Below are 115,077 nucleotides of genomic sequence, written 5' to 3'. Positions count from 1 at the left end.
GTGGCGCCGGTTTCCTCGACCAGGGCGCGGATGACCCGGTCTGCCTGCCCGCGGCGCAGGACCAGTCGCGATCCGGCTGCCTTCAGGTCGGCGGAGAGGGCTTTGAGGGAGTGGTGCAGCCACCACTTGACCGCGCCGCCCAGGGGCCGGATCCCGGGGGAGTCCTCGTCGAGGACGTAGACCACCGTGAGCGGCCCGCCCTGCGAGGCGGCCTCGGCCAGCGCCGGGTTGTCGTCGAGTCGGAGATCATCGCGGAGCCACACCAGGGTCGAAGACATGGCTCCACGCTACTGGATCGGAGGCTGGCCCGCCGCCGGGCTCCCCGCGGGACGGCAACGGCCGGGTCCCTGCTGGGACCCGGCCGTGCTGGTAACTCTGTGCTGCTGACTCTGTGCTGGCTGCCGGCCGGACGCGACCGGAGCGGCCTAAAGCTTGTCGAAGTCTGCCTCGTCCACGGTGCTGCCCGCGGCCGAGCCGTTCCCGGCGCCGAGCGCAGGAGTGGCATTGCCGGACTTCAGTGCGGCCAGGCGCGCCTCGATCTCCGTCTGCTCGCCAAGGTCCTCGAGGGAGTTGAACTGGGCGTCGAGGCTGGACGCGGCGAGCTCCTGCTGGCCGCGCACCTTGGCCTCTTCGCGGCGGATCTTCTCTTCGAAGCGGCCCACCTCGGAGGTGGGGTCCATGATGTCGATGCTCTTGAGCGCGTCGTGCACCTGGGACTGCGCGGCGGCCGTCTTGGAGCGGGCCACGAGTTCGTTGCGCTTGCTGGTCAGCTCGTTGAGCTTGCCCTTCATCTGGTCCAGGCCGTTCTTGAGCTTGTCCACGACGTCGGACTGGGACGCGATGCTGGGCTCCGCCGACTTCGCCTCGTTCTCCGAGGTCATCTGGCGCTGCAGGGCCACCTTGGCGAGGTTGTCGAACTTCTCGGCGTCAGCGGTGTCGCCCTTGGCACGGTACTCATCGGCCTTGCGGGAGGCGGCAAGTGCCTTGTTGCCCCAGTCCTGGGCGTTCTTGATGTCCTCGTTGTAGTCGTCCTGGAGCATACGCAGGTTGCCGATGGTCTGGGCGACCGCCGATTCCGCCTCGGCGATGTTGTTCGTGTAGTCGCGGACCATCTGGTCCAGCATCTTCTGCGGATCTTCGGCCTGATCGAGCAAGGAGTTGATGTTCGCCTTCGCCAGCTGCGCCATGCGGCCGAAAATGGACTGCTTAACCATGGTGTTACCTTTCGTCCTATCCGGTGGTGGACACCGGATTCGGTGAACAGTGAATGTACCGCTTCTACCCGCCGGCTGGAGTAATTCCGCCGGCGCCTAGTCTGTTACCGGCAGGCTAGAAGTCGCCTCCGCCGCCGAAATCGCCGCCCCAGCCTCCGCCGGAATCGCCGCCGCCACCCCAGCCACCGCCGGAGTCACCGCCGCCGCCCCAGCCTCCGCCGCCGCCCCAGCCGCCGCCACCTCCGCCGCCGCCGCCGTGCAGGATGGAGTTGATCAGGATCCCGCCGAGGATGGCGCCGCCCAGGCCGCCGCCTCCGCCGCCGCCGAACATGCCGCCCCGGCCGTAGCCCTGGTTGGCGTAGCCACCGAACTGGTCCACGTCCGCCTGGGCCTGCTGGGCCGCCTGGGCGGCGAGTGCGTGCGCCTGCTGGGCGTACTGCAGGGCAGTCACGGGGTCCGTGCGGGAAATGGACAAAGCGTAGTCAAGGTTGCGCTGCGCCTCGGCGAGACGGGTACGCGCTTCGGTGCCGACTCCGCCGCGGCGTGCCGTGATGTAGTCGGACGTGGCGCTGATCTGCGCCTGCGCGGACATGATGCTCTGCTGCAGCGAGGCCTGCGCCCGGCGGACCTGCTCCTGCTGGTCCCGGATCCCGGAAAGCGAGGCATCAAGCGACTGGTGGGCGTTCTCGACGCGCTCCAGCGTGGCGATGGGGTCGATCTTCCCGGCCTGAATCTCGGCTTTCACCTGGGCCAGGGCCGCTTCGACTCCGGCCACGGGCCCGGCGAGCTCGGGGTGGGCGCCCGACTGGATCATGGCCCGGGCCTGGGCGAGGTCCTGTGAGGTGTCCACGACGGCGGCCTCGAGGCCGTTGCGGGCCTCATCGAGGTTGCCCGCAACCTTGGCGATGGCATCGAGCAGCACGTTGGTCTGGTGCAGGCTCTCCTCGGCGGCCCGGACGGCGACGGCGGCGAGGCTGCCCTCCCCGCCGTTCAGCTTCTCCCGGGCCGTGGCGGAGGCGTTCTGCACGAAGGCGAGGCGCTCCTTGGCCTGGGTAATGTTGTCGGCCACCTGGGTCAGTGCGCTGTCCGCGTACTTTGCACGGAGCCCGTCCAGGGATTGCTCCGCCGCAGCGATTTTTGCCTCCGCGGCCTGCGCCCCGGTGCCCACCTCGGCCAGGGCCTGCGGGGCGTTCTTCTCCAGCTCCCGCAGGGAATCGAAGTCCGCTTTCTGTTCCTTCAGGGAGGCCAGGGCGGCCTCCGAGCGCCGGATGATTTCGCCGTACCAGGTGCGCTGCTGTTCCTCGGTGTCAGGGATGTGGTCATCCAGCTGCTGCTGCAGCTTGAAGGACTCACTCATGTGGGCTTTGGCGTCCTGGAGGGCTTTGGTGAAGTTCCCGACGGCGGCGTCCCCGTACTGCGCCTGGGCGAAGCCAAGTTCCTGCTCGCTGGACTTGATGGCATCGTCCGCTTCGATCAGCAGGGATCCGCTCTTGCGGCGCAACTCCTCGACGCTCAGCCCGGCCAGCGGGTCCAGCTCGGCGCCCTGCGGGCCGTACGCACTGCCCGCGGCCGCGCTCTTTTTCCGCCTGTTCCGGAGGTACAGGTACGTCCCGACACCGCCGGCGGCAACGACGCCGACGCCAACCAGCACGCCGCCTCCGGCGCCTGACGGCACCGAACCGCTGCCTCCGCCGGCGGCGTCGCCGATGGCCGCCGCGGTGTCGATGGCGGCCTGCGCATAGTCGCCGTTACGCAGCTGCGGATCGACGGCGTTCTTGATGATGTTCTCGCGCTGGGTGTTCGTGATCTTGCTGTTGACCGGCTTGCTCAGCTGGTACTTGCGGGCCTGGGTGGCGACGGCGAGGACCAGCGAGTTGGACCCCAGGTTCGCCTTCTCGGCGACGGCCTGCGCCCACTGTCCGCTGTCAGTCGGGTTCTGGAACGTCTTGACGTAAACCACGTAGAGGTTCATCTGGTGGTCGGTGCCGAGTTTCTTGATGGCCGCCTCAACATCCGGCTTCTTGCCGCCCAGGACGCCGGCGGAATCGACAATCTTGTTGGCAGGATCCAGGGTGACCGGATCTTCCGCGAAGGCGGGCGCGGCGGGGAGTGCCAGCAGCCCGGCGACGCCCAGCACGGCGAGGAATCGTTTCGTCATTGACCGCATGTGCAACCCTTCAGCACTTCTGTGACCGGATCGGGCCGAGCCGGTCGTCTCAGAACGCAGCAGCGCCCCCACGCAGGTGTAAAGCCGCAGGTCGCTGTGGCGATTCCATTTGATTCTATGGTGCACCCCGGAGGCCGTCCACAGCCGGGAATATGCCACCAGCGAAACGCGCTGAACCGGGCGGCAGGCCATGCCGAAGAACCCGCCGGAAGCGCAGCGGCGTTCAGGAACCTCCCAGCAAATGTTCGCTCTTGTTCCAGCGAGTGCGGCCATAATTGAGTGCAGACGAGGATGAAAGGAAGTCCCATGACTGAGAACCCACTGCAGGGCGCGTCACCGGATCCATCAGCAAAGGACCGGGAGCCGGTTGCGGCTTCCGGGTCCTCCGCCGACGCTCCGCAGGCCGCGCCGGCGGAGGACGCAGCCGGGGCCAACCCGACCATGCGGCTCGACCGCCCGGAAGACGCCCCGCGGCCCGTATACCCGCAGCGGGAACCGGCCTACGGCCAGCACGCCGCCCCCGACACACAGCAGTTTGGCGGCCCTTACAACTACGGCGCCGGCGCCAACGGCGGCTACGGCAACCAGCCGCCGGCCGGCCCCTACAACCACAACTTCAACCAGCCCGGGAATGCCCCGAAGCGTAAAGCGGCCTTCGGTGTGCCCACGCTCGTCGCTAGCATCCTTGCCGCCGGCCTGGTGGGCGGCGGAGTGGTCGCCGGCGGGAATGCCCTGATCGGCAACCGTTCGCTGGCCGCCACCGGCGGCACCAGCCAGTCCGGCACCGTGATCGTCAACAACAAGGACGACGTCAACGCCATCACCGCCGCCGCCGAGAAGGCCTCACCCAGCGTGGTGACCATCAAAGCCACCAGCGGCAGCGACGGCGGCACCGGATCCGGCATCATCCTCGACGGCGAAGGCCACATCCTTACCAACACCCACGTGGTTACCCTTGACGGCAAGTCGGCGAACGCCGCCGTCGAGGTCCGCACGAGCACCGGCAAGGTCTTCAGTGCCAAGATCGTCGGCACGGACCCGCTCTCCGACCTCGCCGTCATCAAGGTGGACAATCCGGCGGGGCTGGTCCCGGCCACCCTCGGCGACTCGGACAAGCTCAACGTCGGTGACACCGCCGTCGCGATCGGGTCCCCGCTGGGCCTGACCGGTACGGTCACGGACGGCATCGTCTCCACCCTGAACCGCACCATCAGTGTCGCGTCCTCGGCCGCCCCCAAGAACGGCGCCGACAACTCCCAGGGCGGCGACCAGGGCTTCCAGTTCGCTCCTCCCGGCGGGGGACAGGCCCCCAGCACCGCTGACCAGGGCAGCATCTCGATCAACGTCATCCAGACCGACGCCGCCATCAACCCTGGCAACTCCGGCGGTGCTCTGGTCAGCAGCAAGGGTGAAATCATCGGCGTGAACGTCGCCATCGCCTCGGCCGGCGGGGACTCCGCCGGCAGCAGCAGCAGCGGCAACATCGGCGTCGGCTTCAGCATCCCGATCAACAACGCCAAGCGCGTCGCCCAGGAGATCATCAGCAACGGCAAGGCCACCCACGGCCAGCTCGGGGTGAGCGTGAAGGCCAAGGCGGCGGGCACCTCGTCCTCCGGTTTCTCTGTAGGCGCAGACGTGGCCACGGTGGAGCCAAGCTCCGCCGCCGACAAAGCCGGCATCAGGGTGGGCGACGTCATCACCAAGTTCCAGGACCGCTCCATCAGCGATCCGAACCAGCTCACGGCCGCAGTCCGCGAGCAGGCAGCCGGCGCGAAGGTCCAGGTCACCGTCCTCCGCGGCGGCAAGGAACAGCAGCTTGATGTGACGCTGGGCGCAGCCGCCGAGCAGTAACAACAGCAGCAGTAGCGGCAGCACCCGCCGACGCGGGAAGTACAACGAGAAGCCGGCCGGCGCCCTGAGGGGTGGCGGCCGGCTTCGCCGTTCCGGGCACGCACGTCAGCCCGGGACCGATCCCCGGGGGCCGCTCCCGGACGCCCTCTCCGCGGGCAGCTGACACAGGCGTTAACCGGGGCCGCGCCGTGGCCCCGCTATATGGTTAGCTTGGAGCAGCCCGGCCGCCCGGGCACCCCTGGCCACGACCCCACCCGGCTGGCCGCCCCCGGCATGGAAGGCTGCTGTAAACACAGTGGAAGAGACTTTGAAAATCATCGTGCTCGTCAAGCACGTTCCGGACGCGCAGTTCGACCGGCACCTCAGCGGTGCGGCCAACACCACCGACCGGTCCGAGAGCATCCTGTCCGAACTGGACGAATACGCCCTGGAAGCGGCGCTGCAGCTGAGCGAGGCCCGCGGCGGCGAAGCCGCGGGAAATAAGGTCATTGCCCTGAGTATGGGCCCGGCCGGCGCCGTCAACGCCGTCAAGAAATCGCTGCAGATCGGCGCCACCGAGGGCGTGCACCTCAGCGACGAGGCGCTGGCCGGCTCGGATGCCGCTGCCACCTCCCTGGCCCTGGCCGCGGCGATCCGCCACCTTGGCGCCGACTCCCCGGCGGACCTCATCCTCACCGGAATGGCCTCCACTGACGGCGAAACGTCCCTGGTGCCCGCCCAGCTCGCCGAGCGCCTGGGCCTGCCCCAGGTGACCTTCGCGGCCTCCCTCGACCTGGACGGCGGCACCCTCACCGCCCGCCGCGACGGCGACTCCCACGCCGACACCGTCGAGGCCACCCTGCCTGCCGTGGTCTCGGTCACCGACCAGATCAACGATCCGCGGTACCCGAACTTCAAGGGCATTATGGCGGCGAAGAAGAAAACCATCACCACCCTGACCCTGGCCGATATCGGCGTCGAGCCCGGCGAGGTGGGCCTCGCGGGGTCCTGGACCACGGTTGAGACGGCGGACCTCCGGCCGCCGCGGACGGCCGGCACCATCATCACCGACGACGGCGACGCCGGCATCAAGCTGGTGGACTTCCTGGCCGCCCAGAAGCTGCTCTAAGAAAGTTCCAGACATGGCAAAAGCACTCGTTTTCATCGATACCCCGGGTCCGGCGCTGAAGAAATCCAGCCTGGAACTGCTCACGATCGCCCGCGGCCTGGGCGAGGTGGCTGTGGCGTTCAACGGCGGCCTGCAGGACGACGTCAGCGCCGCCCTCGCGGCCTACGGCGCGTCCGAGCTCTACGTCCCGTCGGCGGCGGACCTCAACGACTACCTCGTCGGTCCCAAAGCCGCCTTCCTCGCGGCGGCCGCCGAGGCCTCCGGGGCGGACATCGTGCTGGCGGACAACACCGCCGAAGGCAAGGAGATCGCCGCGCGGCTGGGAATCAAGCTCCGCGCAGGCGTCATCACCGACGTCGTCGCCGTGGACCCGGACGGGACCGCGCACAAATCCGTGCTCGCCGGCGCCTACACCACCACGGCCCGGGCCACCACGCCCGTCGCGGTACTGACCGTCAAAGCCAACAGCGCTGAGCCGGAGCCGGCCGCCGTCCCCACCGCCCCGCAGGCCGTGACCGTGGACGTGCCGGGCGGCGCCACCGCCTCGGCGGCCCGGGTGACCGGGCGGACCGAGAAGGCCGCCAGCGGGCGCCCCGAGCTCTCCGAAGCCAGGATCGTCGTGGCCGGCGGCCGCGGCGTCGACGGAAACTTCGGGCCGCTTGAGGACCTCGCCGACGCTCTCGGCGCCGCTATCGGCGCTTCCCGCGCCGCCACGGATGCCGGCTGGATCGGCCACGACGCACAGGTGGGCCAGACCGGCAAGACGGTGTCGCCGCAGCTTTACCTCTCCGCAGGTATTTCCGGGGCCGTCCAGCAGAAGTCCGGCATGCAGACGGCCAAGGTGATCGTGGCGGTGAACAAGGACGCCGAGTCGCCGGTCTTTGAGATCGCCGACTTCGGCATTGTCGGTGACCTCTTCCAGGTCCTCCCGCAGGCCACCGAAGAAATCAAGAAACGCAAGGCTGACCAGTGAGCACCAATGCCCCCGCGGCGCAGAGCCCGTTCGACCCGGACCACACCCGGATCGGGCGGGTGCTTTGTTTCGCCGCTCACCCGGACGACATCGACTTCGGGGCAGCCGGCACCATTGCGGGCTGGACCGCGGCCGGCGTCGAGGTCAGCTACTGCATCATGACCGACGGTGACGCCGGCGGGTTCGACCCGGAGCAGCGTGAGGAGATCGTCGCCCTCCGCACGCGGGAGCAGGAGCGTGCCGCGGCCCTCGTCGGCGTGACGGACATCCACTACCTCCACCAGCGTGACGGCTACCTGGAGCCGTCACACGAAGTCATACGGGAGGTGGTGCGGCTGATCCGCCGGCTCCGCCCCGACGTCGTGCTGGCCATGCACCCCGAACGCAACTGGACCCGGATCCAGAAGAGCCACCCGGACCACCTGGCCGTGGGGGAGGCGGTGACCCGGGCGGTCTACCCGGCCCTGGAGAACCCGTTCGCCTATCCGGAACTTGCTGCCGCCGGGCTGGAGGCCTACAAACTGCCCTGGCTGTGGCTCTTCGCAGGCCCGGAGGAACGGGAAAACCACTTCGTGGACGTGTCGGCGAACGTCGAGCAGAAGCTTGAGGCAATCCACGTCCACACCAGCCAGCACCCCGACGCCGAGGCCATGGACCGCATGGTGCGGGGCCTGATGGCCGCCACCGGGAAACGCGGGGGACTCGCGCCGGGCCGCAGCGCCGAGGCGTTCCACGTGGTCGCTGTGAACGGCCCGGGAACCATCGCGGGTTTCTAGTGTTGCCCCGGCGTGAGCGCTGCCATATGCTTGCCTCTGTTTAAATCATATTTATTGATGGAAGGCAGACTTTAATGGCGAAGACTGCGCAGCACCCCGTTCTGGTCATCATGGGCGTCTCGGGCTCGGGCAAATCCACCGTGGCGGGCCTGCTCGCCGGGCGGCTCGGCTGGGACCTCGCGGAAGGCGATGACCTGCACCCGGCAGCCAACGTCGCCAAGATGCACGCCGGCCAGCCCCTGACCGACGAGGACCGCTGGCCCTGGCTGGACAGCATCGCCGGCTGGATCAGGGACCACACCACCGCGGACACCCCCGGCATCGTGACCTGCTCGGCCCTGAAGAAGCGCTACCGCGACGTGCTCCGCGGCGAGGGTGTGGTGTTTGTCTTCCTGGAGGGCAGCAAGGACCGGATCTCGGACCGGCTGGCCTCCCGGCACGGCCACTTTATGCCGCCGGCGCTGCTGGACTCCCAGTTCGACGCCCTGGAGGCCCCCACAGGCGACGAGAACTTCATCACGCTCTCAGTCGGGGCCACCCCGGCCGACGAGGCCCAGGAAATCATCGACCGGCTTCACCTCAACGGTGCCGACGCCGCCACCCGCTGACCGGGCACCGGCCAGCACTCTTTCTTCCCGCTAGGAACCCCTTGTGAATTCATTTGCAGTTACGCAGCTCCCCGCCGCCGTCGAGGCCTGGACCGGCCACGACACCCAGCTCCTGGTGGTCGCGGCCCTCGGCATCGCGCTGATTGTGGTGCTGATCGCCAAGTTCAAGCTCCACCCCTTCCTTGCCCTGGTGCTGGGCTCGGCCTTCGTCGGACTCGCCTCGGGTGTGGAACCGGCCAAAATCATCAGCAACTTCGAGGACGGTGTGGGCGGCGTCCTGAAGGAAGTCGGCCTGCTCATTGCCCTCGGCGCCATGCTCGGCAAGCTTCTGGCCGACTCCGGCGGGGCCAACCGGGTGGTGGACACCCTGCTCGCCAAGGCAGGCGGAAACCGGGTGGTCTGGTCCATCACGCTGGTCGCGGTGATCATCGGCCTGCCGATGTTCTTCGAGATCGGTCTGGTGCTGCTGCTCCCGGTAATCGTGCTGGTCACGCAGCGCTCCAAAATGCCGCTGATGCGCATCGCCATCCCGGCCCTGGCCGGACTGTCCGTGCTGCACGGCCTGGTGCCGCCGCACCCCGGACCCCTGATCGCGCTTAGCGCCGTCAAGGCCGAACTCGGCACCACCCTGGCCCTCGGACTCCTCGTGGCCGTCCCGACCGTCATCATCTGCGGACCCCTGTTTTCCCGGCTCGCGGCCAAATGGGTCCCGGTCGGAGCTCCCGCCGTCGCCGGCGGCATCGACACCGAACACGGTGCCGACCTGGAAGGCGTCAAGCGCCAGCCCAGCTTCCCGGTGACGCTGATGACCATCGTCTTCCCCGTGGTCCTGATGCTGCTCAAGGCCGTTGTGGACATCATCTGGCCGGATCCCGCGACCGCGCCGTGGGTCCGGGTGTTCTTCGACTTCGTCGGGCAGCCGCTGGTGGCGATGACCCTGGCGGTTCTGCTGGCCATCGGCACCTTCGGCTACGCCGTGGGGTTCACCGGTAACAAAATCACCACCAAGATCGGTGCCAGCCTGGGCCCGATCGCCGCGATCCTGTTGATCGTGGGCGCCGGCGGCGGCTTCAAGCAGACCCTGATCGGCGCCGGCGTGGGCGACGCCGTCAAGAAGTGGGCCGAGGGCGCGAACATGTCCGTGCTGGTCCTGGGCTTCCTGGTGGCCGTCGCGCTGCGCCTGGCGACCGGGTCCGCCACCGTGGCCACGGTGACCGCGGCCGGCATTGTGTCGCCGCTGGCGAGCTCGCTGACCCCGACGCATGCGGCCCTGCTGGCCCTGGCCATCGGAGCCGGATCGCTCTTCCTCTCACACGTCAACGACGCCGGGTTCTGGTTGGTCAAGGAACTCTTTGGCCTGAGTGTGGGGCAGACATTCAAGACCTGGTCCGTAATGGAAACACTGATCTCCGTGGTGGGCTTTGCCTTCGTTATGCTGCTCTCGCTGATCATCTAGCCACCCGCGGCAGCACCGCGTCCGGACACAACAGCACCACAAAGCCGCGCCGGCCCCGACTCAGTCGGGGCCGGCGCGGCTTTGTTCTTATGGTGTGTGGGCTGTGGCCGGTCAGGCGCCCAGCGGTGCGGCGGCCACCGTCGGCATGGTGGGCGTCTTCGAGCCGCCCACCGGTTCCACGGTGATGCCGAGGGCAGCGGCCGAGCCGATGCCCGTGACCACGGCCGGCTTGGACAGCGCGGCGGCGTCCATCAGGCCCTTGGAGACCGGCGCGGAGCCGTCCTTGGGGATCAGCCACATCTGGTAGACCTTGCCCGACGGCGGGGCAGGAACGCCGTTCATCTTGACGACGGCGGCGTCCTTCGACGACGAGAGAGTCAGCGACGCCGTGCCGCCGCCGATGACGTCGACTGTGGCCTTGCGCACGTCGCTGGCCTCGAGCACCTGGTTGACGGGGTCGTTCTGGTTGGCGACATAGGCGCCCACCCCCACCCCGCCGACGGCGATCGCAGCTGCGGCTGCGACACCAATAAGCCAGTTGCGCATGCCCTGCGGCCGGCGCCGTTCCTCCCGGCGCTGGCGTGCCGCGCCGAGTTCGTCCACGACCGGACTATCGGGGTGTTCCCGGACCGGCCGTGCTGCAACGGGGGGAGTGCCGGTGCCGGCGGGCGTGGCGCTGCCGGACTCCGCGGCCTGGACGGGCAGAGCGGCCACGATGCGGCCAAAGAGTGCCGCCGGCGGCTCCTCCTCCGCGGTGAAGCTGGTGGCCAGCGTCTCGCGGGCCTGCCGGACGCGTTCCTCGAACTCGGCGCGGACGGCCGGGGTTGCCTCCGCGATGTGGCGGTCGACGGCGGCGCGTTCGGCGTCGTCGAGGGCGTGCAGCGCATAGACCTCGGCGAGGTCAACGGCGCGGCCGGAGCTGAGGTCTCCGGCGATGTCGGTGGAGAAGCTGCCGGGTGTGCGGCTGCCGTCCTGCGGATCGATGTGGTTCATCTCAACTCACCCCCAAACAGGTTTTCAGTCGGATCAGTCCGTCGCGGATGCGGGACTTGATGGTGGGAACGGCGGCGTTGAGCTTTTCCGCGACTTCCCGGTAGGTCAGCCCGCCGTAGTAGGCGAGCCGGACGGATTCCTGCTGTGTGTCGGTCAGGGTGTCCAGGCACCTGACCACGGCCTCGGCCTCGAGCCGGCTGCCGACCTCGTCGGAGACCGAGTCGTGGTCGATTTCCTGGCTGCTGGCGCCGTAGCGGGCCTCCCGGTCGGTGGACGACTGCGACGACCGGACCTTGTCCACGGCCCGGCGGTGCGAGATCGTCATCAGCCACGCGAGCGGACTGCCGGCGTCGGCGTTGAACTTTGCCGCGTTCTGCCAGACCTGGAGGAAGACTTCCTGGGTGGTGTCCTCGCTGAGTTCGACGTCGATCAGGACCCGGCGGGCCATGCCGAATACCCGGCGCGAGGTGAGCTGGTAGAACTCGGCGAACGCGGCCTGGTCACCGTTGGCAATCTGTCCGAGCAGAACTCCGAGCCGGCGGTTTACGTCGGCTGAAGCGCTGGGGGGAGCGGCGGCCTCGGGATTCGGGGCATTCGGAGTTTCCATCATCTTCAAGCATAGGGTGCCAGCCGCCGGTCGCGGGCCAAGCCGGGGCTGAACTGTACCGTGCGGGTCCGCAATCTGATGGGCCGGACGTCTATCCACCTGCAACGTTGTCACCTGCCGCTCCTCGCTCCCTTCGCTTCCTTCCGTGGTGTCTCACAAAAGATTCGGAGCGGGCCGGGCGCCGGATGGGCCGGACTGGAGGGCTTTTTGTGCCGGCCGCGACCGCGACCGGGGTCGGCCCGCGGTGCTTGAAGTTGGGCTAGAGCTTGGCGCCCGCGAAGCCCTGCTGGCGCCAGGCCTCGTAAACGGCGATCGAGGCAGCGTTGGCGAGGTTAAGCGACCGCAGGGCCGGCAACATGGGAAGCCGCACCCGCGAGGTTACGTGCGGATCGTGCTTGACCTCCTCGGAGAGGCCCACGGACTCCCGGCCGAACATCAGCACGTCGCCGGGGCGGTAGCTGATGTCTGTGTAGGACGTTTCGCCGTCGGACGTGAAGGCAAAAACACGCTCCGGCTGCAGGGCGGCCCAGGCGGCGTCGATGTCGGGGTGCACGGTGACAACGGCGAGGTCGTGGTAGTCCAGTCCGGCGCGGCGGAGCTTGGCATCGGAGAAATCGAAGCCCAGCGGCTCCACCAGGTGCAGTTCGGCCCCGGTGATGGCGGCCAGTCGGATGGCATTGCCGGTATTGCCGGGGATTTCGGGGCTGTGGAAGAGGATGCGGAACACGCCTCCATCCTAGCCAGCCGGCCGCGGGCTAGTGCATTCCGCGTAGCAGCCTGGCGAGCACCGGGACGTTCACGGTGTTCGGAGCCGGCCCTGACCCGAGGAACTGCTTCAGGCCGCGGGCCAGCCCGGCGGCGTTGACCACCTGGACCAGTTCGTGGCTAGCCGAACGGTCCCGGGCTGAGCGTCCGTGCCGGTCGATCACAGGCTCGTGCAGGTTGCCGTCCGTGCTGTGGACCACGGTCCAGCCGGTGACATTCAGTTCGGGGAAGATGTCCTGCATCCGCCGCACCACATGGGCCAGCTGGGGCGGAGCCACGGAGCGGCCGCCGTGGTTGAGGGTGCTGCCGTTCCATGCGTAGGCGCCGGGCGGCAGGAGCATGGACCCGATGATGGCCAGCCGGTAGCCGGACAGCAGGACGTGGTCGATGTGGCTGTTATCCGCCGGGGACTGCAGGCCGTTGACCAGGCGGGCGGCAGGGATGGCCGGCAGGATCTGCCGGGTGATCAGCTGCACCGTCCGCATCTCACGCTGGATGCGGGCCTCGGCGCCGAAGATGCCCCGCCGGCGGGGCATCCCATGGACCTGCTGCCGCGCCGTCGACGCCGGGATCAGGGGTACCCCGCCGGCAGCCTCGACTTCCTCGAAGGACGGGACATAGACAGGGGCATCCGCGGCGGTGTTGCGGGGTGTATTGGGGCGGCGGACGTGCGCAGAGGCCCGGCTGCCGGCTGCCGGCGCGTCGAAAAGTGCTCCGTCGTCGGCCGGGGCCGTGCTGCTGGAGTACGCGGTGCCGCTGCCGTAAGAGCGGTCGTAATCCGCGCGGCGCCGGGCATCGATGAGCGTCTCGTAGGCGAGGGTGACCCGGCGGAACGTCGCGGCGTCGCCCCCGTGGTCGGGGTGGGCGGTGCGGGCAGCCTTGCGGTAGGCCACCTTGATGTCCTTGTCCGTCGCGGTGACGGGGATCCTGAGGACCTGGTAGTGCGAGCTGTCGGCCTGCGTCAAGCAAGATTCCTTTGTGTCAGTGGAGCCAGTCCGGCCTGGACCTCCGGCGTGGCCAGTTTAACCAACTGGGGGAATAACGAGCGCGTGACCGCGGAAGGTTCCCGCCGGCTGGCATAATTCAGCGCATGAAGATCGCCCTTGCCGTCAACCCGCGCGCGTCTTTTGGCCGCGGGCAGCATGCCGGCCGGGAGGCGGCGGCCTGCCTCCGCGCCGCCGGAGCGCAGGTCCTCGAGTTGTGTGAGGACAGCTACGACGCCCTGGCCCGCGCCGTGGACAAAGCTCTCGCCGACGGCGTGGACGCCCTGGTGGTGGTGGGCGGCGACGGCATGGTGCACCTGGGGGTGAATGCGCTCGCCGGGTCCGGCGCCGCGTTCGGCGAAACACCCCTGGGCATCATTCCCAGCGGCACGGGCAACGACATGGCCCGTGCGCTCGGCCTCCCGCGGCATGACATCCCGGCCGCGGCCGCACGGGTCCTGGCCGCACTGCCGGCGGGCGGCCGCCTGATCGACGCGGGACGGGTCAGCTCGGCGGGAAAGACGCACTGGTTTGCCGGGGTGGTCTCGGCGGGCTTCGATGCTGCCGTCAACGAGCGGGCCAACAACTGGCGCCGGCCGCGCGGGCAGGCCCGGTACAACCTGGCGATGCTGCGCGAACTGGCCACCTTCCGCGCCATCGATTACACCGTCACGGCCGACGGCGAACGCTGGCAGCAGGGGGCCATGCTCATTTCGGTGGCCAACGGCCAGTCAATCGGCGGAGGCATGAAGGTGGCGCCCGACGCCGTCCTCGACGACGGGTACCTGGACCTCTTCATCGTCCGGCCGCTCTCCCGCGCGGGCTTCCTGGCCGTCTTCCCCAAGGTCTTCTCGGGCCGTCACGTGGCCCACCCGGCCGTGGAACTGCGCCGCGTCCGGCGGGTCGAACTGGAAGCGCGTGGGGTGGTCGCCTACGCGGACGGGGAGCGGATCGGACCGCTGCCGCTGACCATCGACGTTGTCCCCGGGGCCCTCCGGGTCCTGGCGTAGGGGAGGGGATATGGCTACGCGCAACACGCCCGGAAGCCGGGCTGCCGTCCGTCTGGCAACGACGCCGCGCCCCCGCATTGGCCGCGCCCGCGTAACCGGCCTACTCCTGGCGCTGGTGCCGCTCCTGGCGGCCTGCAGTGTGGGCGTCCCGGATCCGGCAGCGCCCCGGCCCACCGGCAGCGCGGCCCCCACCCTGGCGACCCCGACGGTGACGCCGGGGTACGACGCCGACGCTGTCGCGGCCCGGAACCTGCCCCTTGCCGCGGGGGACCGTCTCGCGGCCGGAGTCCCGGTGCAGCTCTCGGACGGACTCCATGACGCGCCGCGGTGGAAGACCTCCAAGCAGGCGGTGGCCGGTGCCACCGAATACCGCAAAGCCGACGGCTGTGTGGTTGATGCCAAGGTCCGCGTAAACCAGTGGCCTTTGGCCGTCGCCGGCGACGACAAGGCGTCCACGGAGGCGCTCTTCCACTACCTGGATCCCACCATCCAGCCGGCCTACCTCAAGACCGCCACCCTGCGCTGGGGCGGCCAGCCGGACAAACCGGCGCCGAAGGTGGAAGTACTTGTCTTCGAAGACGGGAAAAAGGCCGGGTCGCGGGCAACGGCCAGCTATGCCCGGCTGTTCGCGAAGGCCGGCTCGTCCGTGTACATTTCCGTATCCTGCCCCGGGCCCGCCGCGCTCGCGGCCGCGCGGGCCGACATCGCCGCCCGGCTCGCCGTGGTGCCGCCGTCGTCCTGATCCCTTCCGGGACGGACGAGCGGCGGCCACCAGGAGCTGCCTACCGGCCCTTTGCGGGCGAGAGGCGGTTCAGGGCCAGGGCTCCGACCAGCAGCCCGAAGTCGCGCAGGGCCACGTCGAAGAAGCTGCCCAGGACCAGCAGGTTGATGATGATGCCCAGCAGCCACACCGCCACCAGCAGGGAGCCAAAGCGCGGCCGGAACGCCACGGCGAGGCCGGCGATGATTTCGACGATGCCCACCACATACATAAAGGTCTGCGCCGGGACCGGCACCACCGAAGTCGCCACCGGCGCGAGGTACATCGTCCAGTGGGTGAGCAGGTTGGTGAACTTGTCCAGGCCGAAGATGATCGGCGCCACAGTAAAGACCGTGCGCAGCAACAGGTAGGCCTGCCGCTGCTGGCCGGCAACGCTTATGACCGGAGCCGAAAGGGTTGTTGAAGATTTCATGGGTCTACGCCTTCTAAAGTTGAATACTTTGATTTTAGAATGAGAGTGCTGAATTAAGCAACGCATCTTGTTTTTAGAGTTAGGCTGGGCCCATGAACCGAGTTCCCTGGATCAGCAGGGTGGCCGCCGTCGCCTCGCTGGGCGACGAGAACCGCCGCCGCCTGTTCGACGTCGTCACCGCAGCCCCGGACGCCGTGGGCCGCGACGACGCGGCCGCCGCTCTGGGAATGGCGCGGAGTACGGCGTCGTTCCACCTGGACCGCCTGGTGCGCGACGGACTGCTGGCCGTGGAATTCCGGAAACTCGGCGGCAAGGAGGGGCCGGGTTCCGGCCGGCCGGCCAAGTTGTACCGGGCCGCAGTCGAGGAGGTCTCCGCGTCAGTCCCGGAGCGCAATTACGACCTCGCCGCCGAGCTGCTGGTCTCCGCCGTGGAGGATTCGGCCGCCGACGGCGGATCGGCCAGGGACGCGCTGCTGCGTGCCGCCCGCGTCCGGGGCGGGGCCGCGGCTGACGCCGCCGGCGCCGACGATTTCCCGTCTGTACTGGTCGCCGAGGGCTACCAGCCCGCGGACGACGGCGAGGGCGGCCTGGTGCTGCTCAACTGTCCCTTCCACCGGGTGGCCCAGGGCCATGCCGGCGTGGTGTGCGCGATGAACGGCGCGTTCCTGGGCGGGGCCGCGGCAGCCTGCGGCGTGGACCCGGCCAGGGTGGAGGCGCTCGACATCGAACAGCTCAGGGCCGACGGAGCCGCGTCCCCGGTCCAGTGCTGCGCCCGGATCCTGCCGTCCTGAGTGCGGCCCGGCCCTTAAAGCCGGTCAGCAGCACCCCGGCAACAACCAGGAGGCCGCCGGCTACCTGAACCAGCGTCAGCGGCGTGCCCAGCGCCACCGTGATGATGGCAGTAAAGACGACCATCAGGTTCAGATAGTTTCCTGCGGTGGCCGGCGGGGTGGTCTTCAGGGCCAGGTTCCAGAACAGGTAGGCGCCGAGGGAGGGGAACACAGCGATGTACGCCAGCGACCAGCCGCCCACCGGGGTGTCAGGGAGCCGCACCTGCAGGGCGACGGCGAAAGGCGCCAGCATAACGGTCGCCATGGCGACCTGGACCGCGGTGGCGGCAATGGCCGGGACCTCCAGCCGGCGGGCGATGATCGTGTACGCAGCCCACACAACGATCGCACCGACCATCATCAGTTCGCCGGTGTTGAACGAGAGGCTGAGCACCCGCTGCAGCTCCCCGCGGGTCAGGACCAGCAGCACCCCCATCAGCCCGAGCCAGCCGAGCCGGGTGGTTTTCTCGCCGAGCACCACGATCGCCAGCACCACAATGAGGGCCGGGTTTACCGCCGTGATCAGGGAGGCATTGATCGCCGAGGTGTAGCCCAGCGCGCCGTACAGCAGCAGGGTGTAGCTGACCATGCCGAGGACGCTGAGCAACAGCAGGACAGGCCACCGCCGCAGCACCGCGCGCCAGTCCGGCTTCTCCACCAGTTGGGCGAGGGCCAGCAGTGGCACGGCAGCGAGCGTCCAGCGCCAGAATGTCAGGTCCAGAGGCGTCATCGAGGCAACCGCGGCCTGGCCCACCACGAAGTTCCCGGACCAGAACAGGGTGGCCAGGATGAGGTACAGGGACGCCTTCACCGCTCGAATGTACACCAGCGGTCCCCGGGCGCCGCACAGTAGAATTGGGCTGTGCCCGTATACCTAGACCATGCCGCCACCACACCGCTCGCCGCAGAGGCGCTGGCCGCCCTGACGCGCGAGCTGGCCCGTACCGGCAACCCGTCGTCGCTGCACGGATCCGGCCGTCGCGCCCGCCGGGCCGTGGAGGACGCACGGGAGACCCTGGCTGCCGCGGCCGGGGCCCATCCCTCGGAAGTCATCTTCACCTCCGGCGGGACAGAAGCGGACAATCTGGCCGTCAAGGGTTTGTACTGGGCCCGCCGCGCCGAAGCTTCCGGCCGGACGCGCATCCTGTGTTCCGCCGTCGAGCACCATGCCGTGCTGGACACGGTGGAATGGCTGGAGCGGCACGAGGGTGCCGAGGTCCGCTGGCTGCCCGTCGACGCCGACGGCGTGCTGGACCTTACGGTCCTGGCCGCCGAGCTGGCCGATGATCCTGCCTCGATCGCCCTGGTCACCGTTATGTGGGCAAACAACGAGGTGGGCAGCATCCAGCCTGTGGCCGACATTGTGCGGCTGGCCCACGCCGCCGGTGTCCCCGTGCACTCCGACGCCGTGCAGGCGTTCGGATCCGTGCCGGTCGATTTCCGCGATACCGGCCTCGATGCCATGTCCATCTCCGGCCACAAAATCGGCGCACCCGTGGGAGTCGGTGCCCTGCTCCTGGGCCGTGCCGTCACGCTGACGCCGGTCCAGCACGGCGGGGGACAGGAACGTGACGTGCGCTCCGGCACCCTGGACACCGCCTCGATCGCCGCCTTCGCCGCGGCAGCCGAGGCCGCCACGGGCCACCTTGCCGCGGAGTCGGCGAGGATCACCGCGTTGCGGGACCGGCTGATCGAGGGGGTCCGCGCGGCGGTTCCCGAGGCTGTACTCCGCGGCGCCCCCGGGCCCGGCCGCCTGCCCGGCAACGCCCACTTCACCTTCCCTGGGTGCGAGGGCGACTCGCTGTTGTTCCTCCTGGACCTTGCCGGCGTGGAGTCCTCCACGGGGTCGGCCTGCACCGCCGGGGTTCCGCGGCCGTCCCATGTATTGCTCGCCATGGGCCTGGATGAGGACACCGCGCGCGGTGCCCAGCGCTTCACCCTGGGCCATGCGTCGTCCGAGTCCGACGTCGACGCCCTCCTCGCGGCCCTGCCGGGGGCCTATGCCCGCGCACGCCAGGCCGGAATGGCCGGACACGAGTCCAGCATCCAGACCGCCGGGACCGTGTTCCGGCAGTCCGCCGCGCAGGGCTAGGCGTCCGGCAGCAGCTGATCCAGCGGGACGTCGGTGTCCGCCAGGGCGCCGGGACTGATGGCGGTCCGGGACGCGATGAGGGCCTTGATGGCTTTCTGGGGCTTATCGGACCGCGGCCAGTTGACGTTCATACCGGCCACCACCTGGCCGCCGCGCTGCCAGAATGCAAGGAAGGCCTTCTCCTCGAGCGAACCCCGGACCACCGGAGGGCCGTCCACCAGGCCCGGGAAGCCCGAATATTCCATACTGACGTCGAACTGGTCCGTGTAGAAATAGGGAATTGTGTCCAGTTCCGCCTGCAGGCCCAGCATCGCCTTCCCTGCGACCTTCCCGCCGTTGAGGGCGTTGGACCAGTGCTCGCTGCGGTGGTGCTTGCCGGTAAACGGATGTAGCGCGTTGGCGACGTCACCGGCGGCGAAGACTCCCGGGGCGGAGGTCCGTAGCGACGCGTCGGTGAGGATCCCGTTGTCCAGGTCCAGGCCGGCCGCCGCGGCGAGCGACGTTTCCGGAACCACGCCGACGGCGACGACCACGAGGTCCGCCGCCAGGACTTCTCCGGTGTCCGTGCGGACACCGGAGACCCGTCCGGCATCGCCCAGGATCTCGGCGGCCGACGCCGGCAGCCGGAACCGTACGCCGCGGGATTCGTGCAGGGACCGGAAGAAGCGGCCGAGGTCGGGCCCGATCGCGGCTTCCAGCGGCACGTGCTCCAACCCCAGCAGGGTAACGGTGTTGCCGTAGGAACTCGCCGCGGCGGCCAGTTCCATCCCGATCCAGCCGGAACCGACCATCACCACGTTCCGGCCGCCGCCGGCGAGGGCGTCCCGCAGCCGGCGGCTGTCCTCCACGGTCCGGAACGTCATCACGCCGTCGAGGTCCTTTCCGGGCAGCGGAATCGAGCGCGGCCGCGCACCGGTGGCCAGCAGGAGCGAGGTATAGGGGAGCCGTGAGCCGTCGGCGAGGGTCACGGAGCGGGTGCCCGTGTCCAGTCCGGCGGCCGACACACCGGCGCGGAGGTCGACGTCGTTCTCTGCGTACCAGCCGGCCGGAACCACCGGAAGCGCCTCCTCACCGTCTTTGCCGAGTAGGTACTCCTTGGACAGCGGCGGCCGGAGGTAGGGGGCGTGTGCCTCTTCCGCCAGCAGGACCACAGGCCCGTCGAAGCCTTCCGCACGGAGGGTTTTGGCGGCGGTGGCCCCGGCCAGCCCGCCGCCCACGATCACGATGTTCTCGGTCATCTTTGCCCGCCCGTCCTGTGCTGTGTGGAGCCCTTTGTGGGGCCCTGGTTTCTAAAACCGTCAATGCCGACGTTAGAAGCCCGGGGGAGCGCCGTCAAGGCCTTTCGGCCGGCCGCCCAGGAGAGCTTTTTGGGGGAGGATTCGGCGTGGCGATAGAATGGCGGAGCGGACACTGTGTTAGCTCCAGCGTCGGAGCCCGGCCGCGAAAACCCCATCTCCTAAAGAAAGCCAGCATGCGAGTTCTTGCAGCCATGAGCGGCGGCGTCGATTCGGCCGTCGCCGCAGCCCGCGCGGTCGAGGCCGGCCACGACGTCGTCGGGGTCCACCTCGCGCTTTCCCGTATGCCCGGAACGCTGCGGACCGGCAGCCGCGGGTGCTGCACCATCGAGGATTCCCGTGACGCCTGGCGGGCGTGCGACGTGCTGGGCATTCCCTACTACGTGTGGGACTTTTCCGAACGCTTCAAAGAAGATGTGGTCCAGGACTTCATAGACGAATACGCCGCCGGCCGCACCCCCAACCCGTGCATGCGCTGCAATGAGCGGATCAAGTTCGCCGCACTGCTGGAGAAGGCGATCGCCCTTGGGTTCGACGCCGTCTGCACGGGCCACTACGCCAAGGTCATCACGGACGCCGACGGCAACCCCGAACTGCACCGCGCCGCCGACTGGGCGAAGGACCAGAGCTACGTGCTCGGCGTCCTGACCCACGAACAGCTCCGCCACTCGATGTTCCCGCTCGCAGACACCCCGTCCAAGGCTGAGGTCCGGGCCGAGGCGGAACGCCGCGGGCTTTCGGTGGCCAACAAGCCCGACAGCCACGACATCTGCTTCATCCCCGACGGCGACACCGCCGGCTGGCTGGCCGAGAAGATCGAGATGACCACGGGCGACATCGTGGACGAATCCGGCGCCAAGGTGGGGGAGCACCCGGGAGCCAACGCCTTCACCGTCGGCCAGCGCCGCGGCCTGAAGCTCGGCACCCCCGCCGCCGACGGCAAGCCCCGGTTTGTCCTGGAAATCCGGCCCAAGGAGAACAAAGTGGTGGTGGGCCCCGAGGCGCTGCTGGCCATCGATGAGATCCGCGGCATCAAGGTTTCCTGGGCCGGGCTGCCCATCGCCGAGATCGCCACCGGCGCGGAATTCGACTGCCACGCCCAGGTCCGCGCCCACGGCGACCCCGTTCCCGCGACCGCCCGAATGGAACACACCGACGGCTCGGGCAACCTGGTGGTCACCCTGGCCGAGCCGTTGCGCGGCGTGGCCCCCGGGCAGACCGTGGTCCTGTACCAGGGCAGCCGCGTGCTGGGCCAGGCCACGATCGACGCCGCCCGGTCCCTGCAGCGCGCGGCGTTGTAGGGGACCGTTTCCCTGACCGTTCCGCTGGCCCCGACGGACATGCCCATCCCTTGATCCGGTCGATGGACATGTCCAGGTACAGCCTCGCCCGAGACCGGCATGCCCATTTCTTGCTCCGGTTGAGGGGCATGTCCATCTTTCGCGGCCACCAATGGGCATTTACTAGATATGTCCAGTGCTCGGCGCGGGTAATGAGCATGTCCATCCCTGGGGCACATGCGAAGGGCATGCCCACGCATCGTCGCCTCCGAGTGAGGGACATGCTCATTCGTTGACCAGGGAGGCGGGCATGCTGCTTCACCTGCCCGGCCGACGGGCATGTTGCTTCACTTGCCCGGCCGACGGGCATGCCCTAGTGCAGCCTCGCCCAAGACCGGCATGTCCATTCTTCGCAGCTACCAACCGGCACACACTGCAGTTATGCCCAGTCATCAATCCGGAGATTGAGCATGTCAATCCTCCGGCGTGAGTGACGAGCATGTCCGAGTCCAAGCCCCACCTCGCGCCGGGCATGCTCGTCCCCAGAACGGAGAGACGGACATGTCCATCCCTGGACAGCAGGGATGAGCATGTTCAGCCACAGCCGTTTCTTGTGACGCACATGTCCATTGTTCACAGCGGCCAGTGGACATTTAGTGGTTATGTCCAGTGCTCGATCCTGCAAATGAGCATGTCCATCCCTGGGGCTGTGAGACGGACATGCTCCGCCCGGTAGGGGGGGCGACGGGCGCAGCCCAGGGAGCAGGAGCGCACCCACCCCATGCGGCCGGCCCGTTTTAGCGACCCGGCCCGCCCCCAGCGACCCGGCCCACCCCTCAGCGACCCGGCCCGCCCCCTCAGCGACACGGCCCGCCCCCTCAGCGACACGGCCGCCCCTCAGCGACCCGGTCCACCTAGTGACCAGACCTCGTAGCCCCCGCCGCCCCAACTCCAACCACCCCGCACCAACACCCACCCCCGGTCAAAAGTGCCGAAGATCCGGGGGAAATCGCGAAGAAAACGCCAAGTTCACCCGGTTCGTGTAAATTTTGTGTCTCAACTCACAAGATTGGACGATTCGCCCGCGGTCTTCTGGTTGAATCTAGGAATCAGGACATGGTGCTGCCCAACGAGTCAAGCTACTTCGGGCTGCGCACTAGTACTCATCGAACAGAAAGTTCACAGATGGCAATGAACAAAAAAGCCCTGCAGAGCGCCATCGCGCTCGCCGGGGTTTCCGCCTTTGCACTCACAGCCTGCACCGGACCTTCCGGCGGCGGAACGTCCTCCGGCGGTGCTGCAGGAGGCTCCATTACGTACGGCACCACGGACAAGGTGGTCACCCTCGACCCCGCCGGCTCTTACGACGCCGGTTCCTTCATGGTGATGAACCAGATCTACCCGTTCCTGATGAACTCGAAGCCCGGCACGGCCGACTCCAGCCCGGACATCGCGGAATCCGCGTCCTTCACGAGCCCGACGGAGTACACCGTCAAGCTCAAGTCCGGCCTCAAGTTCGCCAACGGCCACGCCCTCACGTCCTCTGACGTGAAGTTCTCGATCGACCGCGTCCTGAAGATCAATGACGACAACGGCCCGGCCTCCCTGCTGGGCAACCTCGCCTCGGTGGAAGCCAAAGACGACTCCACCGTGGTCTTCAAGCTCAAGCAGGGCAACGACCAGGTCTTCCCCGGCGTGCTCGCTGCCAACGCCGGCCCGATCGTCGACGAAGAGGTCTTCCCGGCCGACAAGCTGATGAGCGATGACGACATCGTCAAGGCCAAGCCCTTCGCCGGCCAGTACACGATCGAAAGCTACAAGAAGAACGAGCTCATCAGCCTCAAGTCCAACCCGGACTACAAGGGTCTGCTCGGCAAGCCGGCGAACGACAGCGCCACGATCAAGTACTACGCCGACTCGAACAACCTCAAGCTCGATGTCCAGCAGGGCAACATCGACGTCGCCGGCCGCAGCCTGACCGCAACCGACGCCGCCGACCTCGAGAAGGACTCCAAGGTCACCGTCCACAAGGGCCCGGGTGGCGAGCTGCGCTACATCGTCTTCAACTTCGACACCATGCCGTTCGGTGCCAAGTCCGCTGACGCCGACCCGAAGAAGGCTCTCGCTGTCCGCCAGGCCATGGCCGACATCGTTGACCGCGATGCGATCGCCAGCCAGGTCTACAAGGGCACGTACCTGCCCGCGTACTCCGTCGTTCCCGACGGCTTCGTCGGCGCCATCACGCCGCTCAAGGACATGTACGGCGACGGCAGCGGCAAGCCCAGCCTGGACAAGGCCAAGAAGGCCTTCAGCGACGCCGGCGTCACCGCTCCGGTCACCCTGAAGCTGCAGTACAACCCGGACCACTACGGCAAGTCCTCCGGCGACGAATACGCCATGATCAAGGAACAGCTGGAGAAGTCCGGCCTGTTCAAGGTCGACCTGCAGTCCACCGAGTGGGTCACCTACTCCAAGGACCGCACCAAGGACGTCTACCCGGTCTACCAGCTCGGCTGGTTCCCGGATTACTCCGACGCCGACAACTACCTGACCCCGTTCTTCATCCCGGGCAACTTCCTCAAGAACCACTACGAGAACGCCGCCGTCACCGATCTGATCAAAAAGCAGCTCACGACGGTGGACAAGACGGAGCGCGAAAAGGTACTCGGTGACGCCCAGACGGCCGTCGCCAAGGACCTCTCCACGCTGCCGCTGCTGCAGGGCGCCCAGCTGATGGTCGCCGGCAAGGACGTCAAGGGCGTCGAAAAGACCCTGGATGCGTCCTTCAAGACCCGTCTTGGTGTGATTTCCAAGTAGGTCAATTCCCCATCCGGTCCTGACCAGCCAGTGAGGCGGGGCGCCCGCGCGGCGTCCCGCCTCTCTTGCTGAGGGCAGGACACCCGATTCCCGAAGCCCACGAAGCCGACGGAAACACGATTTTAGGTACCAATGACAACACTTATTGAGGCGCCGCCAAGCGACGCCGACGGCCTATTGCCGACAAAGAAGAAGTCGTCCGGTGGGGGACTGGGCCAATACATCCTGATCAGGTTCCTGCTGATCTTCCCGACCATTTTCATCCTGGTCACGCTTGTGTTCTTCCTGATGCGGATCACCGGTGATCCGATCACGGCTGCCCTCGGCGGCCGGCTCCCTCCGGAGCAACTGGCGGAGCGCATCCACTCGGCCGGCTACGACCGGCCCATCCTGGTGCAGTACTTCGAGTACCTGGGCCAGCTCATCACCGGCAACTTCGGCACCACGCTTTCGGACAACCGCCAGGTCTCCGAGATGCTGACCACGTACGGTTCCGCAACGCTGGAACTGTCCATCAACGCCCTGCTCGTGGCCCTGCTGGTGGGCATCCCGCTGGGCATGATCGCCGCTCACCGCCGGGACAAGGCTCCCGACGCCGTGCTGCGGATCTTCGCGATCCTCTGCTACGCGACCCCCGTGTTCTTCGCCGGCATGCTGCTGAAGCTGACGTTCTCGGTTTGGCTGGGCTGGCTTCCGGTCGCGGGCCGGGCCAAGACCTCCACCGAACTGGCACTCACCGCGCTGCAGGCGCCCACCGGCATCTACTGGCTCGACGCCCTGCGCAGCGGAAACATGGCCGCCCTCGGTGACGTCTTCGCGCACGCCGTGCTGCCCGCCGTCGCCCTCGGCCTGCTGACTGCCGGCATCTTCCTCCGGCTGGTCCGCACCAACGTGATCGGCACCCTGGGCAAGGACTATGTGGAAGCCGGGCGCTCACGCGGCGTCAGCGAATTCCGACTGGTCACCAAGCACGCCTACAAGCCGGCCCTCATCCCGATCATCACGGTGATGGGCCTGCAGATCGCGGTCATGCTCGGCGGCGCCGTCCTGACCGAGACCACCTTCGAATGGAAAGGCCTCGGCTTCCAGCTCGCGACCTACCTGACGGCCCGCGACTTCGTGGCTGTCCAGGGCATTGTGGTGCTGCTCGCCGTGATCGTGGCCGTGACCAACTTCATCGTGGACATCGTGGCCGCGCTGATCGACCCCCGCGTGAGGTACTGACATGAGCATCGAACCAACTATTGCCGCAGAAAACCGCAGGGAATCCTGGTTCCGGCGCCTGCCGGTGGTCTCCCACTTCAACAAGAGCGTCGGCCTGCAGCGCGGCATGCTCGTCGCCGGGCTCGTCCTGACCTCGCTGTTCCTGCTGACCGCGATCTTCGCTCCGTTGATCGCACCGTACGGTTTCTCGCAGATTTCCGACGACGGCGGTAACTTCCCGGCGCAGCAGGCCCCCGGCGGCCGGCACCTGCTCGGCACCACCGTGGGCGGATACGACGTGTTCTCCCGGGTCGTCTGGGGTGCGCAGACAGCGGTGATGGTCATCATCGTCGCCGTCATCATGTCGATCTTCATCGGCGTCATCCTCGGCCTGGTCAGCGGTTACATTGGCGGCTGGCTGGACCGGATCCTGGTGGTCATTGCCGACGCTGTGTACGCGTTCCCGTCCCTGCTGGTCGCCATCGTGATGGCCATCGTCATCAGCGGCGGACGGTCCAGCCTGTGGGGCGGCATCCTCGCCGCAGCGATCTCCATCACCGTGGTCTTCATCCCGCAGTACTTCCGCGTGATCCGCGCCGAGACCATCCGGCTCAAGGCCGAACCCTTTGTGGAATCCGCCAAGGTGGTGGGCGCATCCAACATCCGGATCATGTCCCGCCACATCTACAAAAACGCCACCCGGACCCTGCCGCTGATCTTCACGCTGAACGCTTCCGAAGCCATCCTTACCCTCGCGGGCCTGGGCTTCCTCGGCTTCGGCATCGAACCGACGTCCGCCGCCGAATGGGGCTTTGACCTGAACAAGGCCCTCGCGGACACCACCTCCGGTATCTGGTGGACGGGTGTCTTCCCGGGTCTGGCGATCGTCCTCACCGTTGTCGGCCTGACCCTGGTCGGCGAGAGCATCAACGATCTCAACGATCCGCGCCTGCGCGGCCGCAAGAAGGCTGTCTCCGGCAAGGGCGGACCCGATTCCGCCGGCGCCAAGGCGGCTCCCACAGCAGAAGTGAGCAGTTCATGAGTACCAATATCGGCTCCGTTTCAGACCAGCACGCCCGCAGCGCCGGACCAGTGCTGGACATCGACAACCTGAAGGTCACCTTCGCCACCGACGCCGGGGACGTCTACGCGGTGAAGGATGTCAGCCTTGAGGTCAACCCCGGCGAGGTCGTTGCCATCGTCGGCGAGTCCGGCTCCGGCAAAACGGTCACGGCCAAGACCATCCTGGGCCTCCTGCCGGAAACAGCCATCAGCTCCGGCGCTGTGCTGATCAACGGCAACAACGTCATCAGTGTCAGCCCTTCGAAGCTGCGCGAAATCCGGGGCCGCGACGTGGCCATGGTGTTCCAGGAACCGTCCACCGCGCTGAACCCCGTGTTCACCGTGGGGTGGCAGATCGCGGAGGGCATCCGCGCCCACGCCGGCCACTCCGGCGGCGGCAAGGTCAATGCCAAGGACGCCAAGGCCCGGGCCATCGAGGCGTTGCGGAAGGTGGGGATCCCCGATCCGGAAACCCGGGTCAACTACTACCCGCACCAGTTCTCCGGGGGCCAGAAGCAGCGCGTCGTGATCGCCGCCGCGCTGGCGCTCAATCCGGGGCTCATTGTCGCGGACGAGCCGACCACGGCGCTGGACGTCACGGTGCAGGCCGAGATCCTGGAGCTCCTCCGGGACCTTCGGGACCAGTACGGCACCTCGATCGTGCTCATCACGCACAACATGGGTGTGGTCGCTGACCTCGCGGACCGCGTCGTCGTGATGTACCAGGGCGACATCGTCGAGGAAGCCAGCGCGCGGGTGCTCTTCGCGGAGCCGAAGCAGGACTACACGAAGAAGCTCCTGGCCGCCGTCCCGCACCTGGGCCGGAACTCCGCCTCGGCGGGTATGACCGAACGCGCCCACCAGGGCGGCAAGGTGCTGGTCGAGGCCAAGAACCTGACCATCGAGTACCCGGGCCGGCTGGGAAGTCCGGCGTTCAAGGCCGTGGACGGCGTGAACTTCACGCTGTCCGAGGGCGAGGTCTTTGGCCTCGTCGGCGAATCGGGGTCCGGCAAGACGACGATCGGCCGCGCCATCGCGGGCCTGAACAAGACCACCGGCGGAAGCCTGAAGGTCTTGGACTACGAGATGCTCAATCTCAAGGAACGTACCTTCAAGCCCCTGCGCAAGCAGATCGGGTTTGTGTTCCAGGACCCGGCGGCGTCGTTCAACCCGCAGCTGACCATCGGTGAGTGCATCGCGGAACCGCTGATCATCCACACCAAGCCGACGCCCGCGCAGGCACGCCAGCGGACCCGGGAGCTCCTTGAGTCGGTGCAGTTGCCGGCCGCCTACGCTGACCGCTACCCGCACGAGCTCTCCGGCGGCCAACGGCAGCGCGCGTCACTGGCGCGGGCCCTGATCCTGAACCCGAAGCTGCTGATCGCGGATGAGCCGACGTCGGCACTGGACGTTTCGGTGCAGGCAAAGGTGCTGGAGCTGTTCAAGGAAATCCAGGCCGAATTCGGCTTCGCCTGCCTCTTCATCAGCCACGACCTCGCCGTGGTGGACATCCTCTCGCACTGGGTCGGGGTCCTCTACAAGGGCAAGATGGTGGAGCAGGGCCTGGGGAACCAGGTGATGGGCAACCCGCAGCACGACTACACGAAAAAGCTCATCGCTTCGCTGCCGGTCCCGGATCCGGACGAGCAGGCCCGCCGCCGCGAGGAGTTCCGCGCGGTGCTCGGCGCCTAGCGGGCACTGAGCCGCTTTCCGCGCACAAGGGGGTATGCCCGCCGTTCACCGCGAACGGCGGGCATACCCTTTTCGCTGCCCGCAAGGGTCCGGCCGAAGGACCGGCCGCGCCCGCTTAACACCGGGAAGCAATTGCCCGCCTGCCCCTAGACTGGATCAATGACCGAGCAGAACCAGAACCTCCCTGACACCGACAGCTACGACCCCGCGGCCAGTTCCCTCGCCGGGCACGTTGACCCCTCGGTGATGGCGGAACTGCTGTCGATCCGGTCCAGCATCGACAACATTGATGCCACCCTCGTGTTCCTCCTCGCCGAACGGTTCAAGGCCACCCAGAAGGTCGGCTTCCTCAAAGCCACGCACAAGCTCCCGGCAGGAGACCCGGGCCGTGAGACGGCCCAGATCGCCAGGCTGCGCCGGCTCGCCGCCGAGGCGCACCTGGACCCGGCCTTTGCCGAAAAATTCCTGAACTTCATCATCGGCGAGGTGATCCGCCACCATGAGGCGATCGCCGAGGACCACCAGGCCGCCGCGCACCTCTCGGGTGCCTCCGCGGACTCCGCCCTGGCCGCCGAGGCCTAGGCGTGGCTGCTTTTCCGGGCCAGGTCACGGCCACCGCCCTTGGCCCGTGGCCGGGTGAGGACCCGGTCGAGGCCGCCCGCATCATCCGTGGGGAGCTGGGCAGCCCGCACCTGCCCTTCCTCGCCGAACTCCCGGACCGCGGCGTGGGCTCCGACGCGCTGGGCCGGACCGCCTCGGTGCTCGAAGGCCTCGCCGTGGACGCCCAGCCCTTCGGCTGGCGCCTGGTCGACCGGCCAGGGAAGGACCTCACCCGGGCGCGCTCGGCCCTCTCGACCGACATCAACGTCCTCGCCGACGTGATCGGGGCGGAAGACTCCCCGGCCGCAGACCTGAAGCTCCAGCTTCGCGGACCGCTCAGCCTCGCCGCGGGGCTGCACCTGCACAACGGCGAACGTGCCCTGATCGACCACGGCGCCCGCCGCGATCTTGCGGCGTCGCTCGCTGCCGGCGTCGGTGCCCACCTGGCCAGGCTGGCCACCGCGGCGCCAGGAGCCCGGCTGGTGGTCCAGGTCGATGAACCGGACATCGCCGCCGTGATGGCCGGCACCATCCCGACATCCAGCGGCTACCGCACCCTGCGGTCAGTCGCGGGGTCGGAGGTCACCGAATCCTGGCGGCTGGTGGTGGACGCGTTGCGGTCCGCCGGCGCCGCCGAGATCGTCATCGCGGTGCCGGAGATCGAGGCGCCGTTTGACCGGATCCTGGCGGCCGGAGCGGACGGCATCGCGGTGCCCCTGAGGGCCCTCACATCACGCCAGTGGGAGCAGCTCGCAGGCGCCGTCGAGGCCGGAAAACGACTCTGGGCAGGAGTCCTGCCAGTCGATGACCCGACGGCGGGGCTGCAGCGGGTGCGACAGGCGGTAGAAACGCTCTGGCGCCCCTGGCGCCAGCTCGGCCTTATGCCTGAGTCGCTGGGCGCGGTGCGCGTCACGCCCTCCGGCGGGCTCGCCGGCCACACGCCGTCGTCCGCGACGGCCGTGCTGACCCGGCTGACCCAACTGGCCGACGGACTGAACCAGCTCGCCCTCGGCTAGGATTCGGACACAGCGTCCGGACCAGCGCCCCTTAGACGCGGCTCTCCCAGCGGTCCGGCCGGGCGTGCGCGGGTAAATGGCCCGGTGCCGCCGCCCCGGCCGGATAGGGTTCCAGCCGGTAATCGAAGTGCCCGGCGTACACCAAAACCAGCCCAATCTGCGGCTGGATCACCTTGACCTGGATCCGGTGCCGTCCCTCAACCGGCTCCCACCACTGTTCGGCGTAGGCCCTGGCGTCGAGGGCTGCCGGCAGCGGGATCCGGACCGGCCCGACAAACAGCCGGGATGCCTCGGACACGCCACGCAGCCTCCCCTCGGGCGTGACGCGGAGGTTGAGGTCAGTGATCAGCCGGCGGTAACGGCCCACGTAGTCCACCAGCCGGGTGGACCCGGACGAGGAATCGGCGCTGGTGGTGTCCTGGAAGATCCGGGTGGTCTGCGGGAAGAAGATCTCGCGGCGGGCGGTCAGGCTCGAGCGGCCGAAGGGGTCCAGATGGGCGTGGTTCTCGATCCGGAACCTGATGCCCTCGCCGTACTCCGGGAAAAACGCCTGCTCACCGGTCGCGAGCCGCAACAGCGGCCGCAACCAGGACTGCCGGCAGCCGACGACGTCGAAGACGCCCTCGCCCACGCCGTAATGCCCCGAGCCCGGGGTGAGGGAAAAGTACTCCTGCAGCTCAGGCTGCAGAAGGGCAAAGTCCGGCCCCAGACCAAGCTGGTAGATCGGGTCGTAGGTGCTCACATCATCCTCCTGGGGTCACAGCCTACCGGCGGCTTTCAACCGAATGTACGCGTCGGCGAGGGCCGGCGGCAGTTGCGCGGGTTCGGCGTCGACCACCTCGACGCCGGCCTGGCGCAGTTGGGCGCTGACCGCTTCGCGTTCCAGCAGCGCACGTTCGGCCGCCGCGGCGCGGAAGACCCCGCTGGCGGTGGACCGTTCCTGGAGCATCTCGCCGAGCACCGGGTCGCGGACAGCGGCCACCACCACCACGTGCTGTTGCGCCAGCTGGGCCGCCATCGGGAGGAGCCCCTCCTCAGGGGCGCCGCCGTCGAGCGCGGTCAGCAGCACCACCAGCGAACGGTGCGCCGAAACGGAGCGGATCTGGCCGGGAATCTGGCTCCAGTCGAGCTCAATGAGCTCCGCTTCGAGGGGGACCATGGCCTGGATCAGCTGCCCCAGGAGGTTTCCCTTGGCCGCCGAGCCGGCCCTGGCCCGCACCCGGCGGTCGAAGGCGAGGAAATCCACCCGGTCGCCGCCCCGTTCGGCCAGCACGGCCAGCAGCAGGGCTGCCTCGATCCCGGTGTCCAGCCGCGGCTCGTCGGCAATCCGGGCGGCGGCCGTCCGCGAGGTGTCGAGCAGGATCACGACGCGACGGTCCCGTTCCGGCCGCCAGGTCCGGACAACGACGGCGGAGCGGCGGGCAGTGGCGCGCCAGTCGATGGAACGCACATCATCACCACGCACGTAGTCGCGCAGCGAATCGAACTCCGTGCCGGCACCGCGGATCTGGACTGCGGCCTTGCCGTCGAGTTCCCGCAATTGGCGCAGTTTGGACGGAAGGTGCCGGCGGGAATGGAACGGCGGCAGTACGCGTAAGGAGCCGGGACACGGGAGGGTGCGCTGCCGGGCGGCGAGGCCCAACGGGCCAAACGCCCGGATCGTGACATGCGCTGCGGCGAGCTCGCCGCGCCGGGTCGGCCGCAGGGTCACCGCCATCCGGCGGCCCTCCCCGGCGGGCACGTTCAGGTGCTGGCGGGGATTCTGCGCGCCGGCCGACGGCTGCCAGGCGTCGCGGACCAGTCCGCGCAGGGCCCGGCGGCCCGTGTTCGCCACCGTCAGCACCGATTCCGCCGAACCGGTGAGCGCAACACTGCCGGGATCCCCGCGCTGCACCGAGACATGGCGCAGCGGCGCCGCCAGGACCAGGTCGGCCAGCAGGACGGCCGCCAGCAACAGCATCACGACAACGGCCGAAGGCCAGCCCGGGAAGAGCAGCGCGGGGACCATTCCCAGCAGCGCCAGCAGCACGAACCGTCCGGAAATCGCCATGGCTTAGCGGGGCACAGGCACGGAGGCGAGGATGCTGCCCAACACGCCGTCGGCCTGCACGCCGTCCATTTCTGCCTCCGGCCGCAGTGCCACACGGTGGCGCAGACAGGGCAGGGCGAGGGCTTTGACATCGTCGGGGGTGACGAAGCTCCGCCCGGAGAGCCACGCCCAGGCACGCGACCCGGTGAGCAGTGCCGCGGCGCCGCGGGGTGAGACGCCCAGCTGGAAGGACGGTGCCGACCGGGTGGCGCGGACGATGTCCACGATGTAGGCGAGGACCTCCGGGCCCACCTCGACCGCGGCAACTGCCTGCCGCGCCTGTTCCAGCTCGGCGGGCCCGGCGACCGGGCGCACCCCGGCCGCAGCCAGGTCGCGGGGGTCGAAACCGGCCGCGTGCCGTCGGATGACCTCAATCTCGTCGTCGCGGCCGGGCAGCGGCATGGCCAGCTTGAGCAGGAAGCGGTCCAGCTGCGCCTCCGGCAGGGGATAGGTTCCCTCGTACTCCACCGGGTTCTGGGTCGCGGCGACGATGAACGGCGCGGGCAGCCGGCGGGAGACGCCGTCCACGGAGACCTGCCGTTCCTCCATGGCCTCGAGCAGGGACGCCTGCGTTTTGGGTGGGGTCCTGTTGATCTCGTCCGCCAGCAGGATGTTGGTGAAGACGGGTCCTTCCCGGAAGCTGAACTCTGAGGTGCTGGAGTCATAAATCAGCGAGCCTGTGACGTCACCGGGCATCAGGTCTGGGGTGAACTGGATCCGCTTGGTGTCGAGGCTCAGGGCCGCCGAGAGGCTGCGCACCAGCAGGGTCTTGGCCACGCCCGGCACCCCTTCGATGAGCACGTGGCCGCCGCACAGCAGGGCGATCAGCATCCCGGTGACCGTGGCATCCTGCCCGACGACGGCCTTGGCGACCTCCCGCCGGACGTCCAGTAGTGCCTGCCGGACCGGGTCGTGGTGGGCTGCGCCCCCGATACTGTGGCCATCCGCCGCCGGACGGCCCGGTGCCGCGGTTGGCGGGGCCGGGTGCTCCGCCGGCCTGGGCGCCGGCCACGGGGCTGCGGCGTCGGCTGCCGGGCCGGTGTCGGTCGCTGCTCCGCCGCCAGGGATGCTGGGGTAGTCGTTCATCGCGCGTGTACCTCTTTCTCTAGTCGTTCGAGCTGCTGGGCCCAGCGCACGAGGTCTGCTTCGGTTCGGGGTTCGGCATCCAGGATGCCGGAGACGCTCTCGGGGCTCCGGTCCAGGTGCCGGGCGGCAGCGTCGGAGATGGCCGCCGCGCCGGCGTCCGGCCCCAGCCTGAGTGTCTTGGCCAGCCGCACCAGGGTTCCGGCGCGGAGGACGTCGGAGGCCCGGTCGACGGCACGGGCATCGTGGTAGAGCCGTGCCCGCCCTTCAGCGGTTTCCACGGCCTTCACCACCACCGGGAGCGGCTCGACCACCAGCGGGCCGAGCCTGCGGCCGCGCCAGAACATGGCGAGCACGGCCACGAGGGCGAGCCAGGGGCCGAGGACGCGGGTCCAGGGGGCGGCGAGGTCACTCAGGGTGACCGGCTTCTTCACCGCCGGCACATCGGCGATTCCCGGCAGGTACCAGATCAGCCGCTGTTCCGCGCCGACACTCCGCAGCGCCAGCGCGGCGTTCCCTTCGGCGGCCAGGCCCCCGTTGCTCAGGAGTTTGCCGTTGCCGAGCACCAGGATGCGGCCGTTGGAGCTGGCGGCATAGAGGCCGCCCCGGCCTTCCGTCTGGGCGTAGCAGACCACGGGCCCGTCGTAAAGGAAACCGTCACCGGCGGAAACGGCGCCGGCCGCGGTCGGGTCGGGTTCGCCGCAGCGCGGTTCGAGGGACCCGGTGCCGTCACGGACCACTCCCGATTGCCGGATCCCGGAGTCCAGGCCCAGCAGGGTATTGAGCCGCGGGGTCACCACCACCAGCCGGTCCGCGGCGGCGGAGAGGTAGCGCAGCTGGTCACGGCCCAGGTAGCCGTTCGCGTCGTAGAGCAGGACAGCGGAACCCTCGCCCGCCCGGCGGGCGTCCTCGATGGCCTGCCGCGTGGACTCGAACGACGCCGACTGTTCGACGGCGACGCCGTGCCGGCCAAGGATTTCCGCGACGGCGCGCGCCCCGTCCGGGGCGGCGTTCCGAATGGAGAGGGCTTCCTGGTCGCCGTGTGGCCGGAGCTGGATGACCGCCGTCAGGACCAGGGCGGCGACGAAGACGACGCCGAGGACGGTCCAGGTGCGGTGCCGGCGGAGCCATCTGCGGACGGCCGGAGGGGTCACGGGGGAGCTGGGGGTGGCGACGGCGGTTTCGGTCACAGCGGCCTGGCCAGGACGTCAGGGCCAGTGCCCTGATAATCGGGCGCTGTGTCCGCCAGGGCGGCGTCGAGCCGGACCAGTGCCTCATGGTCCGGCGACGCGGCGCCGGCGCCGCCGTAGCGTACGGCGTCGAAGATGCGCGCGGAGTCCTCCAGATCCCGGGCGTAGGCACTAAAGGCGCGGCCCAGCCTGGCGGCGACCTCGTCAGCTGTCCGGCCGGGCAGCGGGTCCAGGACGGTCCGCTCCTCGGCTGCACGTACGATGGCCCGGAACTGTTCAATAACAGCCGTGGACCACTCGCCCCGGGCGGCCGCCGCCGCGGCACGGTCCCGGTGCATTTGCGGCGTCAACGCTGGCGCGGCATCGAAAACCTCCTTGGCCGGGGCCCGCCGGGCGTTCAGCCGGGGCCGGACCACCACGATGGCGACAGTAATCACCACGGCGGCGATCAGCAGCAGCAGCGGGACGCCGTAGCCGCCGTCGGCCCCCGGGGTGCCGTCTCCGGTCAGCGAACGCAGCCACCGGGCGAAGTTGGCCAGGGCCTCGTCCAGCCAGCTGGGTTGCGCGGCAACATAGGGGTCCTTGGCGAGTTCTTCGGCGGCCCAGCGGCTTGCCTCCTCCCGGCCGGGAAGTACCGGAGGCTCTGGCTGAAAGTGCGTGGCCAGGACGGCCACTGCCTGGTGCAGGGCCGTCCCGGGGGCGGTCGTCATCACCGGACCGGCGGGGGGCCGAACGGCGGCCGGGCCCAGGCGGACGGGTCACCCTGAATCACCGTTGCACCGCGTCCCGGCACGCCCGCAGGGTCGCTGCCCGTCTCAAGTTGCCGCAGGAGGTCCAGGTCCAGTCCGTCCTTGCGCATCCGCAAGTCCGCATAGAGCAGGGCCGCCGTCGAGGTCTGGAAAGCGAAGCCGACGGCGGCAACCAGTGCGGTCACCACGGTGCCCACGACCGCAGCCACGACCCCAACCGTGTGGGTTTCGGCCTCCCCACCCTGGGCGAAAACCGTGGCGGCGATGCCGTTCGTCGCTAGGCGGACGGGCAGGAGGACGATCTGGGTCAGGACGCCGACCAGGATCCCCACCACAATTGTCACACCGAGGATCCGCCACCAGTTCCTCCCGGTGAGTTGCCACGAGCGGCGGAGTCCGGCAAACGTGCCGAGTTCTTCAACCACAATCGCGGCCGGCGCGACGAGGAACCGGATGCCGAGCCACAGCATGGCAATGAACAGCCCGAAAACCAGGAGCACCATCACCGGCACGGCCGCGCGGTCCATCACGGCCGCCGACAGCACCGTCACCAGCACGCCGACGGCGATGACGGCCACCGTTCCCAGGATCAGCACGCCGGCCAGCCCCAGCAGCGCGCCGGTCCGGGACCGGGCAAGGACCCACATCTGGCGGAACCCTGTGCGCCGGTTCAACAGCGCCCGGGCGACGGGAACGGCCATGGCCCCCTGCATCACGACGGAGATCAGCACCGACAGGAGCGATAGCAGCGCGCCGATGGCGGCTGCAGTGCCCAGGGTGAGTGCCATGGCCTGCGAAAAGCCCGGGCCGCGCAGCGACAGGGCGCTCGTGGCGCCGAAGAGGGCGCCGCCCTGGATGAGCGCCGACATGATTGAGGCCAGGGCCTGGGCGATGATTCCGGCCCCCAGCATGGCGGCGGGGTTCCGCCTGACGGTCTGGAAGGCGCCGTCCAGGATTTCGCCGAACATCAGGGGGCGCAGCGGGACAATGCCCGGCTTTGGCGGGGCAACGTAGCGCGGCTGGCCGTAGGGGGAGTGGCCGGGTGGTGCCATGCCGCCCGGGCCACCGAAGCCATGGCCGGGACCCGGAGGGCCCCACTGCGGCGTGGGATTCCACTGCGGCGGCTGGCCCCACTGCGGCGTGGACCCCCACGCCGGCTGTGCCGGCGGCTGCTGGGTCGGCCGCTGGCCCCACTGCGGTGCGCCGCCCCACTGCTGCGGTCCGCCCTGCTCCTGCTCGGACAAGCTTTCCTCCCCAAGAAATTGCCTACCGGACACACGCGGACACGGCGCTGGCGCCGTTGCGAACCCGTGCCCGGGCGCGTGCCCGGGGCCAGACGTGACCCCAGCCTATAGTTTCGACGGCCGGCGGCAAGTACCCGGGCCGATTCGGGCCGTGCCATTACCAGCCGGGACGCTCCGCCGGCCGCGCCGTGCCCCGTCCCCCGCGCCATGCCGGGAACGGCCCGAATACGACAAAGCCATTTCAATAGGGGAATATATAAGCTATGAAGGCACGGATTTTGGTAGTGGACGATGACGAGGCGTTGGCCGAGATGATCGGCATTGTGCTGCGCAATGACGGCTTTGACCCCGTATTCTGCGCGGACGGCAGCCAGGCCCTGGAGGTGTTCCGCTCATCCAAGCCCGACCTGGTTCTGCTGGACCTTATGCTCCCGGGCATGGACGGCATCGAGGTCTGCCGCCAGATCCGCGGCGAGTCAGACGTTCCGATCGTGATGCTGACCGCCAAGTCCGATACTTCCGACGTCGTGCGTGGCCTTGAGTCCGGTGCGGACGACTATGTCCCCAAGCCATTCAAGCCGGCCGAACTTGTCGCCCGGGTCCGGGCCCGCCTGCGCCCCGGCGACCAGAAAGCCCCCGAAACGCTGCGCATTGCCGACGTCACGATCGACGTAGCGGGCCACGTTGTCAGCCGTGACAGCAAGCGGATCTCGCTCACCCCGCTCGAATTCGACCTCCTCGTGGCCCTGGCCCGCAAACCGTGGCAGGTCTTCACCCGTGAACTGCTGCTGGAACAGGTCTGGGGCTACCGCCACGCGGCCGACACTAGGCTGGTCAACGTCCACGTCCAGCGGTTGCGGTCAAAGATTGAACGCGATCCGGAAGCCCCTGAAGTTGTATTGACGGTCCGTGGTGTCGGCTATAAAGCAGGTTCCTGAACCGTCGGACGGCCACCCCGTTCCCGATCCGGAGAGTGTGCCGCCGGCCGACTCCGGCCCGGAGAGTGTGCCGCCGGCCGACTCCGGCCCGGAGAGTGTGCCGCCGCCGGGTCAGTCCCCGCTGTTCCGGGCGCGGATCTGGGCACGCCGGGCGCGGATCGTCACCGCCCGCGTCGTCCGGCTGGTCCGCACCGGCATCTCCACGGTGCTGCCCGGAATCCGGTACCTGCTAAGGGCCGTGCAACGGCGCTGGCGGCGGTCCCTGCAATTCCGCACGGTGCTGACCACCCTGATGCTCGCGATCGGGTCCTTCGCCGTCGTCGGCGCGTATCTCTCGAACCAGATCGCCAACAACCTCTTCCAGGAGAGGCTGGCCCAGGCCGAGTCCGAGACCCGATATAACGTCAAGCAGGTCCAGGACACGTTCGACGGCGCCCAGGTCACCGACCAGTCGAGCGTTATCACCCTGGTCTACGACACGCTCAACGCCGTGGAAGGCCGCGGCTCGGTGATCCAGCGTCGCTATGTCTTCGAAGCGATGCCCGAGCAGACCAAACCGCGGAACCGCTGGGTCGAATCCCGGGCCTCCGACCAGCTGACCATCAGCGTCATCCCCACGGACCTGCGCAAGGCTGTGCAGGACTCCGGAAAAGACCAGTACTGGGCCTCCACCGAATTTCCGGTGGGCACCGAGGACCGTCCCGGGATCGCCGTCGGCAACAAGGTGACGTTCAACGGCACCGTCTACGAGCTGTACCTCATCTACGACCTCAACTCCGCGCAGAAGACCCTGGACGAAATCCAGAACGTCCTGCTGGCCGGTGCCGCCGCGCTGGCCCTGATGATCGGCGCCGTCGCCTGGTACGTCACCCGCAACGTCGTCAGCCCCGTCAGCCATGCCGCCGTCGTGTCCGAAAAACTGGCGGCAGGGCAACTGCAGGAACGCATGGTGGTCAAGGGCGAGGACGAGGTCGCCCGGCTGGGTGCCTCCTTCAATCACATGGCCGCCAGCCTGCAGGAGCAGATCACCCAGCTGGCCACCCTTTCCCAGATGCAGCAGAGGTTTGTCTCCGACGTTTCCCACGAGCTCCGGACACCGCTGACCACCGTCCGGATGGCCGCGGAGGTGCTGTACGACGCCCGCGACGACTTCGACCCGATCAACAAGCGCTCCGCCGAGCTCCTGTACAACCAGGTGGAACGGTTCCAGTCGCTGCTGGCGGACCTGCTGGAGATCTCCCGGTTCGACGCCGGCGTCGCCATGCTCGACGCCGAACCCACCGACATCATCCAGCTCATCTCGCACGTCATCGAGGGGGTTGCGCCCGTGGCCGCCGAGTACGGCTCGGAGGTGACGCTGAACGCCCCTGCGGGCAGCATCGTCGTTGATATGGATGACCGGCGCATCGACCGGATCCTGCGCAACCTGATCCTGAACGCCCTCGAGCACGGTGAGGGCAGGCCGGTCAACGTCTCCGTCGCGGCCAACGGAACCGCCGTCGCGGTGGCCGTCCGTGACCACGGGATCGGGATGACCAGCGCTGAAGCAGCCCGCGTGTTTGACCGTTTCTGGCGGGCCGACCCGGCCCGGGCCCGGACCACCGGCGGCAGCGGCCTGGGGCTCTCCATCGCGACCGAGGACACCAAACTGCACAATGGCTGGCTGCAGGCCTGGGGGAGCAAGGGCAGCGGGTCAAACTTCCGCCTCACGCTGCCGCTGCGCCAGGGCGAAGCCATCACCCGGTCGCCGCTCCAGCTGGAGCCGGCCGACGTCGGGCCCGCCGGCGTCGTGCCCGAACGGACAATGCTGCTGCTGGACCAGGCGCTCACCCACCCCCGGCCGGCGGGGCCGGGCCACGACACCACGGAGGAGCGGCCATGAGCGGTGCCCGGAAGTTCAACGGCGCTGCCGCGGCCCTGCTGGCGGTCGTCCTGGTGCTCCTGACGTCCTGCGCGCAGATTCCGCGCTCCGGACCGGTGGGCAAGAGCACCGATGAGAGCGCCGGCAAACCGAATAACGCCCCTGTCTTCTTCCCCGTGGCCCCCCGGGCCGGAGCCGGGCCGGAAGCTGTGATCGAGGACTTCTACCTCGCCGGCAGCGGTTACGAGGACGACTACGCCGTGGCCCGGCAGTACCTCACCCAGGCCTCATCGGTGAAGTGGAAGCCGGACCAGCGGGTCCTGGTTTTCCGGTCCGCCCGGGTGGTGCGGACCGCCGTCGAAAACGTCTTCAACTACGAACTGGACCTGGCCTACACGGTGGACGCCGACGGCATCGCCACACCGCTGCCGCCCGGGTCCAAGGAGAGCATCCCGGCGACGGTGACGAAGGTCGACGGCGAGTGGCGGATCGCGGAGATTCCGGACGGCACGGCCATCCCGGAGGAGACCTTCAAGGTCATCTACGGCGCGTACCCCATCTACTTCTACGACCCCACGTTTACCTACGCGGTCCCGGACATGCGCTGGTTCATCAAGAAGAAGACCGTTAAGGCCATGGCCAGCGCCCTGCTGGGCGGTCCCGCGCCGTACCTGAAGGGGGCCGTGGTCAGTGCCTTCCCGTCGGGCATGAAACTGGCGCGTGAATCCGTGCCCGTGGTCTCCGGCGCGGCGCAGGTGGACCTCACCGCGAAAGAGCTGACGGATGCCTCCAATGAGGACCGGTTGCGGATGCAGACCCAGCTGGCGCTAACGTTCCGCAGCCAGCCGGACGTGATCAACGTCGAGCTTCGCGCGAACCAGGACCTGGTGCGGGTCGAGGACGACGGAACGGTGCTGCCCCCGGTACGCGACAAGGACGTTCCCGCCCACCAGATCGCCATCAGCAACAACGACCTCGTGCGCTTCGAGAACAACAAAGTCGGTGTGCTGCCGGACATCCAGTCCGTGCGGGCCCTGGGCCCGCGGATGCCGGCCGAATCCCCGGTCTCCCAGGCCGCGGCGTTCCTCAACGCCGGGCGGACCACCCTGTACTCGATCTTGCCCGGACAGCCGGCCCGTGCGCTCACGACGCGGGCCAGTCTCTCCCGCCCGTCGTTCGGCCGCTACGACTGGGTCTGGTCCGCGGGTCCCGGAAGCAGCGGGGCCACCGAAGTCCTGGCCTATCATCCGGCCGGGACCGCGCCGGGGGCGAGCATTCCGGCCGTGACGATCACACCGGCATGGCTTGCCGGGCGCAACGTCAAGGAGTTCCGGATCTCGCGGGAGGGGACCCGCGCCCTGGTCATTTCCGAGCTCAACGGCAAGACCAACGTGCAGATCACGGGCATCATCCGGACAGCCGACGGTACCCCGCGGGACCTGACCGCGCCGATTACCCTGCTGGCCACCAAGGCCCCGGACCGCGGAGTCTGGGTCAACGACACCACCGTCGCGGTGATGAAGAGCTCGGGGAGCGACAACGTCACCCCCGAGCTGCTGTCCCTGACCGCCGCCGCCCCGCAGCAACTGGCGCCCTGGCCCGGCCTTACGGCGTTGAGCGCGGGCAACGGTCCGGCGGAGATCTACGGCCAGTCCGCCGAGGGCATCTTCCAGCGGCTGGGCAACGGCTGGTCGGCGCAGTTCAAGGGTGCCACCGACCCCGCCTTCCCGGGCTGACGCGGGCTGCCTCGGGCGTCCTCTGACTGACCTCGCTCGGGCGCGCCGGCTTGCCGCGCGCGCCCGGCTGGGGCGCCTGGCTGGTGCCCGGTTGGCTCGTCCGGTTGTCCACATGGCCGCGGGCGCCGCTTCCCTGGGGACGCCCGTGGCGGCCACGCTTGGAACATGAGCAGGCATCCGCGCCCCGACCCCGACCTCGCGCCGGAAGTACCGGCCTCGAAGCACCGTGCCGAACACGCCGGCTGGGCTGCCCGGCTGGCGGACCGGACAAGAGCTGCCGCCGCAGAACTGCTGGCCCTGGCCGCGCCGGTGGAATGCGTCTGCTGCGGTGCCGAGGACAAAACGATCTGCGCCGTCTGCGCCCACCAGCTCCGGCAACTGACCCGGCGTCCGTTCCGGGCCGAGGGCCGGGCCCCGGCCCTGATGGACATGGACGGATCCGTCCTGCTGCCGGTGGTAGCGGCCGGGGTATACCGCGGCGAGCTGGCCCAGGCCCTCCTGTCCTTCAAGAGGCATGGCCAGCGCCAACTGGGGACTGAACTGGCCAGGGCACTCGCCGCAGCCGTCGCCGCGGCGGCGGGGCGGACCCAGGGGCTCCTGCTGGTGCCGGTGCCCACCACCGCCGCCGCCTTCCGGCGCCGCGGATTCAGCCCCGTCCACCTCCTCCTTGCCCGTGCCGGGCCGCACCCCGGCCTCGCCGGAGCCGAGGTCGCCGACGTGCTCCGCCAGGCACGGCCCCTCGGCAGATTTCACGCCGCCGGATCCACGGCAAGCTGGCGCGGCGGGCAAAAGGGCCTGGACCGCGCGGCCCGGTCACGACGGGTGCGCGGTTCCATGCGGGCCAGGCGAACTTTCGGCCGGCTGGCACTTTCCGGCCGGCCCTGCATTGTGGTGGACGACGTCCTGACCACCGGTGCCACACTGTCCGAGGCAGCGCGTGCGCTACGTGCCGCGGGGGCTTTGGTGCGCGGCGCCGTCGTGCTCGCTGCGACACGCCCGCCGGCTCATGGCGACTTTGCGGCGTCCGCCCTCGACATGGCGCGGAACGCCCGAGGAAAGGAAAAAAATAAACCAAAAAGAGATGAATAACAGGGGCCTATGAACTAACGTCGAACATGGGTACCAAGAACAGATGTACCTGTCGATAGCGGCTCGGAAAGGGGCTCGACTGTCCGTCAGACAAGCCCCCGGAAGTGCCGCTGTCGTGTCACCGAAGTCATTTGGAGGGCACCATGGAGTTCATGATCAGCGGTCGCAACTTGACAGTCTCGGACCGGTTCCGCGAATACGCCGACGAGAAGATCTCGAAGATCGCATCACTGGGGGACAAGGTCCAGAGGGTGGACGCCAAGGTTTCCAAGGAGACCAAAGCCCGGCAGACGGCAGAACTGCTCACTGTTGAGCTGACCGTGCTGGGGCGCGGCCCCGTGATCCGTGCCGAGGCCAGCGCGGCGGACAAGTTTGCGGCTTTCGACCTGGCCTACAACAAGCTTCTCGAGCGGCTGCGCCGGGCCAAGGACCGCAAGAAGGTCCACCACGGCCGGCACACGCCCAAGTCGGTCACCGAGGCCACGGCTACCCTGGAGCCGGCCAGCACCAGCGAGCCCATCTACGAGGAAGCCAGCCGGGCACCACAGTCGCCGGCGGCCGAGAAGTCGCCGTACGACGTCGAGAACGACATCCCGGCCGGCGATTCGCCCGTACTGATTCGCCGCAAGGTGTTCCCCGCCTCCTCCCTTACGCTCGACGACGCCGTCGACAACATGGAACTTGTAGGCCACGATTTCTACCTGTTCGTGGATAAGGAGACGAAGGCCCCGTCGGTCGTTTACCGCCGTGAAGGCTGGACGTACGGTGTGATCAGCCTGGACCAGACGTGCGAGCCCGGCGCGGCGGCCCTGGAGGAGAAGATCATCGCCTATCGTTCAGAGGATGAGCCGGCCAGCGCGTGAGCTGGTGACCATTCGACGAAGGGAATGACGTGCCCGCATCGCTGAGCCTCAAGCAGGCCCGGCGGATCGCACTGGCAGCCCAGGGATTGGACAAGGTCCGGCCCACCGCACCCGTGAGCGCACGGGCGGTGGGCCGGACCTTTGCCCGCCTGCACCTGGTCCAGATTGATTCCGTCAACGTGCTCTCCCGCAGCCACTACCTCCCGTTTTTCTCCCGGCTCGGCAACTACGACCGGTCCATCCTGCACCGGATGGCGGGCACCCACCCGCGCCGGATGATGGAGTACTGGGCCCACGAAGCGAGCTTTATCCGCCCCGAGCACTTCCAGGACCTGGTGCAGTGGCAGCGCCGCAAATGGGTCGGCGCGCACGCCATGGACCCGGAGTTGCGCAGCGAGGTGGCCCAGCGGGTCCTGGCGGCCCTGGCCTCGGGCCGGCCCCTGACGGCCGCGGAACTCACGGCCCGGCTGGGTCACACCGAGGAACGGCCCAAGGACAACTGGGGCTGGAACTGGAACGCCGTCAAGAGGGTCCTTGAGCACCTGTTCGAGGAAGGGCTGGTCTCCGCAGCGTCCCGGACGGACTCGTTCGAACGCCGCTATACGCTGACCTCCCGGATCCTGGCCCCCTCGACCGAGGGCATGGCCGGCGCCGGCCCGGAACCTGATGCGGCCGGAGCGATGCTCCGGCTTATCGACGCCGCGGCGCAGGCCCACGGGATCGGCACCGTCCGGTGCTTCGCCGACTACTTCCGGACCCCGCAGCGTGACGCCGCCCTTGCCGTCGAGCAGCTCGTGGAGGACGGACGCCTGGAACCGGTCACGGTGGCGGGCTGGAACCGGCCCCTCTACCGCCACGCCGACGCCGGGCTGCCCCGCGCCGCCAACGGCCGGGCACTGCTGAGCCCGTTCGATTCCCTTGTCTTTGAGCGCCGCCGGCTGGAGGAGCTCTTCGGCTTCCACTACAGGATCGAGATCTACACGCCGGAGGCAAAACGGCGGTACGGGTACTACGTGCTGCCGTTCCTGCTGCGGGACGAAATCGTTGCCCGCGTGGACCTCAAAGCTGACCGCGCGGCAGGGAGCCTCCTTGCCCGGGCCAGTCACGCCGAGCCCGGCGCGCCGGCGGATACCGCCGTCGAACTCGCCGAAGAACTGCAGCTCATGGCAGAGTGGTTGGAGCTGGACCGGGTCGTTGTAGCCCCCGTGGGGGACCTGGCACCGGCGCTCGGGCGGGCCGTGGCCGGACTGCATCCGCTCTGAGGGAACAGGCGCGTCCCGCCCTGCGTCTCTCCCGTAGACTAAACACGCCGGAATTCGGCAGCTTGAGACTGGGAGCAATTTCACGTGGCATCACTTATCGAAAAACTTCTCCGTACGGGTGACAAAAAAACCCTGCGGCAATTGCGGAACTATGCCGATTCCATCAATGCCCTGGAAAGCTCCTTCAAGACCTTCACCGACGCAGAGCTGCGCGAAGAGACGGACCGTCTCCGCGCCCGCCACGTCGACGGCGAAAAGCTCGATGACCTGCTGCCGGAGGCCTTCGCTGCTGTCCGCGAAGCGTCGTCCCGCACCCTCGGCATGCGCCACTTCGATGTCCAGCTGATGGGCGGCGCCGCCCTGCACCTGGGCAACATCGCCGAAATGAAGACCGGTGAAGGTAAGACCCTGGTCGCGACCGCGCCGGCCTACCTTAACGCCCTCGCCGGCAAGGGCGTCCACGTCATCACGGTGAACGACTACCTCGCCGAGTACCAGTCGGACCTGATGGGCCGCGTTTACCGGTTCCTGGGCCTGACCAGCGGCTGCATCCTGTCCAACCAGGACCCGGCTGTCCGCCGTGAACAGTACGCCTCGGACATCACCTACGGCACCAACAACGAATTCGGCTTCGACTACCTGCGCGACAACATGGCGTGGGACAAGTCCGAGCTGGTCCAGCGCGGCCACAACTTCGCCATCGTCGACGAAGTGGACTCCATCCTCATCGACGAGGCCCGGACCCCGCTCATCATTTCGGGCCCGGCCCAGGGCGACACGAACCGCTGGTACAGCGAGTTCGCCAAGGTGGTCCTGCGGCTTCAGCCCGACACGGACTACGAAGTCGACGAGAAGAAGCGCACCGTTGGTGTCCTCGAGGCCGGCATCGAGAAGGTCGAGGACTACCTCGGCATCCACAACCTCTACGAGTCCGCCAACACGCCGCTCATCGGCTTCCTGAACAACGCCATCAAGGCCAAGGAACTGTTCAAGCGGGACAAGGACTATGTCATCCTCGACGGCGAAGTCCTGATCGTGGACGAGCACACGGGCCGCATCCTGGCCGGCCGCCGCTACAACGAGGGCATGCACCAGGCGATCGAGGCCAAAGAAGGCGTCGAGATCAAGGCCGAGAACCAGACGCTCGCCACGGTCACACTGCAGAACTACTTCCGCATGTACGACAAGCTGGCCGGCATGACGGGTACCGCCGAAACCGAAGCCGCCGAATTCATGAGCACCTACAAGCTCGGCGTCGTCGCGATCCCCACCAACCGGGACATGCAGCGCATCGACCAGGCCGACCTGGTCTACAAGAACGAGACCGTCAAGTTCGACGCCGTCGTCAAGGACATCGCCGAACGGCACGAAAACGGGCAGCCGGTCCTCGTGGGCACCACCAGTGTGGAGAAGAGCGAATACCTGTCCCGGCTGCTGGCCAAGGAAGGCGTCCGCCACGAGGTCCTGAACGCCAAGAACCACGCCCGTGAAGCCTCGATCGTGGCCCAGGCCGGCCGCAAGGGGGCCGTGACGGTCGCGACCAACATGGCCGGCCGCGGTACCGACATCATGCTGGGCGGCAACGCCGAATTCACCGCCGTCGCTGAACTCGCCAAGCGCGGGCTCGACCCGGAGGAGAACTCCGAGGAATACGAGGCCGCGTGGCCCGACGCCCTCGAAGCGGCGAAGCAGGCCGTTAAAGATGAGCACGAGGAGGTCCTCAACCTCGGCGGCCTCTACGTCCTTGGCACCGAGCGGCACGAGTCCCGCCGCATCGACAACCAGCTGCGCGGCCGCTCCGGCCGCCAGGGCGACCCGGGTGAATCCCGCTTCTACCTGTCGCTGACGGACGACCTGATGCGTCTGTTCAACTCCGGCGCCGCCGAGCGGCTGATGAGCAGCTCCGTGCCCGACGACGTCGCCCTTGAATCCAAGCTGGTTTCCCGGGCTATCGCCTCGGCCCAGGGCCAGGTGGAGGGACGCAACGCCGAACAGCGCAAGAACGTCCTGAAGTACGACGACGTCCTGAACCGCCAGCGCGAGGCAATCTACGGGGACCGCCGCCGGATCCTCGAAGGCGACGACCTGCACGAGAAGGTCCAGTACTTCCTCGAAGACACAATCACCGCCTTCATCGACGAGGCCACGGCCGAGGGCACCGGCGACGACTGGGACTTCAACCTGCTGTGGACGAACCTGAAGACGCTCTACCCGGTCAGCTTCTCGCCCCGCGACGTGATCGATGAAGCCGGCGGGAAATCGCGGATTACCGTGGAGTTCCTGAAGGAAGAGATCCTCTCCGACGCCCGCCTGGTCTACCAGGCCCGTGAAGAGATGATCGGCTCCGAGAGCATGCGCGAACTCGAGCGCCGTGTGGTCCTGTCCGTGATCGGCCGCAAGTGGCAGGAACACCTCTACGAGATGGACTATCTCAAGGAAGGTATTGGCCTGCGGGCCATGGCCCAGCGCGATCCCCTGGTCGAGTACCAGCGTGAAGGCTTCACCATGTTCCAGGCGATGATGGAAGCGATCCGCGAGGAAAGCGTGGGCTTCCTGTTCAACCTGGAGGTCGAGGTGACCCCGGCGCAGGACGTTGTGGTGGACGACGCCGCGGGCCAGCACGCCGAGCACGTCGAACCGCAGATCCATGCCGCCGGACTGGAAGCGCCGGAGAAGCCCGCCACGCTGCAGTACACGGCGCCGGGCGAGGACGGCGCAGCGCAGACCCGGGTCGAGGCCAAGTCTTCGGGCCGCTCCGGCAACCCGGCGAAGGCCGCAGCGCAGGAGCCGCCGCGCCGCGCCAACAAAAAGAAGCGCCGCTAGGAACCGCTAGCAGCCGCCGGGACTTTTCCTGAGCGCCGAAGCGGGGCCGGAACGAACTGTTCCGGCCCCGCTTTTTGTTGCCTCCTCCTTTCCCGGGTTCCGGCGCAACGTCACCCGATCTCAAGCACGGTCACCCGCCACACGAGCCTGCTGCGTTCGAGCCGGAGGGCGACGGCCCGGACACGAAGCTCGTCCGAGACCACGGCGCTTGCCTCGTAGACGTCCTCCGACACCCGGCAGGCTCGCACGGAGCGCACGCACGGATTCCGGTGCAGCCGACCGGCCGTGGGGGAGGGGCCGGAGGCCACACGGCGGGTCAGCGCAGCCCGGTGTTGCAGGGCCGCCATGCAGCGTTCGTCCAGCCGGCGGGAGAGCTGCTGCGCGGGACGCGTGCCGGCGAGGACCTCCACGGCAGCCTGCACGGTAGACCGGCAGAACGCGCACACGTCACGGTCCTCATCGACCACCCGCAGGGCAGGGGGCCGGCCGTCAGCGGTGTTCCGCGGCCCGGGAGGCAGGGGTCCGGAAGGCTGGGCTGCAGGAGGCCGCGCCTGACTGGGCCGCGGCGCCGTCGGAAGTTGGATGACGGAGCCTGCGCGGAGGGCGGCAGTGGAGCTCATGGGTCTTCCTTTACTGGTTGGTGTCAGCTGGTGGTTGATCAGGTCAGGCGACGCGGTCAGGGAGTAACGGGCAGGCGGAGGACCTGCCCGGGCAGCAGCAGTCCCGGATCGGTGCCGATGACGGCGCGGTTGGCCTGGTAGAGCCGCGGCCACGCCAGGGCGATGTCGAGGTCGGACGCGAGGGGCCCCAGCTCCGCTGCGCAGATGCTCCACAGGGAGTCGCCTGCCCGGACTGTGATGCTGGCTTGGCTTTCCGCCGGGGAGCGGAACTGGCGAGGTGCCAGCGGGCCGGGATCCACGGCTGGCGGCGCCGGGGTCCAGTGCGGATCGAGGCCAAGCGCGGGAGGGACCGTACCCGGGACAGTCGGCGGTGGTGACGGGACTTCCCCTGTGGGGAGCCAGGCGGCGGAGATTGCGGGCGGCGGTGCAACTTCCGGGGCGGCCGGGCCCGTGCCGGCATGGGCCAGCGGGGCTGTAACCAGCTGGAGGCCGACGGCGGCGAGGGCGAGTCGGCGCATAAAGGCCGGGCTGAATTTTCCGGCCACAGCCGCGGCTCCGGAGCTGCCCTGGCGCTCCAGCAACGCGGCCACCATCGCGATGGCGAACGTGAGGGCCCACCAAACGACGATGATCAGGCCTGTGGTGTTCGCCGCGACTCCGAGGTGGTCCTCGAAGGACAACGACTGGCCCCGCGCGGCCGAGGCCTGCAACCGGCGGCCCAGCCCGGCGCCGGACCAGGCAAGGAAAGCGCCCAGTCCCAGAATGGCAACCGCCATGAGGGCATCGGCTCCGAGCCTGTGCTGCCGGCCGATGACTGACAACTCACTGCTCTTCATAACCGCCTCCTTTGGGTGGTTGCTCGCGGATGCACTCTCACCAACGGCAAGCATGCGACGTTTGATGCTGTTTGATGCTTTTTGATGGCTTTAGACTGAGTCTGCTCCCATTGGAACTGTTTTGTCCAGAGTTTCAGGGATCCTGTGGATTGACCGGAATCGGGGCCCCGCCTACGCTGGCGCCATGCGTTGGGACGCCCTGTTTGCAGACCTGGAAGCACAACTGGCGGCCGCCGAGCGCGCCGACCTCGACGTCGAAATCGGTGAACGGGCGCGGGTGGAGGCCGCAAACATCGAACTGGCGGACCGGCTGAGGGGGTCCCTAGGGACCAGGATCGGCGTCCACCTGGGGTCCGGCAGGATCCACGAGGGCATCCTGAGCCACGCAGGCTCGGAATGGCTGGTCCTGGACGAGGAACGGCACCAGCTGCTGATTCCCTACGCCTCCGCCGCGCACTACGCCGGCCTCTCCCGGCTGGCCGTCGGAGCGGGATCGATCGTGCGGCAACGGCTCGGACTGGCCAGTGCCCTCCGGGGCCTGGCCCGGGACCGTGCGTCCCTGGCCGTGATGGTGTCCCGCGGGGCCGCGGACGAATCCGTGCTGCACGGGCTCATCGACAGGGTCGGCCGCGACTTCCTGGACTTAGCGGTCACAGGACCAGGGGAGGAGCGACGGTCCGGAAATGTCAGCGCCGTGGTGACCATTCCGTTCGGGGCCCTGGCAGGGTTGAGGTCCGCCCGTGTGGCGTAGCCGGGTTGCGGGGGCCTAGCCGGGCGAGCGGTTCAGCGGCCCTTGGCCTTGGCCTCGTCGATCATGCGGCTGGCTTCGGCGTACCGTTCCTGGATGTACTGCTCCAGCATGGTCTCCTCGACCCGCCACTGGCCGCGTCCCCCCACCTGAATGGCTTTGAGCTGACCACTCCGTACCAGCGCGTAGGCAGCGGGGGAGTTAATCTGCAACTGCTCGGCTACGTCCGCCAGGGTCAGGAATCGGGGCATGGCACCATTTTGCCACTGTTAGCCGCGTTTGGGGCCGTTATCCACATAGTGCCGCAGTTTGCTTCGACATCTTCCCGAGCGACCGCCAATTCGTGACAATGGGGGTGTCCGGCACCGCGCCCGGGCTGCGACGAGGGGGGACTGGACGCATGAGTGTGAGCCCGGAGGCAAGCGGTGCCCGGCTGAAGAAGCCATCCTGGAAGGACCCTCGGCTTCTTGTGGGCATCCTGCTGGTTCTGGCCTCCGTCGTCGGCGTCGTATCGCTTGTGGCCGCCGCGGACCAGACCACGGAGACCTTTGCCGCCAGCGAGCCGATCGCCGTCGGGGAGAACCTGACGGCCGACAAACTCCACCGGGTCAAGGTCAGGCTGGGCGACGTCGAACAGCTCTATTTCACCCCGGAATCGGGGTTGCCGGAGGGCCTGGTGGCGGTCCAGCGCATCGGCAAGGACCAGCTGCTCCCGCGGGAAAGCTTCGGCAGGGTGGACGCGCTGGACCGTAAACCCGTCGCCGTCACCATTGATGAGGCCCTCCCGCCGCAGGCCGTCGCAGGCTCGCGCGTCGATGTCTGGGTGGCCCTGCCGGACGCCCGGAACGGCTTCAGCGAACCTGTCCTGCTCCTCGCGGGGGCCGAAATTGCCCAGCTCACCCCGGGAAGCAGCGCCCTCGGATCACAGCGGTCCACCGTCGTGATGGTGCTGGTCCCGGACGCACAAATGCCGAAGCTTCTCGGAGCGCAGGCGAACAAGGCGAAAATTTCCGTCGTCTGGAACCCCGGTGGTGCCCGCTGATGGGGATCCCGGTGGTGACGGTGGGCCAGACCCGTGATGACCTGGTGGGCGGCCTGGAACGGCTGCACGGCCCGGTGACTGTGGTTCGTCGCTGCGGTGAACTTGCCGAGCTGCTGGCCGCATGCCAGACCGGCCTCGCCAGGGCCGCCGTTGTGGCCGAAGGCAGCGGCGAGCTGACCGCCTCGCTGGTGGACCGGCTCGCCGCCGTGGGCGTCGCCGTGGTGGCGTTGACCGACCAGCCCGACGAATCCGCCAGGCTCCGGGGAATTGGCGTGAGCGCCGAAGACCCGGCAGTGGCGGCCGCCGAGCTTGCTGACCTCATTGCGGCCGCGGTGGCGCGGCTCGCCGGGGACCGGCCGGTGACCACCCCGGGTGCCGCGGCCGACGCCGTCCCGCCGCTCGCGGCCGAGGGTGCAGCCAACGCCGGCGGACTGGGAACGGGACGGATCATCGCGGTCTGGGGCCCGGCCGGATCGCCCGGGCGGACCACGGTGGCGGCCAATATCGCCGGCGAGCTGGCGGCGGAGGGAAAGTCGGTCCTGCTGGTCGATGCCGACAGTTACGGCGCCAGCGTCGCTGCGTTCCTCGGGCTGCTGGATGAGGCCGCCGGACTCGCCCAGGCGTGCCGGCTGGCCGACCAGGGACTGCTCGACGGCGCCGCGCTGCTCCGGATCGCTTTCCCGGTCACCACCCGCGCCGGAGCCTTCCGGGTCCTCACCGGCATCACCCGGGCCGATCGCTGGACCGAACTGCGTCCGGCGGCGCTAGCCCTGGTCTACGGCCGCGCCCGCGAAATTGCCGACGTGACCGTGATCGACGCCGGGTTTTGCCTCGAAGCCGACGAGGATCTTGGCTTCGATTCGATGGCCCCGCGCCGGAACGCCGCGACGCTGTGCAGCCTTGAAATGGCGGACACGGTCTATGCGGTCGGCGCGGCCGATCCGGTCGGCGTGCCGCGGCTGGTGCGCGGCCTGGCCGAGCTCGCCGCAGCGGTCCCGCAGGCCACCCCGCGCGTGGCCCTGAACAAGGTGCGGGCGGCCGCCGTCGGACGCTCACCGGAACGCCAGCTGCGCGACGCATGGGCACGGTACGGCCCAGCGGACCCCGTCTCGGCCTTCCTTCCGGCCGATCCGGCCGCCTGCGACTCGGCCCTGCTGGCCGGGTCCCTGCTGCTCGAAAGCGCCCCCGAATCGGCCCTTCGTCAGGCCATCCGAAATATGGTTTGTGCACCTGTCCAGCGAAATCGAAAATCCTCTGTTCTTTCTTCCACAGCAAAGGCCCGGCTAAGAGACTAGGCTCGCCATGAGGGCTGCAACGGTGCGGCCATGAACTTTTTGATGGAGGCGTTTGTCGATGTCGTCTGGGTCCAGCGTGGAGGATCAACCCGTTTCGATTGGTGCCGGTGAAGGGTACTTCGGGGACTACTACGAGCACCTCGCCGAGGAGGACGCCAGCGCTTACGGCACCGACGTCCTGACCGCGAGGTCCCAGGCCCATCTGGAGGCAGCCGCCGTCCGGCAGCCGGGCGTGGCCAACATTGTGATCGCGGACGAGGCCGAGTCCAGCGTCATCTACATCGTCACGGACGACATGCCCTTCCTGGTGGACTCGGTCAATGCCGAACTGGTCCGGCAGAAGTCCCCGATCCACTTGGTGATCCACCCCCTCTTCGTCGTTTCGCGCAACCGCGAAACCGGCCGGCTGGTCAAGGTTTCGCGGGTCCCCTCCCACCTGGGCATCTCCAGCGGTGACACGGCCGCGATGCCCAACCTGTCCCACCTCATTGCGCAGGGCGACAACGCCTCGCACATGGAATCCTGGATCGCCGTGGAAATCGCGCGGGTTGATGACGCCAAGCGCGAGCAGCTCATCGAGGGGCTGTCCCGGGTCCTGGGCGATGTCCGTGCCGCCGTCGAGGACTGGCCGAAGATGCGCAACCGCGCCCACGCCATCGCCGATGACCTCGACAAGGTCGCCAACCCGGCCCAGATCGCCGAGCTCCGGGAAGCCCAGGAGCTGCTCCGCTGGCTGGACGACGGCAACTTCACGTTCCTCGGCTACCGCGAGTACGACCTGACCACCGAGTCCGGCGAAGACGTGCTGGAACTGCGCGAGGACAGCGGCCTGGGCCTGCTCCGCGACGGCGCCGACACCCGCCACCAGATCCAGCACCTCACCGAAACCGGCCGCAAGAAGGCCCGCGAGAAGAGCGCACTGGTCATCACCAAGGCCAACTCCCGCTCCACGGTGCACCGCTCGGCGTACCTGGACTACATCGGCGTGAAGAGCTTCGACGCTGCGGGCAACGTCAACGCCGAACGGCGCTTCATCGGCCTGTTCGCCACCACGGCGTACGCCGGTTCCGTGCGGGACATCCCGGTGGTCCGCGAAAAGGTCGACGCCGTACTGCGCGATGCCGGGTTCCCGCCGGACTCACACTCCGGCAAGGACCTGCTCGGCATCCTCGAGACCTACCCGCGCGATGAGCTTTTCCAGATCGAGGTCCCCGACCTCGCAGCGATCACCACCGGGATCCAGCGGCTGCAGGAACGCCGCCGGACCCGGCTGTTCCTCCGGCCCGACATCTACGGACGGTTTATGTCCGCGCTGGTGTACCTGCCCCGCGACCGGTACACCACCAATGTCCGGCTGCGCATCGAGAAGGAACTCCGCGAGACCTTCGACGCCGTCTCCATCGACTACGAAGCGCGGATGACGGAATCCGCCCTCGCCCGGCTGTTCTTCCGGATCCGCCTGCCCAAGGACGCCGACGTCAGCCACGTGAACAGCGACGAGCTGGAGAAGCGCCTGGTCCGCGCGGCCCGGTCCTGGAGTGAAGGCATCGGCGAAGTCCTGCGCGCCCGCGCCGGCGCCGACGGGGAGAACGGGGCGAAGGAACTCGCCGCCGTGTGGGCCGAGGCATTCCCGGCCAGCTACCGCGTGGATTACGAGGTTGAAGACGCCCTCGAAGACATCGCCCGTTTCGAGAAGTACGGCGCCGCAGCCGAACGCGCCGGGGAGGCGGCCGGCGAACAGCCCGGCGTGCACGTTTACCTGCCCGACGGCGCCGGCGCCACCCTCGAGGAGGATGCCCGGGTCAAGCTCTACATGCTCGAGCCCAAGAGCCTGAGCCAGATCCTGCCGTACTTCCACAACTTGGGCCTTGAGGTCCTGGACGAGCGGCCCTTCGAAATCGAAACGTCCGACCACCGCGACTTCTTCCTCTACGACCTTGGCCTCAAGTACCCGGCCGGGGTGGACCCGGTGGGTACCGGAGCGCTGCTCGGAGAATCCTTCGGCGCCGCTGTCTCCGGCGCCGTGGAGTCGGACAGCTTCGACCGGCTGGTGCTCCGCGAAGGCATGCACTCGCGGCAGGTCATTGTGCTGCGCGCCTACGCCAAGTACATGCGGCAGATGGGCAACACCAACTCCTTCGAGTTCATGGCCGACACCCTGCTGGCCAACCCGGAGGTCACCCGCGGGCTGAACGCACTGTTCGCCGCCCGCTTCGACCCGGCGGTGGCACCCGGTGCCCGCGAAGAGCGCCAGGCAGAGGTCCGCGCCGCACTGGACACCGCGATCGAACAGGTGGCCACACTCGACGCCGACCGCGTCCTGCGGACGTTCAAGAACCTGATCCAGGCCACGCTCCGGACCAACTTCTACCAGAACAAAACGCACGTCAGCTTCAAGCTGGATCCCTCCGGCATCGAGGGCCTGCCGTTCCCGCGGCCGATGTTCGAGATCTGGGTCTACTCGCCCCGCGTCGAGGGTGTGCACCTGCGCTTCGGCAAGGTGGCCCGCGGTGGTCTCCGCTGGTCTGACCGGCGCGAGGACTTCCGCACCGAGATCCTAGGCCTGGTCAAGGCGCAGACCGTCAAGAACGCCGTCATCGTCCCGACCGGCGCCAAGGGCGGATTCTTCGCCAAGCAGCTTCCGGATCCCGCGGCAGACCGCGGCGCCTGGATGGCCGAGGGCATTGAAAGCTACAAGACCTTTATCCGCGGCCTGCTGGACATCACCGACAACCTGGTCACCAGCCCGGAAGGTGAAACCCTGGTGCCGCCGTCCGACGTCGTCCGGCACGACGACGACGACTCCTACCTTGTGGTCGCGGCGGACAAGGGGACGGCATCGTTCTCCGACATCGCCAACGGCCTCGCCGCCGAATACGGTTTCTGGCTGGGCGACGCGTTCGCCTCCGGCGGCTCCGTCGGCTACGACCACAAAGCCATGGGCATCACCGCCCGCGGCGCGTGGGAGTCGGTCAAGCGCCACTTCAGCGAACTGGACCTGGACACGCAGACCGAGCCGTTCACCGTCGTCGGCGTCGGCGATATGTCCGGCGACGTTTTCGGCAACGGCATGCTGCTCTCCAAGCACATCCGGTTGCTCGCCGCGTTCGACCACCGGCACATCTTCCTCGACCCGAACCCGGACGAGGCAGCCTCCTTCACGGAACGGCAGCGGCTCTTCGACCTGCCCCGTTCCTCCTGGGACGACTACGACAAGTCCCTGATCAGCGAAGGCGGCGGCGTCTTTGCCCGCCAGGCCAAATCCATCCCGGTCTCCGCGCAGGTGCGGACTGCCCTGGGGCTGCCTGAGGGCACCACCCGGCTGAGCCCGCCGGAGCTGCTCCGCGCGATCCTGCTGGCACCCGCCGACCTGCTCTACAACGGCGGCATCGGCACCTACGTCAAGGCCTCCACCGAGACCAACGCCGAAGTTGGCGACAAGGCCAACGACGCCATCCGCGTGGACGGCCGCGAACTGCGGGTCAAGGTTGTGGGCGAAGGCGGCAACCTGGGTATGACCCAGCGGGGCCGGATCGAAGCCGCGCTGCAGGGCGTCATCCTCAACACGGACGCCATCGACAACTCCGCGGGCGTTGACTGCTCCGACCACGAGGTCAACATCAAGATCTTCGTGGACCGGATGGTGGCCGCCGGCAAGCTTGCCTCGGCCGAACGCGCCGAGTTCCTGTCCTCGATGACCGACGAGGTGGGGCGCCTGGTCCTCGAGGACAACATCGACCAGAACATCCTGCTGCTCAACGACCGCATGCGGGTTGCCGAATGGAGCCCCAGCTACGAGCGCCTGATGGACTGGCTGGAGAAATCCGCCGACCTCAAGCGTGAACTGGAGGCGCTGCCCACCACCGACACGCTGCGCGAGCGGCTGGAACAGGGCCAGGGGCTGACCTCGCCGGAACTTTCGGTGCTGGCCGCCTACGCCAAGATCGAACTCGCGACGGCGCTGCGGGACAGCGACCTCGCGACCGATCCGTGGTTCCGGGACACGCTGCGCGCGTACTTCCCGAAGCAGCTCCGGGAACGCTTCGACGCCGAACTGGACACGCACCCGCTGCGCCGGGAGATCATCGCGACGGTTGTCGCGAACGACATGATCAACATGGGCGGCATTACGTTCGCGTTCCGGGCCATGGAGGAGACCTCGGCCACCGAGGCCGCCGTCGCGAAGGCGTTCGTTGCCCTCCGCGAGGTCTACGAACTGGACATTATGGTGGCCGAGCTCAACGAGCTGCCGGCATCGTTCCCGACCGAACACTGGAGCACCGTCCACCTGGACATCCGCAGGCTCCTGGACCGTGCGGTCCGCTGGGTCCTGAGCCAGGGCAACGCGGCACGGCCGATCGCTGAGATTGTGGCCGAGTTCAAGCCGCTGATGGATCCGATGCGGGCACGGCTGCTGGACTACCTGCGCGGGGATGACCGCGAGCGGGTGGCGCAGTGGCTCGAGAAGGCACGGAGCTGGGAGCTGCCCGAGGACCTGGCGCACCGCTGGGCCGAGCTGTTCGAGAGCTTCGTCCTGCTGGACATCGCCAAGATCGTCCACGTCAGCCCGGAGCCGGTGGAGAACATCGCGCACGTCTACTACACGGTCTTCAACCGGTTCCACGCCGATTCCCTGCTGGAGCGCATCACCAAGCTGCCCCGGAAGGACCGCTGGCAGGCCCTGGCCCGTGCGGCCCTGCGTGATGACCTCTACTCCACCATCTCGGACATGACGACGGCGGTCCTCGAGGCCACGCCGGCGGATATGCCCGCGGAGGAGCGGCTTGTGGCCTGGGAGGGCCAGAACGTGGAGCAGCTGGGGCGGGCCAAGAGCATGTTTGACGAGGTCAACGCGCTCGAAGCCGATGACATGGCCTCACTCTCGGTAGCATTGAGGCTCTTGAGGTCAATCGTCCGACGCTAGGGGCTGCCGGCCCCCCGCGTCGCAAATGGAGGTGCTGTGGCAATCTTTACGGACCCTATCAGGGAGCATGCTGATTTCGGGCCGGGGGATGCCGAGTGGCTGCACTTGCTCGTGGGGGACTGGCAGATGGTCGCGGACCTTGCCTTCGCCGACCTCGCCTTGTGGTTCCCGCACCCCGAACTGGGCTATGTGGCACTCGCCCACGTCCGCCCCTCCACCACGCACACGGTGTTCCACGCCGACTTCGTGGGGGAGGGGATCCGCTCGGACCTGAAGCGACTTGTCGACAAGGCCTGGGAAAGCCGCACCATTGAACGCTCCAACGAAACCAACTGGAGCAGTGACATGGCGATGCGGGTGGAGGCGGTGCCCATGGTCCGCAACGGCCGTACGCTCGCCGTCGTCACCTCGCACATGGATCTCTCCAGCTCCAGGATGCCTTCGCGGCTGGAACTGACCTACCGCCAATGCGCCTACGACCTGCTGCGGATGGGCACCCTGGGGCTCTGGCCGGACTTTGCCTCGCCCACCGGGTCGCGCCGGGGCGCCCCCCGCGTCGGCGACGGCCTGATCCGGCTCGACGCCGAGGGGATCGTGCAGTACGCGAGCCCCAACGGGGTCTCCGCTTTCCGCCGGCTCGGCGACGGCGAATCACTGGAGGGCCGTTCGCTGGCCGAGGTCACGGCCGGGCTGCTGCGGGACCGGCGGATGGTGGATGAGACCCTGCCGCTGGTGGTCACCGGGCGGATGCCGTGGCGCAGTGAAATAGAGAGCCGCGGCGTGAGCCTCTCGCTCCGTGCCATCCCGCTGCGCGATGAGCAGCAGCGCTTCGGTGCGCTGGTGCTCTGCCGGGACGTCTCCGAACTGCGCCGGCGCGAGATGGAACTGGTGACGAAGGACGCCACCATCCGCGAGATCCACCACCGCGTGAAGAACAATCTGCAGACCGTGGCGGCACTGCTGCGCATGCAGTCCCGCCGGATGGTCAGCGACGAGGCGAAGCAGGGACTCGAGCAGGCAATGCGCCGGGTCGCGACGATCGCCCTGGTCCATGAAACGCTGTCGCAGGGCCTGACCCAGAGCGTCGACTTCGACGAGCTGATCGGACGCCAGTTCCGGCTGTCCGCCGAGGTCGCCTCGCCCTCCCAGCAGGTCAAGACCCAGCGCTCCGGGCTGTTTGGCGAACTGCCGAGTGACTTCGCGACGCCGCTGGCACTGGTTATCAACGAACTCGTGACCAACGCCGTCGAGCACGGCCTGGAAGGCAGGGCCGGGACGGTCTGGCTGCTGGCCGACCGTTCGGAAAGCGAGGACGGGGACGAGTTGCTGACCGTCACGGTGGCGGACGACGGCGTCGGGCTCCCCGCCGGGTCCTACACCGAGGGCCTGGGGCTGCAAATCGTCCGCACCCTGGTCACGAGCGAACTGGGCGGCAGCATTGCCTGGAAGCCCCGCGAAGGCGGCGGCACCGCCGTCCAGGTGGTCCTGAGCCTCGCCTCACGCTGAGCCGGCACGCCCCTTGGGCGTTCCGCCGCGGCCTCAGTTCAGGGCCGCTTAAAAGATGATGGCCCCGGACCAGTTGGTCCGAGGCCATCATCTGTTGCCCGAAGGCGGAGAATCAGGAGGCGCGGCGGGCACGCGCTGCGCGGCGCTTGAGGGCGCGGCGCTCGTCCTCGCTCATGCCACCCCAGACGCCGGCATCCTGGCCGGATTCAAGAGCCCACTGCAGGCAGGTGTCCACCACAGGACAGCGCCGGCAGACGCTTTTGGCTTCTTCGATCTGCAGGAGGGCAGGGCCGGTGTTTCCGACGGGGAAGAAAAGTTCCGGGTCCTTGTCAAGGCACGCTGCGCGGTTACGCCAATCCATGCTGATCAGTAACTCCATTCCTGGGAATTCGTTAAATGCCGTTTGTGAAATTATTCACTAGAGGCTTCATAAGAAAAGGGGCCTGTGGGCCCCCTCGGTCATCTGGATTAAGCGTGTCATGTTAACGCTGTGTAAACAAGGGGTATTTGCCGTACGAATCCCGCCAAATCGTGAGCGATGCGTCACATTGGCTGGCGGAACCCCCAATTCTGTTCGACTATGTCCGGTAGTGTGCCAGTGTGTCAAGACCCCCAGTGAACCCCGCCGATCCCGCCGAGCCGCAGGCCGGTGAGCCGGGGCCCCGTCCCGCGGGGCGCCCCGCCGGAGCCACCGTCATCGCACTCATTACGGCCCTTGAGGCCACGGCATTGCTGGTGGCCGCCGGCTGGTACGGCTTCCAACTCCTGACCGGGGCTCCCGTCCTGTCGTTCTGGGGTGCCGTCTTTACTTTCGGCCTGCTACTGGCTTTTTCGGCCTTCCTCTTCGCGGTGGGCCATTTCCTGTTCCGCGGCTACCGGTGGCCACGGTCCGGGGCGCTGGTGGCGCAGCTGATTATGCTCACCATCGGATTCCCGACCCTGACCGGCGGCTACCCGTTGGCGGGCCTCGCAATGCTCGTGCCAGCTGTCGTGGCGATTGTGCTGCTCTTCGACAAACGCGTCATCGCCTACGCGTCCCGGACTGGCGACTCAAGCCGCGCCCTCTAAGCCTGCTGCGGTTCCTTTTAAGCCTGCCGCGGTTCCTCTTGACCCGTCCGGAGGGCTGCCCTCCACGGCCAACTGCACCGCCGTGGGACGGCCGTCGAGCACCACAACGGCGCGGCCCGGCGGCGGGTTGTCTTCCGGCTCGAGCCGGATCCCGAAGAGGTCCGGGTCGCCAGGGGTTCGGGCGCCGATCAGGATCCCCATGCCGTGGACCCGGGCCTGCAGGGCCAGAGGCACCCGCTGCAAGACGCCCGGGCCGAATCCCGCGGTCAGCACCACTGCCCAGCCCAGGCCGTTGAGCTCCGCCAGGTACCGGTTCGTCTCCGGGCCGGCCAGGTCCGCATCGTCGGCCAGTGCAATCAGGTCACCCTTGAGTTCGCCGGCCAGGGCGCGTCTGAGGACGGCGGCCCAATAGCTGTCCGGCGACTGACCCGCGCCCGGATGTAGCCACGTCCGGCCCGGGTTGAGGCCCGGCAACGCCCGCAGCAGGGAGCTCTTCCCCGATCCGCCCCGGCCGAGGACGGCAAGGGCGCGGCCGGAGGGGAACGGGACAGCCATGGGCAGGAGTTCGTCCCCGCCGACCCCGACCCAGAGCCGGGGCCCCGGTTCAGCGAGCGCCGGACCCGAGAATGCCGGGCTGGGGCCGGCCGCCACGACCCGTGCCCGGACTTCGGCCACACCCACCCGGGCCGGCAACGGCTCCACCCGGAATGGCCTGCGGTCCGCAGGGAGGGCGGAGCGGCGGCCGGACGGGCCTGGGGAAGGCGGTTCGTAGAGTTGGGCGGCGTGCGGGGCGGGTTCGGCGAAGGGCCCCGCCACCGCGACCCTGCCGGGGACGGGCGCCAGGTCCGGCAGCCGCGGCCAGCCGTGCCGGCTCTCCTCCGTCGACCCGGCCGGGAAGAAGACACGATTCGGCAAGGCCGCGAAGAACCGCGCGGAAACCAGCTCTCGTCCCCCCGACACGATGGCCGTCACCCCGGCCGCCTGCCCGTCGCGGATGATGTCATGGACCAGGTCCTCCGCCCACGCCAGGGGACCCGAGCGGAGCGCCGACGCCCACGACCCCCAGCCGTTCAGCACCAGGACCAGCGGCGGGGCGTCGGCGGTGCCCGGGGGAGCCAGCCGGACGCGGATTTCCCCGGCCACGCGCTCCAGTACCCGGACGGCACGCCGCAGTTCATGAAGCCCCGCCCAGGCCCCGACCCGGGGCGAGTCCGCCAGGCAGTCCAGTGCACCGTTCGCGTCGAGCATGTACAGGTGGGACTCCTTTGTACTGTCCAACAACTGTCCGGCCACGGATCGGGCAGTCCCCGAGGGGCTGTCCGGTGTACCGCCGTCGGTGCTGCCGATCAGCGCCAGGTGTCCGTGGCTGCCCGGAAGCCACTCCAGCTCCTGCAGCCGTTGGAACTCCGGCACGTCACTCAGCCCCAGCAGTACGCCGGGCACTGAGGACGCAGCGGGCCGCCGTGACCGCCGGAGGGGAAACGGCAACGGCGCCGGCAGCGGGCGGGCGACCGGACGCCGGGGGAGCGGCCCGCCCTGCTCCGCCCATAGCCGGGACGCCAGCTCAACCACGGGAGCTGCCGCTTCGGCGGGGTTGGGGAGTCCGCCCATAGCCGGGACGGAAGGGAGATCGGCCGCCCCGGCCCCCAGCAGGGCCGCGGTTTCCCAGATCTGCACCCGGCCCCCGGGACCGTTCCGCGGAGGTGCCAGGGTGGCGGTCTGGAACCCCTCCGGTGCTCCGCTGCCCCGGACGAGGTAGGCGCGGCCGGGGCGGTTGAGCGGAATCGCCGCTGCGAGCCGGGAATTCATGATGTCACTGGATTCCAGCTCTGATTGGACCCGCAGCACTACAGAGCTCGTGACGTTGGCCCTGATGTCGGCCGAAAGCGCCCCCTGTGGACGCTGGGTAGCCATCACCAGGTGTATTCCCAGGGATCGCCCGATGGCGGCGATCCGCATCAGTTCGCCCAGCGCGGCGGGGGCGTCCTCAACCAGCATCCGGAACTCGTCAATCACCAGGACCAGGTGCGGCAGCGGCGGGCAGCCGGGAGCCGGGTGCCGTGCTTTTACCTGGTACGCCGCCAGATCGGGCACACCGGCCCCGGCCAGCAGTTCCTCCCGCCAACGCACCTCGGCGCGCAGCGACGCCAGGCTGCGCGCCACGTCGGGGACGGAGAGGTCCGTCAGTATGCCCACGCAGTGCGGCAGTCCCGTCAAAGGCCCCAGCCCCGAGCCGCCCTTGAAATCCACGAACAGCAGGTTGACGACGTCCGGTGGATATGTGGCGGCCAACCCTGCAACAAGGGTCCGCAGGAACTCCGACTTGCCCGAGCCCGTGGTCCCGGCGACCAGCACGTGCGGCCCGTCGGCCTGCAGGTCCAGACGCACTGGTCCCGACGCGGACAGGCCAACGGGAACGGGCAGGCCTCCGCCGGGGTCGCGGCGTGCTGCGGCCCAGCTCTGCCGGATCCCGCCGGCCGACAAGGGCAGGAGATCAGGGAGGAGGGACACATCGGGGATCCGCCCCGCGACGCCGGCGGGTCCCGGTGGCCGGCGGGCGCGCCGGCAATACCGGTCGAAAACCTCGGTGGGGACCAGATCCGGGGTGAAAGGCGTCCGGGTGGCGCCGGTGGCCAGTACCGCCCCGCGGTCAGCCAGCAGGACGCTCTGGCCAACGTCGTCGGGGGATGAGTCGTCGGGGGATGACGCGGAGCAATCCAGAACCTGCCAGCCGGCACGGGCCGCCGTCGCACACAGGGACCCGGTGTCTGCTGCCCCGGCCATCACAAACAGCACGCCGCGGTCGAAGCCTGCCCCCGGGCCGGCGGCAACCCGGGCCGCGGTTCCCGCGACGTCCGCGGACAGGGAGACCTGGGAAAGAAACCGTGCTGCGAGCGGCAAGGAGTCGGGCGGCCCGTGCAGCAGTATCCGGGTCCGCCCTGCCCTGGGATAGCCCGCTAGCTGCATAACGAGGAACCGGACCAGCCCGGCGACATCCCGGGCGGGACCCCCAACGCGGGTGGACGCGTTGGGATTCAGGCACACCGGCACGGCCCCGAGCGGCGGGGCCCGGAAGCTGGGATCATCCGGGTCCAGCCGGATCCGCGCCATACCCGGCGCCAGCCCCAGCCGCAGCCACACCGGCCCGGCCTCCTCGGCTTCGTCGTCGCCGTCCGCCTGCGCCCCGGGGCTGAGGAGAAGGTCGACGGCGGGCGGTGCGGCCCGGCGCCGGCGGGCAGCGTCTGCTGCTGCGGCGGCAGCGACCGCCGCCGCGAGTTCGCGCCGGCGCCTCCGGCCCGACAGGGCCGGGACCAGGACAGAGACGGCCGAGAACCCGGAGAAGGCAAGGAACATCCACATCCCCGTTATGACCGCCAATGCCACGCCGACCGCCAGCGGCAGGACTGCAGTGAGGACGAGCGCAGCGCGGTTGGGAGGCGCACCGGGGCTCGGGACCCGCAGCGGTTCGGTTGTATCGGAGCCGGCCCCGGACAGGGCCGCCGGCGTTCCCTCGCCGGCGGTCCCGCGGCGGCTACTCCCAACGATCAGGCCCAGTGTTGACTGGCCGCAGCCGATGACCGAATCGCTGGAGACCCGGGCGCTGCCCACCGGTGTGCCGTCGACGGTTGTTCCGTTGGCGCTGCCAAGGTCGGCGAGCATGACGCCGGAGGGCCCGACGTCCAGTTGTGCGTGTTCGCGGGACAGGTCGGGATCCGGAAGGATGAGCTCCGTTCCGCTGCGGCCCACGCGGTAGCGCCCCCGGCGCAGGGGGAGGACCATTCCGGCGCCGGGGCCGCTCAGGACGGCGAGCAGCAAGGGTGGCCCGGCAGACGGTCCCGAGTCATGGGACAGTGGCCCGCCCGAGCCATCGACCGTCCCGGCCCCGCCAACCACTCCGGCCCCGTCAACGAGTACCGCGCCGTTCACCAGAGGTTCTGCACCCGCGGTCAGCCCGGCCAGGGGCAGCCCTGCCACGGACAACATGCCGGTCCCGAAGCGCCGGGCCATGGCAGCCTCGACGTCCGCCCCGGAGCACCCTGCGGGCAGTTCGATCGTGAGTTCCACGGGCCCCGTGGCCTGCGCCGCCCCCGGGCCCCGGACAAGGGTGCATTGCAGCAACACCGGACTTCCCCTTTCTGAGTACTCCCGCACGCCGTGGCCTGCACGCAGCGGCCCAGCCGCCGTCGGACGCCCGGCTCCGCACTACCCCTCCACGCTACGGACGGACCCCGGCCAGGCGGGCACGGGAAGGCGGCCATGTGGAAAAGGACCGGATGTGGAAAAGTACCTCCGTCCAAGGCCGCAATCCCGCGGCGCGGCAGCTCCCGGGTGCCGGGCCGGCCCAGCGTGGCGCGGCCGCGATTCGTGGCTCCGGCGAAAGCCTCGGTAGTCTAGAGCAGCAGACAATGCACAACGTTGCGCTGCCCACATTCGAACCAGGAGATTTTGTGACCGCTGACCTCGTCATCGTAGGGTCGGGCTTTTTCGGCCTGACAATCGCAGAACAGGCCGCCACTGAGCTGGGCTTGAAGGTTGTTGTCATCGACCGCCGCCACCACATCGGCGGTAATGCCTACAGCGAAAAGGAGGAGCAGACCGGCATCGAAGTACACCGGTACGGTGCCCACCTCTTCCACACCTCGAACGACCGCGTCTGGGAGTACGTCAACCGCTTCACGACGTTCACCAACTACGTGCACAAGGTCTATGGCGTCCACAAGGGTGAGGTCTACTCCCTGCCGATCAACCTGGCCACCATCAACCAGTTCTTCCGCGCGAACCTTACGCCCGGCCAGGCCCAGGACCTGATCAAGGAACAGGCCGGCGAGCTCGCCGGCACGGACCCGCAGAACCTGAACGACAAGGGCATCCAGCTCATCGGCCGGCCGCTCTACGAGGCGTTCATCAAGCACTACACCGGCAAGCAGTGGCAGACGGACCCCAAGGACCTGCCCGCCGGCATCATCTCCCGCCTCCCGGTGCGCTACAACTACGACAACCGCTACTTCAACGACAAGTACGAGGGCCTGCCGACCAACGGCTACACCGCGTGGATCGAGAAGATGGCCGAGCACCCGAACATCGAGGTCCGGCTCAACACGGACTTCTTCGACGACTCGCACGAATACAGCAAAGACAAAGTGGTCGGCAACATTCCCGTGGTCTACACCGGCCCCGTGGACCGCTACTTCGACTACGCCGAGGGTGACCTCTCGTGGCGCACCATCGACTTCGAGGAAGAAGTGCTCGACGTCGGGGACTTCCAGGGCACCTCGGTGGTCAACTACAACGACGCCGACGTCGCGTACACCCGCATCATCGAGCCGCGCCACTTCCACCCCGAGCGCGACTACCAGACGGAAAAGACCGTCATCATGCGCGAATTCTCCCGCGCCGCGGAGAAGGGCGACGAGCCCTACTACCCGATCAACACCTCCGCCGACCGTGAGCGGCTGCTCAAGTACCGCGACCTCGCGGCTGCCGAGCAGGATGTCCTCTTCGGCGGGCGCCTCGGGACCTACAAGTACCTCGACATGCACATGGCCATCGGTTCGGCCCTGACCATGTTCGAGAACAAGATCCGGCCGCACTTCGAGTCCGGAACCAAGATTGAAAGCGGAGGAGTGGACGCATGAGCGTAGCCGTGGACGACTCGACCCGGACCGAAGGGCAGCGCCCCTTCCGGACAGTCCACCGCGTAGTGCTGCCGGTCGACGGCGACACCGACGTCCTCCCGCTCTACGTCGACTTCAACCCGGTCCAGCGTGTGGTGCAGCTGTCCAAGCGCGCCCTGCGCCGGGGCCGCATTTCGGCGCCGCCGACCACGCCCGCGACCTCGCACCAGCACTCCGGCTTCATCACCGGCCGCAACAGCATGACCCTGCCGGCGTTCCGGCGGGTGTCGCTGGGCACGTATTTCAACGCGTTCCCCGCCAGCTACTGGCGGAACCACACCGCCGTCGAATCCGTCCGCCTGACGGTGGACGTCGACGCCGAGGCAACGGTCATCGTCTACCGCTCCAGCCCCCGCGGCACCGCGAACCGGGTGGAGAGCACGCACGCCTCACAGGGCGGCGAGGTGACGTTCGACCTGCCGCTGAAGACCTTCGTTGACGGCGGCTGGTACTGGTTCGACCTCGTGGCCCACGGGACGCCGGTGGCGCTCAAGAGCGCCGGCTGGTCCGTCCAGGAACCCGAAGGCTTCGAGCCCGGCACCCTCTCCATCGCGGTGACCACCTTCAACCGGCCCGACTACGCGCTGCGCCACATCGGAACCCTCGCCGGGGACGCCGGCGTCGTCGACATCCTGGACCGTTTCATCCTCGTGGACCAGGGCACGGACAAGGTCCGCGCCCAGCCGCAGTTCGAGGAGCAGGCGGCAGTGCTCGGCGACCGGCTCAAGGTGATCGAGCAGGGCAACATCGGCGGGTCCGGCGGGTTCTCGCGCGGTATGGACGAGACGCTCAAGGATGGCCGCAGCAAGTACGTCATGCTGCTCGATGACGATGTCAGCATCGAAACCGAGGGCATCCTCCGCGCCGTCAACTTCGCGGACTTCACGAGGACTCCCACCATCGTGGGCGGACACATGTTCAACCTGTACGAGCGGTCGGTGCTGCACACCTACGGCGAGCAGGTCGACGACGTCCGCTACTTCTGGCGTCCCGCCGTGAACACCAAGGAAGCCCACGACTTCGGCGCCAGCAACCTGCGCACCACACCCTGGATGCACCGCCGGATCGACGTCGACTACAACGGCTGGTGGATGTGCATGATCCCCACCTCCATTGTCCGAGAGGTCGGCTATGCCCTCCCGGTCTTCATCAAGTGGGACGACGCCGAATACGGCATCCGCGCCAAGGAACACGGCATCAGCACGGTCACCCTGCCCGGTGCCGCCGTCTGGCACATGCCCTGGAGCGAAAAAGACGACACCATCGACTGGCAGGCCTACTACCACCAGCGCAACCGCTGGGTAGCCGCGCTCAGCCACTCGCCGCGGAAGAAGGGCGGCCGGATGCCGTTCGAAAGCATCGCGGTGGACGTCCGGCACCTCATTTCGATGCAGTACTCGGCTGTCGAAGTCCGGCTCAAGGCCCTTGAGGATGTCCTCAGCGGACCGGACCACCTGCACGCCACCATCGCGGACAGGCTGGACTGGGTACGCAAGACCCGCTCCGGGTTCACCGACGCACGGATCACCCCCGACCTGCATTCGTTCCCCAGGGTCCTCAGCTCCGGCGAGGTGGACGCTGACCACGAGCCGAACTACGTGGCCGAGTCGCTGGTCCGCGCCGCATCCGGACTGCTGCGGCAGCTCCGGCCCGTCCGCGAGGAGGCCATGACCAACCCGCAGGTCTCCGTCCCGGCAGCGGAAGCCCGCTGGTGGCGGCTCGCCGCCCTGGACTCGGCCCTGGTGTCCTCCTCCGACGGCAGCGGCGCCTCCTGGTACAAGCGGGACCGGAAGACCTTCGGGTCGATGCTCCTGCGCACGGTCCGGCTGCACATGAAACTGATGGCCGAGTGGGACAACAACGCCCGCAAGTACAAAGAGGCGCTCCCGGCCTTCACCGGACGGGAAGCCTGGCAGGAAACGTTCGCGGCCGTAGCCGTCAAGGACCAGGAAAGGGGAGAGGCGAAGATATGACCGCCACTCCATCCGGCGGCGGGACAGCGGTTTCGCCGCTGACCACCCCCGGCGAAGGGGGAGGACTGCGGGACGTGTTCCGCGAATGGTTCCTGCTCAAGCTCCTCGTGCGCAAGGAAATCAAGGTCCGCTACCGCGGGTCGGTCCTGGGCCTGCTGTGGTCCTACGTGAAGCCGCTGATGCAGTTCCTCGTCTACTTTGTGGCGCTCGGCATCTTCCTGAACCTTCAGGGCAGCACCCCGAATTACGCGATCTACCTGTTCTCCGGCATCATCCTGGTGAACTTCTTTGTTGAGGTCCTGGGCAATTCGACGCGGTCCATCGTCGACAACCGGGACCTGATCCGGAAGATCTACCTGCCGCGCGAACTCTTCCCGGTCTCGACGCTGCTGGTCTCAGCGATCCACTTCCTGCCGCAAACAGTCGTGCTGATCGGTGCCTGCCTGCTTACGGGCTGGGCGCCGAGCATCCTTCAGCTCGCGGCCGTGGTACTGGCCTTTGTCATCGTCGGCATTCTCGCGACCGGGCTGGGGCTCCTGTTCGGCGCGGCCAACGTCTACTTCCGCGACTCCGAGAACATCGTGGACATGATCCTGATGATCGTGACCTGGGCGTCCCCCGTGCTCTACGTCTGGACCATGGTTGAGCGGGCCCTCGGCCCGTACTTCTTCCTGTACCAGCTGAACCCGATGACCGTCGCCGTCGAAATCTTCCACTGGGGCTTCTGGTACCCGACGCTGAACCCCGCCCAGCTGGCGGCAGCCCCCGTGATGCACGGGCTCGCCTCGGTCTGGGCGCCGGTGGCGCTCGGAGTGTCGCTGGTCATCCTGTTCGTCGGCCAGCTGGTCTTCCGTAAACTTTCCGTCCGATTTGCCCAGGAGCTGTGAGCGCCATGCAGGAAAAGATGCTGGCGATCACGTGCAACGACGTGCGCAAGAAGTTCGTGCTGCGCCACACCCGGTCCCTCAAGGAGGCCCTGGTGTGGTTCGTCCGCGGACGCAAGGGCGACATGTACAAGGTCTTCGACGCGCTGCGCGACGTCTCCCTTGACGTCCGCCAGGGCGAGACGGTGGCGCTGCTGGGCCTCAACGGCTCCGGCAAGTCCACGCTGCTGAAGCTCATCTCCGGTGTGCTGCAGCCCGACGCCGGCTCCGTCCGCACCCGCGGGCGGGTGGCCGGGCTCATCGAGGTGGGGGCAGGCTTCCACCACGATCTCAGCGGCCGCGACAACGTGTACCTGAACGGCGCCATCCTGGGGATGACCGAGAAGCAGATCAACGAGATGTTCGACTCGATCGTCGAATTCGCCGAGATCGGTGAGTTCATCGACACCGAGGTGAAGTTCTACTCCTCGGGAATGTACCTGCGCCTCGCGTTTTCCATCGCTGTGCACACGGACCCGGAGATCTTCCTGATCGACGAGATCCTCGCGGTCGGTGACGAGCCGTTCCAGCGCAAATGCATCGCGAAGATCAAGGAGCTGGCAGAAGCCGGCAAGACGCTTTTTGTCGTCAGCCACGACCTCGACCTTGTGTCTACCGTCTGCGAGCGGGGCGTCCTCCTCGAGCACGGCAACGTGGTCCTGGACGGCCCGGTCACCGAGGTCGTGTCGGAGCTGCGGCGCCGGTCGGCCGCGGCGTCCTAGTCCGCCGTCCCAACTTTTCCGAGGAGTCAGCACAGATGTCCTGGTTTGCCAGCCTGCCCGCGGTACTGACGGCAGTCCTGTTGCTGATCGTGCCGGGCCTGCTCCTGGGGCGTGCCCTCGGGCTCAAAGCCTTCGCCGTCGCCGCGCTCGCCCCGGTCCTGTCCATCGCGCTGGTGTCCGTCGCCGGGCTGCTCGCCCCGTTTATCAGGATCCCGTGGTCGCTGTGGCCGGTCGCCGGGCTGACCGCCGTCGGCGTCGTTGCGGCGCTGGGCGTACGGCGCCTCCTGCCGGCCCGGTGGCGCACGCTGCACACTGAGCGCCGCATCGACGGACGTTTCTGGTGGGCCCTCGGCGGCGCCGCCCTCGGCGGGGTCATCATTTGCGCGCGGATGGTTGACGTCATCGGGGCGCCGGACCACATTTCGCAGACCTTTGACAACATCTTCCACCTCAACGCCATCCGCTACATCGAGGACACCGGCCAGGCGTCGTCCCTGACCCTGGGCGCCATGACGGGCGGAGCCTTTTACCCGGCCGGCTGGCACGCTTTCATTTCACTGATCGCCCAGACGACGACGGCGTCCGTCCCCGTAGCCGTCAACGCCGGCAACATCGCCATCGCCGCCGTCGCCTGGCCCCTGGGCTGCGTCTACCTCTGCCAGCAGGTGCTGGGCCAGAGCAGGGCCGCCTCGGTCATCGCCGGAATCCTGTCCGCAGGGTTCGGGGCTTTCCCGCTGTTGATGATCCACTTCGGCGTCCTGTACCCGAACCTTCTCTCGCTCTCACTGCTCCCGGGCCTGCTGGCGCTTGGCGTCCAGGCGCTGGGTCTGTCCACGGTTCCGGAGCTCCGGGGCCCGCTGCCCGTTGTGGTACTGGCGCTCGGGGCTGCCGGCGTGGCGCAGGCCCACCCCAGCACGTTCCTGGCGTTCCTGGCTTTCCTGGCACCCGCCGTCCTCTACGTTTACGTTGTCTCGGTCCGGGCCTGGCGCCGGGACTGGACCGCGAACAAGGTCCGGGCCGCGGTCTGGACCGTGGCCCTCGTAGCGGGCGGTGCTGCGGCCCTCGCCCTGTGGGTTGTGGCCCGGCCCTCCTTCGCCGCGGCCTTCTGGCCTCCGGTCCAGTCCATCCCCAGGGCCGTTTTGCAGGTGGCGGGCAACGCGCCCCTGGGCACCTCGCCTGCCATTCTGATCTCGGTCCTGGCTGTGGCCGGCGTCGTCCTGGCTGTGCGCAGGCAGCGCAGCTGGTGGCTGATCGGCGTCCTGCTGATCGCGGCATTGCTGTTCGTGGCTGTCTCCAGCTTCCCCGCCGGACGGCTCCGCTACTTCCTCTCAGGCACCTGGTACAGCGACAGCTACCGGCTGGCCGCCCTGCTGCCGGTGGCCGTCGTTGTGCCGGCCGCCGTCGGGGCGACTGCCGCGTGGACCTGGCTCCGGTCACGGCTCGCCACGGCCCGCGCCGGTGGTTCGGCCGCCGACGGCGGTACAGCCCCCGCGGGGGCCCTGTTGTCCCGGAAGCCGGCGAGGGCCGCCTTCTCGGCCGCCGGCGCCGTCGTGCTGGTGGTCCTGACGCAGCTGGGCAGCGTTCCTGACATGGTCTCCGTGGCCCGCGGGAGCTACGCCCTGACGCAGGAGTCGCCGCTGTTGACTTCGGATGAGGCGGCCGTGCTGGCCGAACTGGACAAGTTCGTGCCGACGGATGCGGTCATAGCCTCGAACCCCGGCAACGGCAGCGCCCTGGCTTACGCCCTGGCCGGGAGGCGCACCATGCAGCTGCACATCCTGACGAGCAACGAGAACCCCGACGACAAAATCATCCTGGCCCGGTTGCGGGACGCCCGAACGGACCCGGCTGTCTGCCCGGCCGTCTCCCGCCTGAAGATCGGCTATGTGCTGGACTTCGGCACCCAGGAAGTCAACAACGAACACCACCCCGCCCCGGGCCTCGCGGACCTCGACAAGGCCGGCGTGGCGACCGTGATCGACCAGCACGGCGGGGCGAAACTCCTGAAACTGACCGCATGCCGGTAGCCAGGCGGCCCGCCGCGCAGGCGGTAAACTCGGACCTGTCCATCGGGCCCGCACTCTTGTTCACCACCGAAATGCTGAGGATTCAACTATGGCCATGACGCCGCCGAACGGACCGACCACCGGCAAGGCGATCGGCCGGCGCGGATTCCTCGCCGCCCTGGTCGCACTGCCCCTGGCCCTGCCGGCGTGCAGCGCCAAAAAGGACGCCGCCGCCGTCGACGTCTCCGCGAGCGGCTTTCCGCTGAGCCTCACCAACAGCTACGGGACCACCAAAATCCCGGCACCGCCCAAGCGCGTTGTGGCGCTGGGCAGCGCGGACGCCGATACCTGTGCCGCGCTGGGACTGGCCCCCGTGGGGATCTCCGGCTCCGCCTCGTCGCCGTGGTTCACAGCCGCGATGCGCGACATCGATGGTGCCCCGCCGTTCCTCCTCAGCGACAAGGTCGCGATCCCGTTTGACGACATCCGCAACCTCGACCCGGACGTCATCCTGGCTGTCGGCGGCAGCGTCACCCGCGCGGATTACGCCAAACTGTCGGAGATCGCCCCCGTGGTGCTCGCCGAGTCCGCGGATTCGGGCCGCGACTGGCGCACCAAGTCCGCTCTCGTCGGCAAGGTGCTCGGCCGTGCGGACGCCGCAGCGGACCTGCAGGCCAAGACCGAGGGCGCCATCCGTGACGCCGTACGTGACTACGCGGGCCTCAGGGGAACCACTGTCCTGTTCGCCGCAGCGTCCTCTGCTGATGGAGCCGACCTCCAGGTCTCCCCGGACAACACCGTGATGGTCAGCACCCTGAAGGACTTCGGACTCGTGTCAGCGCCCTCGCTGGCCACAGTGGCCAAGGAAGGCCGCGCCTCCGGCGGCCAGGGCTCGCCCGTGTCCTACGTGTGGCCGCATGAACGGGCCAACGACCTCGCAGCGGACATTCTGGTTGTCTCTGTCAGCCAGGACGACATGGCCGACATCCGCGTCGGCGGTAAACTTCCGGCGCTGTCAACGGCCAAGCAGTCATCCCTGTTCTACGCCAGCGGCATCGAGGACCAGGCCCTGCGGTCCGGGTCAGCGCTGGGCGTTGCCTGGGCCGGCCGGAACATCGTGCCGCAGCTGGCGAAGACGGCGTACTACGAGCGGCAGCAAAGCAAGGGTAAATAAGCGCAAAACAAGAGCCAGGCGGGGACCAACGTCCCTGCCTGGCTCTTTTGTGTCTGTCCCGCAAACTGCCGGTGACCCGCCCTCAGGCCGGAGAACGCCGGCTATCCGCAGGCGGTAACCCGGAAGAGGCGGGCACTGCCCACGGCCTTGACGAGCTTCACGCCCGGTGCGGTGTTGTCCGTCAGGTCGCGGACACCAACGAGCGGCTCCGCGCGGGGAGTGATCTCGGTGTTCCCGAAGTCGAGCGCCCAGTAGGCCTTGAGTGACTTGACCGCCGGGCAGACGGCGCTGTTGTACGAGGCTTCATCCCAGTGGTCGAGGAGGAGCTGCTCTTCCGGGGTGCGGATGCCGAAGATGTGCGGGGCGAGGGCGCGGCGGCCGGAGAAGGCGTAGACCAGCGAGGCGCCGGTGCGGGGGTTGCCCACCACGACGTCGCCCGCGGGAACGATGCCTGCGACCTGCTTGAGCAGCGCAACCTCGTCGGTGGACAGCAGCGCCGCCGTCGGCGTCGTCGTAAAGATGGTGCTGATCCGGCTCTGTACCCCGGACAGCGTGCCGCCCTGGGCGCCCAGGCCGAGAGCCAGCAGCACCACACAGCCCATCGCGATCCCGGACGACGCCGGCAGGCGGCCCGCCAGGCCCGACGCGACCCGGGGGAGTGCGGCCGGACGCTCCTTCGCCGTGGCGATCAGTGCCCCGGTCAGGGCACGGGCCCGCCAGATCAGCCATTCAGCGCCGAGGACGACGACGGGAAGGGTCACCACGGGCAGGAGAGCGGCAAGCCGGAAGCTGTCCGTGTACCAGACCCCGGTAAGGAAGTTGCGGAAGAAGCCGTTGCTCCAGCTGGACACCACCAGGTAGAGCACGGCGCCGGCGGCATACATGCCCGCGACCCACCAGTAGCGGCGCAGCTGGCGGGCCACAACGTACAGTCCGATGATGGTCAGCACCAGCATGACCCAGGCTGTGGTGGTGCCCATCGGGGCGCTGCCGAGAATTTCGCCGATGGCCCGCGCGTTGGTCTGGAACGGGGTCCAGCCGGCGGAGCTGAGGCTGGGGCGCGCCACCACCCAGACGGCGGTGGTACCCAGCACGTAGGCGGCCGTAAACGCCAGCCACAGCAGCGGCTGCCGCTTCGGGACGGAGCCGTCCCGCGCGGCGAGCCAAGACCGGATCAGGCGGCCGATGACCACCGGGGTGGCGAAGCCCAGCAAGGCCACCAGGGTGCTGGGGTGGGAGAGGGCGAGTCCGGGGACGGTGGCGGCGAGGGCCAGGACCGGTGCCAGCGGCGAACCCGGCGGGGTGCGGGACATTCCGAGGGCTTCGATGGCCAGTCCGAGGACTGCCGGCAGGAGGGCGATGGCGGCGTGGTTGGGGTACAGGACGCCGTAGCCCACCATCAGGTACGGGAATCCGCTGAAACCGGCGGAGAGGATGCCTGCGGCCAGCAGCGGCATCGGCCGGTAGCCCACGATGCGGCTGATCAGGAAGATACACGCCAGCGGCCAGACGACGGCGCCCGTCACGATGGTTCCCACGTTGACGACGGCCATGACCGAGGGGGCGCCGAGCATCAGCACCAGGGCCATGGAATCGTGCATGGCGGCCGGGTACAGGCCCTTCGAGGCGGCCGTGAGGTTGCCCAGGGTCAGCGTTGACCCGTTCTGGGTATCGGCGATGTAGCGGACAGCATTCAGGTGGTAGATGTTGTCGAAGGTCTCGGAGAAGCTGTCCGGCGACCCGAAACCGGCAATGTAGCGAAGGCTGATGATCGCTGCGGGGATAAGGACGGCAACAGGGATCGCCAGCCGCGCCAGCCAGATTCCGGTATCGGCGGGGGACAGCGCACCGTTGGCGCCCAGGAAGCCGGTGAACCGGGTCCCGGCCACCCCGGCGTCGGCCCGTGACCGGCGCCGGCGGAGGACCAGGCGCAGCACTGCCACCGCGGCGGCCGCGAACACGCTGACCGCGAAGTACGTCACCGGGTTAAAGGGCAGCTTCAGATACGGCAGGATGATCGCCGTCATGCCCGAAACGGACGCCGACACCGGGGCAGCCAACGCCAGCAGGTTCAACCGGCGAAGTCCGGCCGCTGCCAGGATCATCAAACCGGGAAGGAAGTAAACCAGCGCAGTCGCAGCCAGCGTAGGAAGAGTTTCCCACCAAGTCATTGAATCCAGTCTCCTAAGTTTCAGAGCCAACCCTACAAGTATGCAGACGGCGTCACGAATCCTGCGGAGGGCGCCCGGGCCGGAGGCCGGCGCCTGCAAAAGGGCGGCAGCCGCTCGTTGCTATACTTTCAAACCATGGGTAACTCACAGCGTTCCGGCGTTTTAATTGTCATGCCGGCTTGGAACGAGGCCGAGGCCATCGGCAATACCATCCGCAAAGTCCTTGCTGTAGTCCCCCAGCACTCTGTTCTCGTGGTCGACGACGGTTCGAAGGACGACACTCCGAGGATTGCCCGGGAAGCCGGCGCCACGGTCCTGCGCCTGCCCTTTAACCTTGGCGTGGGCGGGGCCATGCGGGCGGGATTCAAATACGCCCTCCGCAACGGTTACACCTCGGTCATCCAGGTGGACGCGGACGGCCAGCACGATCCCCACGACATCGACCGTGTCCTGGCAGGTCTCGAGCACGCGGACATCTCGATCGGTGCCCGTTTCGCCGGCAAAGGCAACTACGGGGCCAAGGGTCCCCGCCGCTGGGCCATGTTCTTCCTGGCCAAGGTGATCTCGGCCGTAGCAGGAACCCAGCTGACGGACGTCACCTCGGGGTTCCGCGCCGCCAACGAGACCGCGCTCCGGCAGTACGTCTCGCATTTCCCGGCCGAATACCTCGGCGACACCATCGACTCGCTCGTGGTGGCCGTCAAGTCCGGCTGCCGGGTCACGCAGGTGCCCGTCGAAATGAAGGAGCGCCAGGCCGGTACCCCCAGCCAGGGCCCCATCAAAGCATCTATTTATCTTGCGCGCTCAGGCCTGGTCCTGTGCTTCGCGCTGGCCCGCCGCCGGACTCCGCGCGCGGCCGAACTGCATGCGCCGCTGTCCGGCGACATTGCCGGAGAGGGAAGTGCCTAAGGCATGAACGTTGCAGGTTCCTTGATTCTGTCCATCGTGATGGTGGCCGTCGTCCTCATCATGCTCCGCAACGGCAGGTTGCGGGAGAAGTACGCCATCCTGTGGCTGGTCATCGGCACGCTGACGATCATCCTGGGCATCTTCCCCCGCCTGCTCAACTGGGCGGCCTCGGTGGTCGGCGTCGTCGTTCCGTCCAACCTGTTGTTCGCCCTGGCGATCCTGCTGCTCGTGGGCGTCAGCCTCCACGTGTCGCGCGAACTGACCATTCTTGAAGATGAGACCCGAATTCTTGCCGAGGAAGTCGCCATTCTGCGGTCCTCCGTGGAACGACTCCAGCGGGAATCCCAACCAATCCAGCCGACGGCAGGCGAGGCCGCGACGGCTTCCGCCGTGCCGCCAACCGAGAGAAGAAAATAGTGACTATTGACGTAATGTTCCCGTACTACGGCGACGTGGCCATGATGAAGGCTGCCGTTTCCTCCGTACTCGCACAGGACGACAAGGACTTCCGGTTCACGATTGTCGACGACGGGTACCCCGACGACACCCTGCCGGACTACTTCGCCGGTCTGGTAGCCACCGACGACCGCATCCGGTACTACCGCAACGAAGCCAACCTCGGGGCCAACGGCAACTACAAGAAATGCGTCGGCCTGGTCGAACACGACATCGTGGTCATCATGGGCGCCGATGACCTGATGCTGCCGAACTACCTCAGCACGGTCCGCAAGGCCTTCCAGGACCCCAGCGTCAGCATTGTCCAGCCCGGAGTCGAGGTCATCGACGAAAACGGCGCCGTGTACCAGCCCCTGGGCGACTCGGTGAAGCAGTTCCTCCGCCACAAGCTGGTCGGAAAGACGTCCGAAGCGATCGTCGCCGGCGAAGCCATCGCCGAGAGCCTGATGGTGGGTGACTGGCTGTACTTCCCGTCGGTTGCCTGGCGCGCCGAGGCCATCAAGAAGCACGACTTCCGTCCCCAGTACGACGTCGTCCAGGACCTCGCGCTGGCCGTCGACATCATCCTCAGCGGCGGCAAGATGGCCGTTGTGGACACCGTCTGCTTCCAGTACCGCCGCCACCGCGAATCGGACTCCTCGGTCCGTGCCCTGGATGGCCGCCGGTTCGCCGAGGAGCGTGCCTTCTTTGACGAGTGCGTCCGTGACTTCGGCGCCAAGGGATGGACCTCGGCAGCCCGCGCCGCGCGCTGGCACCTGACGTCCCGCCTGAACGCCGTTTCGCTGACCCCCAAGGTGGTCTCGAAGAAGATGTGGCCGGGCCTGCGCAAGCTCGTCACGCACGCCGTACGGCCCTGACCGCTATGGACATCCAGAACCACTACTACGGCCACTCTGCCGTTTTCGCCCTGTACTGCGGCTCCCGCAGGCTCCGCCACGTCTCCGGCCTCATCCAGCACGGCTGGACGGTCAGCAGCCCGGTAACGGCCCAGTTCGGCGATTTCGCCAGCTGGGGCCCGGCCCGGCGCCGGCTGTCCTGGACCAGCTCCTCCCGGGGCTGGAGCCCGGAAGATGCCGGCAACTTCTTCAGCGACGGCACCCCCATGCTGGACGCCATCGGTGCGCCGTACCTCTACCTTCTCGACGCTGCCCGCGCCGAGGGCGCCGTTCCGGAGCGGTCCGACCGTACCCTGGTGCTCCCGCTCCACGGGACGGCGCTGCTCAAGGTGGACGGTGACCACGGCGCGTACGCGCGGATGGTCCGGGAGAAAGAGGGCCCGGCCACGGTGTGCCTCCACATCGACGACCTGCACAACGCCGAGATCCTGGACGCCTGGCGCTCGGCCGGCCACGACGTGGTCAGCGCCGGGGACCGCCGCGACCCGCAGTTCATCGGCCGCATTCTGTGGATGATGTCCGTGGCCAAACGGGTGGTGTCCAACCGGTTGTCGACGTCCATCATGTACGCCGCCGTCAGCGGGGCCGACGTCGCCATTTATGGGCCGGACTTCCGGCTGGGCGCCAACGCCGCCGCGGACCCGGGCCTGGTCATGCGGGACCTGTGGCCGGAATTCTACGAGGAATCAACGCCCCAGCACGTCCTGACCTCGATCGCCGAGGCCGAGCTGGGCCGCGGCGACATGCGCGCCCCGCACGACTTGTCCCGGCTGCTCGGCTGGGACACCCACACCGTGGTCCCGTTCCTGGAGTACTGGGCCAGCGGCCCGCTGACCAAGGCCCAGACCGTCCTGGGCCTGAAGAAGGTCCCCGAGGGTGCGCACGCCACGGAGAAGGGCCTCTCGCCGTGGCACTGGATCAAGCACCCGCTGCAGCACCTGCCCTCGCCGCTGCCGAAGCTGCCGGCGATGGCGGCCGTGGAGCCCCTGCGGCCCTAGGGCCCAGGAAACACTGACGCCGCGCGGCGGCTGGACGGCCTGGTTACCAGGCGCTCCAGCCGCCGTCGACGGCGATGGTCTGGCCCGTGACATAGCGTGACGCGTCCGACGCCAGCCACGCTACGACGCCGCGGAAATCGTCCTCGGTAGCCATCCGGCCCAGCGGCGTGAGCTTCTCGTAGCGCTCCGTGAAGGCGCTGTCCTGTCCGCGGGCGATGCCCCCGGGGGCGAACGCGTTGACCCTGATGCGGGGCGCCAGCACGGTGGAGAGGTAACGCGTCAACTGGACGATGCCACCCTTGGTCGCACCATAGGCGGCCGGGTTGCCCATCCGGGTTCCCTCGTAGAGGCCCATGTTCGGGGCGACAATGCCGTAGATCGAGGACACATTGACGATCGAGGCCCCCTCGCTCTCGGCCAGCTTCGGCGCCAGCCTCCGCGCGAGGGAAAACGGCGCCCGCAGGTTCAGGGAGGACGCGAGCTCGAACGCCTCATCGGTTTGCTCATCGAACGGCACCGCGTAGCCCGGGACGCCGGAGGTTCCGGTGAACGCCGCATTGTTCACCAGGATGTCCAGCGGACCCTCGATGGCCTCGACCAGTTTGCGGGTGCCGTCGGTTTCCAGCAGGTTCGAGGCGATCCCGCGGGCTGCCACCCCGTGGCGGTCCTGCAGGCCGGCGGCAACGTCCTTGCAGGCCTGTTCGTGGATGTCGGAGATGATGATGTCTGCGCCCTGTGCGGCCAGGGCATCAGCCAGGACACTTCCCAGCGGACCGGCGCCGCCGGTTACCAGGGCGGTCCGGCCGGCCAGGGAAAAGAGGTTCTGCGGGCTGTTCATACGGTCGGGTCCTGTTCCAGGGATGCACGGGAGGAAGTGTCGGCCCCGTTGTAGCCGGGGAGCGGGGCCAGTCCGGCCGAGACCACGGCTTCGACCAGCAGGAACTCGTTCTCGTCGTCGATGCTGAACGCGTGCGTCTCCGGAATCTCGGCGTAACCGTGGCGGCCCTCGTCGAACCAGCTCTTCTCGAGCCGGCGGATGAATTCGGCCCGCCACACGTAGAAGCTGCCGTTGATCCGCAGGAACCGGGACACATCCTGGCGCCGAACCACGCCGGTGCCTTCGGCGAAGTAGCGCTGGAGTTCGATCCCGCCTTCGTGCTGCGGTTTGACGCCCACCCAGGTGGGGTTGAAGAAGGGTTCGGACACGGCCACGACGCCGTCCAGCTCGCTGCTGCTGCTCAGGGTCCCGATGGCCTCGTTGACGCTCTCGGGCGTACGGGTGGGGCTGGTGGGGTCCAGCAATAGGACCATGTCATACGTGGTGCCGTCGAGGGCCTCCATGGTCTCGAGCGCGTGCCGGAGGACCACGCTCATCGGCGCGGTGTCGCTGGCGAGGTCGGCAGGGCGGAGGAAGGGGACCTCGGCGCCGGCGACGCGGGCGGCGTCGGCAATTTCCTGGTCATCCGTGGACACGATGCACCGGACGTTCTCACCCAGCAGCGCCGCAAGTGCCACACTGTGGGCCAGCAGGGGTTTGCCCATCAGCGGCCGGATGTTCTTGCCGGGCAGTCCCTTGGAGCCTCCCCGGGCGGGAATGACTGCAAGGACCCGGGGCGCTGACGCTATTTCGTTCATTGTTATTTCTCAACCTCGTCGTGTGATCGCAATGGTTCTGGGCCGGATTGCGGTATCACCACAGTACCTTTTCAGTTCCGCCGGCCGCCGAGGCCAGCCTGGCCGCGTCGCAGATCGCCACTGCCAGCAGGCCTTCGCCCAGCCCGGCGGGCGAGAACAGTTCCATGGAGCGTCCCTGCACGTTGCCGGCCCGTTCCAGCACGGCCAGTGACTGGCGGGCCAGCACGACGTCGACGTCGGCATCCTCCGGGAAGACGGCGCTGACCGGCCCGGCGGGACCCTGGTCTGCGGAGGCGGCCCAGTCCAGGGTCACCTCGTTCCGGACGACGTCCCACACGAGGGCACCCTGGTCGGTGGTGATCCGGATGCTGCGTGTCTTGACCGGCGTCACATAGTCGAGCCGCAGGTGCACGCAGGGTCCGTCGCCCCACAGCATGTCGGCCGACTCCTCGGCTTCGATGCCGAGAATTCCCTCACCGAGGGTGGCCTTGACCGAGGCCGGGGCGCCGAGGAGCAGGGCGGGGTAGTCGATGTCGTGGACCAGGTCGCGCAGGACGCCGCCGTCGTCCTTCCGGGCCGAATAGCTGCTCCGGAAGTCCCGGCCGGGCCGCCAGTCCGGCAGCCACGACTGGGAGAGCACCTGGGCGCTGGTCACACGGCCAAGGCGCGGCAGGACCTCCGCCGCCAGCGCCAGGCCCTGGTGGAAACGCAGGGGTGCGCTGACTGTGATGGTGTTGGCCCGGGGATGGTCCCGCAGGACGCGGGCCTCCTCGGCGGACGGGGCCACGGGCTTTTCCAGCAGGATGGAGGCGGGGGAGCGCTCCAGCGCCTCAATGGTGTCGGCGACGTGCCGGTTGGTCTCGGTGGCGATGATGACCAGGTCCAGGGGTTCCTCCGGGTAGCCCCGCACCAGCTGCACGGAGTCCGGGTAATCCGCGTTGCGGGCCGCCCCGGGCGTTGCCGGCCGTACGGGCCACGCAAAAAGTTCCTGGACCCCCAGACGGTGCAGCACCCGCAGGTGCCTGGCCCCGATGGAACCGGTTCCGCGGACCAGGGCGCGCAGGGGACGGTCCGCCGCGGTCAGTGCGGCAGGCGTCGGGACGCTCGCCATCACCTTAGAATCGTCCAAGTATGATGAAAAGGTCATCTGGCAACTCTATTCTCAAAGGCGCTGCGACTATAAATGGATGGGCAATTCCCGAAGGAAACGGCATGGCTCATCATCGGCGCCTCAGGCCATGGACGGAGCCTGGCCTCCATCATCCGGGGACGCGGCGAGCGGGTAGCCGCCCTCAGTGACCGCGCCTTCGGGGCCCCGGACGCCGCCGGCGCCGCGCCAGGGCCGGGCCTCGCCGCCTTCACCGGCCGCGACGGCGCAGCGCCTGCCTGTTTCGCGGACGACGGTGAAGCGCTCGAGTACGCGGCGCGGGAGTCCTTGGCGATCGCGATCGGGATAGGCGAGAACGCAATCCGGTCCAAAATCGCCGACGCCATCCTTGCCGAGCCGCGGTTTGCGGCGCTGGCCGTACCGCTGGTCGCCGGCAGCGCCACCGTGGACAGAACCGCCGTCCTGGGCGCCCTCAGCCAGGTCTGCGAGCACGCCCACGTTGGCCCGCTGGCCCGCGTCGGCGACGCCGCCGTGATCAACACGAGTGCCGTCGTCGAGCACGAGGCCGTCGTCGGGGCCGGTTCGCACATCGCCCCGGGAGCGGTCCTCCTGGGGGCTGCCGTCACCGGAACCCAGGTGTTCGTGGGCTCGGGAGGCCGCATCCTGCCGGGCATCGCCGTCGGTGATTTCGCGGTCCTGGGGGCCGGGGCCGTGGCGACCCGGCCGCTGGCCGGTATGACAACATATGTGGGAGTGCCCGCACAGCCACTTGTATCTACGAAAGGTCCAGCCAATTGACTCATGACCCGATTTCCACTTCCGTAACTTTTGGCAGCCACCGCATCGGCCCTTCCGAAGAAATCTTCATCATCGCCGAGGCCGGCGTAAACCACGACGGCGACGTGGCCGTGGCCCACGAACTCATCGACCTGGCTGCCGACACGGGTGCGAACGCGGTCAAGTTCCAGACCTTCAAGCCCGAGGCCCTGGTCACCGGGTCGGCGGACACCACCCCGTACCAGAAGGCTGCAGGTTTCTCGGAATCACAGTCCGAAATGCTGAACCGACTCACCCTGCCGGAGTCCGCGTGGGCGGAACTGCGGGACCACAGCAGCGAGCGCGGCATCACGTTCCTCTCGACGCCCTTCGACTACGACAGCGCCCTGATGCTCGCCGAACTGGGCGTCCCCGGGCTAAAGATCGGCTCCGGAGAGCTCACCAATACCCCGTACCTCGCCGCGATCGCCGAGTTCGGCATCCCGATGATTGTCTCCACCGGCATGGGCACCCGCGAGGAAATCGCCGCCGCCCTCGAAGCGACGGCCAAGGCCCCGGCCACGGTGCTGCTGCACTGCGTCTCCGCCTACCCGGCCCCGCTGGAAGAAGCCAACCTTCGGGCTATCCCGGCGCTGCGCCAGGAATTCGGCGTCGAGGTCGGCTGGTCGGACCACACCCCGGGGTCGGTGACGGCTATTGCCGCCACGGCGCTCGGCTCCACCTTGCTGGAAAAGCACATCACCACCGACAAGACCCGGAACGGCCCGGATCACGCCGCGTCCCTCGAGCGGGCTGAGTTCGCCGACTACGTGCGCTTCGTCCGCGAGGCGCACCTGGCCCTGGGCGACGGCAACAAGCGCCGGATGCCCAGCGAGGAAGCCAACGCCGCCCTGGTGCGCCGTTCCTTCCACGCTGTCCGCGATATCCCCGCGGGGGCTGTCATCACGGCCGACGACGTCGCGATCCTGCGCCCCGAAGGCGGCCTGTCTCCGGCTGCCCTGGTGGTCGGCCAGCAGGCGGCGCGCGCCGTGGCTGCAGGCTCCGCCGTGACGGCTGCGGACCTCTCCTGAGATGAAGGTTCTTGCTTTCGCCGGAACCCGGGCGGATCTTTTTCCGCTGGGCCCGGTGCTGGTAGCCCTGGCTGCCGATAGCGCTGTAGGCCTGCACGTGGCAACTGCCATCGGGTTCCCCGACGGCACGGCGCTGGACCGGCTCACCGAAGCGGGGCTGGCGCCGGAGTCGTTCGAGCACCACGAACTGGGGCTGTACCTGGCGGACCCGTCCGCCGAACGCCAGGCGCTGACCGGTGCCGCGCTGTCCGCGGGCATGGCGGAGCTGCTCGCCGCGGTGCGTCCGGACGCGTTTGTGGTCCTGGGGGACCGGTGGGAACTGCTCTACGTCCTGCCGCCCGTGGTGATCAACGGCATCCGGCTCATCCACCTGCACGGCGGCGAGGTCACCGAAGGGGCCCTCGACGAGCGGGTCCGGCACGCGGTGACCAAACTGGCTGACCAGCATTGCGTCAGCACCGCCCAGGCGGCCCGGCGGGTCGCCCAACTGGGTGAGTCCGCCGAGCGGATCCACCAGACCGGGGCGCCCGGGCTGGACCGCTTCGCCCACCCCGTTCCACTGAGCGAGGAAGAATTCGAGGCCGAGTTCGGGGTCCCGCTCGTTCAGCCGCTGGTGATGGCCACCTACCATCCCCCCACCGCGGAGATGGCCACCAACGCCGGCGAGCTGGCCCGCACCGTCTTCGACGAAACGCTCAGCCAGGCGGGCACTGCGATCCTGACCTACCCCGGGTTCGACGCCGGCCGGGAAGACATCATTGCCGTCCTCGGGGAGATCCGGGACCGCAACCTTCCGGGTGTGATCATCCGCGAAAGCCTTGGCCCGCTCTACCCCCGCGTCATGGCCACGGTGCGGGCGCTGGTGGGGAATTCCTCCTCGGGAATCCTCGAAGCGGCGTCCTTCCACGTGCCCGTGGTGAACGTCGGCGACCGGCAGCGCGGGCGCGAGTACGGGGCCAACGTACTGCAGTGCCGGGATGATCGAAACGAGATCCACGCTAGTATTGAGAAGGCTTTGAGCGCGCAGTTCCACCTGATGTGCCGTAGCGTGGTCAACCCGTACGGGGATTCCCACTCCGCCGAGCCAATCGAACGCGTGATTGTGGGGAGCCCTGCCACGGGCCTGACCAAGGCTTTTGTTGACTTACCGCTGGAGAGTTGAATCTATGACCATTGAGGGACCGTTGAGTAACGTCTGCGTCGGCCCGGGCGCCACCGTGCGCCAGGCGCTGGAAGCAATCGACCGCGGCGCTTCTGCCATCGCGCTGGTCACCGACGACGGCCTCCTTCGCGGTGTTATCACGGACGGGGACATCCGCCGCGGCCTGCTCAGCGGCGCCCAGCTCGATTCCCCGGCACTGACCTTCGCCAACGTGGAACCGCACGTGGTCCGGCCCGAAGCCACCCGCGCCTCGGTGCTGGACCTGATGCGCAGCCTGCGGATCAGCGAGGTGCCGGTCGTGGACGCAGCGGGAACGCTCGTCGGGCTGCACACCCTGAACGACATCGTTGGGCGCAAGCCGCTCAGCAACATCGCCGTGATCATGGCCGGCGGCAAGGGCACCCGGCTCGGTGCCCTGACCAAGGACACCCCGAAGCCGCTGATGACCGTCGCGGACCGCACCATCATCGAGTGGATCATCCTCGGCCTGGTCGAGTCCGGCATCACCAACATCTACGTGTCCGTCGCGTACTTGGCGGAGAAGATCAAAGACCACCTCGGCGACGGCTCCCAGCTTGGCTGCAAAATCAGCTACCTCTACGAGGACCCGGCGACTCCATTGAACACCGCAGGCGCCCTCGGACTGCTCCACCACGAGGTCCCGGATATCTCCGAGCCGGTCATCGTGACCAACGCCGACCTGATGGTCCGGTACTCCGCGGCGGACCTGCTGGCCTTCCACTCCTCCAAGGACGCGGCTGTCACCGTCGCGGCCCGCCCCTACACCCACCAGGTTCCCTTCGGGGTGCTGGAAATCGGCGAGGGACGGTCTATCAGTGCCGTGGTGGAAAAGCCGACCATCGAATTCGAAATCAGCACCGGCATTTACGCCGTCTCCCCGGAGGCCCTGGCGATGGTGCCCTACATGAAACCGTTCTCCATGCCCGACCTCGTCAAGGCATGCATCGACGACACCAAAAACGTGGCCGCATGGCCCATTGAGTCCGACTGGATTGATGTCGGAACCCCCAAAGACCTAGCAACAGCGAAAGGCCAGTGATAGCCGTGAACTACCAGGACATTAAAGGCAAGACAGTGGTCGTTACCGGCGCCGATGGCTTCATCGGCAGCCACGTCACCCAGCGCCTCATCGCCGAGGGAGCGAACGTCCGCGCCCTCTGCGTCTACAACTCCAACGGCTCCTACGGCTGGCTGGATGACCTGAGCCCGGCCGAGCGCGACGCCGTCGACCTCCAGCTCGGCGACATCCGTGACGCCGAGTTCGTCTCCGACCTGGTCAAGGGCTCCGACGTCGTCCTCCACCTCGCCGCCCTGATCGCCATCCCGTACTCCTACCAGGCGCCCCGCTCCTACGTGGAGACGAACGTCGTCGGAACCCTGAACGTCCTCGAGGGCGTCCGCCGGCACGGCGTCGGCCGCCTGGTCAACACCTCCACGTCCGAGGTCTACGGCACCCCCAAGACCGTGCCGATCACCATCGAGAACGAACTCCGCGGCCAGTCGCCGTACAGCGCCACGAAGATCGCCGCCGACAAGCTGTGCGAGGCCTGGGCCAGCTCCTTCGAGACGCCGGTGATGGTCCTGCGCCCGTTCAACACCTACGGACCCCGCCAGTCGGCCCGCGCCGTCATCCCCACCGTGCTCCAGCAGATGGTCGGCGGCGCCGAAAAGATTCACCTCGGCTCGCTGACCCCGCGCCGCGACTTCACGTTCGTTACCGACACCGCGGACGGCTTCTTCAAGGCCGCGACGGCGGACATCCCGCTGCAGGGCCAGGTCATCCAGCTCGGCACCGGCCACGACGTCACCATCGGTGAACTCGTGGAAATGTCCGCCAAGGTCACCGGCTCGACGGCGGAAATCATCACCCAGGACGAGCGCGTCCGTCCCGAGGCCAGCGAAGTCATGCGCCTGCTCTCGGACCCGTCGCAGGCTCTCGCCGAACTCGGCTGGGCTCCCCAGGTCAGCCTCGAGGAAGGCCTCCGCCAGACCGCCGAGTGGATCCAGGCCCGCGGCGTTGACGCGTCCGCAGCCGCGAAGTACGCCCGCTAAACATCCGCCAGAAAGGCACACCGTGACGCGAGTCCCCCTAGCCATCCCGAACATCGGCGCCCGCGAGGCCGAGCTGATGAACGAGGCCATCAGCTCAGGTTTCGTCTCCTCCGTGGGGCGGTTCGTGAGCGAGTTCGAAACCCGCTTCGCCGAATACGTCGGCGCCAAGTACGCCGTCGCCTGCGCCTCGGGCACGGCCGCGCTGCACATCGCCATGCGGCTGGCCGACATCCAGCCGGGGGACATGGTGGCGGTCTCGGACTTCACCTTTATGGCCAGCTCCAACGCCGCGTCCTACCAGTTCGCTGAACTGCTCCTAGTCGACTCCGACGCCGAATCATGGTGCATGGACGTCGACCTGCTGCGCAAGGAAATGGAACGCCGGAAGGCCGCGGGGGAGAAGCTGCCCAAGGCCATCGAGATCGTCCACATCCTCGGCCAGCCGGCCGACGTCGCCGCCGTCGTGGAGCTCGCCCGCGAGTACGGCATCATCGTGATCGAGGATGCGGCCGAGGCGCTCGGGGCGACCTGGACGTCCGGGCCGCTGGCAGGCCGTCACGTCGGAACCGTCGGCGACATGGGCGCGTTCTCCTTCAACGGGAACAAGATCATGACCACCGGCGGCGGCGGAATGTTCACCACCGACGACGAGGAATTGGCCCGCCGCGCCAAGCACCTCTCCACCCAGGCGCGTATGCCGGACCGCGGGTACCTGCACGATGAGATCGGCTTCAACTATCGGCTGACCAACATCGCTGCCGCCCTCGGCGTCGCCCAGCTCGAACGCCTCGACGACTTCGTGGCCGCCAAGCGCGCCGTCGCGAAGCGTTACAACGACGCCTTCGCCGGCACCGCCATCCAGACGCCTCCCACCCTGCCCGGGCAGGAGTCCACCTACTGGCTCTACTCCATCCAGGTGCCCGCCGAACGCGGCCCGGGTGCCCGGGACGAGCTCCAGGACTTCCTGGCAGAGGCCGGGATCGAATCCCGGTCCCTGTGGCGGCCCCTGCACATGCAGCCGCCGCTGAAGAACGAACCGCTGGTCGGCGGGACCGTCGGCGAGGATCTCTTCGCGCGGGGACTGTCCCTGCCGTGCTCGACCGACCTCACGGAAGCTGACCAGAAGCGCGTGATTGACCGGGTCCACGAATGGCTTCAGCTCAACGGTGGATAACGTAACCGGCGGCGCCGACCGCACCGGGGCAGCCGAGCCGGCTTCCCGGACGGGACGCAACTCGGTTCTCTACCTGGCCGGGGCCCTGATGCAGGGCCTAGGCGTTTTCCTCGTCCAGCCTTTCGCGCTCCACGTCCTGAACAGCGACACCAAGTGGCAGGAACTGTTCCTCTCCGTCTCGGTGATCCAGGTTGGTGTGGTCTTGGCCGCGGCCGGTCTGCCGCTGGCCATCACCAAGGCCTGGTTCGATCCCGACGGGCCGGTGAAGGCCCGCTCCATCAGCGGGCTGCTGACCCTCGGGGGAATACTCCTTGGCTCCGTGGCCGCGGCCATCTACTGGGTCGCGGCCGGGCCAGGCCACTCCGTGAGCTTCGTGCTGGCGCTGGTGGCGATGGGACTGCAGTCGGCGGTGCTGGCCGCGCAGGCCATCCTGCGAGCGCAGGGCCGGGCCATTATGTTCGTCGTCCTGAGCCTGTGCTCATCGATGGCCGCGTACATCGGCGGCCTGGTGGCCATGCTGGTGTTTGGCGCGGAACCGGAAATCTTCATGGCGGGCTACGGCCTGCTGGTGCTCCTCAGCGCCGTGCTCTCCGTCGGTGTCGCCAGGCCGGCGTCGCCGTTCGCGCACCGGGGCGCGGTCAAGGAAGCGCTGGCGATCGGGCTGCCCGTTCTTCCCCACACCGGTGCACTGATGCTGCTGACCCAGGGCGCGGCGTTCCTGCTGGCCGCCACCGCCGCCAACGGCGTCTCCGGTGACTACGGCAAAGTCCAGATCTTCATCCTCGGAACGGTGACCCTCCTCGGCGCCCTGAACAACGCCTGGGTTCCCGCGCTGATGTCCGTCCGCGGGGATGCCCGCGTCGCCAAAATGCGGTCGACCATGACGACGGCGAGCCTGGCCGTGCTGGCGATCATCGTCGTCGCCGCCGCCGGAGCCAACCTCGTCACGCACGTGATGGCCGGCGGCAAGGAAAGCCTGATCCCCGTGGCCCAGATCATGCCCCTGATCGGGCTGGGCTACGTCCTCTACCTCAACGCCTCAACCCTTCTCTTCGCCGACAACGCCACCTGGTGGCTGTCGGTGGTCACCCCGTCCGTGCTCGGCATCGGCGTCCTGCTGGCGCTGTGGCCGGCCATGCACGGGGACCTCGTCGGGATGGCCGCGGCATCGGTCCTGACCTTCTTCCTGCTGGGCTGTGCCTACTTTGTGGTCGCACGACGGCGGGCCGCCGGGGGATGGGCGCCGAAGGTATACGCAGCCGCCTGTGTGGCCGCCCTGGCCTACGTGGCTGTCCTCCTGGCCCTGCCCCGCGATATCCTGACAGGCGTGCTCACTGTCGCCGTCGTCGGTGTGGCCCTCGCCGCAGCCGCCATCATCTGGCGCCTCCGTGCCCGCCGCGCCGCCACAGCACCCCAGAGCGGAAGGGGACAAGTACTTGACTGATGCAACGCCGGTCATCGACCGTACCGGAGCGCCGTCGGCCAAGCCCGCCGGTCCCATTATCTTCTTCGACTTCGCCCGCGGTATTTCGGCGCAGGCCGTTGTGCTGGGCCATGCCCTGAACATCTTCGTGCCGGGCATCTTTATGGTGCCCGGGCAGAGGGTCTTCTACATGCAGTCCTTCGCCGTCATCATCTTCTTCGTGCTGTCCGGCTTCCTCATCACCAGCGCACTGTTGAAGAAAAAATCCCAGCCGTCGTTCACTTTCGGGTCATACCTCATCGACCGGATCGCCCGGGTTGTCTACCCGCTGCTCCCGGCCGTCCTGCTGATCACCGTCTTCGACTTCCTCTTCTTCCACGGCTCCACCAAGCTGCCGTTCATCCGGGTCATCCTCAACCCGCAGACGATCGCYGGAAACTTCCTGCTCCTCTTCAACCACCCGATCCTGGCGGAACTGGCGCCCCGGCTGCACATGCCGTGGCTCAGCGTGGACCCGGTCGGGTCGGCTGCGCCGCTGTGGTCAGTGGTGGCCGAGTGGTGGATCTACGTCGCGTTCGGGCTGCTCGCCTTTATCGCCATCCGCCGGTTGAAGCCGGGCGTTGGCAGCATCGCGTTGCTGGTGTTCGCCATCGCCGTGCCCCTCGGCTACATGGCGAAGGGCGGGTACGAGTCCCTCGCCTGGATCATCGGAATGCTCTATGCCCTGGCCGCCACGCATCTCCGGAAGCTGCCTGGTGTGTTCCATGCACTGATCGCGCTGACGGCGACGGCGGGGTTCCTGGCCGCCCTCTACTACGGCGACCAGAACCTGCATGCGGCCAGCTGCATCGGCACCGCATCAGTTGCCTTCTGCCACCTGTATTTCTGGCAGTCCGGACGTAAGAAACCCGTCACGGCCCAGGCCGCGGACGCAGTGGTGCCGGCAGAGGCGTCAGCGGCAGCGCAGCCCGGCTGGCGGTGGGCCGGCAGCCAGTGGTTCAACCGGCTCAGTGTGTTCCTGTCCAGCTTCAGCTACTCGCTGTACCTGATCCACTTCTCGGTCATCACGTACCTGTGGAGCGTCCTGCACACCCACCTCAGTGCCTGGCAGCTGATTCCGCTGGCGCTGGTGGTCAGCAACGTCCTGGCGTACGGCTACTTCCTGCTCGTCGAGCGGCATTTCCACAAGGTAGGCAAGTTCCTCAAAGCCCGCATCCTGCGCTAGCCCTCGGCCGGCGGTAACAAGACGGCAATCAGCATCGAGGCGTCTTCAACCTAGGTATTATTCACCTGGGTGATTTGCCATCGCCCGGATCTTAATGGGGCTGCTAGTTGTTTGGGGATCATCATCGTTACCGACCGCGCCAGCGTGTGGAAATTCCGGCTGCAAAGAGTCTCGGCGCACGCCGGGCTCGCTGTGCTGTTCATCGTCGTTGCCACCCTGATGGGCCCCGGGGTGGTGTGGGGCGACACGGTGCAGTACATCCGGATCGCCGACCAGTTACAGGGCATTCCCACGGACCAGGCGTGGCTGCATGCCTTCTCCGAATACTGCAAGAACCCGTCGGTGCAGTACAAGGGCACGCTGGAGAACTGCATCACCAAGACGGTGGCCGGCCGCGGCCCGGTCATCGGCTGGGTTGACCGGAACCCCGAATATCAGGCGATTTTCTCCCCGCGGGTGGGCTTCCCGCTCCTGTCGATCCCGTTGATGCGGCTCTTCGGGGACCCCCAGGGTATGTGGATTGTTGCGATCGCGGGGACCGCCATCGCCGGACTGCTCATGGCCCGGCTGGCGCGCCTGGCCGGGCTGAACCTGCGGCCCGCGCTGCTGGTCCAGGCGGCCTTCTACGCCCTGCCCGCCAGCATCCCGCATGGAGTTGCCATGCTCGCGGAAGGACCCACCCTGGCGTCCGCGCTGGTGATGGCCATCGGCCTGGCCCATGTGCTGCGCGGGTCACGCGCCCGCGGCACCATACTGCTGGTCCTCGGACTGGGCCTGGTGTTCTTCTTCAAATATTCTTCTGCCGTGCTGCTCTGCGTGAGCTTCCTGCTCCTCTGTGTGGGGCTGCTGGTCTTCCGCACCTACCGCCGCTACAGCCAGATCCGGTTGGGGATTGTCCTTGCCACGGTGCTGCTGGTGGCCTCCCTGGGCGTCAACGCGGCCTTTGGCTTCCCGGGCCTCAACGAGAGCCTGCAGGACACCTTCACGGACCACTTCCGCAAGCCGCCCGTCGATGATCCTTTCAACCAGCTGATGGTCCTGGAACTGGACTTCCTGTGGCGGTTCCTGGCTGCGTTGCCGGCCAACGCCGCCTACCTGCTGGTCTTCGCCGCCGGCGTGTGGGGGTACGTGCGCGCCATGCGGGAGAAGATCCTGCCTCCGGCCGGGTGGGCGGCAGTGGCGCTGTCCCTGTATGGAGTCCTGAGCGTCGTCGGACACCCGGTCTACACCCAGGCGGAGCGCCTTGGCTCCAGCCTGTGGGTGGGCGTTGCCCTTGGCGTGGGACTCGCCGCCCGGTCCGTGGTGGTCCGTCTCAGGCTCCGGAAGCGCGCCCGGCAGGACCTCGCCAGCAGCGAAACCGCCGGCTAGCCGCCGTCGGGCCCTACACAAAACCGCCGGCTAGCCGCCGTCGGGCCCTGGACGGCAATGGCCGGCGGGAGTCTGGTGACTCCCGGCCGGCCATTGCTGTTGCTGCGGACGGTGGTCCTAGAAGTAGGCCACCTTGACGCCGGCGGCGGTCCACGTCATGGTCCCGCCCTGGAACCGGACGGTCTTGTATCCGCCGTACGAAATCGCCGCCTGCTGGGGGTAGCCGAGTTTGCCCATCTGCCAGCCGGCCAGGCGCCAGGCGTTCATGTACGGGTCGTTGACGGCGTGGGCGCCGGTGGCCGCGGTCCAGTAGAGGTTGCCGCCGCTGAAGGGCTGGTAGCAGCCCCCGCCGTACAGGCCGCAGCTGACCGAGCCGGTGGGGTAGCCGATCCCGCGCTGCCAGCCCGCTTCGCCCCAGCCGGTCCAGTAGGCGCCTGTCACGGCGTTGGCGCCGGTAGCGGCGCTCCAGTAGATGTTGCCTTTGGCGAACGGCTGGTAGCAGCCTCCGCCGTAGAGGCCGCAGGTCACGGTTCCGGTGGGGTAGCCGATTGCCGGCTGGAATCCGGCGCGCTGCCAGGCCTTCCAGTAGTCGCCGATCACGGCGTGCGCTCCGGTGGCGGAACTCCAGTAGATGGTGCCGCCGGAGAACGACTGGTAGCAGCCGCCGCCGTACAGCCCGCACGTGGTCTCATTCGTGGGGTAGCCGATGGCCGGCTGGAAGCCGACTTCCTTCCAGCCGTTCCAGTAGGCTCCGGTGACGGCATGCGCCCCGGTGGCCGAGGACTGGTAGATGTTGCCGTTGCTGAAGGCCTGGTAGCAGCCGCCGCCGTAGAGCCCGCAGGTGACGTCGTTGGTGGGGTACCCGATTGTCGTCTGCCAGCCGGCCCGTCCCCACGCGGCCCAGAAGTCGCCGGTCACCGCGTGGGCGCCGGTGGCGGCGGACCAGTAGATGTTGCCGCGCGTGAACTCCTGGTAGCAGCCGCCGCCGGCGAGCCCGCAGGTTTCCATCGACTTGGGGTATCCGATGCCGTCCTGCCACCCGGCGGCCTTCCATGCGGCCATGTAGGAGTTCTTGACCACAAACGTGCCCACGCCGGGGGTGTTGTACGCGTTTGCGGTCTGGAAGGTCTGGTGGCAGGTGGTGGTGGTTGTGGGGCACGTCGCGTCGCTGGTGGCGTAGCCGATTCCCGGCTGCCACCCGGCCTGGCCCCAGGCGGTCCAGTACGCCCCGGTGACCGGATACGCGCCCGTGGCCGAGCTCCAGTAGATGTTGCCCTTGGCGTAGGACCGGTAGCAGCCGTTGCCGTACAGCCCGCAGATCTCGGCGGTGGTGGTGGGAGCGCCCAGGGGCCCCGAGGCGCCGCCGGTGGCCTGCCACTTGGCGTCGATGGCGCCGTTGGAGCCCACGGTGCCCCGGGCGAAGGCCTGAAGCTGGGCCATTGAGCCGTTCCAGACGTTGGAGTCCCCGGCGAAGGGTCCCGTGCTGCTGAACTGCCAGATGCTGTAGGTGCTCCAGCTGGCAGGGATGGGACCGGCGTCGTTCGACGCGGAGATCGGGTAGGAGGCCAGCCACAGCGGGTTGTCGCTGAAGCCCAACGGGTTCCCGACGCAGTCCTTCCACCAGTAGTTGCCGGTGTAGATCACGGGCACCCGGCCGGTCAGGGCCTTCATGGTGTTGCTGAAGTCCTTGGCCCAGGCCGTCAACGCCGCTTTGGACATGTCATAGCAGGCGTTGCCCTGGTAGTAGCCGTTGATGGTCTGGCCCGCGTAGGGGTTGCCCTCGAAGTCTAGGACCGGCGGCATGGTGTAGCCGTCGTTGGACCAGCCGCCACCGTTGCGCACGAAGAACCGGGCCTGGTCCGCCCCGGAGGAGGCTGCCGGGTTCGCGAAGTGGTACGCCCCCCGGATCATGCCGACGGCCCGGGACCCGCTGTACTGGGTGCCGAAGATGGGGCTCGTGTAGTAGTTGCCCTCGGTTGCCTTGATGTAGGTGAAGCGTGCGCCCAGGTTCCACTGCTGCTGCCAGTTGACCGAGGGCTGGTGGGGGCTGACATCCATGCCCTTGATGCCGAACGACGGCGTCCAGGTGCCTTCGGTGGCCAGCGCCTGGGCGGAGGCTTTCCCGCCGCCGGCTGTGGTCCCGGCGCGGCCAGCCTCGCCCATTTCCGCTCCGCCCGAGCGGGTGGCCGCGGTCATGGCGGCGCGGTAGGCCTCCGTGGAGCGGTCGACGGTCGCCGGGGCGGCGGTCGCCGACGCAGCAGGCGACGGCGACGACGGCGCGGGTGCCGGCGACGACGGCGCGGGTGCCGGCGACGACGGCGGCGCGGTGGCGGCAGCCGGGGAGGGCGCAGGTGCCGGGCTCGAGGCCGTTGCGGCGGCCGCTCCCGTCGGCGCCGGAGCTGGCGTCGCCGCGGGCGCTGCCGCAGGGTCCGCAACAGCGGGGGCTACCAGGCCGGGTCCCGCCATCAGGGAGACGGCCAACAATGCGCCTCCGACCCGGCTGCAGAGAAGACTCAGGGGTGGAAGTTGGGTCCGTTTCATTTGCCGCTCCGGAACAACACGCTCGTGGCAGTGTCATAGTGATCCCACGCCCAGTTGCCGTGGAGGAGGCTGCTGTCCGGGATGTGAGAATGTCTGACTTGTCGCGCCCACCCTAACACCGACGCAAAGGGCGATCCAGAGTGTCTGGTGTTACTAGTGGGGCAATTGTTATGAACCTGGGCCGAGGTTTTCCACATAGGAGCGGCCGCACCCTTGTTCGCCGGCGCGGGCCGCCCTAGCTTTAACCCAGTTGCACTGCCTCCGGCAGAGGGGCAGCGGTCATGTTGGGGGCACCGTGGAAGCTGTGCGCATCGTCGAGGACGAAGTCCGTGAGTTGATCCGTCGCCGCGGCCTGGATCCGTTGCGGCAAAGCGGTGAAGTCCGCCGCCTCGTGGAAGAGGCGATCAGCGACTACGACGAACGGGCCCTCCTGGCGCCGCTCCCGCCCATCGGGCCCCTGGACCAGGCCCGGCGGTTTGTCTTCGACGCCGTGGCCGGCTTCGGGGCGCTGCAGCCTTTACTGGATGACCCGGCGATCGAAGAGATCTGGCTCAACGCCCCGGACGAGATCTTCGTCGCGCGCAATGGTGAATCCGAACTGACCTCCATTGCCCTCACGGACCAGCAGGTCCGCAACCTCGTGGAACGAATGTTGAAGAGCTCCGGCCGGCGGCTGGACATTTCCTCGCCTTTTGTCGACGCTGCTCTTCCCGACGGTTCACGGCTGCACGTGGTTATCCCGGATGTGACCCGACAGCACTGGGCCATCAACATCCGCAAGTTCGTCGTCAAGGCAACCCGGCTTGAACACCTCGTGGAACTGGGCACGCTGACGCCGCAGTCGGCCCGATTCCTCGGGGCGGCCGTGGCAAGCGGGCTCAACATCCTGGTCTCCGGAGCCACCCAGGCCGGCAAGACCACCATGCTGAACTGCCTGGCAGCCAGCATCGGCACCCGCGAGCGCGTGGTCACCGTGGAGGAGATCTTCGAACTGCAGTTCCCGCTGCGTGACGTTGTCGGGCTCCAATGCCGGCAGCCGAACCTCGAGGGCGAGGGCGAGATCCCGATGCGCCGGCTCGTCAAAGAGGCCCTGCGGATGAGGCCGGACCGGCTGGTGGTCGGTGAAGTCCGCGAAGCCGAGAGCCTGGACATGCTGATCGCACTAAATTCCGGAATGCCAGGGATGTGCACCATCCACGCAAACTCCTCCCACGACGCCGTAACCAAGATCTGCACCCTGCCGCTGCTGGCCGGGGACAACATTTCCAGCGCATTTGTTGTCCCGACCGTGGCGTCCTGCATCGACCTCGTGGTGCACTGCAGCCGCCACCCGGGCGGCAGGCGGCAGGTGACGGAGATCCTTTCGTTGGGGCGCAGGGTGGAGAACGGCATTATCGAGTCGTCCATGGTCTTCGACATGCGCGGCGGGACGCTCGAGGCACAAGCGAACTCGATGCCCGCGGCGGAGAAGTTCGCCCGGTCCGGGTTCGACGTCGCCGCCTTGCTGGAGCCCCGCTGATGGCGCCGCTGCTCGGGGTCCTTGGGGGTGCAGGCCTGCTGCTGGTCTGGTGGTCCGCCTGGGAGCAGCCGCGCCCCCGGAAGCCCCGGACGCGGGTCAGCCGGCTGGAGGACCTGCTCCGTTCCGCCGGCATTGAAAAGGTCAGCCGGTTCGGCCTGCTGGCGACCTGCCTGGGCGTCGGCTGCTTCGTGACGCTGGTGTTTTTCGCCGCCACCCGGTCATGGGCCATCTCCGGCTGCTTTGGCCTCTTCGGCGGCTGGTTGCCGTTTGGTTTTGTGAAATGGCGAGCCCGCAAGCGCGCGGCCGTGCTCCGTGAGCTGTGGCCCGACGTCGTCGATCACCTGCGTTCGGCGATCCGGGCCGGGCTTTCGCTGCCTGAGGCGCTGATCCAGCTCGGAGACAAGGGCCCGGCAGAGCTGCGTCCCCTCTTCCGCGACTTCGGCGCGGACTACCGCTCCGGCGGCCAGTTCGATCCCGCCCTGAGCAGGCTGAAGGAACGGCTCGCCGATCCGGTTGCCGACAGGATCGTTGAGGCCCTCCGCCTGACCCGGGAGGTGGGCGGCTCGGACCTCGGCCGGTTGCTGGGCACACTCGCGGACTTCCTGCGCGAAAACGCCCGCACCCGCAGCGAACTCGAGGCCAGGCAATCCTGGACTGTCAATGCTGCCAGGCTCGCCGTCGCCGCCCCCTGGATTGTGCTGGTGCTGATGGCGAGCCGGCCGGAAGCCATCGCGGCGTACAACTCGCCGGTAGGTGCTGCCGTCCTGGTGGGCGGCCTGCTGGTCTCGCTGATCTCTTATGCCGTGATGCTGCGCATCGGGTCCCTGCCGCAGGATGAGCGGGTGCTCCGGTGAACGCGCTAACGGCTGGCTCGGTCGCGTGCGGCCTGGTGCTCGGCTGCGGCTTGTGGCTGTTCCTCCTGCGGCTCCCGTTCCTCCGGCCGGTCAACTTTACCGAGCGCATCCGGCCGCAACTGAAAGCGCACAACCTTGAGTCCCGGCTCCTGTACACGGCTCCGGGCAATGTCACGCCGTTCGGCCCGCTGGAGCGGATCCTGCGTCCTGCGATACACGACGCGGTGCGGAAGCTGGGCCGGCTTAATCCCGGATCATCGGCACTCAAGCGCCGGCTCGCCCGGGCGGGGAGCAGCAAAACGTCCGTGGATTTCCGCGCCGAGCAGGTGCTGTGGGGCGTCGGCGCATTTCTTGCCGCCGCGGCTATCGCGTTACTGGGCGGCGCGCTGGGCCGGCTGAACCCGTTGCTTGCGGTGTTGATTGTCCTTGGCGCGGGCCTGGCGGGGTTCCTCTTGCGCGACTATCTCCTTGGGACGCAGGTCAAGAAACGCGAAGCCAGGATGATGGCGGAGTTCCCGGGTGTGGCCGAGTTGATGGCGCTCGCCGTGAGCGCGGGGGAGAGCGCCACCGGCGCCCTGGATCGGGTATGCCGCAGGACGCATGGCGAACTGTCCAGGGAATTCACCCGCGTACTGGCCGACACCCGGGCCGGGAAACCCCTGGCCGACGCCCTGCAGGAGTTCTCGTCGAGAACCGAGCTGGGCCCGCTGGTCCGCTTCGTCGACGGGTTAATCGTGGCGGTGGAACGCGGGACACCCCTCGCCGACGTCCTTCGTGCACAGGCCCAGGACGTCCGGGACACCGCGAAGCGCGACCTTATGGAGTCGGCCGGACGCAAGGAGATCGGCATGATGGTGCCCCTCGTTTTTGGCGTCCTGCCGCTAACCGTGGTCTTTGCCGTGTTTCCGGGTCTGGCCGCCATCACCCTGGGGCTCTGAACGGGCGGCCGCAGTCACCGTATTAGACGAGTAAATGCAGTAAGCGCAGCACTCAAACAAAGGGAAGCATTCAAATAAAGGGGAAACAGTGAAGAACATCGGTTTAAGCACACGGACAGTGACGTGGTTGGTTGGCCTGGCGTTATGGCTGGCCGGTGCCACCCCGGGCCAATCACGCGGACAGCGCCACGAACACGAGCGTGGCGACGTGCCGGGCTGGGTGATGATTACCCTTATGTCGGCCGTCCTGGTCGCCGCGCTGCTGGCGATCGCCGGGCCCGCGCTCGAAGGGCTCTTCAACCAGGCGATGCAAAAAGTCGGGCAGTAGGCAATGGCTGCAGCCGGAGGCCAGCACCTTACCGGCGCGGAACGCGGCTCCGCCGTGGTGGACTTCGTCCTGGTCGGGGGACTGCTGACGTTCTTTTTCCTGGCCATCATCCAGCTCGCCCTCGTCCTGCACGTCCGGAACACACTGATCGACGCCGCTGCGTCCGGCGCCCGCTACGGCACCCTGGCGGACCGGGGCGCCGCCGACGCGGCAGGCCGCACCTCGCAGTTGATCGGCGTGGCGCTCACCCCGGACTTCGCCAGGGACGTCACCACCACCGAGACGAACTTCGCGGGCATCCGCACCCTCGAAGTCACGGTCCGCGCCCCGCTGCCCGTCATTGGGCTGATCGGGCCCCGGGACATGCTGGAGGTGAAAGGCCATGCCGCCATCCAGCCCTGACGACGACGCCGAGCGGGGCAGCGCCGTCGTCGAGTTCACCTTCCTGTCCCTGCTGCTGATGGTGCCGGTGGTGTACTTCATCATCACCGTCGGCCAGCTACAGGGCGGGTCCTTCGCCGTCGTCGGCGCCGCTGACCAGGCGGCCAAGGTCTACGTTGCCCAGCCCGACGCGGCCGGCGGCCGGGCCGCCGCCGCGGAAGCCGTCCGGCTGGCGCTCGCCGACTACGGGCAGCCGGAGCAGAACGCGAGCCTCGAAACCAGCTGCGTGCCCGCCGACTGCACGGCCCCCGGATCCGCCGTCACCGTCACCGTCCGGCTCACGGTGCCGCTGCCGTTCGTTCCCTTCGGTGACGCACTGCGGCTCGACGCCGGGCACCTCAGCGCCTCCGCCACCCAGATAGTCGGAAGATTCCGGTGACCCGCGCGGCACCGGACCGGGGTGGAGGTGAGGACGGGCAGCTGATGGTGCTGATCATCGGCTACGTGCTGGTGGCCATGCTGGTCACCGCGGTGGTGGCGGCCGCTTCCAGCGTGTACCTGGAACACAAGAAACTGCTCTCCCTCGCGGATGGCGCCTCGGTCGCGGCGGCGGACAGCTTCACGCTCGGCCAGCTGCAAAGCACCTCCGGTAACCCCACCGCGGTCCTCAACGGCGGCAGGGTGCGCAGCACGGCGGCTGACTACCTGAACCGCAACGGCGCATTCGCCCGTTTCAGCGGACTGGCCGTCTCGCCGGTGACGGGAAGCCCTGACGGGTCCACCGCCGTCGTGGTCCTGAGCGCGGCCGTCCATCCTCCGATCGTGAACTTCCTGGTCCCGGACGGCATCCGGATCGAGGCGACGTCGACGGCGCGGTCCCGGCTGACGCGGTGAGGGGTCAACGGGGAGCCGGGGCGGGGGATAGCGTAGGCTTGAAAAACCATGGCTAACATTGATTTTCCCGCAGAAATCCGCGCGCTGCGCGCCACGTACGCTTCGATCGAGAACGTTTCGAATGTCGAGGCGCTGAAGGAAGACATCGCCGAACTGAGCGAACGCGCCGGCGAGCCGAACCTGTGGGACGACCCCGCGGCCGCGCAGGTCATCACCTCCAAGCTCTCGCACAAACAGTCGGAGCTGGAGCGCCTGAACAAGCTGGCCGCCCGGATTGACGACCTCGAGGTCCTCGTGGAGCTGGGGCAGGACGAGGACGACGCCGACTCCATGGCGGACGCCGCCGCGGAACTCGAATCCGTCCGTAAGGCGTTGGCTGACCTGGAAGTGGTCACCCTGCTCTCCGGGGAATTCGACGAGCGCGAGGCCGTGGTCACCATCCGGGCCGGCGCCGGCGGCGTGGATGCCGCAGACTTCGCCGACATGCTGCTGCGGATGTACCTGCGCTGGGCCGAGCGCCACGGCTACCCCACCACCATCATGGACACCTCCTACGCGGAAGAAGCCGGGCTGAAGTCCGCCACGTTCGAGGTCAAGGCCCCGTACGCCTACGGCACGCTCAGCGTCGAGGCAGGCACCCACCGCCTCGTCCGGATCAGCCCCTTCGATAACCAGGGCCGCCGCCAGACGTCCTTCGCCGCCGTCGAGGTCATCCCGCTGATCGAGCAGACCGACTCCATCGAGATCCCGGACAACGATATCCGCGTGGACGTCTTCCGCTCCTCCGGCCCGGGCGGACAGTCCGTCAACACCACGGACTCCGCCGTCCGGCTGACCCACATCCCAACCGGCACCGTGGTGTCCATGCAGAACGAGAAGTCGCAGCTGCAGAACCGTGCGGCCGCCTTGCGTGTGCTGCAGTCCCGCCTCCTGCTGCTCAAGAAAGAGCAGGAAGACGCCGAGAAGAAGGCGTTCGCCGGCGACGTGAAAGCTTCCTGGGGCGACCAGATGCGCTCCTACGTGCTCAACCCGTACCAAATGGTCAAGGATCTCCGGACCGAACACGAAGTGGGCAACACCTCCGCAGTGTTCGACGGCGAAATCGACGACTTCATCGACGCCGGGATCCGCTGGCGGACCGATAACCGCAACGCCGAAAAGTAGCGCCGGAATCCCGCGACACGCCCCCGCGTTCCGGCGTCGGGGACGTTGTCCCTGCGTATAGTCGGAGGGCCGGTGCCCTACTTCCCCCAAAAGAAAGCCCGCGCCCCGGCAGCAGAACTGGTCTGAAACATGCCCGGCTCCTGCAGGGTACTAGGGCCATGATCCGTTTCGAAAATGTCACCAAGGTCTATGACCAGAACGCGCGGCCGGCGCTGGACTCGATCAACCTTGAGATCGACCGCGGCGAGTTCGCCTTCCTCGTGGGTGCCTCCGGTTCCGGCAAGTCGACGTTCCTCCGGCTGGTGCTGAAGGAAGACCGCGCCTCCTCGGGCACCGTCTACGTCGCCGGACAGAATGTGGCGAAGATTTCCAGCTGGCGGGTCCCGCGGCTCCGTCGGGGGATCGGCGTCGTGTTCCAGGACTTCCGCCTGCTGCCGCAAAAAACCGTGTTCGCCAACGTCGCCTTCGCCATGCAGGTTATCGGCCGCAGCCGCAGCGTCATCCGCGAGACTGTCCCCGAAGTCCTCAAGACCGTGGGCCTGGAAGGCAAGGAAAACCGCCTTCCGCACGAGCTCTCCGGCGGCGAGCAGCAGCGCGTGGCGATCGCCCGCGCCGTCGTCAACCGTCCCGGCATCCTGCTGGCCGATGAGCCCACCGGCAACCTCGACCCGACCACGTCCATGGGCATCATGGGCGTCCTCGACAAGATCAACCAGAACGGCACCACCGTGGTGATGGCCACCCACGACGACGACATCGTCAACGAGATGCGCAAACGCGTGGTGGAACTGCGCAACGGCGTGGTGATCCGCGACGAGGCCAAGGCCCTCTACACCTCGATGATGCCCGTGGTAGGCCAGTCCCGCAGGCTGCGGGACGCGAGCGGCCGGCAGGCGTCCGACGTCGACGCCGCCCAAAGCGAAACCCGGCGCGCGGGGGAGGGAGCACTGTGAGGCTCGCATTCATCCTCGGCGAAATCGGCAGCGGCCTGCGCCGCAACCTTTCCATGGTGGTTTCCGTCATCCTCGTGACCTTTGTGTCGCTGACGTTCGTTGGTGCCGCCGGCATGCTGCAGCTGCAGATCAACCAGATGAAGGGCTACTGGTACGACAAAGTCCAGGTGGCGGTCTTCCTCTGCAGCGACGGGTCGACGGCGCCCGGCTGCGCCTCCGGTCCCGTGACCCAGGAGCAGCAGGCCAACCTGCGCAAGCTGCTCCAGTCCCCGTCCGTGGCGCAGTACGTCAACGATTTCCAGTTCGAATCCAAGGACGAGGCCTTCAAGCACTTCAAGGAGCAGTTCTCCAATTCGCCGATCGTGGACTCGGTCACCCCGGACCAGCTTCCCGCCTCCTTCCGCATCAACCTGAAGGACCCGGAAAAGTACGAGGTCATCAGCGAAAACTTCTCCTCGCAGCCCGGTGTTGAATCCGTCATCGACCAGCGGCAGCTCCTGGAGCGGCTGTTCTCGGCGATGAACGCGGCCTCCCTGGTGGCCGTCAGCATCGCCGGCGTGATGATTGTCTGCGCCATCCTGCTGATAGCCACCACCATCCGGCTCTCGGCCTTCAGCCGACGCCGGGAGACCGGCATTATGCGCCTGGTGGGTGCTTCCAAGACAGTAATCCAGCTGCCCTTCATCCTGGAGGGCGTGATTGCCGCCGTTATTGGCGCTGCCCTGGCCTCCGGCACACTGTGGGCCGTCGCGCACTTCTTCCTGGGCGAGGTCCTGTCCAAGCAGTACCCGGACACCGCCTTCATTTCCCCCGGGCAGACCCTGATCCTGGCTCCGGCCCTGATTGGCCTGGGCGTCCTGCTGGCCGGGACATCATCACTCCTGACCCTCCGCCGCTACCTGCGGGTCTAGCCTTGCGCAACGAAGAGGAACGCTCATGAACCCGATGGTCCGACGCACCGCACCGGCCCGCACCCCCAACCGCCGCGGCCGTATGATCAGCGCCGCGGTGGCACTGGTCCTCGCCGCCAACCTCGGCGCGTCCACTCCGGTGGCATTCGCCGACTCGCTCGAGGACCAGCAGGCCGCCCTCCGGGCGGAGGCCCAGCGGGCCCAGCAGTCGCTCGAGTTCGTCGACGGGAAAATCGCCAAGGCCGCCGGCGACCTCGTCCTGTACCAGGGCCAGCTGCCCGGGGCCCAGCAGGCGCTGCTCGACGCGCAGGGCCGTGTGGCCGGCGCTGTCAGGGAAGTCGAAGCCCTCGCAGCCCGGGTGGATCTGGCCCAGCAGAACAAGGCCAAGATCACCCAGCAGCTGGAAAACGACAAGCAGAAGATCAACGACACCCGGAAACTGATCGGACAGATCGCCACGCAGGCGTACAAGTCCGGTGGGGTGCCCTCCAACCTCTCGCTGTTCTTCGGCTCCAACAAAAGCGGTAGCCTGACCGACACGATCGACCTCGCGGACCAGGCCCTGCGCAGCCAGAACTCCGCGATGGACAAGCTGACGCAGCAGAACGCCACCAACGTGAACTCCCAGGCACGCCTGCAGGCCGTCGAGGCCGAGATCGCCGATCTCAAGGCCAAGGCCGACGAGGCTCTGGTCCGCGAGAAAGCGGCGCGGGACGAGGCGGAAGCCCAAAAAGCCAAGGTGGACAAGCTCATCGCGGACACCTCCCGCCTGAGCAGCCAGCTCAAGGCCGCCAAGCCCGGCATCCAGAGCCAGATCGCCCAGGTGAAGTCCCGCCAGGCCGCCGTCGCCGCGGAAATCGTCGAACGCGACCGGAAACTGCGTGAGGCCTGGGAAGCCGAGCAGCGCCGGATCGCGGCGGCAGCAGCTGCCGCGGCCGCCGCAGCAGCCCGGGCCCAGGGCCAGGCTCCGCCCCCGCCGGCGCCCTACGTTCCGGCGCCTCCGGGACCGGCATCGGCGTTCGGCCTGCGCAGCCCCTTCAACGGCATCCCGATCACCTCGGGCTTCGGCTGGCGTGCGACCCCGCCGGGTACCATCGACTTCTACGGCCAGGGCGGCTACATGCACACGGGCATCGACTTCGGCGCCCCCTGCGGCACTCCGGTCTACGCCCCGGCAGCCGGCACCGTCTTCTCCGCAGGCTGGGGTAACGACGGCGGCGGCTACCACGTGAAGATCTCCCACGGCGTTGTCCAGGGCAACTCGCTGACGACGATCTTCTACCACAACACCTCCGTGGTGGTCTCGGACGGCCAGCAGGTCAGCCAGGGACAGCTGATCGCGTACTCGGGCACCACCGGTAACTCCACCGGCTGCCACTCCCACTTCGAGACGTGGGTCAACGGCCAGGCCGTGGACCCGATGGGCCTGCTCTAGACTGGAACTGACCCAACGTAACGACTGAGGAGTTTTACCGTGCCTAAAGAAAGTGGCCGGAAGGTAGTGGCCACCAACCGCAAGGCCCGGCACGACTACCACATCATGGATACCTATGAGGCGGGCATCGCACTCATGGGCACCGAAGTGAAGTCCCTGCGCGAGGGCCATGCGTCCATGGTCGACGGCTTCTGCACGTTCTACAACGATGAGCTGTGGATGGAGGGCATCCACATCCCCGAGTACAACCAGGGGAGCTGGACCAACCACGCCGCACGGCGCCGCCGCAAGCTGCTGCTGCACCGCGATGAACTGACCAAGATCTCGCACAAGATCCGCGAGTCGGGCTTCACGATCGTGCCCCTGCAGCTGTACTTCGTCGACGGGCGCGCCAAAGTGGAGATCGGCGTCGCCCGCGGCAAGAAGGAATACGACAAGCGCCAGACCCTGCGCGAGCAGCAGGACAAGCGCGAGGCCCTGCGGGTGATGCGCGAGCGTAACCGCGCCTGACCTCAGGGTCGGGGCCGCGGGCGGTGCCCGGCCCGCCCTACTGCGCCGGGGAATGATTCCGGCGGACGGTGCGTTATGCTTGATAGTCCGGGAAGGATCGAACAGATCCGGACCGGTTTGGTAACAAAATACGGGGATGATCGGTTTCGACGATGTTAGTCGCGACAGGTGAAGCGGGCCGAGGATGCAGAATTATCTCGTAAACGCTGTCTGCAAACCAATAAGTGCCGAATCAAAACGCACTGACTTCGCTCTCGCTGCCTAAGCAGTAAGACAGTCCGTCAGCCCGAGGTTGCTATTGCCCCGGATCCTGGCGTCATTTAGATAGCCACTGCTGTTTACCTCCGTCATCGGGGTGAACGGGACTCTTAGATGACTGGGCCCGGATCGGCCAGCTGTTTGCAGCATGGCCGGGGCCGAGAAAATCCGACGCAAACTGCGCCCGGAGAAGCCCTGACAACACGACATCGGACGGGGGTTCAATTCCCCCCATCTCCACAGCAGGAACCCCGGGAGCGGGGCTCCACCCCGTAGCAAAAGGCCGGAAGCATCAGCTTCCGGCCTTTTTGTTTGCTCACACGGTCAGCGCTTCTTGATGTGCGCTACCGGGTCAGTGTGCTCATCGACAATGTGCTTGGCCTTCTTATCGGCCCGTTTTTCCTTGATGGTTTTGACCGGCTTCTTGGTGAGGTGCCGGTGCGGCGACTTGTCAGGCATTGCGCGCTCCCTAAAGGTGGGGGCCCGGGATGAGCCCGTGCTTTTAAGGCTACGCTCCGGGTACCTCAACGTCCACGATGCCGATGAACCGGTTCCCGACGCCCTCGTACTCGCTGCGGACCAGTCCGTCGTCCAGGGGAGGAAGCTCGTAGGGGGAGTGGTGCGCGCAGCAGACGTGGCTGAAGTCAGGCCACCACTTCTTGGGCCGCGCGGTTTCTGCGAACCCGCACACGGCACAGGTCAGCTGGACCCACACCGGGCGCTTGCCCGTGCGGTTGGCCCGGGACTGAAGCAGCCACGCCGGCGGGCTGTCGAGGAGCTCGCCCAGTTCGGCCTCGGACAGGCGGGTCGGGATACCGTGACGGTTGGCCATTTCCAGCGGAATATCAAGGATCTGGGCAGCTTCTCGTCTCGTAACCATCCCTCAACTTTACGCGATCCGGGGATGCGGACCGTCAGCGGGCCCCCGGTGCTAGGCTCATTCCAAACCCGGTGCCCCGCCGTCAGGCAGGCAGTGAGGAAAGCAGCAGCCATGCCCGGCACCCCCGCCGCAGCCTTGTCAGTCCTGGAACGACGTGTCCTCTACGTCGCGATCGTCGCGTCCTTCATCGCCTTCCTTGACGGCTCGGTGGTCAACCTGGCCCTCCCCGCCATCAGCCGCGAACTCGGCGGCGGACTGGTGGTCCAGCAGTGGGTGGTGGACGCCTACCTGCTCACGCTCGGGGCGCTGATCCTGGTGGCCGGCTCCCTCTCGGACCAGTTCGGCCGAGTCCGCGTCCTGCAGTGGGGCCTCGCCGGCTTCACCGCCACCTCGGTCCTCTGCGGCCTCGCCTGGAGCGGCGAATCGCTGATTGTGGCGCGTGGCCTGCAGGGTGTGGCCGGCGCCCTGCTGGTGCCCAGTTCGCTGGCCCTGATCGTGACGGTCTTCAGCGGACCGGCCCAGTCAGCGGCGATCGGCAAGTGGTCCGCCTGGACCTCCGGCGCCATCGTGGCCGCTCCCGTACTCGGCGGTGTCTCCGTGGATGTCTTCACCTGGCGGGTTATTTTCTTCCTTAACATCGTCCCCGCGGTTGCGGTGTGGCCCGCCCTCCGGCGGCTGCGCGAACTGGACCTGGGCCGCGCCCCCGGCAGCAGCATCGACGTCACCGGAACCATCCTGGCAATCATCGGCCTCGGCGGCGTTGTGTATGCCTTTATCGAACGCGGCACCCTCGGCTGGGGCTCTCCGCAGGTCTGGATCCCGCTGGTAGTGGGCCTCGCCGGTCTCGCGGGCTTCCTGCTCCATGAACGCCGGACCCCGGCCCCCATGATGCCCCTGCGGCTCTTCACCATCCGGAACTTCGGCTGGGGCAACGTGGCCACGACGGTGATCTACGGTGCCCTGAGCCTGGGATTCTTCGTCCTGGGACTGTTCCTGCAGCAGGTCGCCGGGCTGGGTGCGACGGCGGCGGGCGTCGCCATGCTGCCCTCCACGCTGATCCTGCTCCTGCTGTCCTCCAAGGTAGGAACGCTCTCCGGCCGCTTCGGTCCCCGCTGGTTCATGACGGCCGGGCCGCTGCTCTGCGCCGCCGGGTTCCTGATGATGCTCGGCATCGGGCTGCCGCTGGACTACTTCGCCCAGGTCTTCCCGGGGCTGATGGTGTTTGGCGTCGGCCTGGCGGTCACCGTGGCGCCGTTGACCGCGGCGATCCTGGGCGCCGTGGTGCCTGAGGAAGCCGGCATCGGCTCCGCGGTGAACAACGCCGTCGCCCGCATCGCCGGGCTGGTGGCTATCGCCTTCGCCGGGCTGATCACCGGGCCGGTGATCACGACGTCGGGCCTGCACGCCACGGCGGCGGTCACCGCCGCACTCTTCCTGGTGGGTGCCGCGGCGTCCGCCGTCGGCATCCGGAACCCGCCGCAAACCGCGGTGGAGAGCTAACGGGCCAGGGCCACGCCGAGGGCCGCCGCGGCGAGTCCCGCCGCCAGGTTGACGGCGACATTGAGGGCGGCGGCGCGGTAGCGCGCCTCGCTGACCAGCCTGATGGTGGCCGTGGTCCAGGAACTGAATGTGGTCAGGCCGCCGGCCAGGCCGCTGGCCACCGCCGCCTGCCATTCCGCACCGAGGCCCAGGTGCGGCGTCACGCCTAGGGACAGCCCGATGATGAAGGACCCGACGACGTTGACCGCCAGGGTGGCCCACGGCCAGTGCGGGTGGGGTCCGGGCCGGTGCGCGAACCAGGAGTCGACGGCGAAACGGAGCAGGGCGCCGGCTATGCCGAAGGCCCCCACCAGCAGCGCGGCGGTCATTGGGCAGTCCCGCTGAGGTCGGCCAAGGCTTTGCCGGACTTCCACCCGGCCGCGGCCGCCTCCAGTCCCAGGACCAGCGACAGGGCCAGGTAGGCCAGCCAGACGGCATGGAAGCCGCCCCGGATCAGCTGGTCGACGGCCAGGGCCAGGGCCGAAAACGTGGTGAAGGAACCCAGCAGGCCCGGGCCGAGGCCGGCCCTGAGCCAGAACGCAGTCCGGGGACGGGCGATCCAGAGCGTGGTGAGGGCCGCCAGGACGAAGCTGCCCAGGACGTTGATCGCAAGGGTGGTCCAGGGGACGCCGCCTGGCGCCTCGGGGAACACCAGGCCCGCGCCATAGCGCAGTTCGGTCCCGATCAGGCCGCCGACGGCGACAGCTGCCCAGGCCCGCCAGCCCGGGAGCCCCGGCCGCGCGGCGGGGCGTGGTTGAGGTGTGCGGTTCATGGTGCGCCCCTTAACGGTCCGCGACGCTGCAGCCGGAGTGGGCCGCGTCGCTGTGGACCCAGAGGGCCGCCGCGACCTCGTCGGCGAGGTCGACGTCGCGCATGACGCCTCCGGCGCCGATGCGGACCATCAGCGGGCCGCCGAACGGTTTGCGTCCCAGGACCTCGACGTCGGCGTCCAGATCGATCTGTTCAGCGGCGAGGTAGCGGAGCAGTTCGGGGTTCTCGTCGCTGATGCGGGTGATTCGGCCGGTGTGGCCCTTATCGAGTTCGCTCATCCGGTAAGCGGGCGGCATCAGGACGGAGCCGTCCGCCGCCGGGATCGGGTCGCCGTGCGGGTCCCGGACCGGGTGGCCCAGCTTGGCAGCCATCCGCTCGATGAACGTTTCGGAGACGGCGTGCTCAAGCAGTTCCGCCTCGTCGTGGACCTGGTCCCAGCGGTACCCGAGCTCCTGGACCAGGAACGTTTCGATCAGCCGGTGCCGCCGCACCATCGAGAGGGCCAGCCGGACGCCGTCGTCGGTCAGGGTCACGGCGCTGTATGGTTTGTGGTCCACCAGGCCCTGGTCCTTGAGTTTGCGGACCATCTCCGAGACCGAGGAATTCGCGACGCCCAGCCGCTGGGCAAGTTGGGTGGAGGTGATCGGCTTGTCCTGCCACTCCGTAAAGGAGTAGATGACCTTGACGTAGTCCTCGATCGAGGAGGAGGGCGGACTGGTCTTCACAGTCCCCAGCCTACCGTCCGGCGGCGCCGGTGAAGGTGAGCCACAGCAGCACCAGGTTCAGCGCGACCACCAGGACGACGCTGACTATGGCGGCCACCCGCAGCGCCATCCCGTCGGCGAACTGGCCCATCAGGGAACTGTTGCTGGTCAGCACCACCAGCGGAACCAAGACGAACGGGATTCCGAAGCTCAGCACCACCTGGCTGAGGACCAGCGCCCAGGTGGGGTCGAAGCCGACGGCCAGCAGCACGACTGCCGGGATCAGGGTCAGCACCCGGCGCGTCATCAGCGGGATCCTGATCTTCAGCAGGCCCTGCATGATGGTGCCGCCGGCGTAGCAGCCCACCGAGGTGGAGGCCAGGCCCGAAGCCAGCAGGCCGACGGCAAAAACCACACCGACCACGGGGCCGAGGCTGGCGGAGATGGCCGAATGGGCGCCCTCGATGGTGTCAGTTCCCTCGACGCCGCCGAGGGTGGATGCGGCCAGGAGCAGCATGCCGATGTTGACGATGCCGGCGACGGCCAGGGCGGCCACAACGTCCCAGCGGGTGGCCCTGACCAGCCGCGACATCGCGTGTGGCGGGACGTGCAGGTGTGGGTTGGGCCGGTGCCGGTCGCGGGAGAGGGCCGAGTGGACGTAGATGGCGTGCGGCATCACGGTGGCCCCGAGCATACTCGCAGCCAGCAGCACGGTGTCCGGTCCCTGGAAGGCCGGTACCAGCCCGGCCAGCACACCACCCGGATCGGCGGGGCTGATGAACAGGCCGGCCAGGAACCCGACGGTGATGATGCCGAGCAGGAACATGATGACGAACTCGAAGGGCCGCTGCTGGTTCCGGCTCTGGACAGCGAGCAGCACCATCGAAACGCCGCCGACAATCACTGCGCCCAGGGGGAGGGGGAGGCCGAACAGCAGGTAGAGGGCCACGGCGCCGCCCACCACCTCGGCAAGGTCGGTTGCCGCGGCCACGATTTCGGCCTGGACCCAGAAGGCACGGCGCCAGGCGGGCCTGAGCCGCTCACCGAGGATCTCCGGCAGGCTTTTCCCCGTGACGATGCCGAGCTTGGCGGACTGGTACTGGACCAGCACGGCCATCGCGTTCGCGGCGACCAGGACCCAGACCAGCAGGTACCCGTACTTGGCGCCGGCGGTGAGGTTCGCCGCGACGTTGCCGGGATCGACATAGGCGATGGCAGCGACGAAGGCTGGACCGAGCAGGCCAAGCAGCGCCCTGCGCCGGCCCCTGACCTTTCGGGCCGGGGGCTGGGCATCGGGGCGGGGTTGGTGTCCTGTTACGTCCAGCACTGCGGGGCTCCCATTAAGTTTCCGAATGCCTGAACATAAAAGTTAGGCACACCGAAATCATAGGCGTGAGCGGGTGGCCCGTGCAATGGCCGTCGGCTGGATTGCCGGGGGAGTGGCCGGGTAGGGACTAGGCCTTGAAGGCGCGCCAGCTCTGCGTCAGGTAAGGCAGCGGAAGGATCTCGYCCGGAACGTGGCCGAGGTGCTCGTGCAGGTACCAGTCGAGGTTGCTAAGCACCTTCTGGCGGGTGGCCTCGCCGGCCCGCAGGTAGTAGCTGCGGGACTTGGCGAGTTCCATGAGGTCCTGCGTGCTGACCGGATCTTCCCAGCGGGTGAGGTGGCTTTCCAGCCCGGTGAACTCCGGGCCGACGGGCGGCCGGAAGTGGGGTTTGTGGACATCGCCGGCATGCATGATGCGGGAGAGCCGGTGTACCCAGGGCACGGAGGTGTCGAGCTGGTTCCAGATCAGGCCGAGGACCCCGTGCGGGCGCAGGATCCGCGCGGCCTCGGTGCTGGCCAGCAGGGGATCGCACCAGTGCCAGGCCTGGGCCACGGTGACGAGGTCGAAGGCGTCCGCCGGCAAGCCGGTACGTTCGGCGGTTCCCTCGACGGCGGCGACTCCGGGCAATGATGCGCGCAGTTGTTCCAGCATGTCCGTTGACGGGTCGATGGCCACGGTCCGGAGGCCGCGCCGGACCAGCAGCGCCGTGAACTTGCCCGTCCCGGCGCCGAGGTCGGCGGCGTCGCTGGCTCCGGCGGGTATCAGCCAGTCGGCGGAATCAGCAGGGTAGCCGGGCCGCACCCGGTCGTAGTGTTCCCCGCCGTCCCGGAAGCTTTGGCCGAGCTCCTGCCGCCGCTGGTGCTGCAGTTTTGGGCCCCCGCGTGCCACGTGTCGTCTCCTCCGGCAGCTCGAATTTGGTACCTACCGAATTTACCGCACGCGGGGGCCCGGCGCTTGTGGCCGGCGCTGGTGTCAGTCCAGCGTGCAGGGCGCCGCGCCGGCCGTGCCCGGGGTGTTGGGTGCCCAGTGCGGATAGCTGCGGGTGTCGTTGGCCGGAACCCAGCGGCCCGCGTCCACCACGTAGTCCCAGCCGAGCCCGTTGCGCCGGAGCTCCTGCAGCCCGGCCAGGAGCCGCTGGGCGTCGTCGAGGCGGGACCCGAGGCCAAAACTGGCACGGAGTGACCCGGCCGGCAGGCCCAGCCGTTTCAGCAGCGGGTGGGCGCAGAACCGGCCGTCGCGCAGGCCGATGCCATGCTCCGCTGAGAGGTAGGCGGCGACCAGGCCGGCGTCGTACCCGGCCACGGAGAAGTTGACCACGCCGATCGTCCCGGGCCCGTTACCGGCGGCGGTGTCCTCGAAAATGTGGTGGACGCTCACGCCGTCGATCCGTTGCAGTCCCTCCACCAGGAAGGACCGGATGGCGTCTTCGTGGGCGTGCCACTGCGCGTCGTCGAGCGCCTCGATGACCTGGCTGGCCCGGGCCAGGGCAGCGGCCCCCAGCACGTTCGGGGAGCCGCCCTCGTGGCGCGCCGGTCCCGTGGTCCAGCTGACGGAGTCGAGCCTCGCGTCCCGCACGGCGCCGCCTCCGGCCAGGTGCGGGGTTCCGGCGTCGAGCCAGTCCGGGCGGCCCACCAGCACCCCGGCGCCGAACGGGGCGTAGAGCTTGTGGCCGGAGAACGCGAGGTAGTCGACGTCGTCCGCGCTGATGTTGATCCTGCGGTGCGGGGCCAGTTGGGCGGCGTCGACGGCGATCCGGGCGCCGAACTCGTGCGCCAGGGCGGCGAGCTCGCCGATGGGCAGGATCTCGCCGGTGACGTTGGACGCGCCGGTGACGGCGAGCAGGCTCACCCCGCCGCGGGCGAGTTCCTGGCGGAGCCGCGCCACGGTGCCGGCCAGGGTGGGGGCCGCGACCACACTGCGGTGCGGGACGTTCTGCCAGGGCAGCAGGTTGGCGTGGTGTTCGATGTCGAGGTAGAGCACCTCGCCCGTAGGGCGTCCGTCAACCGCCGGGAGGCAACCGGCCAGGAGATTCAGGGAGTCGGTGGTGTTCCGGGTGAAGATCACCGAGTCGTCCGCACGGCCGCCCACAAAGCCTCGGACAATGTTCCGGGCGTTTTCGTAGACCGAGGTGCTGAGCTGCGAGGCGTAGCCTGCGCCGCGGTGGACGCTGGCGTAGTACGGCAGGATCTCGTTGAGGTAGGCGGAGACCACGGACAGGGCCGGCGCCGATGCGCCGTAGTCCAGGTTGGCGTAGCGGACGTGGCCGCCCTGAATCAGCGGCGCTTGGATTTCGGCGCCGGACACGGCGGACAGCGGCCTGCGGGCGGCGTTGAACCGTGTGTCGGCCGGCTCCTGGGCGCCGGCGGAAGAGGTGGGGTGGGTGGAAATGGTGGCAGTCGTCATGGGACCTCGCTTGAAAGGACCCCGCTCACAGGGGATCCGCGCTTGCCGGGTCCGCTCCGGACCGGCCAGGTCGTCACCCGGGGCACCCCGCCGCGAATGGAGGGTTGCCGGCCAGCAAACCGGGGTTTAGCGCTGGCACTCGTGACCTGGTTCGAGCCTAGGACATGGCGTGCCGCCCGGGAAAGGGAGGTCCGGAATGTGAAGCGTTGTGTTACGGCTGCCTGCCGCGGAGCGGGCTAGAGGAGGTCGTCGAGGCCGGGGTTAAGGCGCTTGAGGACTTCCGAATGCAGGATGGAGTTCGTTGCGAGCGCGTTCCCGCCGAACGGGCCATCCTCGCCTTCGAGGGAGGTGAATCGCCCGCCGGCCTCGGTCACGATCGGGACCAGCGCCGCCATGTCGTAAAGGTTGAGCTCGGGTTCGCAGGCGATGTCCACGGCACCCTCGGCCACCAGGCAGTAAGACCAGAAGTCGCCGTATGCGCGGGTGCGCCAGACTTCCTCGGTGAGGCCGAGGAATTCGTCGAGATTGCCGCGCTGCTTCCAGCCGCCCAGGCTCGAGTAGGACAGCGAGGCGTCTTCGAGGCGCGAGACGTTGGAGACTTTAAGCCGGGTGGCGGCGGCCAGGGACCGGCCCATGTAGGCGCCGGCGCCCTTGGCAGCCCACCAGCGCTTGCCCAGGGCCGGGGCGCTGACGACGCCGACCACCGGCTCGCCCTCGTCCACGAGGGCGATCAGGGTGGCCCAGACGGGGACGCCGCGGACGAAGTTCTTGGTTCCGTCGATGGGGTCGATGATCCAGCGGCGGGAGCCGTGGCCGGAGCTGCCGAACTCCTCGCCCAGGACCGCGTCGCGCGGCCGGGAGCGGGACAGCTGGCCGCGGATGGCTTCCTCGGCGGACTTGTCGGCGTCAGTGACGGGGGTGAGGTCCGGCTTCGTTTCGATCCGAAGGTCGAGCGCCTTGAAGCGGCTCATGGTCTGGGAATCTACGGAATCTGCCAGTACATGGGCGAGGCGCAGGTCATCGTTGTAGCTCGAAGCGGGTTGGCTCATGCCTCCAAGCTACCGTCAAAAAGCTCCCGGGACCGGGAGGCCACGTCGCTGCCGGCCGGGCGGACCCTGTTAGGAGACGCTGCCCAGCTCCTTGGTTTCCTGTGCTTCCATGCGCGGATCCGTGCCGAGGAGCCGGCGCAGGGAGGCAAGGCGCGCAGGGCCGGACGGTCCGGCGTGGCCGCCCTGCACCCAGGCGTCCACGCCGCAGTTAACGGCGGTGGCGTCGTGCTTGCAGCCCCGTTCGCAGTCCGCGGTGCCCGGCTCCAGGTCGGGGAACGAACGCAGGATCCGGTCCGGGTCCACGTGGGCCAGGCCGAAGGAACGGATGCCGGGGGTGTCGATGATCCAGCTGCCGGCGGGCGCGTCGTTGACCTTCAGCGCCAGGGCGGAGGAGGAGGTGTGGCGGCCGCGTCCGGTCACGGCGTTGACGCCGCCGGTGGCACGTTCGGCCCCTGTGAGCGCGTTGACCATGGTGGATTTGCCGACGCCGGAATGGCCCAGCATGACGGTGACCTTGCCGTCGAGGTACCCGCGCAGCTGCGAGACCGCGTTCTTGTCCAGCCGGGCGGACAGGCCGTCGTCCGAGCGGGCGTCGATGCCCGAGGCGGCCGAGTCGGCCGTCTTGGAAATGATGACGGGGAAGTCGAGGTGCTGATAGTTGGCGAGCAGCTCGGCGGGGTCCTTGACGTCCGCTTTGGTGACCAGGAGCAGCGGTTCGATGCCGGCGTCGTAGGCCGCCACGAGGGCACGGTCGATGAACCCGGTGCGGGGCTCCGGGTTGGCGGCGGCGACCACCACCACCAGCTGGTCGGCATTGGCGACGACGGCGCGTTCGATTGGGTCCGTGTCGTCGGCGCTGCGCCGCAGCAGGGTCCGGCGGTCCTGGATTTTGACCAGGCGGGCCAGCGTGTCGGCCTCACCGCTGACGTCACCGACCAGGGAGACGAAGTCGCCGGCCACCACGGGATTGCGGCGCAGTTCCCGGGCCCGGGCGGCAATGATCTTCCGTTCGCCGCTGCTGCCTTCGTCGACGACGGCGGTGTAGCGTCCGCGGTCCACGGTGATGATGCGGCCGGTCACGGCGTCGTCGTGGCTGGGCCGGTCCTTGGTGCGGGGCCTCGAGCCCTTTTTGTTGGGGCGGATCCGGACGTCCGATTCGTCCCAGGAGTCAGTGCTGCGTGCCACCGGTGGTGTCCTTCTCTGCGCTGTCCTGCACTACCGGGGCCGTCTGTGCGGTCGTCTGTTGTGCGGCTGCCCCGCCGAGCATCGCCGCCCATAGCTGCGGGAAGTCCGGCATCGTCTTAGCCGTGGTGGCGATGTCCTCCACCTCCACACCAGGGACGGCGAGTCCAAGGATGGCTCCGGCGGTGGCCATCCGGTGGTCAGCGTAACTGTGCACCACGCCGCCATGCAGGGTGGCCGGCCGGATGATGAGGCCGTCGGCGGTTTCCTCGGCGTCGCCGCCCAGGCGGTTGATTTCGGCGACCAAAGCGGCGAGCCGGTCCGTCTCGTGGCCGCGCAGGTGGGCGATGCCGGTGAGCCGGGACGGGCCGGTGGCCAGGGCGCACAGGGCGGCAACAGTCGGGGCTAGTTCGCTGGTCTCGTCGAAGTCACCGCCGGTGATCTCGGCGCCGCCGGTGACAGTCAGGGTCCCGTCGTCGAGGGAAACGGTGGCGCCCATGGCGGCCAGGATCTCGCGCCAGAGGTCACCCACCTGGGTGGTCCCGGCGGGCCAGTTGGGAATCCGGACGGTGCCGCGGGTGGCCAGGGCAGCAGCCAGGAACGGTCCCGCATTGGAGAGGTCCTGTTCGATGCGCTGGTCGAAGGCGCGGATGGGTCCGGGGGAGACAATCCAGTGGTTCGGCACGGAATCATCGACGGCCACGCCGACTCCGCGGAGCGCCGTGACCGTCATGCTGATGTGGTCCAGGCTGGGAACCGGCTTGCCGACGTGCTCCAGGTGCAGGCCCTCCTCGAACCTGGCTCCGGTGAGCAGCAGGGCCGAGACAAACTGGGAGGACGCGCTGGCGTCGATCACGAGGTGGCCGCCGCGGACTTCCCCGGTGCCGCGGACCGCGAAGGGCAGCGATGACGCGGGACCGCCGTCGGGCGCGCTTACCGCTACACCGAGTCCGGCCAGGGCCTCGATGATGGTGCCCATCGGGCGCTTGCGGGCATGCGGGTCGCCGTCGAACACGGTGGTCCCGCGGCGCAGGGCCGCGACGGGCGGAACAAATCGCATCACCGTCCCGGCCAGGCCGCAGTCGACGGCGGCGTCGGAGCCGGCAGCGCCCGCGCTGATCGGGGTGATCTCCAGGTCAGGGCCGAAGGCGCCGTCGCCGGGGACTTCCGTGATCGTGGCCCCCAGCTGCCGCAGTGCCTCGATCATCAGGGCTGAGTCCCGGGAATGCAGCGGAGCCCGCAGCCTGCAGACACCGTCCGCGAGGGCGGCCAGGACCAGGTACCGGTTGGTCAGGGATTTCGAGCCGGGAACCGTGACAGTGGCATCGACGGGGCCGTCCGCGAACGGCGCGCGCCAGTGCGGACCGCCGCCGGCCGGGGAGGAAATGGCAGCTGCGGAGGGTGTGGTGCCGGTCATTTCAGTCTTAGGCTCCGACGGTGTTGTCGACGGCCTTGCGGAGTGCCTTGTCAGCCTTCTTCAGCTTCTTGCCGGTGGTCTTCCGTGCGTCGGCGGCGAGGTGGGCCGTGGTCTTCCGCGCGTCGGCGGCGAGGTGCTCGGCGCGCCAGGCCAGGCTCGGCTTGCCCGCGGTGTCAACGGCGGCCAGCAGTACTCCGCCGGTCAGCGACACGTTCTTCAGCAGCTGCTTGCGCCGGGCGTTGCGGCCTTCCTTGGAGGAGATGTCCGCGCTGCGCCATTCAACAAAGCCGTTCAGGGCCGAGATCACGGCGAGGACGGTGGCGGCGAGGCGGGCTGACTTTCCCAGGGCGAAGAGGACGCCGGCGCCCACCTGGGAGCCGCCAATAACGCGGGCCAGAACGAGCTCGTTGGTCTGGAACGGCAGGGTGTCGGCGGCGCGGCGGAGGAGGGGAGACAGCTGTGCCGCAGTGTCATCCGCATTCCGGAGCTTGTCCATGCCTGCGAGGACGAAGCTGGAGGCGAGCATGGGGCGGGCGAGAAAGCGGACAAAGGACATGAATTTCCTCCTGGATGGATGAACCGCGGACGCTCTGCGGGAGAACCGGTTCTAGTCTTGCACTTTTGCGGAATATTTGCCCGTTGTGTGCAGTTGTGCTTGACAGGTCTCCGCGGAGAAGGGGACCGAAAAACAGGGGCAAAAACGTACAGGCAAACCCAGGGCAGCGGGCCGTTGTCCGGTCTGCGGCTGTCCGGTGCGGATGCGGTGCAGAAAGGCGGAAGTTTGGTTCTGGTAAAGGAATTCCGGGTGCAGGACGCAGCCTTGGAGGAACCGTGGGGCGTTGCCCTGACGGGAGCTTCAGGCACCCGCCGGAAGGTGACAGTAGACTTGAACGCAATGAGCACCATGGATCCGGCCGTAGCGGCCACGCACGAAGTAGCCGGAAAAGACGACGCAGCAGCCGCTGAACGCACAGCCACGGAAACCGTGGCGGCCGACGGCACCGGCCAGCCGCTGGACACGTCCGCCGAGACTTCGGAGGAACGCCGCGTCCGCTTTGAGCGCGACGCGATGCAGTATGTCGACCAGCTGTATTCGGCGGCCATGCGAATGGCCCGTAATCCGGCCGACGCCGAGGACCTCGTGCAGGAGGCGTACACCAAAGCTTTCTCCGCGTTCCACCAGTACAAGCCCGGCACCAACCTCAAAGCGTGGCTGTACCGGATCCTTACCAACACGTACATCAACCTGTACCGGAAGCGGCAGCGCGAACCGCTGCAGTCCAACTCGGACACCATCGAGGACTGGCAGCTGGCCCGCGCGGAGTCGCACACCTCGACGGGGTTGCGTTCCGCCGAGGCTGAAGCGCTGGACCACCTGCCGGATTCGGACGTGAAGCGGGCCCTGCAGTCCATTCCGGAAGAGTTCAGGCTGGCTGTCTACTTCGCCGACGTCGAAGGGTTCGCGTACAAGGAAATTTCAGACATCATGAACACCCCGATCGGGACCGTTATGTCCAGGCTGCACCGCGGCCGGCGGATGTTGCGGGACATGCTGGCCGACTATGCGGCAGAGCGGGGATTCAGGGCCGCGGGCGATCCCGCCTCGGCGGCCGCGAGCAACAATCAGGAGAACGGGAAATGAGCGA

General features: G+C 68.2%; 102 protein-coding genes, 1 other RNA gene and 1 riboswitch (2 of these 104 only partly in view). Of the genes, 65 read left to right on the top strand and 38 right to left on the bottom strand.

What is annotated here, in order from left to right; genetic code table 11:
- From AC1DHY_RS01295 to AC1DHY_RS01285, 3 genes are all read right to left on the bottom strand, one after another.
- A protein-coding gene (locus tag AC1DHY_RS01295) for a cryptochrome/photolyase family protein (protein ID WP_476903055.1) crosses the window boundary here: on the bottom strand, positions 1–278 show its 5' portion. The gene continues 1,147 nt to the left of window position 1, outside the view; only the first 278 of its 1,425 coding nucleotides appear in the window; its start codon is at positions 276–278; its stop codon lies off the left edge, out of view.
- Between the two features lie 147 nt (positions 279–425).
- Complete coding sequence (locus AC1DHY_RS01290; RefSeq protein ID WP_476878643.1) at positions 426–1,214, bottom strand: PspA/IM30 family protein; 789 nt, start codon at positions 1,212–1,214, stop codon at positions 426–428.
- A gap of 115 nt (positions 1,215–1,329) precedes the next feature.
- Positions 1,330–3,381, bottom strand: a complete 2,052-nt coding sequence (locus AC1DHY_RS01285; protein WP_476903054.1) for a TPM domain-containing protein — start codon at positions 3,379–3,381, stop codon at positions 1,330–1,332.
- Positions 3,382–3,687: 306 nt separating this feature from the next.
- On the opposite strand from AC1DHY_RS01285, the gene AC1DHY_RS01280 reads away from it, so the two are divergent.
- The 6 genes from AC1DHY_RS01280 (at position 3,688) to AC1DHY_RS01255 (ending at position 10,153) form a co-directional block, all read left to right on the top strand.
- Positions 3,688–5,232, top strand: a complete 1,545-nt coding sequence (locus AC1DHY_RS01280) for a S1C family serine protease (RefSeq protein ID WP_476903053.1) — start codon at positions 3,688–3,690, stop codon at positions 5,230–5,232.
- 307 nt (positions 5,233–5,539) lie between these two features.
- Entirely contained in the window at positions 5,540–6,340 is an 801-nt protein-coding gene (locus AC1DHY_RS01275; protein WP_476880502.1) for an electron transfer flavoprotein subunit beta/FixA family protein, read from the top strand.
- A 13-nt stretch (positions 6,341–6,353) separates the two neighbouring features.
- Positions 6,354–7,313: an electron transfer flavoprotein subunit alpha/FixB family protein gene (locus AC1DHY_RS01270; protein WP_476880501.1), complete on the top strand. Its 960-nt coding sequence runs from the start codon at positions 6,354–6,356 to the stop codon at positions 7,311–7,313.
- On the top strand, positions 7,310–8,089 hold the full coding sequence (locus tag AC1DHY_RS01265; RefSeq protein ID WP_476903052.1) for a PIG-L deacetylase family protein: 780 nt from the start codon (positions 7,310–7,312) through the stop codon (positions 8,087–8,089). Before AC1DHY_RS01270 ends, AC1DHY_RS01265 begins: the two co-directional genes overlap by 4 nt.
- A gap of 74 nt (positions 8,090–8,163) precedes the next feature.
- Positions 8,164–8,697 carry a gluconokinase gene (locus tag AC1DHY_RS01260; protein WP_476880607.1) on the top strand — a complete coding sequence of 178 codons (534 nt, stop codon included), beginning with the start codon at positions 8,164–8,166 and terminating at the stop codon, positions 8,695–8,697.
- Positions 8,698–8,740: 43 nt separating this feature from the next.
- Positions 8,741–10,153 (top strand): GntT/GntP/DsdX family permease, encoded by a 1,413-nt coding sequence (locus AC1DHY_RS01255; protein WP_476903051.1) that lies wholly within the window; start codon positions 8,741–8,743, stop codon positions 10,151–10,153.
- Positions 10,154–10,264: 111 nt separating this feature from the next.
- Here AC1DHY_RS01255 and AC1DHY_RS01250 read toward each other — a convergent pair whose 3' ends face one another.
- The 4 genes from AC1DHY_RS01250 to AC1DHY_RS01235 form a co-directional block, all read right to left on the bottom strand.
- Positions 10,265–11,146, bottom strand: coding sequence for an anti-sigma factor (locus AC1DHY_RS01250; protein ID WP_476879441.1), 882 nt, complete (start codon positions 11,144–11,146; stop codon positions 10,265–10,267).
- Position 11,147: 1 nt separating this feature from the next.
- Positions 11,148–11,753 carry an ECF RNA polymerase sigma factor SigK gene (sigK, locus tag AC1DHY_RS01245; protein ID WP_476879452.1) on the bottom strand — a complete coding sequence of 202 codons (606 nt, stop codon included), beginning with the start codon at positions 11,751–11,753 and terminating at the stop codon, positions 11,148–11,150.
- A 259-nt stretch (positions 11,754–12,012) separates the two neighbouring features.
- Positions 12,013–12,480: a tRNA (cytidine(34)-2'-O)-methyltransferase gene (locus tag AC1DHY_RS01240; protein ID WP_476879442.1), complete on the bottom strand. Its 468-nt coding sequence runs from the start codon at positions 12,478–12,480 to the stop codon at positions 12,013–12,015.
- A 28-nt stretch (positions 12,481–12,508) separates the two neighbouring features.
- Positions 12,509–13,483, bottom strand: coding sequence for a J domain-containing protein (locus AC1DHY_RS01235; RefSeq protein ID WP_476903050.1), 975 nt, complete (start codon positions 13,481–13,483; stop codon positions 12,509–12,511).
- A 125-nt stretch (positions 13,484–13,608) separates the two neighbouring features.
- Here AC1DHY_RS01235 and AC1DHY_RS01230 point away from each other — a divergent pair, with 125 nt between their 5' ends.
- On the top strand, positions 13,609–14,511 hold the full coding sequence (locus AC1DHY_RS01230) for a diacylglycerol/lipid kinase family protein (RefSeq protein WP_476903049.1): 903 nt from the start codon (positions 13,609–13,611) through the stop codon (positions 14,509–14,511).
- Between the two features lie 10 nt (positions 14,512–14,521).
- Complete coding sequence (locus AC1DHY_RS01225; RefSeq protein ID WP_476879445.1) at positions 14,522–15,253, top strand: hypothetical protein; 732 nt, start codon at positions 14,522–14,524, stop codon at positions 15,251–15,253.
- A gap of 40 nt (positions 15,254–15,293) precedes the next feature.
- Here the strand turns inward: AC1DHY_RS01225 and AC1DHY_RS01220 are convergent, their stop codons facing one another.
- A complete protein-coding gene (locus tag AC1DHY_RS01220; RefSeq protein WP_476879446.1) occupies positions 15,294–15,704 on the bottom strand; it encodes a hypothetical protein in 411 nt (136 codons plus the stop codon).
- Between the two features lie 92 nt (positions 15,705–15,796).
- Here AC1DHY_RS01220 and AC1DHY_RS01215 point away from each other — a divergent pair, with 92 nt between their 5' ends.
- The gene (locus tag AC1DHY_RS01215) at positions 15,797–16,495 is read left to right on the top strand and encodes a helix-turn-helix transcriptional regulator (protein WP_476879447.1); all 699 of its coding nucleotides are present in this window, start codon (positions 15,797–15,799) and stop codon (positions 16,493–16,495) included.
- Here AC1DHY_RS01215 and AC1DHY_RS01210 read toward each other — a convergent pair.
- Positions 16,437–17,345, bottom strand: a complete 909-nt coding sequence (locus tag AC1DHY_RS01210) for a DMT family transporter (RefSeq protein WP_476903048.1) — start codon at positions 17,343–17,345, stop codon at positions 16,437–16,439. The two genes, AC1DHY_RS01215 and AC1DHY_RS01210, sit on opposite strands and share 59 nt — an antisense overlap.
- A 51-nt stretch (positions 17,346–17,396) precedes the next feature.
- Here AC1DHY_RS01210 and AC1DHY_RS01205 point away from each other — a divergent pair, with 51 nt between their 5' ends.
- Complete coding sequence (locus AC1DHY_RS01205) at positions 17,397–18,626, top strand: cysteine desulfurase family protein (RefSeq protein WP_476879449.1); 1,230 nt, start codon at positions 17,397–17,399, stop codon at positions 18,624–18,626.
- Here the strand turns inward: AC1DHY_RS01205 and AC1DHY_RS01200 are convergent.
- On the bottom strand, positions 18,623–19,864 hold the full coding sequence (locus AC1DHY_RS01200; protein WP_476879450.1) for an NAD(P)/FAD-dependent oxidoreductase: 1,242 nt from the start codon (positions 19,862–19,864) through the stop codon (positions 18,623–18,625). The genes AC1DHY_RS01205 and AC1DHY_RS01200 overlap by 4 nt on opposite strands.
- A 251-nt stretch (positions 19,865–20,115) precedes the next feature.
- Between AC1DHY_RS01200 and mnmA the strand changes: the two genes are divergently transcribed.
- From mnmA to AC1DHY_RS01165, 7 genes are all read left to right on the top strand, one after another.
- Positions 20,116–21,222, top strand: a complete 1,107-nt coding sequence (gene mnmA, locus AC1DHY_RS01195) for a tRNA 2-thiouridine(34) synthase MnmA (RefSeq protein WP_476903258.1) — start codon at positions 20,116–20,118, stop codon at positions 21,220–21,222.
- A gap of 1,164 nt (positions 21,223–22,386) precedes the next feature.
- Positions 22,387–24,018 (top strand): ABC transporter substrate-binding protein, encoded by a 1,632-nt coding sequence (locus tag AC1DHY_RS01190; protein WP_476903047.1) that lies wholly within the window; start codon positions 22,387–22,389, stop codon positions 24,016–24,018.
- Positions 24,019–24,150: 132 nt separating this feature from the next.
- On the top strand, positions 24,151–25,242 hold the full coding sequence (locus tag AC1DHY_RS01185) for an ABC transporter permease (RefSeq protein WP_476903046.1): 1,092 nt from the start codon (positions 24,151–24,153) through the stop codon (positions 25,240–25,242).
- 1 nt (position 25,243) lies between these two features.
- Complete coding sequence (locus tag AC1DHY_RS01180; protein WP_476880027.1) at positions 25,244–26,263, top strand: ABC transporter permease; 1,020 nt, start codon at positions 25,244–25,246, stop codon at positions 26,261–26,263.
- Entirely contained in the window at positions 26,260–27,975 is a 1,716-nt protein-coding gene (locus AC1DHY_RS01175) for an ABC transporter ATP-binding protein (protein ID WP_476880026.1), read from the top strand. Before AC1DHY_RS01180 ends, AC1DHY_RS01175 begins: the two co-directional genes overlap by 4 nt.
- Positions 27,976–28,134: 159 nt before the next feature.
- Positions 28,135–28,557, top strand: a complete 423-nt coding sequence (locus AC1DHY_RS01170; RefSeq protein ID WP_476880025.1) for a chorismate mutase — start codon at positions 28,135–28,137, stop codon at positions 28,555–28,557.
- Positions 28,558–28,559: 2 nt separating this feature from the next.
- Positions 28,560–29,591, top strand: coding sequence for a uroporphyrinogen decarboxylase/cobalamine-independent methonine synthase family protein (locus AC1DHY_RS01165; protein WP_476903045.1), 1,032 nt, complete (start codon positions 28,560–28,562; stop codon positions 29,589–29,591).
- A 31-nt stretch (positions 29,592–29,622) separates the two neighbouring features.
- Here the strand turns inward: AC1DHY_RS01165 and AC1DHY_RS01160 are convergent, their stop codons facing one another.
- From AC1DHY_RS01160 to AC1DHY_RS01135, 6 genes are read right to left on the bottom strand one after another with little or no spacing between them, the layout of a single operon-like run.
- A complete protein-coding gene (locus tag AC1DHY_RS01160; RefSeq protein ID WP_476880023.1) occupies positions 29,623–30,333 on the bottom strand; it encodes a DUF4166 domain-containing protein in 711 nt (236 codons plus the stop codon).
- A gap of 15 nt (positions 30,334–30,348) precedes the next feature.
- Positions 30,349–31,641 (bottom strand): DUF58 domain-containing protein, encoded by a 1,293-nt coding sequence (locus tag AC1DHY_RS01155; RefSeq protein ID WP_476903044.1) that lies wholly within the window; start codon positions 31,639–31,641, stop codon positions 30,349–30,351.
- Positions 31,642–31,644: 3 nt separating this feature from the next.
- A complete protein-coding gene (locus AC1DHY_RS01150) occupies positions 31,645–32,766 on the bottom strand; it encodes an AAA family ATPase (protein WP_476879381.1) in 1,122 nt (373 codons plus the stop codon).
- Positions 32,763–33,953 carry a DUF4350 domain-containing protein gene (locus AC1DHY_RS01145; protein WP_476879380.1) on the bottom strand — a complete coding sequence of 397 codons (1,191 nt, stop codon included), beginning with the start codon at positions 33,951–33,953 and terminating at the stop codon, positions 32,763–32,765. The genes AC1DHY_RS01150 and AC1DHY_RS01145 overlap by 4 nt, the downstream gene beginning before the upstream one ends.
- Positions 33,950–34,663 (bottom strand): DUF4129 domain-containing protein, encoded by a 714-nt coding sequence (locus tag AC1DHY_RS01140; protein WP_476879379.1) that lies wholly within the window; start codon positions 34,661–34,663, stop codon positions 33,950–33,952. The genes AC1DHY_RS01145 and AC1DHY_RS01140 overlap by 4 nt, the downstream gene beginning before the upstream one ends.
- Positions 34,663–35,946 carry a DUF7847 domain-containing protein gene (locus AC1DHY_RS01135; protein ID WP_476879378.1) on the bottom strand — a complete coding sequence of 428 codons (1,284 nt, stop codon included), beginning with the start codon at positions 35,944–35,946 and terminating at the stop codon, positions 34,663–34,665. Before AC1DHY_RS01135 ends, AC1DHY_RS01140 begins: the two co-directional genes overlap by 1 nt.
- A 263-nt stretch (positions 35,947–36,209) precedes the next feature.
- On the opposite strand from AC1DHY_RS01135, the gene mtrA reads away from it, so the two are divergent.
- The 7 genes from mtrA to secA all read left to right on the top strand — a co-directional run bounded on the left by mtrA (position 36,210) and on the right by secA (position 46,518).
- Complete coding sequence (gene mtrA, locus AC1DHY_RS01130) at positions 36,210–36,884, top strand: MtrAB system response regulator MtrA (RefSeq protein WP_476879377.1); 675 nt, start codon at positions 36,210–36,212, stop codon at positions 36,882–36,884.
- Between the two features lie 121 nt (positions 36,885–37,005).
- The gene (gene mtrB, locus AC1DHY_RS01125) at positions 37,006–38,766 is read left to right on the top strand and encodes an MtrAB system histidine kinase MtrB (RefSeq protein ID WP_476879382.1); all 1,761 of its coding nucleotides are present in this window, start codon (positions 37,006–37,008) and stop codon (positions 38,764–38,766) included.
- Positions 38,763–40,481 (top strand): LpqB family beta-propeller domain-containing protein, encoded by a 1,719-nt coding sequence (locus AC1DHY_RS01120; RefSeq protein WP_476903043.1) that lies wholly within the window; start codon positions 38,763–38,765, stop codon positions 40,479–40,481. The genes mtrB and AC1DHY_RS01120 overlap by 4 nt, the downstream gene beginning before the upstream one ends.
- A gap of 165 nt (positions 40,482–40,646) precedes the next feature.
- Positions 40,647–41,570 carry a ComF family protein gene (locus tag AC1DHY_RS01115; protein WP_476879375.1) on the top strand — a complete coding sequence of 308 codons (924 nt, stop codon included), beginning with the start codon at positions 40,647–40,649 and terminating at the stop codon, positions 41,568–41,570.
- A 143-nt stretch (positions 41,571–41,713) separates the two neighbouring features.
- Positions 41,714–42,433, top strand: a complete 720-nt coding sequence (hpf, locus tag AC1DHY_RS01110; protein WP_476903042.1) for a ribosome hibernation-promoting factor, HPF/YfiA family — start codon at positions 41,714–41,716, stop codon at positions 42,431–42,433.
- Positions 42,434–42,462: 29 nt separating this feature from the next.
- A complete protein-coding gene (locus tag AC1DHY_RS01105) occupies positions 42,463–43,695 on the top strand; it encodes a winged helix-turn-helix domain-containing protein (protein ID WP_476903041.1) in 1,233 nt (410 codons plus the stop codon).
- A gap of 84 nt (positions 43,696–43,779) precedes the next feature.
- Positions 43,780–46,518, top strand: coding sequence for a preprotein translocase subunit SecA (gene secA, locus AC1DHY_RS01100; RefSeq protein ID WP_476903040.1), 2,739 nt, complete (start codon positions 43,780–43,782; stop codon positions 46,516–46,518).
- A 110-nt stretch (positions 46,519–46,628) separates the two neighbouring features.
- Here the strand turns inward: secA and AC1DHY_RS01095 are convergent, their stop codons facing one another.
- Positions 46,629–47,138, bottom strand: coding sequence for an Rv3235 family protein (locus AC1DHY_RS01095; RefSeq protein WP_476880477.1), 510 nt, complete (start codon positions 47,136–47,138; stop codon positions 46,629–46,631).
- 56 nt (positions 47,139–47,194) lie between these two features.
- Positions 47,195–47,974 (bottom strand): LysM peptidoglycan-binding domain-containing protein, encoded by a 780-nt coding sequence (locus AC1DHY_RS01090; protein ID WP_476880478.1) that lies wholly within the window; start codon positions 47,972–47,974, stop codon positions 47,195–47,197.
- A gap of 184 nt (positions 47,975–48,158) precedes the next feature.
- Between AC1DHY_RS01090 and AC1DHY_RS01085 the strand changes: the two genes are divergently transcribed.
- The gene (locus AC1DHY_RS01085; protein WP_476880479.1) at positions 48,159–48,725 is read left to right on the top strand and encodes a hypothetical protein; all 567 of its coding nucleotides are present in this window, start codon (positions 48,159–48,161) and stop codon (positions 48,723–48,725) included.
- A 32-nt stretch (positions 48,726–48,757) separates the two neighbouring features.
- Here AC1DHY_RS01085 and AC1DHY_RS01080 read toward each other — a convergent pair whose 3' ends face one another.
- Positions 48,758–48,973 carry a helix-turn-helix domain-containing protein gene (locus AC1DHY_RS01080; RefSeq protein WP_441402321.1) on the bottom strand — a complete coding sequence of 72 codons (216 nt, stop codon included), beginning with the start codon at positions 48,971–48,973 and terminating at the stop codon, positions 48,758–48,760.
- A gap of 149 nt (positions 48,974–49,122) precedes the next feature.
- Here AC1DHY_RS01080 and AC1DHY_RS01075 point away from each other — a divergent pair, with 149 nt between their 5' ends.
- The 4 genes from AC1DHY_RS01075 to AC1DHY_RS01060 are packed head-to-tail and all read left to right on the top strand — an operon-like array spanning position 49,123 to position 57,489.
- Positions 49,123–49,764: a CpaB family protein gene (locus AC1DHY_RS01075; RefSeq protein WP_476903039.1), complete on the top strand. Its 642-nt coding sequence runs from the start codon at positions 49,123–49,125 to the stop codon at positions 49,762–49,764.
- Entirely contained in the window at positions 49,764–51,059 is a 1,296-nt protein-coding gene (locus AC1DHY_RS01070) for a CpaE/TadZ family protein (RefSeq protein ID WP_476903038.1), read from the top strand. Before AC1DHY_RS01075 ends, AC1DHY_RS01070 begins: the two co-directional genes overlap by 1 nt.
- A 58-nt stretch (positions 51,060–51,117) precedes the next feature.
- Positions 51,118–55,983, top strand: coding sequence for an NAD-glutamate dehydrogenase (locus AC1DHY_RS01065; protein WP_476903037.1), 4,866 nt, complete (start codon positions 51,118–51,120; stop codon positions 55,981–55,983).
- A 36-nt stretch (positions 55,984–56,019) separates the two neighbouring features.
- On the top strand, positions 56,020–57,489 hold the full coding sequence (locus AC1DHY_RS01060) for a sensor histidine kinase (RefSeq protein WP_476879783.1): 1,470 nt from the start codon (positions 56,020–56,022) through the stop codon (positions 57,487–57,489).
- 112 nt (positions 57,490–57,601) lie between these two features.
- On the opposite strand, the gene AC1DHY_RS01055 is transcribed toward AC1DHY_RS01060, so the two are convergent.
- Positions 57,602–57,850 carry a WhiB family transcriptional regulator gene (locus tag AC1DHY_RS01055; RefSeq protein WP_003804966.1) on the bottom strand — a complete coding sequence of 83 codons (249 nt, stop codon included), beginning with the start codon at positions 57,848–57,850 and terminating at the stop codon, positions 57,602–57,604.
- 239 nt (positions 57,851–58,089) lie between these two features.
- Here AC1DHY_RS01055 and AC1DHY_RS01050 point away from each other — a divergent pair, with 239 nt between their 5' ends.
- On the top strand, positions 58,090–58,557 hold the full coding sequence (locus AC1DHY_RS01050; protein ID WP_476879782.1) for a hypothetical protein: 468 nt from the start codon (positions 58,090–58,092) through the stop codon (positions 58,555–58,557).
- On the opposite strand, the gene AC1DHY_RS01045 is transcribed toward AC1DHY_RS01050, so the two are convergent.
- Positions 58,540–62,622: an FtsK/SpoIIIE domain-containing protein gene (locus AC1DHY_RS01045; protein ID WP_476903036.1), complete on the bottom strand. Its 4,083-nt coding sequence runs from the start codon at positions 62,620–62,622 to the stop codon at positions 58,540–58,542. The two genes, AC1DHY_RS01050 and AC1DHY_RS01045, sit on opposite strands and share 18 nt — an antisense overlap.
- A gap of 383 nt (positions 62,623–63,005) precedes the next feature.
- Here AC1DHY_RS01045 and glf point away from each other — a divergent pair, with 383 nt between their 5' ends.
- From glf to AC1DHY_RS01015, 6 genes are all read left to right on the top strand, one after another.
- Positions 63,006–64,193 (top strand): UDP-galactopyranose mutase, encoded by a 1,188-nt coding sequence (gene glf, locus AC1DHY_RS01040; RefSeq protein WP_476879608.1) that lies wholly within the window; start codon positions 63,006–63,008, stop codon positions 64,191–64,193.
- Complete coding sequence (locus AC1DHY_RS01035) at positions 64,190–66,205, top strand: glycosyltransferase (protein WP_476879607.1); 2,016 nt, start codon at positions 64,190–64,192, stop codon at positions 66,203–66,205. The genes glf and AC1DHY_RS01035 overlap by 4 nt, the downstream gene beginning before the upstream one ends.
- Complete coding sequence (locus AC1DHY_RS01030; RefSeq protein WP_476879606.1) at positions 66,202–67,092, top strand: ABC transporter permease; 891 nt, start codon at positions 66,202–66,204, stop codon at positions 67,090–67,092. Before AC1DHY_RS01035 ends, AC1DHY_RS01030 begins: the two co-directional genes overlap by 4 nt.
- Before the next feature lie 5 nt (positions 67,093–67,097).
- Positions 67,098–67,850, top strand: coding sequence for an ABC transporter ATP-binding protein (locus AC1DHY_RS01025; RefSeq protein ID WP_476879611.1), 753 nt, complete (start codon positions 67,098–67,100; stop codon positions 67,848–67,850).
- A 35-nt stretch (positions 67,851–67,885) separates the two neighbouring features.
- Complete coding sequence (locus AC1DHY_RS01020; protein ID WP_476879605.1) at positions 67,886–69,877, top strand: DUF6541 family protein; 1,992 nt, start codon at positions 67,886–67,888, stop codon at positions 69,875–69,877.
- Between the two features lie 88 nt (positions 69,878–69,965).
- Positions 69,966–71,030 carry an ABC transporter substrate-binding protein gene (locus AC1DHY_RS01015; RefSeq protein WP_476903035.1) on the top strand — a complete coding sequence of 355 codons (1,065 nt, stop codon included), beginning with the start codon at positions 69,966–69,968 and terminating at the stop codon, positions 71,028–71,030.
- 101 nt (positions 71,031–71,131) lie between these two features.
- Here the strand turns inward: AC1DHY_RS01015 and AC1DHY_RS01010 are convergent, their stop codons facing one another.
- A complete protein-coding gene (locus AC1DHY_RS01010) occupies positions 71,132–73,201 on the bottom strand; it encodes a DUF6541 family protein (protein WP_476880573.1) in 2,070 nt (689 codons plus the stop codon).
- Between the two features lie 135 nt (positions 73,202–73,336).
- On the opposite strand from AC1DHY_RS01010, the gene AC1DHY_RS01005 reads away from it, so the two are divergent.
- Genes AC1DHY_RS01005 through AC1DHY_RS00990 form a run of 4 tightly spaced genes read left to right on the top strand, consistent with a single transcriptional unit; the run spans position 73,337 to position 76,460 of the window.
- Entirely contained in the window at positions 73,337–74,110 is a 774-nt protein-coding gene (locus tag AC1DHY_RS01005) for a glycosyltransferase family 2 protein (protein ID WP_476903034.1), read from the top strand.
- A 3-nt stretch (positions 74,111–74,113) separates the two neighbouring features.
- Positions 74,114–74,527 carry a DUF2304 domain-containing protein gene (locus AC1DHY_RS01000; protein WP_476880544.1) on the top strand — a complete coding sequence of 138 codons (414 nt, stop codon included), beginning with the start codon at positions 74,114–74,116 and terminating at the stop codon, positions 74,525–74,527.
- Positions 74,527–75,423, top strand: coding sequence for a glycosyltransferase family 2 protein (locus AC1DHY_RS00995; RefSeq protein ID WP_476880545.1), 897 nt, complete (start codon positions 74,527–74,529; stop codon positions 75,421–75,423). The genes AC1DHY_RS01000 and AC1DHY_RS00995 overlap by 1 nt, the downstream gene beginning before the upstream one ends.
- 5 nt (positions 75,424–75,428) lie before the next feature.
- Positions 75,429–76,460, top strand: coding sequence for a hypothetical protein (locus AC1DHY_RS00990; RefSeq protein ID WP_476903033.1), 1,032 nt, complete (start codon positions 75,429–75,431; stop codon positions 76,458–76,460).
- Between the two features lie 43 nt (positions 76,461–76,503).
- Here the strand turns inward: AC1DHY_RS00990 and AC1DHY_RS00985 are convergent, their stop codons facing one another.
- From AC1DHY_RS00985 to AC1DHY_RS00975, 3 genes are read right to left on the bottom strand one after another with little or no spacing between them, the layout of a single operon-like run.
- Complete coding sequence (locus AC1DHY_RS00985) at positions 76,504–77,298, bottom strand: SDR family oxidoreductase (RefSeq protein ID WP_476878882.1); 795 nt, start codon at positions 77,296–77,298, stop codon at positions 76,504–76,506.
- A complete protein-coding gene (locus tag AC1DHY_RS00980; protein WP_476878883.1) occupies positions 77,295–78,095 on the bottom strand; it encodes an acylneuraminate cytidylyltransferase family protein in 801 nt (266 codons plus the stop codon). The genes AC1DHY_RS00985 and AC1DHY_RS00980 overlap by 4 nt, the downstream gene beginning before the upstream one ends.
- Positions 78,096–78,150: 55 nt before the next feature.
- Positions 78,151–79,242, bottom strand: coding sequence for a Gfo/Idh/MocA family protein (locus AC1DHY_RS00975; RefSeq protein WP_476878884.1), 1,092 nt, complete (start codon positions 79,240–79,242; stop codon positions 78,151–78,153).
- A gap of 36 nt (positions 79,243–79,278) precedes the next feature.
- Between AC1DHY_RS00975 and AC1DHY_RS00970 the strand changes: the two genes are divergently transcribed.
- The 9 genes from AC1DHY_RS00970 (at position 79,279) to AC1DHY_RS00930 (ending at position 89,475) form a co-directional block, all read left to right on the top strand.
- Positions 79,279–80,001: an LbetaH domain-containing protein gene (locus AC1DHY_RS00970; protein ID WP_476878885.1), complete on the top strand. Its 723-nt coding sequence runs from the start codon at positions 79,279–79,281 to the stop codon at positions 79,999–80,001.
- Positions 79,998–81,050, top strand: a complete 1,053-nt coding sequence (locus tag AC1DHY_RS00965) for an N-acetylneuraminate synthase family protein (RefSeq protein ID WP_476903032.1) — start codon at positions 79,998–80,000, stop codon at positions 81,048–81,050. Before AC1DHY_RS00970 ends, AC1DHY_RS00965 begins: the two co-directional genes overlap by 4 nt.
- A gap of 1 nt (position 81,051) precedes the next feature.
- Positions 81,052–82,212, top strand: coding sequence for a UDP-N-acetylglucosamine 2-epimerase (neuC, locus tag AC1DHY_RS00960; protein WP_476903031.1), 1,161 nt, complete (start codon positions 81,052–81,054; stop codon positions 82,210–82,212).
- 4 nt (positions 82,213–82,216) lie between these two features.
- The gene (locus tag AC1DHY_RS00955) at positions 82,217–83,272 is read left to right on the top strand and encodes a sugar phosphate nucleotidyltransferase (RefSeq protein WP_476878888.1); all 1,056 of its coding nucleotides are present in this window, start codon (positions 82,217–82,219) and stop codon (positions 83,270–83,272) included.
- A gap of 5 nt (positions 83,273–83,277) precedes the next feature.
- Positions 83,278–84,285: an SDR family NAD(P)-dependent oxidoreductase gene (locus tag AC1DHY_RS00950; RefSeq protein WP_476878889.1), complete on the top strand. Its 1,008-nt coding sequence runs from the start codon at positions 83,278–83,280 to the stop codon at positions 84,283–84,285.
- 22 nt (positions 84,286–84,307) lie between these two features.
- On the top strand, positions 84,308–85,459 hold the full coding sequence (locus tag AC1DHY_RS00945; protein WP_476903030.1) for an aminotransferase class I/II-fold pyridoxal phosphate-dependent enzyme: 1,152 nt from the start codon (positions 84,308–84,310) through the stop codon (positions 85,457–85,459).
- The gene (locus AC1DHY_RS00940; protein ID WP_476878891.1) at positions 85,452–86,903 is read left to right on the top strand and encodes a lipopolysaccharide biosynthesis protein; all 1,452 of its coding nucleotides are present in this window, start codon (positions 85,452–85,454) and stop codon (positions 86,901–86,903) included. Before AC1DHY_RS00945 ends, AC1DHY_RS00940 begins: the two co-directional genes overlap by 8 nt.
- On the top strand, positions 86,896–88,107 hold the full coding sequence (locus tag AC1DHY_RS00935) for an acyltransferase family protein (protein ID WP_476878892.1): 1,212 nt from the start codon (positions 86,896–86,898) through the stop codon (positions 88,105–88,107). The genes AC1DHY_RS00940 and AC1DHY_RS00935 overlap by 8 nt, the downstream gene beginning before the upstream one ends.
- A 111-nt stretch (positions 88,108–88,218) precedes the next feature.
- Positions 88,219–89,475: a glycosyltransferase family protein gene (locus AC1DHY_RS00930; RefSeq protein WP_476878893.1), complete on the top strand. Its 1,257-nt coding sequence runs from the start codon at positions 88,219–88,221 to the stop codon at positions 89,473–89,475.
- A 117-nt stretch (positions 89,476–89,592) separates the two neighbouring features.
- On the opposite strand, the gene AC1DHY_RS00925 is transcribed toward AC1DHY_RS00930, so the two are convergent.
- A complete protein-coding gene (locus tag AC1DHY_RS00925) occupies positions 89,593–91,956 on the bottom strand; it encodes a GH25 family lysozyme (RefSeq protein ID WP_476903029.1) in 2,364 nt (787 codons plus the stop codon).
- Positions 91,957–92,311: 355 nt separating this feature from the next.
- Between AC1DHY_RS00925 and AC1DHY_RS00920 the strand changes: the two genes are divergently transcribed.
- The 13 genes from AC1DHY_RS00920 to ssrA all read left to right on the top strand — a co-directional run bounded on the left by AC1DHY_RS00920 (position 92,312) and on the right by ssrA (position 102,404).
- Positions 92,312–93,535: a CpaF family protein gene (locus AC1DHY_RS00920; RefSeq protein ID WP_476880267.1), complete on the top strand. Its 1,224-nt coding sequence runs from the start codon at positions 92,312–92,314 to the stop codon at positions 93,533–93,535.
- Positions 93,535–94,389: a type II secretion system F family protein gene (locus AC1DHY_RS00915; RefSeq protein WP_476880268.1), complete on the top strand. Its 855-nt coding sequence runs from the start codon at positions 93,535–93,537 to the stop codon at positions 94,387–94,389. Before AC1DHY_RS00920 ends, AC1DHY_RS00915 begins: the two co-directional genes overlap by 1 nt.
- Positions 94,386–95,327 carry a type II secretion system F family protein gene (locus tag AC1DHY_RS00910; protein ID WP_476880269.1) on the top strand — a complete coding sequence of 314 codons (942 nt, stop codon included), beginning with the start codon at positions 94,386–94,388 and terminating at the stop codon, positions 95,325–95,327. The genes AC1DHY_RS00915 and AC1DHY_RS00910 overlap by 4 nt, the downstream gene beginning before the upstream one ends.
- A 136-nt stretch (positions 95,328–95,463) precedes the next feature.
- Entirely contained in the window at positions 95,464–95,655 is a 192-nt protein-coding gene (locus tag AC1DHY_RS00905) for a hypothetical protein (protein WP_476880273.1), read from the top strand.
- A gap of 3 nt (positions 95,656–95,658) precedes the next feature.
- Entirely contained in the window at positions 95,659–96,057 is a 399-nt protein-coding gene (locus AC1DHY_RS00900; RefSeq protein ID WP_476880270.1) for a TadE family protein, read from the top strand.
- A complete protein-coding gene (locus tag AC1DHY_RS00895) occupies positions 96,038–96,475 on the top strand; it encodes a hypothetical protein (RefSeq protein ID WP_476903028.1) in 438 nt (145 codons plus the stop codon). Before AC1DHY_RS00900 ends, AC1DHY_RS00895 begins: the two co-directional genes overlap by 20 nt.
- Positions 96,472–96,930, top strand: coding sequence for a pilus assembly protein TadG-related protein (locus AC1DHY_RS00890; RefSeq protein ID WP_476880272.1), 459 nt, complete (start codon positions 96,472–96,474; stop codon positions 96,928–96,930). The genes AC1DHY_RS00895 and AC1DHY_RS00890 overlap by 4 nt, the downstream gene beginning before the upstream one ends.
- Before the next feature lie 48 nt (positions 96,931–96,978).
- Complete coding sequence (prfB, locus tag AC1DHY_RS00885) at positions 96,979–98,094, top strand: peptide chain release factor 2 (RefSeq protein ID WP_476903027.1); 1,116 nt, start codon at positions 96,979–96,981, stop codon at positions 98,092–98,094.
- Between the two features lie 158 nt (positions 98,095–98,252).
- Positions 98,253–99,047, top strand: coding sequence for a cell division ATP-binding protein FtsE (gene ftsE, locus AC1DHY_RS00880; protein ID WP_476877710.1), 795 nt, complete (start codon positions 98,253–98,255; stop codon positions 99,045–99,047).
- Positions 99,044–99,958 carry a permease-like cell division protein FtsX gene (gene ftsX, locus AC1DHY_RS00875; RefSeq protein ID WP_476903026.1) on the top strand — a complete coding sequence of 305 codons (915 nt, stop codon included), beginning with the start codon at positions 99,044–99,046 and terminating at the stop codon, positions 99,956–99,958. Before ftsE ends, ftsX begins: the two co-directional genes overlap by 4 nt.
- A gap of 25 nt (positions 99,959–99,983) precedes the next feature.
- The gene (locus tag AC1DHY_RS00870) at positions 99,984–101,393 is read left to right on the top strand and encodes a peptidoglycan DD-metalloendopeptidase family protein (RefSeq protein ID WP_476877712.1); all 1,410 of its coding nucleotides are present in this window, start codon (positions 99,984–99,986) and stop codon (positions 101,391–101,393) included.
- 39 nt (positions 101,394–101,432) lie between these two features.
- The gene (smpB, locus tag AC1DHY_RS00865) at positions 101,433–101,903 is read left to right on the top strand and encodes an SsrA-binding protein SmpB (RefSeq protein ID WP_476877713.1); all 471 of its coding nucleotides are present in this window, start codon (positions 101,433–101,435) and stop codon (positions 101,901–101,903) included.
- Positions 101,904–102,035: 132 nt separating this feature from the next.
- Positions 102,036–102,404: a transfer-messenger RNA gene (ssrA, locus tag AC1DHY_RS00860) on the top strand.
- A gap of 81 nt (positions 102,405–102,485) precedes the next feature.
- On the opposite strand, the gene AC1DHY_RS00855 is transcribed toward ssrA, so the two are convergent.
- Positions 102,486–102,620 (bottom strand): hypothetical protein, encoded by a 135-nt coding sequence (locus AC1DHY_RS00855; RefSeq protein WP_307035254.1) that lies wholly within the window; start codon positions 102,618–102,620, stop codon positions 102,486–102,488.
- Positions 102,621–102,669: 49 nt separating this feature from the next.
- Positions 102,670–103,041 carry a hypothetical protein gene (locus AC1DHY_RS00850; protein WP_476877714.1) on the bottom strand — a complete coding sequence of 124 codons (372 nt, stop codon included), beginning with the start codon at positions 103,039–103,041 and terminating at the stop codon, positions 102,670–102,672.
- A gap of 111 nt (positions 103,042–103,152) precedes the next feature.
- Here AC1DHY_RS00850 and AC1DHY_RS00845 point away from each other — a divergent pair, with 111 nt between their 5' ends.
- Positions 103,153–104,541 (top strand): MFS transporter, encoded by a 1,389-nt coding sequence (locus tag AC1DHY_RS00845; protein WP_476903257.1) that lies wholly within the window; start codon positions 103,153–103,155, stop codon positions 104,539–104,541.
- Here AC1DHY_RS00845 and AC1DHY_RS00840 read toward each other — a convergent pair.
- From AC1DHY_RS00840 to AC1DHY_RS00795, 10 genes are all read right to left on the bottom strand, one after another.
- Positions 104,538–104,909, bottom strand: a complete 372-nt coding sequence (locus AC1DHY_RS00840) for a fluoride efflux transporter FluC (protein WP_476877715.1) — start codon at positions 104,907–104,909, stop codon at positions 104,538–104,540. The two genes, AC1DHY_RS00845 and AC1DHY_RS00840, sit on opposite strands and share 4 nt — an antisense overlap.
- Positions 104,906–105,352, bottom strand: coding sequence for a fluoride efflux transporter FluC (locus AC1DHY_RS00835; protein WP_476877716.1), 447 nt, complete (start codon positions 105,350–105,352; stop codon positions 104,906–104,908). The genes AC1DHY_RS00840 and AC1DHY_RS00835 overlap by 4 nt, the downstream gene beginning before the upstream one ends.
- Positions 105,353–105,362: 10 nt before the next feature.
- Positions 105,363–106,076, bottom strand: coding sequence for a metal-dependent transcriptional regulator (locus AC1DHY_RS00830; RefSeq protein ID WP_476877717.1), 714 nt, complete (start codon positions 106,074–106,076; stop codon positions 105,363–105,365).
- Between the two features lie 10 nt (positions 106,077–106,086).
- Positions 106,087–107,382 (bottom strand): Nramp family divalent metal transporter, encoded by a 1,296-nt coding sequence (locus AC1DHY_RS00825; protein ID WP_476903025.1) that lies wholly within the window; start codon positions 107,380–107,382, stop codon positions 106,087–106,089.
- 127 nt (positions 107,383–107,509) lie between these two features.
- A complete protein-coding gene (locus tag AC1DHY_RS00820) occupies positions 107,510–108,268 on the bottom strand; it encodes a class I SAM-dependent methyltransferase (RefSeq protein WP_476903024.1) in 759 nt (252 codons plus the stop codon).
- 84 nt (positions 108,269–108,352) lie between these two features.
- A complete protein-coding gene (locus tag AC1DHY_RS00815; RefSeq protein WP_476877720.1) occupies positions 108,353–109,783 on the bottom strand; it encodes an aminotransferase class V-fold PLP-dependent enzyme in 1,431 nt (476 codons plus the stop codon).
- 33 nt (positions 109,784–109,816) lie between these two features.
- Positions 109,817–109,930: riboswitch (SAM riboswitch) on the bottom strand.
- Positions 109,931–110,019: 89 nt separating this feature from the next.
- On the bottom strand, positions 110,020–110,832 hold the full coding sequence (gene hisN, locus AC1DHY_RS00810; protein WP_476863165.1) for a histidinol-phosphatase: 813 nt from the start codon (positions 110,830–110,832) through the stop codon (positions 110,020–110,022).
- Between the two features lie 69 nt (positions 110,833–110,901).
- Positions 110,902–112,017 (bottom strand): ribosome small subunit-dependent GTPase A, encoded by a 1,116-nt coding sequence (gene rsgA / locus AC1DHY_RS00805; protein ID WP_476877721.1) that lies wholly within the window; start codon positions 112,015–112,017, stop codon positions 110,902–110,904.
- Complete coding sequence (gene aroA, locus AC1DHY_RS00800) at positions 112,001–113,431, bottom strand: 3-phosphoshikimate 1-carboxyvinyltransferase (RefSeq protein ID WP_476877722.1); 1,431 nt, start codon at positions 113,429–113,431, stop codon at positions 112,001–112,003. The genes rsgA and aroA overlap by 17 nt, the downstream gene beginning before the upstream one ends.
- A 7-nt stretch (positions 113,432–113,438) precedes the next feature.
- Complete coding sequence (locus AC1DHY_RS00795) at positions 113,439–113,987, bottom strand: DoxX family protein (RefSeq protein WP_476877723.1); 549 nt, start codon at positions 113,985–113,987, stop codon at positions 113,439–113,441.
- A gap of 339 nt (positions 113,988–114,326) precedes the next feature.
- Here AC1DHY_RS00795 and AC1DHY_RS00790 point away from each other — a divergent pair, with 339 nt between their 5' ends.
- Both AC1DHY_RS00790 and rsrA read left to right on the top strand, forming a co-directional pair.
- The gene (locus AC1DHY_RS00790) at positions 114,327–115,073 is read left to right on the top strand and encodes a sigma-70 family RNA polymerase sigma factor (RefSeq protein ID WP_476877724.1); all 747 of its coding nucleotides are present in this window, start codon (positions 114,327–114,329) and stop codon (positions 115,071–115,073) included.
- On the top strand, positions 115,070–115,077 hold the start of the coding sequence (rsrA, locus tag AC1DHY_RS00785) for a mycothiol system anti-sigma-R factor (RefSeq protein WP_476877725.1). The gene runs 265 nt beyond the window's last position; the window shows 8 of its 273 coding nt (coding positions 1–8); its start codon is at positions 115,070–115,072; its stop codon lies off the right edge, out of view. The genes AC1DHY_RS00790 and rsrA overlap by 4 nt, the downstream gene beginning before the upstream one ends.

Source organism: Arthrobacter sp. 05L44 (genome assembly GCF_056397605.1).
The sequence above is the reverse complement of the archived record's forward strand: the minus strand, read 5'-3'. Positions and strand labels throughout refer to the sequence as shown.

Bases quoted from the DNA above. Each gene is read 5' to 3' on its own strand.
- AC1DHY_RS01290 (WP_476878643.1), bottom strand. From the start codon at position 1,214: ATGGTTAAGCAGTCCATTTTCGGCCGCATGGCGCAGCTGGCGAAGGCG.
- AC1DHY_RS01285 (WP_476903054.1), bottom strand. From the start codon at position 3,381: ATGCGGTCAATGACGAAACGATTCCTCGCCGTGCTGGGCGTCGCCGGG.
- AC1DHY_RS01280 (WP_476903053.1), top strand. From the start codon at position 3,688: ATGACTGAGAACCCACTGCAGGGCGCGTCACCGGATCCATCAGCAAAG.
- AC1DHY_RS01270 (WP_476880501.1), top strand. From the start codon at position 6,354: ATGGCAAAAGCACTCGTTTTCATCGATACCCCGGGTCCGGCGCTGAAG.
- AC1DHY_RS01260 (WP_476880607.1), top strand. From the start codon at position 8,164: ATGGCGAAGACTGCGCAGCACCCCGTTCTGGTCATCATGGGCGTCTCG.
- AC1DHY_RS01250 (WP_476879441.1), bottom strand. From the start codon at position 11,146: ATGAACCACATCGATCCGCAGGACGGCAGCCGCACACCCGGCAGCTTC.
- sigK (WP_476879452.1), bottom strand. From the start codon at position 11,753: ATGGAAACTCCGAATGCCCCGAATCCCGAGGCCGCCGCTCCCCCCAGC.
- AC1DHY_RS01230 (WP_476903049.1), top strand. From the start codon at position 13,609: ATGAAGATCGCCCTTGCCGTCAACCCGCGCGCGTCTTTTGGCCGCGGG.
- AC1DHY_RS01225 (WP_476879445.1), top strand. From the start codon at position 14,522: ATGGCTACGCGCAACACGCCCGGAAGCCGGGCTGCCGTCCGTCTGGCA.
- AC1DHY_RS01220 (WP_476879446.1), bottom strand. From the start codon at position 15,704: ATGAAATCTTCAACAACCCTTTCGGCTCCGGTCATAAGCGTTGCCGGC.
- AC1DHY_RS01215 (WP_476879447.1), top strand. From the start codon at position 15,797: ATGAACCGAGTTCCCTGGATCAGCAGGGTGGCCGCCGTCGCCTCGCTG.
- AC1DHY_RS01200 (WP_476879450.1), bottom strand. From the start codon at position 19,864: ATGACCGAGAACATCGTGATCGTGGGCGGCGGGCTGGCCGGGGCCACC.
- mnmA (WP_476903258.1), top strand. From the start codon at position 20,116: ATGAGCGGCGGCGTCGATTCGGCCGTCGCCGCAGCCCGCGCGGTCGAG.
- AC1DHY_RS01190 (WP_476903047.1), top strand. From the start codon at position 22,387: ATGGCAATGAACAAAAAAGCCCTGCAGAGCGCCATCGCGCTCGCCGGG.
- AC1DHY_RS01185 (WP_476903046.1), top strand. From the start codon at position 24,151: ATGACAACACTTATTGAGGCGCCGCCAAGCGACGCCGACGGCCTATTG.
- AC1DHY_RS01180 (WP_476880027.1), top strand. From the start codon at position 25,244: ATGAGCATCGAACCAACTATTGCCGCAGAAAACCGCAGGGAATCCTGG.
- AC1DHY_RS01175 (WP_476880026.1), top strand. From the start codon at position 26,260: ATGAGTACCAATATCGGCTCCGTTTCAGACCAGCACGCCCGCAGCGCC.
- AC1DHY_RS01170 (WP_476880025.1), top strand. From the start codon at position 28,135: ATGACCGAGCAGAACCAGAACCTCCCTGACACCGACAGCTACGACCCC.
- AC1DHY_RS01155 (WP_476903044.1), bottom strand. From the start codon at position 31,641: ATGGCGATTTCCGGACGGTTCGTGCTGCTGGCGCTGCTGGGAATGGTC.
- AC1DHY_RS01150 (WP_476879381.1), bottom strand. From the start codon at position 32,766: ATGAACGACTACCCCAGCATCCCTGGCGGCGGAGCAGCGACCGACACC.
- AC1DHY_RS01140 (WP_476879379.1), bottom strand. From the start codon at position 34,663: ATGACGACCGCCCCCGGGACGGCCCTGCACCAGGCAGTGGCCGTCCTG.
- mtrA (WP_476879377.1), top strand. From the start codon at position 36,210: ATGAAGGCACGGATTTTGGTAGTGGACGATGACGAGGCGTTGGCCGAG.
- AC1DHY_RS01120 (WP_476903043.1), top strand. From the start codon at position 38,763: ATGAGCGGTGCCCGGAAGTTCAACGGCGCTGCCGCGGCCCTGCTGGCG.
- AC1DHY_RS01115 (WP_476879375.1), top strand. From the start codon at position 40,647: ATGAGCAGGCATCCGCGCCCCGACCCCGACCTCGCGCCGGAAGTACCG.
- hpf (WP_476903042.1), top strand. From the start codon at position 41,714: ATGGAGTTCATGATCAGCGGTCGCAACTTGACAGTCTCGGACCGGTTC.
- AC1DHY_RS01095 (WP_476880477.1), bottom strand. From the start codon at position 47,138: ATGAGCTCCACTGCCGCCCTCCGCGCAGGCTCCGTCATCCAACTTCCG.
- AC1DHY_RS01090 (WP_476880478.1), bottom strand. From the start codon at position 47,974: ATGAAGAGCAGTGAGTTGTCAGTCATCGGCCGGCAGCACAGGCTCGGA.
- AC1DHY_RS01085 (WP_476880479.1), top strand. From the start codon at position 48,159: ATGCGTTGGGACGCCCTGTTTGCAGACCTGGAAGCACAACTGGCGGCC.
- AC1DHY_RS01080 (WP_441402321.1), bottom strand. From the start codon at position 48,973: ATGCCCCGATTCCTGACCCTGGCGGACGTAGCCGAGCAGTTGCAGATT.
- AC1DHY_RS01075 (WP_476903039.1), top strand. From the start codon at position 49,123: ATGAGTGTGAGCCCGGAGGCAAGCGGTGCCCGGCTGAAGAAGCCATCC.
- AC1DHY_RS01070 (WP_476903038.1), top strand. From the start codon at position 49,764: ATGGGGATCCCGGTGGTGACGGTGGGCCAGACCCGTGATGACCTGGTG.
- AC1DHY_RS01065 (WP_476903037.1), top strand. From the start codon at position 51,118: ATGTCGTCTGGGTCCAGCGTGGAGGATCAACCCGTTTCGATTGGTGCC.
- AC1DHY_RS01055 (WP_003804966.1), bottom strand. From the start codon at position 57,850: ATGGATTGGCGTAACCGCGCAGCGTGCCTTGACAAGGACCCGGAACTT.
- AC1DHY_RS01035 (WP_476879607.1), top strand. From the start codon at position 64,190: ATGAGCGTAGCCGTGGACGACTCGACCCGGACCGAAGGGCAGCGCCCC.
- AC1DHY_RS01030 (WP_476879606.1), top strand. From the start codon at position 66,202: ATGACCGCCACTCCATCCGGCGGCGGGACAGCGGTTTCGCCGCTGACC.
- AC1DHY_RS01025 (WP_476879611.1), top strand. From the start codon at position 67,098: ATGCAGGAAAAGATGCTGGCGATCACGTGCAACGACGTGCGCAAGAAG.
- AC1DHY_RS01020 (WP_476879605.1), top strand. From the start codon at position 67,886: ATGTCCTGGTTTGCCAGCCTGCCCGCGGTACTGACGGCAGTCCTGTTG.
- AC1DHY_RS01015 (WP_476903035.1), top strand. From the start codon at position 69,966: ATGGCCATGACGCCGCCGAACGGACCGACCACCGGCAAGGCGATCGGC.
- AC1DHY_RS01010 (WP_476880573.1), bottom strand. From the start codon at position 73,201: ATGACTTGGTGGGAAACTCTTCCTACGCTGGCTGCGACTGCGCTGGTT.
- AC1DHY_RS01005 (WP_476903034.1), top strand. From the start codon at position 73,337: ATGGGTAACTCACAGCGTTCCGGCGTTTTAATTGTCATGCCGGCTTGG.
- AC1DHY_RS01000 (WP_476880544.1), top strand. From the start codon at position 74,114: ATGAACGTTGCAGGTTCCTTGATTCTGTCCATCGTGATGGTGGCCGTC.
- AC1DHY_RS00990 (WP_476903033.1), top strand. From the start codon at position 75,429: ATGGACATCCAGAACCACTACTACGGCCACTCTGCCGTTTTCGCCCTG.
- AC1DHY_RS00985 (WP_476878882.1), bottom strand. From the start codon at position 77,298: ATGAACAGCCCGCAGAACCTCTTTTCCCTGGCCGGCCGGACCGCCCTG.
- AC1DHY_RS00980 (WP_476878883.1), bottom strand. From the start codon at position 78,095: ATGAACGAAATAGCGTCAGCGCCCCGGGTCCTTGCAGTCATTCCCGCC.
- AC1DHY_RS00975 (WP_476878884.1), bottom strand. From the start codon at position 79,242: ATGACCTTTTCATCATACTTGGACGATTCTAAGGTGATGGCGAGCGTC.
- AC1DHY_RS00970 (WP_476878885.1), top strand. From the start codon at position 79,279: ATGGATGGGCAATTCCCGAAGGAAACGGCATGGCTCATCATCGGCGCC.
- neuC (WP_476903031.1), top strand. From the start codon at position 81,052: ATGAAGGTTCTTGCTTTCGCCGGAACCCGGGCGGATCTTTTTCCGCTG.
- AC1DHY_RS00955 (WP_476878888.1), top strand. From the start codon at position 82,217: ATGACCATTGAGGGACCGTTGAGTAACGTCTGCGTCGGCCCGGGCGCC.
- AC1DHY_RS00915 (WP_476880268.1), top strand. From the start codon at position 93,535: ATGGCGCCGCTGCTCGGGGTCCTTGGGGGTGCAGGCCTGCTGCTGGTC.
- AC1DHY_RS00900 (WP_476880270.1), top strand. From the start codon at position 95,659: ATGGCTGCAGCCGGAGGCCAGCACCTTACCGGCGCGGAACGCGGCTCC.
- AC1DHY_RS00895 (WP_476903028.1), top strand. From the start codon at position 96,038: ATGCCGCCATCCAGCCCTGACGACGACGCCGAGCGGGGCAGCGCCGTC.
- prfB (WP_476903027.1), top strand. From the start codon at position 96,979: ATGGCTAACATTGATTTTCCCGCAGAAATCCGCGCGCTGCGCGCCACG.
- ftsE (WP_476877710.1), top strand. From the start codon at position 98,253: ATGATCCGTTTCGAAAATGTCACCAAGGTCTATGACCAGAACGCGCGG.
- AC1DHY_RS00870 (WP_476877712.1), top strand. From the start codon at position 99,984: ATGAACCCGATGGTCCGACGCACCGCACCGGCCCGCACCCCCAACCGC.
- AC1DHY_RS00855 (WP_307035254.1), bottom strand. From the start codon at position 102,620: ATGCCTGACAAGTCGCCGCACCGGCACCTCACCAAGAAGCCGGTCAAA.
- AC1DHY_RS00850 (WP_476877714.1), bottom strand. From the start codon at position 103,041: ATGGTTACGAGACGAGAAGCTGCCCAGATCCTTGATATTCCGCTGGAA.
- AC1DHY_RS00845 (WP_476903257.1), top strand. From the start codon at position 103,153: ATGCCCGGCACCCCCGCCGCAGCCTTGTCAGTCCTGGAACGACGTGTC.
- AC1DHY_RS00840 (WP_476877715.1), bottom strand. From the start codon at position 104,909: ATGACCGCCGCGCTGCTGGTGGGGGCCTTCGGCATAGCCGGCGCCCTG.
- AC1DHY_RS00835 (WP_476877716.1), bottom strand. From the start codon at position 105,352: ATGAACCGCACACCTCAACCACGCCCCGCCGCGCGGCCGGGGCTCCCG.
- AC1DHY_RS00815 (WP_476877720.1), bottom strand. From the start codon at position 109,783: ATGACGACTGCCACCATTTCCACCCACCCCACCTCTTCCGCCGGCGCC.
- hisN (WP_476863165.1), bottom strand. From the start codon at position 110,832: ATGAGCCAACCCGCTTCGAGCTACAACGATGACCTGCGCCTCGCCCAT.
- aroA (WP_476877722.1), bottom strand. From the start codon at position 113,431: ATGACCGGCACCACACCCTCCGCAGCTGCCATTTCCTCCCCGGCCGGC.
- AC1DHY_RS00795 (WP_476877723.1), bottom strand. From the start codon at position 113,987: ATGTCCTTTGTCCGCTTTCTCGCCCGCCCCATGCTCGCCTCCAGCTTC.
- AC1DHY_RS00790 (WP_476877724.1), top strand. From the start codon at position 114,327: ATGAGCACCATGGATCCGGCCGTAGCGGCCACGCACGAAGTAGCCGGA.